96 protein-coding genes, 5 tRNA genes and 7 pseudogenes are annotated in these 114,295 nt (G+C 66.7%); 31 read left to right on the forward strand and 77 right to left on the reverse strand.

All coding sequences use genetic code 11. The annotated features are described in order from the left end of the window. The first annotated feature begins 234 nt into the window (after positions 1 to 234). Complete coding sequence (locus WS62_RS37540; protein ID WP_197422895.1) at positions 235 to 396, forward strand: hypothetical protein; 162 nt, start codon at positions 235 to 237, stop codon at positions 394 to 396. A gap of 335 nt (positions 397 to 731) precedes the next feature. Here the strand turns inward: WS62_RS37540 and WS62_RS38370 are convergent, their stop codons facing one another. Together WS62_RS38370 and WS62_RS21805 are read right to left on the reverse strand one after the other, a co-directional pair. Continuing rightward, a complete protein-coding gene (locus WS62_RS38370) occupies positions 732 to 890 on the reverse strand; it encodes a hypothetical protein (RefSeq protein ID WP_231748379.1) in 159 nt (52 codons plus the stop codon). A 384-nt stretch (positions 891 to 1,274) separates the two neighbouring features. Further along, complete coding sequence (locus WS62_RS21805) at positions 1,275 to 2,024, reverse strand: SDR family NAD(P)-dependent oxidoreductase (RefSeq protein ID WP_066575169.1); 750 nt, start codon at positions 2,022 to 2,024, stop codon at positions 1,275 to 1,277. Between the two features lie 66 nt (positions 2,025 to 2,090). Between WS62_RS21805 and WS62_RS34545 the strand changes: the two genes are divergently transcribed. After that, positions 2,091 to 3,011: a LysR family transcriptional regulator gene (locus WS62_RS34545; RefSeq protein ID WP_082721187.1), complete on the forward strand. Its 921-nt coding sequence runs from the start codon at positions 2,091 to 2,093 to the stop codon at positions 3,009 to 3,011. A gap of 26 nt (positions 3,012 to 3,037) precedes the next feature. Here the strand turns inward: WS62_RS34545 and WS62_RS21815 are convergent. The 4 genes and pseudogenes from WS62_RS21815 to WS62_RS21830 all read right to left on the reverse strand — a co-directional run. Continuing rightward, a pseudogene (locus WS62_RS21815) lies at positions 3,038 to 3,828 on the reverse strand (tyrosine-type recombinase/integrase); the annotation flags it as partial. A 118-nt stretch (positions 3,829 to 3,946) separates the two neighbouring features. After that, positions 3,947 to 4,861, reverse strand: a complete 915-nt coding sequence (locus WS62_RS21820; RefSeq protein ID WP_066575174.1) for an NAD-dependent epimerase/dehydratase family protein — start codon at positions 4,859 to 4,861, stop codon at positions 3,947 to 3,949. Positions 4,862 to 4,919: 58 nt separating this feature from the next. Further along, positions 4,920 to 5,375, reverse strand: coding sequence for a carboxymuconolactone decarboxylase family protein (locus WS62_RS21825; protein WP_066575175.1), 456 nt, complete (start codon positions 5,373 to 5,375; stop codon positions 4,920 to 4,922). Positions 5,376 to 5,400: 25 nt separating this feature from the next. After that, positions 5,401 to 5,817, reverse strand: a complete 417-nt coding sequence (locus WS62_RS21830; protein WP_066575180.1) for a cupin domain-containing protein — start codon at positions 5,815 to 5,817, stop codon at positions 5,401 to 5,403. 141 nt (positions 5,818 to 5,958) lie between these two features. Between WS62_RS21830 and pdxR the strand changes: the two genes are divergently transcribed. After that, entirely contained in the window at positions 5,959 to 7,317 is a 1,359-nt protein-coding gene (pdxR, locus tag WS62_RS21835; protein ID WP_331460082.1) for a MocR-like pyridoxine biosynthesis transcription factor PdxR, read from the forward strand. 238 nt (positions 7,318 to 7,555) lie between these two features. On the opposite strand, the gene WS62_RS21840 is transcribed toward pdxR, so the two are convergent. Beyond that, the gene (locus tag WS62_RS21840; RefSeq protein ID WP_066575183.1) at positions 7,556 to 7,975 is read right to left on the reverse strand and encodes a RidA family protein; all 420 of its coding nucleotides are present in this window, start codon (positions 7,973 to 7,975) and stop codon (positions 7,556 to 7,558) included. Between the two features lie 42 nt (positions 7,976 to 8,017). Beyond that, on the reverse strand, positions 8,018 to 9,058 hold the full coding sequence (gene hppD, locus WS62_RS21845; RefSeq protein ID WP_066575185.1) for a 4-hydroxyphenylpyruvate dioxygenase: 1,041 nt from the start codon (positions 9,056 to 9,058) through the stop codon (positions 8,018 to 8,020). 103 nt (positions 9,059 to 9,161) lie between these two features. Here hppD and WS62_RS21850 point away from each other — a divergent pair, with 103 nt between their 5' ends. Further along, positions 9,162 to 9,635: an Lrp/AsnC family transcriptional regulator gene (locus WS62_RS21850; protein ID WP_066575186.1), complete on the forward strand. Its 474-nt coding sequence runs from the start codon at positions 9,162 to 9,164 to the stop codon at positions 9,633 to 9,635. 522 nt (positions 9,636 to 10,157) lie between these two features. Here the strand turns inward: WS62_RS21850 and guaA are convergent. The 5 genes and pseudogenes from guaA to WS62_RS21875 all read right to left on the reverse strand — a co-directional run bounded on the left by guaA (position 10,158) and on the right by WS62_RS21875 (position 16,059). Then, positions 10,158 to 11,777 (reverse strand): glutamine-hydrolyzing GMP synthase, encoded by a 1,620-nt coding sequence (guaA, locus tag WS62_RS21855; protein WP_066575187.1) that lies wholly within the window; start codon positions 11,775 to 11,777, stop codon positions 10,158 to 10,160. A 127-nt stretch (positions 11,778 to 11,904) separates the two neighbouring features. Beyond that, a pseudogene (locus tag WS62_RS21860) lies at positions 11,905 to 12,521 on the reverse strand (hypothetical protein). A gap of 6 nt (positions 12,522 to 12,527) precedes the next feature. Then, positions 12,528 to 13,988: an IMP dehydrogenase gene (gene guaB, locus WS62_RS21865; RefSeq protein WP_066575188.1), complete on the reverse strand. Its 1,461-nt coding sequence runs from the start codon at positions 13,986 to 13,988 to the stop codon at positions 12,528 to 12,530. 462 nt (positions 13,989 to 14,450) lie between these two features. Then, positions 14,451 to 15,200, reverse strand: coding sequence for a DUF2182 domain-containing protein (locus WS62_RS21870; protein ID WP_066575357.1), 750 nt, complete (start codon positions 15,198 to 15,200; stop codon positions 14,451 to 14,453). Positions 15,201 to 15,294: 94 nt separating this feature from the next. Continuing rightward, positions 15,295 to 16,059 carry a DUF899 domain-containing protein gene (locus tag WS62_RS21875; protein ID WP_066575189.1) on the reverse strand — a complete coding sequence of 255 codons (765 nt, stop codon included), beginning with the start codon at positions 16,057 to 16,059 and terminating at the stop codon, positions 15,295 to 15,297. 130 nt (positions 16,060 to 16,189) lie between these two features. Here WS62_RS21875 and WS62_RS21880 point away from each other — a divergent pair, with 130 nt between their 5' ends. From WS62_RS21880 to WS62_RS21890, 3 genes are all read left to right on the forward strand, one after another. After that, positions 16,190 to 17,410 carry a DNA-binding protein gene (locus WS62_RS21880; protein WP_066575192.1) on the forward strand — a complete coding sequence of 407 codons (1,221 nt, stop codon included), beginning with the start codon at positions 16,190 to 16,192 and terminating at the stop codon, positions 17,408 to 17,410. A 33-nt stretch (positions 17,411 to 17,443) separates the two neighbouring features. After that, complete coding sequence (locus WS62_RS21885; protein ID WP_066575195.1) at positions 17,444 to 18,130, forward strand: Vgb family protein; 687 nt, start codon at positions 17,444 to 17,446, stop codon at positions 18,128 to 18,130. A 270-nt stretch (positions 18,131 to 18,400) separates the two neighbouring features. Then, positions 18,401 to 19,372 (forward strand): DMT family transporter, encoded by a 972-nt coding sequence (locus WS62_RS21890; protein WP_066575198.1) that lies wholly within the window; start codon positions 18,401 to 18,403, stop codon positions 19,370 to 19,372. Between the two features lie 42 nt (positions 19,373 to 19,414). On the opposite strand, the gene WS62_RS21895 is transcribed toward WS62_RS21890, so the two are convergent. Both WS62_RS21895 and WS62_RS21900 read right to left on the reverse strand, forming a co-directional pair. Next, entirely contained in the window at positions 19,415 to 19,738 is a 324-nt protein-coding gene (locus WS62_RS21895; RefSeq protein ID WP_066575359.1) for an RnfH family protein, read from the reverse strand. A gap of 5 nt (positions 19,739 to 19,743) precedes the next feature. Beyond that, entirely contained in the window at positions 19,744 to 20,181 is a 438-nt protein-coding gene (locus WS62_RS21900) for a type II toxin-antitoxin system RatA family toxin (RefSeq protein ID WP_066491545.1), read from the reverse strand. A gap of 97 nt (positions 20,182 to 20,278) precedes the next feature. On the opposite strand from WS62_RS21900, the gene smpB reads away from it, so the two are divergent. Further along, on the forward strand, positions 20,279 to 20,725 hold the full coding sequence (gene smpB, locus WS62_RS21905; protein ID WP_066575200.1) for an SsrA-binding protein SmpB: 447 nt from the start codon (positions 20,279 to 20,281) through the stop codon (positions 20,723 to 20,725). 115 nt (positions 20,726 to 20,840) lie between these two features. Here smpB and WS62_RS21910 read toward each other — a convergent pair whose 3' ends face one another. The 5 genes and pseudogenes from WS62_RS21910 to WS62_RS21930 all read right to left on the reverse strand — a co-directional run bounded on the left by WS62_RS21910 (position 20,841) and on the right by WS62_RS21930 (position 28,154). Beyond that, positions 20,841 to 21,788 carry an SPFH domain-containing protein gene (locus WS62_RS21910; RefSeq protein ID WP_066575202.1) on the reverse strand — a complete coding sequence of 316 codons (948 nt, stop codon included), beginning with the start codon at positions 21,786 to 21,788 and terminating at the stop codon, positions 20,841 to 20,843. 49 nt (positions 21,789 to 21,837) lie between these two features. Beyond that, entirely contained in the window at positions 21,838 to 22,272 is a 435-nt protein-coding gene (locus tag WS62_RS21915) for an NfeD family protein (RefSeq protein WP_066575208.1), read from the reverse strand. A gap of 127 nt (positions 22,273 to 22,399) precedes the next feature. Continuing rightward, positions 22,400 to 24,799: a phosphoenolpyruvate synthase gene (gene ppsA, locus WS62_RS21920; RefSeq protein ID WP_066575210.1), complete on the reverse strand. Its 2,400-nt coding sequence runs from the start codon at positions 24,797 to 24,799 to the stop codon at positions 22,400 to 22,402. Between the two features lie 554 nt (positions 24,800 to 25,353). After that, positions 25,354 to 26,166: pseudogene (locus WS62_RS21925) on the reverse strand (phytochelatin synthase family protein); the annotation flags it as partial. Positions 26,167 to 26,261: 95 nt separating this feature from the next. Further along, the gene (locus WS62_RS21930; RefSeq protein ID WP_066575212.1) at positions 26,262 to 28,154 is read right to left on the reverse strand and encodes a S53 family peptidase; all 1,893 of its coding nucleotides are present in this window, start codon (positions 28,152 to 28,154) and stop codon (positions 26,262 to 26,264) included. A gap of 529 nt (positions 28,155 to 28,683) precedes the next feature. Between WS62_RS21930 and ppsR the strand changes: the two genes are divergently transcribed. Beyond that, the gene (ppsR, locus tag WS62_RS21935; protein WP_066491523.1) at positions 28,684 to 29,499 is read left to right on the forward strand and encodes a posphoenolpyruvate synthetase regulatory kinase/phosphorylase PpsR; all 816 of its coding nucleotides are present in this window, start codon (positions 28,684 to 28,686) and stop codon (positions 29,497 to 29,499) included. 206 nt (positions 29,500 to 29,705) lie between these two features. Here ppsR and WS62_RS21940 read toward each other — a convergent pair whose 3' ends face one another. The 17 genes from WS62_RS21940 to WS62_RS36775 all read right to left on the reverse strand — a co-directional run bounded on the left by WS62_RS21940 (position 29,706) and on the right by WS62_RS36775 (position 45,909). Next, positions 29,706 to 30,494, reverse strand: a complete 789-nt coding sequence (locus WS62_RS21940) for a TrmH family RNA methyltransferase (protein WP_066575215.1) — start codon at positions 30,492 to 30,494, stop codon at positions 29,706 to 29,708. After that, positions 30,491 to 31,135 carry a ribonuclease HII gene (rnhB, locus tag WS62_RS21945; RefSeq protein ID WP_066575220.1) on the reverse strand — a complete coding sequence of 215 codons (645 nt, stop codon included), beginning with the start codon at positions 31,133 to 31,135 and terminating at the stop codon, positions 30,491 to 30,493. The genes WS62_RS21940 and rnhB overlap by 4 nt, the downstream gene beginning before the upstream one ends. Continuing rightward, on the reverse strand, positions 31,135 to 32,301 hold the full coding sequence (gene lpxB / locus WS62_RS21950; protein ID WP_066575221.1) for a lipid-A-disaccharide synthase: 1,167 nt from the start codon (positions 32,299 to 32,301) through the stop codon (positions 31,135 to 31,137). The genes rnhB and lpxB overlap by 1 nt, the downstream gene beginning before the upstream one ends. 4 nt (positions 32,302 to 32,305) lie before the next feature. Then, positions 32,306 to 33,094 carry an acyl-ACP--UDP-N-acetylglucosamine O-acyltransferase gene (lpxA, locus tag WS62_RS21955; protein ID WP_066575223.1) on the reverse strand — a complete coding sequence of 263 codons (789 nt, stop codon included), beginning with the start codon at positions 33,092 to 33,094 and terminating at the stop codon, positions 32,306 to 32,308. 58 nt (positions 33,095 to 33,152) lie between these two features. Then, on the reverse strand, positions 33,153 to 33,620 hold the full coding sequence (gene fabZ, locus WS62_RS21960; RefSeq protein WP_066575224.1) for a 3-hydroxyacyl-ACP dehydratase FabZ: 468 nt from the start codon (positions 33,618 to 33,620) through the stop codon (positions 33,153 to 33,155). A gap of 144 nt (positions 33,621 to 33,764) precedes the next feature. Beyond that, complete coding sequence (lpxD, locus tag WS62_RS21965; protein WP_066575227.1) at positions 33,765 to 34,850, reverse strand: UDP-3-O-(3-hydroxymyristoyl)glucosamine N-acyltransferase; 1,086 nt, start codon at positions 34,848 to 34,850, stop codon at positions 33,765 to 33,767. A 16-nt stretch (positions 34,851 to 34,866) separates the two neighbouring features. Next, positions 34,867 to 35,370 (reverse strand): OmpH family outer membrane protein, encoded by a 504-nt coding sequence (locus WS62_RS21970; protein WP_066491511.1) that lies wholly within the window; start codon positions 35,368 to 35,370, stop codon positions 34,867 to 34,869. 67 nt (positions 35,371 to 35,437) lie between these two features. Continuing rightward, complete coding sequence (bamA, locus tag WS62_RS21975; protein ID WP_066575229.1) at positions 35,438 to 37,747, reverse strand: outer membrane protein assembly factor BamA; 2,310 nt, start codon at positions 37,745 to 37,747, stop codon at positions 35,438 to 35,440. 64 nt (positions 37,748 to 37,811) lie between these two features. Further along, positions 37,812 to 39,188: an RIP metalloprotease RseP gene (gene rseP, locus WS62_RS21980; RefSeq protein ID WP_066575231.1), complete on the reverse strand. Its 1,377-nt coding sequence runs from the start codon at positions 39,186 to 39,188 to the stop codon at positions 37,812 to 37,814. 11 nt (positions 39,189 to 39,199) lie between these two features. After that, the gene (locus WS62_RS21985; RefSeq protein WP_066575233.1) at positions 39,200 to 40,396 is read right to left on the reverse strand and encodes a 1-deoxy-D-xylulose-5-phosphate reductoisomerase; all 1,197 of its coding nucleotides are present in this window, start codon (positions 40,394 to 40,396) and stop codon (positions 39,200 to 39,202) included. 14 nt (positions 40,397 to 40,410) lie between these two features. Beyond that, a complete protein-coding gene (locus WS62_RS21990; RefSeq protein WP_066575234.1) occupies positions 40,411 to 41,232 on the reverse strand; it encodes a phosphatidate cytidylyltransferase in 822 nt (273 codons plus the stop codon). Beyond that, entirely contained in the window at positions 41,226 to 42,008 is a 783-nt protein-coding gene (gene uppS / locus WS62_RS21995) for a polyprenyl diphosphate synthase (RefSeq protein ID WP_066575236.1), read from the reverse strand. The genes WS62_RS21990 and uppS overlap by 7 nt, the downstream gene beginning before the upstream one ends. A 45-nt stretch (positions 42,009 to 42,053) precedes the next feature. After that, on the reverse strand, positions 42,054 to 42,614 hold the full coding sequence (gene frr / locus WS62_RS22000) for a ribosome recycling factor (RefSeq protein ID WP_010104616.1): 561 nt from the start codon (positions 42,612 to 42,614) through the stop codon (positions 42,054 to 42,056). Positions 42,615 to 42,706: 92 nt separating this feature from the next. After that, the gene (gene pyrH / locus WS62_RS22005) at positions 42,707 to 43,420 is read right to left on the reverse strand and encodes a UMP kinase (protein WP_010104618.1); all 714 of its coding nucleotides are present in this window, start codon (positions 43,418 to 43,420) and stop codon (positions 42,707 to 42,709) included. A gap of 178 nt (positions 43,421 to 43,598) precedes the next feature. Then, the gene (gene tsf, locus WS62_RS22010) at positions 43,599 to 44,480 is read right to left on the reverse strand and encodes a translation elongation factor Ts (RefSeq protein WP_066575242.1); all 882 of its coding nucleotides are present in this window, start codon (positions 44,478 to 44,480) and stop codon (positions 43,599 to 43,601) included. Between the two features lie 182 nt (positions 44,481 to 44,662). Beyond that, positions 44,663 to 45,403 (reverse strand): 30S ribosomal protein S2, encoded by a 741-nt coding sequence (gene rpsB, locus WS62_RS22015; protein ID WP_066491488.1) that lies wholly within the window; start codon positions 45,401 to 45,403, stop codon positions 44,663 to 44,665. 29 nt (positions 45,404 to 45,432) lie between these two features. Beyond that, positions 45,433 to 45,909, reverse strand: a complete 477-nt coding sequence (locus tag WS62_RS36775; RefSeq protein ID WP_197422898.1) for a hypothetical protein — start codon at positions 45,907 to 45,909, stop codon at positions 45,433 to 45,435. Between WS62_RS36775 and map (WS62_RS22020) the strand changes: the two genes are divergently transcribed. From map (WS62_RS22020) to WS62_RS36780, 3 genes are all read left to right on the forward strand, one after another. After that, entirely contained in the window at positions 45,863 to 46,678 is an 816-nt protein-coding gene (map, locus tag WS62_RS22020; protein ID WP_066575245.1) for a type I methionyl aminopeptidase, read from the forward strand. The two genes, WS62_RS36775 and map (WS62_RS22020), sit on opposite strands and share 47 nt — an antisense overlap. A gap of 106 nt (positions 46,679 to 46,784) precedes the next feature. Further along, positions 46,785 to 49,361, forward strand: coding sequence for a [protein-PII] uridylyltransferase (locus tag WS62_RS22025; RefSeq protein WP_066575247.1), 2,577 nt, complete (start codon positions 46,785 to 46,787; stop codon positions 49,359 to 49,361). A gap of 16 nt (positions 49,362 to 49,377) precedes the next feature. After that, positions 49,378 to 51,021, forward strand: coding sequence for a pseudouridine synthase (locus tag WS62_RS36780; protein WP_156441078.1), 1,644 nt, complete (start codon positions 49,378 to 49,380; stop codon positions 51,019 to 51,021). A 144-nt stretch (positions 51,022 to 51,165) separates the two neighbouring features. Here WS62_RS36780 and def read toward each other — a convergent pair whose 3' ends face one another. The 5 genes from def to WS62_RS22055 all read right to left on the reverse strand — a co-directional run bounded on the left by def (position 51,166) and on the right by WS62_RS22055 (position 60,147). Continuing rightward, the gene (def, locus tag WS62_RS22035; RefSeq protein ID WP_066491479.1) at positions 51,166 to 51,699 is read right to left on the reverse strand and encodes a peptide deformylase; all 534 of its coding nucleotides are present in this window, start codon (positions 51,697 to 51,699) and stop codon (positions 51,166 to 51,168) included. Beyond that, a complete protein-coding gene (ligA, locus tag WS62_RS22040; RefSeq protein WP_066575253.1) occupies positions 51,696 to 53,771 on the reverse strand; it encodes an NAD-dependent DNA ligase LigA in 2,076 nt (691 codons plus the stop codon). The genes def and ligA overlap by 4 nt, the downstream gene beginning before the upstream one ends. A 435-nt stretch (positions 53,772 to 54,206) precedes the next feature. Then, positions 54,207 to 55,457 carry a cell division protein ZipA C-terminal FtsZ-binding domain-containing protein gene (locus tag WS62_RS22045; RefSeq protein ID WP_066575255.1) on the reverse strand — a complete coding sequence of 417 codons (1,251 nt, stop codon included), beginning with the start codon at positions 55,455 to 55,457 and terminating at the stop codon, positions 54,207 to 54,209. 81 nt (positions 55,458 to 55,538) lie between these two features. Then, positions 55,539 to 59,051 (reverse strand): chromosome segregation protein SMC, encoded by a 3,513-nt coding sequence (gene smc, locus WS62_RS22050; RefSeq protein WP_066575257.1) that lies wholly within the window; start codon positions 59,049 to 59,051, stop codon positions 55,539 to 55,541. A 148-nt stretch (positions 59,052 to 59,199) separates the two neighbouring features. Continuing rightward, positions 59,200 to 60,147 (reverse strand): DMT family transporter, encoded by a 948-nt coding sequence (locus WS62_RS22055; RefSeq protein WP_066575259.1) that lies wholly within the window; start codon positions 60,145 to 60,147, stop codon positions 59,200 to 59,202. Between the two features lie 261 nt (positions 60,148 to 60,408). On the opposite strand from WS62_RS22055, the gene dapC reads away from it, so the two are divergent. From dapC to WS62_RS22090, 7 genes are all read left to right on the forward strand, one after another. Beyond that, a complete protein-coding gene (gene dapC, locus WS62_RS22060) occupies positions 60,409 to 61,647 on the forward strand; it encodes a succinyldiaminopimelate transaminase (RefSeq protein WP_066575261.1) in 1,239 nt (412 codons plus the stop codon). 56 nt (positions 61,648 to 61,703) lie between these two features. Next, positions 61,704 to 62,531, forward strand: a complete 828-nt coding sequence (gene dapD / locus WS62_RS22065; protein ID WP_066491462.1) for a 2,3,4,5-tetrahydropyridine-2,6-dicarboxylate N-succinyltransferase — start codon at positions 61,704 to 61,706, stop codon at positions 62,529 to 62,531. Continuing rightward, the gene (locus WS62_RS22070) at positions 62,531 to 62,899 is read left to right on the forward strand and encodes an ArsC family reductase (protein ID WP_010104655.1); all 369 of its coding nucleotides are present in this window, start codon (positions 62,531 to 62,533) and stop codon (positions 62,897 to 62,899) included. Before dapD ends, WS62_RS22070 begins: the two co-directional genes overlap by 1 nt. 82 nt (positions 62,900 to 62,981) lie before the next feature. Continuing rightward, on the forward strand, positions 62,982 to 64,121 hold the full coding sequence (dapE, locus tag WS62_RS22075; RefSeq protein ID WP_066575262.1) for a succinyl-diaminopimelate desuccinylase: 1,140 nt from the start codon (positions 62,982 to 62,984) through the stop codon (positions 64,119 to 64,121). Between the two features lie 13 nt (positions 64,122 to 64,134). Then, on the forward strand, positions 64,135 to 65,058 hold the full coding sequence (prmB, locus tag WS62_RS22080) for a 50S ribosomal protein L3 N(5)-glutamine methyltransferase (protein ID WP_066575263.1): 924 nt from the start codon (positions 64,135 to 64,137) through the stop codon (positions 65,056 to 65,058). Positions 65,059 to 65,195: 137 nt separating this feature from the next. Continuing rightward, positions 65,196 to 66,635: a cardiolipin synthase gene (cls, locus tag WS62_RS22085; protein ID WP_066575264.1), complete on the forward strand. Its 1,440-nt coding sequence runs from the start codon at positions 65,196 to 65,198 to the stop codon at positions 66,633 to 66,635. A 103-nt stretch (positions 66,636 to 66,738) separates the two neighbouring features. Then, entirely contained in the window at positions 66,739 to 66,981 is a 243-nt protein-coding gene (locus tag WS62_RS22090; RefSeq protein ID WP_442855096.1) for a YciI family protein, read from the forward strand. 300 nt (positions 66,982 to 67,281) lie between these two features. Here WS62_RS22090 and WS62_RS22100 read toward each other — a convergent pair whose 3' ends face one another. Further along, positions 67,282 to 67,761 carry a glutathione peroxidase gene (locus WS62_RS22100; RefSeq protein WP_066575271.1) on the reverse strand — a complete coding sequence of 160 codons (480 nt, stop codon included), beginning with the start codon at positions 67,759 to 67,761 and terminating at the stop codon, positions 67,282 to 67,284. A gap of 146 nt (positions 67,762 to 67,907) precedes the next feature. Here WS62_RS22100 and WS62_RS22105 point away from each other — a divergent pair, with 146 nt between their 5' ends. Beyond that, positions 67,908 to 69,845 (forward strand): ATP-binding cassette domain-containing protein, encoded by a 1,938-nt coding sequence (locus tag WS62_RS22105; RefSeq protein WP_066575277.1) that lies wholly within the window; start codon positions 67,908 to 67,910, stop codon positions 69,843 to 69,845. Between the two features lie 57 nt (positions 69,846 to 69,902). Here the strand turns inward: WS62_RS22105 and WS62_RS22110 are convergent, their stop codons facing one another. The 3 genes from WS62_RS22110 to alr form a co-directional block, all read right to left on the reverse strand. Continuing rightward, positions 69,903 to 70,169 carry a DUF2866 domain-containing protein gene (locus tag WS62_RS22110; protein ID WP_066575279.1) on the reverse strand — a complete coding sequence of 89 codons (267 nt, stop codon included), beginning with the start codon at positions 70,167 to 70,169 and terminating at the stop codon, positions 69,903 to 69,905. Between the two features lie 163 nt (positions 70,170 to 70,332). Continuing rightward, entirely contained in the window at positions 70,333 to 71,712 is a 1,380-nt protein-coding gene (radA, locus tag WS62_RS22115; RefSeq protein ID WP_066575284.1) for a DNA repair protein RadA, read from the reverse strand. Positions 71,713 to 71,722: 10 nt separating this feature from the next. Then, entirely contained in the window at positions 71,723 to 72,793 is a 1,071-nt protein-coding gene (alr, locus tag WS62_RS22120; protein WP_066575285.1) for an alanine racemase, read from the reverse strand. 211 nt (positions 72,794 to 73,004) lie between these two features. Between alr and lplT the strand changes: the two genes are divergently transcribed. Next, positions 73,005 to 74,312: a lysophospholipid transporter LplT gene (lplT, locus tag WS62_RS22125; protein ID WP_066575286.1), complete on the forward strand. Its 1,308-nt coding sequence runs from the start codon at positions 73,005 to 73,007 to the stop codon at positions 74,310 to 74,312. A gap of 73 nt (positions 74,313 to 74,385) precedes the next feature. Further along, positions 74,386 to 75,195, forward strand: coding sequence for a bifunctional hydroxymethylpyrimidine kinase/phosphomethylpyrimidine kinase (gene thiD / locus WS62_RS22130; RefSeq protein WP_066575288.1), 810 nt, complete (start codon positions 74,386 to 74,388; stop codon positions 75,193 to 75,195). 384 nt (positions 75,196 to 75,579) lie between these two features. Here the strand turns inward: thiD and WS62_RS22140 are convergent, their stop codons facing one another. Genes WS62_RS22140 through tsaB form a run of 4 tightly spaced genes read right to left on the reverse strand, consistent with a single transcriptional unit; the run spans position 75,580 to position 79,040 of the window. Next, on the reverse strand, positions 75,580 to 76,557 hold the full coding sequence (locus tag WS62_RS22140; RefSeq protein ID WP_066575293.1) for a DUF1853 family protein: 978 nt from the start codon (positions 76,555 to 76,557) through the stop codon (positions 75,580 to 75,582). Next, positions 76,554 to 77,810 carry a uracil-DNA glycosylase gene (locus WS62_RS36785; RefSeq protein WP_066575295.1) on the reverse strand — a complete coding sequence of 419 codons (1,257 nt, stop codon included), beginning with the start codon at positions 77,808 to 77,810 and terminating at the stop codon, positions 76,554 to 76,556. The genes WS62_RS22140 and WS62_RS36785 overlap by 4 nt, the downstream gene beginning before the upstream one ends. Further along, on the reverse strand, positions 77,797 to 78,294 hold the full coding sequence (gene rimI, locus WS62_RS22150) for a ribosomal protein S18-alanine N-acetyltransferase (RefSeq protein ID WP_066575297.1): 498 nt from the start codon (positions 78,292 to 78,294) through the stop codon (positions 77,797 to 77,799). Before rimI ends, WS62_RS36785 begins: the two co-directional genes overlap by 14 nt. After that, on the reverse strand, positions 78,291 to 79,040 hold the full coding sequence (tsaB, locus tag WS62_RS22155) for a tRNA (adenosine(37)-N6)-threonylcarbamoyltransferase complex dimerization subunit type 1 TsaB (RefSeq protein ID WP_197422896.1): 750 nt from the start codon (positions 79,038 to 79,040) through the stop codon (positions 78,291 to 78,293). Before tsaB ends, rimI begins: the two co-directional genes overlap by 4 nt. Positions 79,041 to 79,219: 179 nt before the next feature. Between tsaB and WS62_RS22160 the strand changes: the two genes are divergently transcribed. The 3 genes from WS62_RS22160 to aceA all read left to right on the forward strand — a co-directional run bounded on the left by WS62_RS22160 (position 79,220) and on the right by aceA (position 83,160). Continuing rightward, a complete protein-coding gene (locus tag WS62_RS22160) occupies positions 79,220 to 79,489 on the forward strand; it encodes an acyl-CoA-binding protein (protein ID WP_010104699.1) in 270 nt (89 codons plus the stop codon). A 433-nt stretch (positions 79,490 to 79,922) separates the two neighbouring features. After that, positions 79,923 to 81,458, forward strand: a complete 1,536-nt coding sequence (locus WS62_RS22165) for a DEAD/DEAH box helicase (protein WP_066575302.1) — start codon at positions 79,923 to 79,925, stop codon at positions 81,456 to 81,458. A gap of 394 nt (positions 81,459 to 81,852) precedes the next feature. Beyond that, positions 81,853 to 83,160 (forward strand): isocitrate lyase, encoded by a 1,308-nt coding sequence (gene aceA / locus WS62_RS22170; protein WP_066575307.1) that lies wholly within the window; start codon positions 81,853 to 81,855, stop codon positions 83,158 to 83,160. Positions 83,161 to 83,397: 237 nt separating this feature from the next. On the opposite strand, the gene WS62_RS22175 is transcribed toward aceA, so the two are convergent. Together WS62_RS22175 and WS62_RS22180 are read right to left on the reverse strand one after the other, a co-directional pair. Continuing rightward, complete coding sequence (locus WS62_RS22175) at positions 83,398 to 83,832, reverse strand: universal stress protein (protein WP_066491883.1); 435 nt, start codon at positions 83,830 to 83,832, stop codon at positions 83,398 to 83,400. A gap of 225 nt (positions 83,833 to 84,057) precedes the next feature. Then, positions 84,058 to 84,960 (reverse strand): LysR family transcriptional regulator, encoded by a 903-nt coding sequence (locus WS62_RS22180; protein ID WP_066575308.1) that lies wholly within the window; start codon positions 84,958 to 84,960, stop codon positions 84,058 to 84,060. A 138-nt stretch (positions 84,961 to 85,098) separates the two neighbouring features. Between WS62_RS22180 and WS62_RS22185 the strand changes: the two genes are divergently transcribed. Continuing rightward, positions 85,099 to 85,875, forward strand: a complete 777-nt coding sequence (locus tag WS62_RS22185; protein ID WP_197422897.1) for a haloacid dehalogenase type II — start codon at positions 85,099 to 85,101, stop codon at positions 85,873 to 85,875. A 67-nt stretch (positions 85,876 to 85,942) separates the two neighbouring features. Then, positions 85,943 to 87,535 (forward strand): malate synthase A, encoded by a 1,593-nt coding sequence (gene aceB / locus WS62_RS22190; RefSeq protein WP_066575309.1) that lies wholly within the window; start codon positions 85,943 to 85,945, stop codon positions 87,533 to 87,535. Between the two features lie 471 nt (positions 87,536 to 88,006). Here aceB and WS62_RS22195 read toward each other — a convergent pair. Together WS62_RS22195 and rraA are read right to left on the reverse strand one after the other, a co-directional pair. Beyond that, positions 88,007 to 88,377 (reverse strand): annotated as a pseudogene (locus tag WS62_RS22195) (gamma-glutamylcyclotransferase family protein). A 51-nt stretch (positions 88,378 to 88,428) separates the two neighbouring features. Continuing rightward, positions 88,429 to 88,926: a ribonuclease E activity regulator RraA gene (gene rraA, locus WS62_RS22200; protein WP_066575312.1), complete on the reverse strand. Its 498-nt coding sequence runs from the start codon at positions 88,924 to 88,926 to the stop codon at positions 88,429 to 88,431. Between the two features lie 131 nt (positions 88,927 to 89,057). Here rraA and WS62_RS22205 point away from each other — a divergent pair, with 131 nt between their 5' ends. Next, on the forward strand, positions 89,058 to 89,921 hold the full coding sequence (locus tag WS62_RS22205; RefSeq protein WP_066575322.1) for an AraC family transcriptional regulator: 864 nt from the start codon (positions 89,058 to 89,060) through the stop codon (positions 89,919 to 89,921). 376 nt (positions 89,922 to 90,297) lie between these two features. Here the strand turns inward: WS62_RS22205 and WS62_RS22215 are convergent, their stop codons facing one another. The 7 genes from WS62_RS22215 to gltX all read right to left on the reverse strand — a co-directional run bounded on the left by WS62_RS22215 (position 90,298) and on the right by gltX (position 93,257). Continuing rightward, a complete protein-coding gene (locus WS62_RS22215) occupies positions 90,298 to 90,768 on the reverse strand; it encodes a GNAT family N-acetyltransferase (RefSeq protein ID WP_066575326.1) in 471 nt (156 codons plus the stop codon). Positions 90,769 to 90,928: 160 nt separating this feature from the next. Further along, a tRNA-Asp gene (locus tag WS62_RS22220) sits at positions 90,929 to 91,005 on the reverse strand. Between the two features lie 82 nt (positions 91,006 to 91,087). Further along, positions 91,088 to 91,163, reverse strand: a tRNA-Glu gene (locus WS62_RS22225). A gap of 64 nt (positions 91,164 to 91,227) precedes the next feature. Then, positions 91,228 to 91,304 (reverse strand) — tRNA-Asp (locus WS62_RS22230). Positions 91,305 to 91,383: 79 nt separating this feature from the next. Next, positions 91,384 to 91,459 (reverse strand) — tRNA-Glu (locus WS62_RS22235). Positions 91,460 to 91,609: 150 nt separating this feature from the next. Further along, positions 91,610 to 91,685, reverse strand: a tRNA-Ala gene (locus WS62_RS22240). A 162-nt stretch (positions 91,686 to 91,847) separates the two neighbouring features. Further along, the gene (gltX, locus tag WS62_RS22245) at positions 91,848 to 93,257 is read right to left on the reverse strand and encodes a glutamate--tRNA ligase (RefSeq protein ID WP_066575328.1); all 1,410 of its coding nucleotides are present in this window, start codon (positions 93,255 to 93,257) and stop codon (positions 91,848 to 91,850) included. A 591-nt stretch (positions 93,258 to 93,848) separates the two neighbouring features. Here gltX and WS62_RS22250 point away from each other — a divergent pair. After that, positions 93,849 to 94,899: pseudogene (locus tag WS62_RS22250) on the forward strand (patatin-like phospholipase family protein). 159 nt (positions 94,900 to 95,058) lie between these two features. Here WS62_RS22250 and WS62_RS22255 read toward each other — a convergent pair. The 5 genes from WS62_RS22255 to WS62_RS22275 form a co-directional block, all read right to left on the reverse strand. Continuing rightward, positions 95,059 to 95,763, reverse strand: coding sequence for a C40 family peptidase (locus tag WS62_RS22255; RefSeq protein WP_066575330.1), 705 nt, complete (start codon positions 95,761 to 95,763; stop codon positions 95,059 to 95,061). A 135-nt stretch (positions 95,764 to 95,898) separates the two neighbouring features. Beyond that, a complete protein-coding gene (locus WS62_RS22260; RefSeq protein WP_066575331.1) occupies positions 95,899 to 97,533 on the reverse strand; it encodes an ABC transporter ATP-binding protein in 1,635 nt (544 codons plus the stop codon). Next, on the reverse strand, positions 97,530 to 98,627 hold the full coding sequence (locus WS62_RS22265) for an ABC transporter permease (RefSeq protein ID WP_066575334.1): 1,098 nt from the start codon (positions 98,625 to 98,627) through the stop codon (positions 97,530 to 97,532). Before WS62_RS22265 ends, WS62_RS22260 begins: the two co-directional genes overlap by 4 nt. Before the next feature lies 1 nt (position 98,628). Continuing rightward, positions 98,629 to 99,669, reverse strand: coding sequence for a microcin C ABC transporter permease YejB (locus WS62_RS22270; RefSeq protein WP_066487849.1), 1,041 nt, complete (start codon positions 99,667 to 99,669; stop codon positions 98,629 to 98,631). 95 nt (positions 99,670 to 99,764) lie between these two features. Then, positions 99,765 to 101,720: an extracellular solute-binding protein gene (locus WS62_RS22275; protein WP_066575336.1), complete on the reverse strand. Its 1,956-nt coding sequence runs from the start codon at positions 101,718 to 101,720 to the stop codon at positions 99,765 to 99,767. A gap of 119 nt (positions 101,721 to 101,839) precedes the next feature. Between WS62_RS22275 and fabI the strand changes: the two genes are divergently transcribed. Beyond that, a complete protein-coding gene (fabI, locus tag WS62_RS22280; RefSeq protein WP_066575339.1) occupies positions 101,840 to 102,631 on the forward strand; it encodes an enoyl-ACP reductase FabI in 792 nt (263 codons plus the stop codon). A 215-nt stretch (positions 102,632 to 102,846) separates the two neighbouring features. On the opposite strand, the gene WS62_RS22285 is transcribed toward fabI, so the two are convergent. The 5 genes from WS62_RS22285 to WS62_RS22305 all read right to left on the reverse strand — a co-directional run bounded on the left by WS62_RS22285 (position 102,847) and on the right by WS62_RS22305 (position 109,360). Next, entirely contained in the window at positions 102,847 to 103,200 is a 354-nt protein-coding gene (locus WS62_RS22285) for a hypothetical protein (protein WP_066487854.1), read from the reverse strand. Positions 103,201 to 103,646: 446 nt separating this feature from the next. Further along, positions 103,647 to 104,576 (reverse strand): alpha/beta fold hydrolase, encoded by a 930-nt coding sequence (locus tag WS62_RS22290; RefSeq protein WP_066575368.1) that lies wholly within the window; start codon positions 104,574 to 104,576, stop codon positions 103,647 to 103,649. Between the two features lie 261 nt (positions 104,577 to 104,837). Beyond that, entirely contained in the window at positions 104,838 to 106,394 is a 1,557-nt protein-coding gene (locus tag WS62_RS22295) for a DUF2306 domain-containing protein (RefSeq protein ID WP_066575341.1), read from the reverse strand. A gap of 336 nt (positions 106,395 to 106,730) precedes the next feature. Further along, a complete protein-coding gene (fdxA, locus tag WS62_RS22300) occupies positions 106,731 to 107,069 on the reverse strand; it encodes a ferredoxin FdxA (RefSeq protein WP_066575343.1) in 339 nt (112 codons plus the stop codon). Further along, entirely contained in the window at positions 107,066 to 109,360 is a 2,295-nt protein-coding gene (locus WS62_RS22305; protein ID WP_231748380.1) for a molybdopterin-dependent oxidoreductase, read from the reverse strand. The genes fdxA and WS62_RS22305 overlap by 4 nt, the downstream gene beginning before the upstream one ends. A 129-nt stretch (positions 109,361 to 109,489) precedes the next feature. Here WS62_RS22305 and WS62_RS22310 point away from each other — a divergent pair, with 129 nt between their 5' ends. After that, positions 109,490 to 110,053 carry a TetR/AcrR family transcriptional regulator gene (locus WS62_RS22310; protein WP_066575370.1) on the forward strand — a complete coding sequence of 188 codons (564 nt, stop codon included), beginning with the start codon at positions 109,490 to 109,492 and terminating at the stop codon, positions 110,051 to 110,053. Positions 110,054 to 110,620: 567 nt separating this feature from the next. Here the strand turns inward: WS62_RS22310 and map (WS62_RS22315) are convergent. From map (WS62_RS22315) to WS62_RS34580, 6 genes and pseudogenes are all read right to left on the reverse strand, one after another. Further along, the gene (gene map, locus WS62_RS22315; protein ID WP_066575372.1) at positions 110,621 to 111,451 is read right to left on the reverse strand and encodes a type I methionyl aminopeptidase; all 831 of its coding nucleotides are present in this window, start codon (positions 111,449 to 111,451) and stop codon (positions 110,621 to 110,623) included. Continuing rightward, the gene (locus tag WS62_RS22320) at positions 111,451 to 111,678 is read right to left on the reverse strand and encodes a ParD-like family protein (protein WP_066487868.1); all 228 of its coding nucleotides are present in this window, start codon (positions 111,676 to 111,678) and stop codon (positions 111,451 to 111,453) included. The genes map (WS62_RS22315) and WS62_RS22320 overlap by 1 nt, the downstream gene beginning before the upstream one ends. A gap of 187 nt (positions 111,679 to 111,865) precedes the next feature. After that, positions 111,866 to 112,635 (reverse strand): annotated as a pseudogene (locus WS62_RS22325) (pyridoxal-phosphate dependent enzyme); the annotation flags it as partial. Between the two features lie 4 nt (positions 112,636 to 112,639). Continuing rightward, positions 112,640 to 113,659: a GHMP family kinase ATP-binding protein gene (locus tag WS62_RS22330; RefSeq protein WP_066575348.1), complete on the reverse strand. Its 1,020-nt coding sequence runs from the start codon at positions 113,657 to 113,659 to the stop codon at positions 112,640 to 112,642. Next, on the reverse strand, positions 113,628 to 113,891 hold the full coding sequence (locus WS62_RS38375; protein ID WP_066575351.1) for a hypothetical protein: 264 nt from the start codon (positions 113,889 to 113,891) through the stop codon (positions 113,628 to 113,630). The genes WS62_RS22330 and WS62_RS38375 overlap by 32 nt, the downstream gene beginning before the upstream one ends. A gap of 294 nt (positions 113,892 to 114,185) precedes the next feature. Continuing rightward, positions 114,186 to 114,295 (reverse strand): annotated as a pseudogene (locus WS62_RS34580) (sulfate adenylyltransferase subunit CysD); the annotation flags it as partial.

Here is a 114,295-nt window from a genome sequence, read left to right on the forward strand (position 1 = left end):
GACGGATGCTCGCTACGCTGCTCTCGTACCAGACGGACTGCGCGCTCCCGGACTTCCGGGGAAAACTTGCTTGGCTTCTTGCTCATGGCTCCATTCTCTCAAGAGTTCGAGCCTCCACCAAATCCGGGGCGGTTCAGACTTAGGCTTGAGGTTACGTAGTGCAGCGTCGGTGAGCATCGAGGTTTTTCTCCTGTTTGTGACGGCTTTTACCGTCAGAGGCCAGGAGACCTGCTGATGCTCGGAAAGCCGCATAAAACCAGCTTTCCCGAGAAGACTTTTACCGTCAAAGACGGCTTTGGTCTGGATAGTGAACGGGAGGGTCTTAATCCGGCCGTCGGTTCTTACCTCCAGTTCTACCGCCAACCTGTCCTGCTGGCCCGCGATAGCCACCGATAGCTACCGCGACGCATTTCTTTACAAATCAATGCGTTACGTTAGTTTTTCAATAGCTAGCGATAGTCCCCGAAGGACCTGATTTCACTCCCACTCGATTGTCAATCCAGTGGCTGGAGTCTTGTGGGGGCGGCGTTTCTGCGTGGTCATGCGGCGTCGATACCGTTAGAGATACCGACAATCATGCCCAGCAGTTGACGGCTGTAGTCGGAACGCATCGGAGGATCAACACCCGCTTTGCTTGAAAAAGCGCGAGCACTTACCGGCTCAGGACGATTTGTGAGCACGATACCGTCGTTGATACCGTCAGGCTCGTTCGAACGCGGTTCTCGGTACCGTCACAACCGCAATGCTGCACCAAGATTGTCGTGCTCGAAGGCACTGGCCATGCGTGCGATCTCTGCGCGCCTGCAACCAACCTCAGCGGCAACCACCTGCCATGTCCGGGTCACGTCGGCCACCTCCCGGATCGTGGCCCGAGCCTGTTTCAGCGACAAGCCGAAAAACTCCGCCGCATTTTCAAGGAGGCCCCGACCACGTTCCCTCGTCGAGATCGATGTTAGTCGTCAGGATGCGTGTCTTGACGTCGGTCGGCGTGGGATTGAGGTCACAGGCTGGTGACAATATGGTTTCATGAAATTTAACGTGCGCCAAGTACGTGCATAGATCGCTTGCGGTCATGGTTTCGGTCGATTGTGATCACTGCACCTGGTTGCGGTGATCACCCATCTGCGAATAATCGACCAGAAGCTGCCACTCGTCACATCCGCAAGCAGACGTCCAAAGCATCGGAACAGCGCTCCAGTTCTGCGAGTCGCGCGCTAATCCAGGCAACACACCAGCCTCTCTCCCACTGGGTCGTGGGAGAGAGGCTCGTGTAGTTACACCTGCGCGAAACCGCCATCGACCGGAAGGTCAATGCCCGTGATGTAGCTGCTGTTCTCTGAAGCCAGGAAGAGGGCAGCAGCGGCCAGTTCCTCAGGACGGCCAAGGCGTCCCATCGGCGTCATGCCCGAGAACGCTTTCTTCGCTACATCCGCCTGTTCCTTGCTGGTGAACTGACCATCGATGATCGGCGTATCAGTAGCTCCGGGACTCAAGGTGTTGACGCGGATGCCACGGTCCTTCAGCTCCATGGTCCAAGTCTTGGCCAGTGAACGCAGGGCCGCCTTGGTGGCGCTGTACACGTCGTACGCCGGGAGGCCCTTGTCGGCGACGATCGAGGACGTGAGGATGACGGAACCACCATGCTTCATCAGCGGCAACGCCTTCTGCACGGTGAAGATGACACCGCGGAGGTTGATGTTCAATGTCTTGTCGTAGTGTTCCAGCGTGATCTGATCGATCGTCTTCTGCTCGACAAAGCCAGCGTTGGCAAACACAACATCAACGACACCCTTTTCGGATTCGATGGTTTTGTAGAGTGCGTCCAGATCGGCGAGATTGGCGACGTCGCCTTTAACTGCTGTCACGTTCTTGCCGATCGCAGCTTTGGCCTTGTCGAGCTCGGCTTCACGCCGGCCCATGATGTACACGTAGGCACCCTCCTCGACGAACCGCTTTGCTGCAGCCAGGCCGATACCGCTGCTGCCGCCGGTGATGACGGCCACTTTGCTCTTCAGTTGCATGATGAATCTCCAGTTGGGTTGCGACGCTGGGAAGAGTATTCTGTGCGTTAACGCAAAGGAAGTAGCAATATGCGCAAATCAAACTTGCAAAAAAGCACATCACCTCTCGCGTGGGACGATCTGCGCACGGTGCTGGCCGTCGCGCGCGAAGGCAGTCTCAGTGGGGCTGCCCGTGTGCTACAGGTCGAGCATTCGACGGTCTTCCGGCGTATCCGCGGAATCGAAGAGCGCTTCGGCGCCGAACTATTCGAGCGCGGACGCAACGGCTATTCGCCGACCGCTCATGGCGAGGCCGTGGCGGAGTCGGCGCGAGTCATGGAGGAGGCTGCACTAGCTGCCGAGCGCCGTGTTCTCGGAGCCGACGTCAGACTGAGTGGCGTCGTGCGGATCGCCACGACGGAGATATTCGCCGCATATCTTCTGCCTGAAGTGTTGCCAACCTTTCTCGATGCAAATCCAGAGATCGAGATTGAGATCGACGTCGCGAACCAGAATGTCAACCTTACGCATCGCGAAGCGGACCTTGCACTCCGAATTGCCGATCAGCCAGCCGAGCATCTGTACGGGCGGAAGGTCGGAGAGCTACGCTACGCCGTATTCGCTCACCGCCGGTACTTTCGCGGAGGCAAGGCACCCAAACTGGAGGAGTTGCCGTGGATCGGGTTCGACGAGAGTTTGCGCCGGGTGGCGATCGCACGATGGCTCGATGCACGACTGCCGGGAATGCGTCCCAGATTGCGGGCCGATTCGGTCATCGCGATCATGCACGCTGCGGCTGCTGGAATAGGTGCTGCAATTCTTCCGCTGCTTGCGGCAGACGCCAATTCATCGCTGCGCCGCGTGACTGGCGTCCTGGAAGAGCTACCCGTACCGCTTTGGGTACTCAACCATGCCGATGTTCGCGAAAACGCGCGCGTGAGGGCGCTTTCGCGTCATCTGGCGACCACGCTGCCCGTGATTCTCAAGAGGCTCCAACAAAGCCAATCGTGACATGGGCGTTGGACTCGGCTAGCTGCTGTCTCGAAGGTAACCAGGATGTCCAGGGCCTGCTGGCTCAGATAGACATTGTGCGCGCGACCAGCCTTCATCCGGTCCTTCGGAATTGTCCAGATCGCTGCATTGAAGTCCACCTCGCTCCAGCGAGCAAGGATAAATTCCGACTTGCGCACCAGCGTCAACAGCATGAACTTGATCGCCAGACGCAGCGTGGGGAGCGTGGGCGTGCGCTCCTAGCACATGGATCTCCCCGGGTGTCAGTGCCCGGTCTCGCGGCTTGAAGGTAGCAATAGCGGAGGGCCGTATGTCTTCTGCAGGATTGGCTACCTTCAGCTCTTGCCTGCACAAAACGATAGACCTGGAGGACGATGTCGCGTGCCTGAACGGCAGGTGCAGCCGCACCCCGCTCCTTGATCTTCTCGCACCTCATTAGGAGTCTTGAAGGTGTGATCTCTTCGAGCTTCAGCCGCCCGAACTCCGCTGCGAGATTCCAGTCGTAGACGGACTTCCTCATCGCGCGGGTCGATTCCGCGAGCGTGGCTTCCGCGAAGTATATTTCGGCCCACTTCCCCAACGTCATCGCTTCGGCCGCTTCTACACGCTTTTCAACCTTGCTTCTGGACGGACTGGCGCCCTGCTCCACTTCCCGACGAGCACGCTCAAGGAGCAGCCTTGCTTCCGCAAGACGCATCGACATGCCAAAGGAAAGTTCGTCGGCAGCGCGTGCACCGCGTGCTGGCAGCCCGGGATCGTAGCGGCCAATGACCAGGGTCTCCCGGCGACCATTCAGACGATAGTCGAAGCGGAAACACGCCGGTCGCATAGCCGTACACGAGCACCGGCTCGTAGGGGAGATAGCTTGTTGGCATCTTCTAACAACGTTTTACCCGGCCCGCCCGGATGACATCAGATTTCTGCCGCGCACGCTCCTAGGCTGCGCTGCTCATCCACAGAAGCGGCCTGGGCGCGAATCCGAGCTTCGCTTTGGCTCGGTCATTTGAAGCGCCGGTCAGCCGCGTGTGGTAAAAGACCGCTTCCTCGCCAGCCAAATTCGGCGCGTCGTTCACGCTGACGCTCGGCGGCGGCGCGCCGACCCAGCGTGCGAACGCCGGCAGCCATTCAGCGACGGGCAGGGGATCGTCGTCGACGATGTTGTAGACGCCAGGCTCGGACGTCAACGCGGCGACGGTTGCCGCGATGGCGTCGTCGATATGGACGAACGACCAGACGGCATTGCCTTCTCCGATGATCGCCGATTCGCCGTTGCGCGCCTGTTCGGCAATCGCGCCGTCGGGGCGGTACCAGGTGCCGGGACCATAGAAGAAGCCGTAGCGCAGCACGACACCATCGAGTGATGGCGAGGCAAGTACCTTGTCCTCATACTCGCCAATGGTACGCGCGCTCTCGCCAATTTCGCCTGGCGCGTCGTACCTGAGCCTGGCTGTCTCGTCGGCGAGCCATCCCGCCGGAGCATCCAGGTAGAATCCGCGAGATTGCACGATATAGCGGCCGACACCCAACTCCCGGGCCGCGGCGAGCAGGTTGGTGCCGCCCTCGCGATGAAGGCGCGTGTCGTTGGGCATCGACTTGATAATGTCCGCGGGGTTGGCGGGAAGCCAGGTCAACTGGTCGATGACGACGTCCGGCGAGGCGACCTCGATTGCGGAACGTACGGCACCGGCGTCGAAAGCGTCGGCACACGTTGGTACCGCGCCGAGCTCGCGCAGGCGATCCACGCCCGCGCCTGCGCGAGTCATGCCGATCACCTGATGGCCGAGCGTGCATAGCACGCGGACGAGCGGCAATCCCACGGCGCCTGTCGCGCCGGCAACGAAAATCTTCATGAGTATCTCCTGTTGGCGACGCGGCGATCCAGGCGCCGCGAAACCCGACCACCTCGCCTCAGATTTCCTGCACGGCCTGGGGCGTGTTCCGGAAGCTGATGGCCATCCGGTTGTACGTGTTCATCAGGCTGATTGCGATCGTCAGGTCCACGAGCTCGCGCTCGTCGAACTCGGCGCGGACCGCGTCGTACGCCGCATCGGGGACGCCAGTCCTCGCGACGCACGTGACTGACTCGGCCCACGCAAGCGCGGCGCGCTCGCGCGCGTCAAACAGATTGCCGGCTTCGGACCACGCCTGCACCAGCGCCAGCTTTTCGAACTTCACGCCTTTCTTCAGCAGGTCGCGCGTGTGCATGTCGAGGCAGTACGCGCAGTTGTTGATCTGCGACACGCGCAAGTACACCAGTTCGACGAGAACCGGGGAAAGGCTGCTCTGCATGACGTAGCCGTAGACTCCGCCAAGCGCCTTGACGCCCGCGGGTGCGATCTGGTTGTAGTCGAGACGCTTGCTCATGTTTTTGCTCCTTGATGTGCTTGATTTACTTGACGGGTGTGGTCAGGGCCTTGTCGTTGGAATCAACCACGAACACCGCGAGCAGTTTCGCGGGCTGGGTCTTGCTCGCGTTACGGCTCACGCGGTGAAGCGAACCAGGATCCTCGAAGAAGCTTTCGCCGGCACGGTAGACCCGCTTCGGGCCGTCATTGACTTGTGACTCGATGGCACCCGAGACGACGTACGCATAGATGAATGCCGATTTGGCATGAGTGTGCGTCGGCGACGCGCCACCGGGCGCATAGTCGACCTCCACCGCGATCAATGACTTGCCGGGAATGTTGGGGATGGCATGCTCGAAGTTGGGTACAACGGTTTCACCGGTCTCATGCGCAGTAGCGGACATTGTGACGGCGAAGGCAACGGTTGTGCAGGCGGCAGCGAGGACAGATCGAATGTTCATAAAGATGCTTCTCCTTAGGACCCTTGTATTGTGTCGGCGAGCTGGGCCACAAGTAAGAACCAGGAATGAACATCTTTTATGTACCATGAACGCATGACCAGGCCACTGCAAATACAGCTCGATCGGTCTGCGAAGGCTTCATTGGCCGAGCAGATCCGCAACGCGATCAGCACCGCAATAGAGAGCGGCGTGCTTGCGCCGGGAGCACGTCTGCCATCATGGCAGGACCTCGCAGCCCAGCTTGGTGTCGCCCGTGGCACGGTGCGCGAGGCATATGACCGACTTGCCAACGCTCAACTCATTATTGCTTCCCGGGCGGCCGGAACACGGGTGGCGGATCGGCCGCCCGTTCCCGTTCAGGTGGAAGAACGGCCTGATCCGGGCTCGTTCATGGAGATGTACGGGGAACTCACTGCCGGGCCGGCGATTTTCCAGATGGGCGTGCCCGCCCAGGAAACGCTACCCGCCAAACTCTTCACAAAAGTTCGGTCATTCGCTCTGCGCGCGGAATCGAGCGCTTCAGTAGTGTATCCCGATCCTCGGGGCGAACTGGAATTGCGGCGCGAAATAGCGGCCTACCTCGCCATTGCGCGCGGCATCACGTGCTCGCCCGCCCAGATCGTCATTACGAGCGGCTTTAGCGGCGGGCTCGGACTGACACTACGTGTACTGGGCCTGGAGGGTAAAAAGGCGTGGGTCGAGAACCCTAGTTTTCCGTTCACGCGACACGGGTTGGAACTCGCGAATATGTCACTTTCGCCGATACCGGTGGATGCGGAAGGGCTCAATATCGATTACGGCCTCCAATATGAGCCGAATACCGATCTGGTTGTCGTAACCCCCGGGCAGCAGGCGCCGCTCGGTCCCACGCTTTCGCTCGCCAGGCGTCTGCGCCTTCTCGACTGGGCGGCAAAAGAAGGAGTCTGGGTGATTGAAGACGACTACCTGAGCGAGCTCCAACTGACGGCGCGTGCTGCACCGGCGCTCGCATCGCTTGATCGTGGCCAGCGTGTCATTCATATTGGTTCGTTCAGCAAAACGATCAGTCCCGCACTGCGGTTGGGCTTCGTTGTCGCCCCCTTGCCGCTCGTATCCCGGTTCGCAGAAGTGGCAGCATGCCTGGCCCCGGCACCCTGGCTGTCTGTGCAACTCGCGACTGCGCAGTTCATGCACGACGGACACTACATGCGCCATCTTCGACGCATGAAGCGCCTTTATGCCGGTCAACGTGACGCGTTGCTTGCATGCCTCGACCAGCGCGCTTTCGAGACGGCGACTGCCGGTTTGGCTGTACTCGTGCGGTTGCCGGACGGCGTCTCGGACATTTCCATTGCGAGAGCATTGTTAGCGTTCGGATTGGGTCCCGCACCGCTGTCACCCTGGTATATGTCGCCGGCCTCTGCGAGGTCAGGACTTCTGCTGGGAGTCGCGACCTCACCGGAGAGAAACCTCGCCAGATCCTGTGACCAGCTGTATGAGGTGATAAGACGCCATGCATGAAGTAGCAATGCTACGTTGGTGCCCAATGCGCCAACATACGGAACCACGGCGCCGGCCTCTTGCTGACCTCCAGCACCGGAGCGGAGCCCCGTTCGCGCGCGATTCAGGCGGTATGACTTTCTGTGAGCCTGCAGCTGAATTGCCGTGAGGAATCAGACGCGGGATAGCATCGCTGCCAGAGCCGCACGGTGTGCGCAGGGACACACTCCGGCGATATCCGGCATGGAGGCCATTGGGCTTACGCGGAGCGTGTCATAGCCACCGCCTTGATTTCGACAAGAAGTGTCGGCCTGGCCAGCGCGGCTACGCCGAGGATGGTCCACGCAGGAGCATCCACCTTGATGTAGCGATCCTTGATTTCGCGGAACGTTGCGAGTTGTGTCCCGACATCCACGTGATAGCTGACCAACTCGACGAGATCCTCGAAGCCGAGCCCCGCCGCCTGCAGAATCGCGCCCAGCCTCTGAAATGCGAGATCGATCTGCTCCTCCACACTCGCCGGCACGGTCCCGTCTGCCCGGATGCCGATCTGGCCGGCGATGAACAGCAAGCCGGCCGCCGCAACGGCTGGCGCGTAGTTGAACGTCCTGAAAACCTCGGTGCTGCCGAAAACCGGGTGTGGATCCGAAAGGGCAACGGTCGTCTTGGAAGAATGCATGGTGGGTACCTTGTGAAAGAAAAGATGCTGAACAGGCTCCGTCTACGAAGCATTCAATGATCCGCGCCGAACCTGATCCTGTTCCTGCGATTCGAAGAGCGCCTTGAAATTGCCTTCGCCAAACCCGTCCTCGCCGCGTCGCTCGATGATCTCGAAAAAGATCGGGCCGATCTGGCGGCGCGTGAAGCGTTGCAGCAGAATCCTCCCGTCGCTCTTGCCGTCGACGAGAATGCCTCGGCGCTCCATGTTTTCGAGGTTCTGCCCATGACCGGGAACCCGGGCGTCCAGGTTCCGGTAGTAGGTGTTAGGCGGCGCGTCGATGAAGTCGATCCCGGCGGTTTCCATGGCCGCGATCGTCTGCTCGATGTTCGATGACAGGAAGGCGATGTGCTGAATGCCCTCGCCGCCGTAGTCGCGGATGAACTCGTCGTTCTGGTTCAGGACGCCGGGCTGGTCGTGCGCGGCGGCGGCAATCGGGATCGACACCTTTCCGCACGGGCTCACCATCGACCGCGCCCGCATCCCCGTTTGCCTGCCTTTCACATCCAGATATTGCTTCTGGACGAAGGCGAAGGTGGCTTGGTAGAAGTCGGCCCAGCGGTCGAGGTTCTCCGGCTTGACGATGTTCGACGTGTGGTCGATTGCCTGGATGGCGACATTCGCCACCTCGACAGCCTGCCCCGGCCGATACGGCGTCGAAAACACCGACTCGACGTCGTGATCGACGAAATAGACGAGGCTGTCGCCAATGCCCACGATCGCCGGCGCGTCGATGACGAACTCGCCAGACTCGGCCGGCGTCGCCCGACGCGCACCGCCCTCAAGCGCCAGTGCCAACGCATTCGCAGCGTTGTCGACGTGGATCGCGATCGCGCGCGCCGACGCCCCGTGAACGTCCCGGAACGGATTCGGCGCAGGATTCACGATCAGGACAGCTTCGCCCTGGCGCAGGAGGATTGCCCCCGTGCGTGCGCGCTGCCCCAGTGCCTTGAATCCGAGCTTTCCGAACAGGGCAACCAGCGCGTCGGAATCCGGGCATGCAAACTCGACGAAGGCAAAACCTGCTGTCGTCACGGTACTCATTGAACGCTCCACATTTAAGTCGGGAATGGAGCAAGTTTGCTTTATATTGACGCGCCACTCGCCTTAGAATCGAAAGTCAGGACACCATCTATCTTTTATTTCCATGGAAACCGCAGATCGGAACTTTCTCGACGCAATCGACCTGAAGCTGGTGCAGATGTTGCTGCGCGACGGCAGGGCTCCCTACAAGTCACTCGCGGCAGAAGTCGGATTGACTGCGCCCGCGTGTGCGGAGCGCGTCCGGCGCTTGAAGGAGCGCGGCGTGATCAAGGGGTATCGCGCCGAAGTGGATTGGACGCGGCTGGGTTTTCCGATCAACGCCATGATCCGCATCGGGGCTTCCGCGGAGCGGGGCACCAGTCTTCTAAAGACGTTTCGCGAAACGCCGAACGTGGTGGAGGTCATGCGGGTCACCGGGGAGGACAGCTACGTCCTCCACGTGTTGACCCGGTCGAGCGCGGAGCTAGAGGCCGTCATCGACAGAATTGGCAGCTTCGGCACGATCACGACTTCGCTTGTGCTCTCGATTCCCATGCCAGCAGCTGAGCGGGTCAGTCAAGTGCTTTCGGCCAAATAGTTGGGTGCGCCGCCACAGCGATGGCCGAGATTCCTGCACTGAGGATCGGGCAGGTTCCGGAGTGGATCAGGCGTTCGAATGACGGGTTTCTGCGACGGGTGAGCGGCAACTATTGGCTGGTTTCTGCCCCATGCCCAAAACCGGTTCGAACACGAAGTCCGCCAAAGCCTATCGCGAGAAGCCATCATTGCACAGCAATTCTGAGTACCCGCCAATTGAGATCTTGATCGGGCTCCCGAGCATCGCTGCAATTCTGGTCTCCCGCAGCGTCTATCTCATCGCTTGCAGATACCGTCAAGGCCGCTGACGGTATCAAGCGCGCCGCTATGCATGCTGCCCGCGTATACCGTCAGAAATACCGTCAAATTGTGGTGGCTTTGGCTCCCTGCCGGGGCAGATGCGCTTCAAGAATTCCCTTATTTCTCAAGAGCTTATAGACCTGCCTCGGCCAATTTAGAATTGGGTGCGGCTTATTTACAACCCGTCGCAAGCTATTGATTTTTAAAAGGAATTTGAGAACCCCTACTCCCACTCGATCGTCGCCGGCGGCTTGCCCGACACGTCGTACACGACCCGGTTGATTCCGCGCACTTCGTTGATGATCCGATTCGACACGCGGCCGAGCAGCGCATACGGCAGATGCGCCCAGTGCGCGGTCATGAAGTCGGTGGTCTGCACGGCGCGCAGCGCAGTCACGTAGTCGTACGTGCGGCCGTCGCCCATCACGCCGACCGACTTCACCGGCAGGAACACCGCGAACGCCTGGCTCGTCAGGTCGTACCAGCTCTTGCCGACCTGCGACGGCTCGCAGAGGCCCGCCGCCGCATCCTGCTCGGTCGCGCTCGTCGCGCGGAGTTCTTCGATGAAGATCGCGTCGGCGCGGCGCAGCAGTTCCGCGTAATCGCGCTTCACTTCGCCGAGGATCCGCACGCCGAGGCCCGGGCCCGGGAACGGATGGCGATACACCATCTCCGCCGGCAGGCCGAGCGCAACGCCCAGCTCGCGCACCTCGTCCTTGAACAGGTCGCGCAGCGGCTCGAGCAGCTTCAGGCCGAGCGTCTCCGGCAGGCCGCCGACGTTGTGGTGGCTCTTGATCGTCGTCGCCTTCTTCGTCTTCGCGCCGCCCGATTCGATCACGTCCGGGTAGATCGTCCCTTGCGCGAGCCATTTCGCGTTCGTCAGCTTCTTCGCCTCGGCCTGGAACACCTCGACGAATTCGCGGCCGATGATCTTGCGCTTGGCCTCCGGATCGGTGACGCCCGCGAGATGGCCGAGGAACTGCTCGGACGCGTCGACGTGCACGACCTTCGCATGCAGGCGGCCTTCGAACATCTCGAGCACCATCTTGCCTTCGTTCAGGCGCAACAGGCCATGATCGACGAACACGCAGGTCAGCTGATCGCCGATCGCGCAGTGGATCAGCGCAGCCGCGACGCTCGAATCGACGCCGCCCGACAGGCCGAGGATCACCTCCTCGTCGCCGACCTGTTCACGAATGCGCGCGACCGCCTCCTCGATGTGATCGCGCATGATCCAGTCGGGCGCGGCGCCTGCGATGTCGAGCACGAAGCGCTCGAGCAGCTTGCGGCCCTGCAGCGTGTGCGTGACTTCCGGATGGAACTGCACCGCGTAGTAGCCGCGCGCCTCGTCGGCCATGCCGGCGATCGGGCAGCTCGGCGTCGACGCCATCAGCGCGAAGCCGGGCGGCAGTTCGGCGACCTTGTCGCCGTGGCTCATCCACACCTTCAGCATCCCGTGGCCTTCCGGCGTCGCGAAATCCTGGATGCCGTCGAGCAGGCGCGTGTGGCCCTGCGCGCGCACTTCCGCGTAGCCGAATTCGCGATGGTCGCTCCACTCGACCTTGCCGCCGAGCTGCACGGCCATCGTCTGCATCCCGTAGCAAATGCCGAGCACCGGCACGCCGAGGTCCCACACCGCCTGCGGCGCGCGAAGCTGCTGGTCCTCATAGGTGCTCGCGTGGCTGCCGGACAGGATCACGCCCTTCGGTGCGAATTCGCGGACGAAGTCGTCGGTGACGTCGTTCGGGTGGATCTCGCAGTAGACGTGCGCTTCGCGGACGCGCCGCGCGATCAGTTGGGTGACTTGCGAACCGAAGTCGAGAATCAGGATTTTGTCGTGCATGGCAGCGGACGGGAAAAAGAACAATGGAATAACAAAAGCAGCGCCCGAGGCGCTGCATCGAATACGTATTCGGGCGATCGCGCGGCCGCGAAGCGTGGCGGCCTGACAGTCGTGAGAACCGGGCCGCTCACGGTTGCGACGGCGGTCGCGCCGCGTCGCTCGTCACAGCGCCTGCGCGCTCGGCCGACACCGCGCTCGCGCCCGTTGCCGATGCGGCGCTCGCCGCTCCGGTCGCGACGCCTGCACGCGACACGCTCGGCTCGATGCGCGCGGGGCGGCGGACGGCGTCACGGCCGGCTCCGCGGCGCGCTTCGACGCGACGCGCGCATCGGCCGCCTGCGCCTTCTCGCGCCGCCGCACCACGGCCGCGAGCCGCACGCCGCCGAAACCGATCACGAGCAGCACGGCGCCCGCGACCACCGACACGAATTGCCCGAACGACGACAACTGCGGCGAGCGGATCGCGAGCAGCCAGACGAGCGTCACGACACCCGTCAGCCAGTTCACGTGCCCGACCGCGCGCGCGACGCCCGCGGTCAGATCGCCGTTGAAGGCCGCGTGCACCGACAGCCACGCGAGGCCGAGGAGCGCGATGCCGAACGCCTGCCCGACCATCGCGGGATCGACGGTGACGAGTTGCAGCGCGTCGTACAGTGCTTTCCACGGCGTCAGCACGAACAGGAGGCCGAAGCCGGCAAGCAGGACGGCATCGATGAGAAGAACGGCGCGCAGCAACGGTTTCATCGGCGATCAGTCCACGTGATAGTTGGGGGCTTCCTTCGTGATCTGCACGTCGTGCACGTGCGACTCGCGCATGCCGGCTGCGGTGATCTGGACGAATTCGGCCTTCTCGTGCAGCTCGGCGATCGTCTTGCAGCCGCAGTAGCCCATGCTCGCGCGCACGCCGCCGATGAGCTGGAAGATGATCGCGTTGACCGAACCCTTGTACGCGACGCGGCCTTCGATGCCTTCCGGCACGAGCTTGTCGATGTTCGCGGAGTTGTCCTGGAAGTAGCGGTCCGCCGCGCCGTCCTTCATCGCGCCGACGGAACCCATGCCACGGTACGACTTGTACTGGCGGCCCTGATACAGGAACACGTCGCCCGGCGCTTCTTCGGTGCCGGCGAACATGCTGCCCATCATCACGGCGTTCGCGCCGGCGGCGAGCGCCTTCGACACGTCGCCCGAGAAGCGGACGCCGCCGTCGGCGACGCACGGCACGCCCGTGCCGCGCAGCGCGTCCGACACATTCGCGATCGCGCTGATCTGCGGCACGCCGACGCCCGCGACGATCCGCGTCGTGCAGATCGAGCCCGGGCCGATGCCGACCTTCACCGCATCCGCGCCGTATTCGACGAGCGCCTTCGCGGCGGATGCCGTCGCGATGTTGCCGCCGATCACCTCGACCTTCGGGAAGTTCTGCTTGACCCAGCGCACGCGCTCGAGCACGCCCTTGCTGTGGCCGTGCGCGGTATCGACGACGATCACGTCGACGCCCGCCTGCACGAGCAGCTCGACGCGCTCTTCGTTGTCCGGACCGACGCCGACCGCCGCGCCGACGCGCAGCTTGCCGTGTTCGTCCTTGCACGCTTCCGGGTGCTCGGTCTGCTTCGTGATGTCCTTGACCGTCATCAGGCCGCGCAGCTCGAACGCGTCGTTGACGACGAGCACGCGCTCGAGGCGGTGGCTGTGCATCAGCGCCTTCGCGTCCGCGAGCGGCGTGCCTTCGGCGACCGTCACGAGGCGCTCGCGCGGCGTCATGATCGACTTGACCGGCTCGTCGAGGCGGGTTTCGAAGCGCAGGTCGCGGTTCGTCACGATGCCGACGAGCTTCGGCCCCTCGACGACCGGGAAGCCCGAGATGCCGTGCTGGCGCGACAGCGCGATCACGTCGCGCACCTTCATGCTCGGCGGAACCGTGATCGGATCGCGCACGACGCCGGATTCGAAGCGCTTGACCTTCGCGACTTCGCGGGCCTGCTCGACGGGGGTGAGATTCTTGTGGACGATGCCGACGCCGCCTTGCTGCGCCATCGCGATCGCGAGGCGACCTTCGGTGACCGTGTCCATCGCGGCGGACACGAGCGGCATGTTCAGGGAGATGTTGCGGGTCAGCTGGGTCTTGAGGCTGGTGTCGCGCGGCAGAACGTCGGAGAACGCCGGGACGAGGAGCACGTCATCGAACGTGAGTGCTTTTTGGATCAGACGCATGGCAAATCCTATAGGCGCAAAAGCGAATTATACGCGAAGCTCGGTTAATTTTCACAACACGAACAACGGCTTAGGCGTTTTCGGGCGATTGCCCCCCGAATCGTTCGGATCCCGGTTCGAGTCCTTTTCGATCCGCTTTCGTTTCGCGCGGGCGCGCGTCCGTTCGCGCCGGGCCCGGACACGCGGGGACGGCGCGACGCTAGGCGGCGCGCGACGCGGCGCGAAAGCCCGTGTCGGCGGGCGGGCGGCGCGTCCTCGCCACGCCGTTGCCGGACGCTCGCCAGGCCGTCGCGTGACCCGATGACTCGGTGCTCCTGCAGTCCTAGTCCTTGCAGCCTTTGCGACCTACGCGCCCCGTTGCCCCCGCCGACTCCCGAGCCTCGACCGCATCAGCCCCGTCGGCAACGCGCCGCGCAAGCGCCCTGCCCGCGCTACCCGGCGCCGCCCGCATCGCATGCGGCGTCATCCGATCCCGACCGCTCGCGCAATCAAGATCGCCCCCGCCCCGACGCCGACGCCCCCGACGGCACGCGCAGCACGCTCGCCGGCCGGCGCAAGACGTTCGATGGCGATGGCGGCCGTCACGGCGGCCATCGCACGCCAATCCATGATCCCGATGACGAGCAGGCTCGCGGTGAGACCCGCGCTGCTGCAGCAGCAATGAAAACCGAAACGCGCACCTAATCGCCACGCCGCGCCGACGCGCTCAGGCAACGCGCCGCAGCGCCCCGGCGCCACGCGGCAACACGCCAGATGGCGCGCCTTCCACGCGGTGAACTGAAACGCGCCGGCGCTCAGCACGACTGCACCGGCCGCGACCGGAACAGCGCGCGAAAGCGCCGGCGCGCGCATCACGACGGCCGCCAGCGCGGCGCCGATCGCGTAAACGACGATGCCGGCCGCGGTCCACGCGAAGCCATACCCGGCCGCGACCGACGCGGCCCGCGGCCAGGCGCGCGCTTCGCGCATCCAGCCGGCCGCCCGCGCGACGCGCCACAGCATCGGCCCGACCGACGGCAACATCATCGCCGTCATCATCGCGATCCACATGCCGACGAACGACACCGCCGCGCCGGCCCACGTCCGCCCGCACATCTGCGTCCAGAGCGTCGACATCGCCCAGCCGCCCGGCATCGGCATCTCGCCCATCGCGGGCATGGACGCGAGCGATGCGACCGCCGCCGCGGCGCCGGCCGCGAAGACGAGCGCCAACGCGCCTCCAAGGGCTCCCGGCGCACCGCGCGCGGAAATCGCATGCTGCGCGATCCCGCGTCCGGGGCCGCGCCGGCGCCGGACGCGCGCAAGCTCAGCGCCCGCCGTACTCGTCATGGCGGCGCCACCAGACGCCCGCTTCGTTGCGCCCGTTCGGCGCGCGATCGAGCCACTGATACATGCCCCAGAGGCCATCGAGCCCGCGCGCGTACGTCGAATACGTGTGATAGACGACGCCGTCCTCGAGCACGAACGCGCTCATGCCCGGCCGATCGCGCGTGTACGTGCGCGCGTCGGTCCCGCAGGTGGCGGCGAACTCGGCGACGGGCGCAGGCGCGGGCGTCGCGTCCATCGCGTGGCCGCCGCGCCGGTAGTTGTATTCGACGCTCCCGTCGCGCTGCTGCGCGTCGGTGAAAGACACGTTGAAGTCGTAGTTGAAATCGCTGTCGAGCGACGATGCCCACGGAAACGTCCATCCCATGCGCGTCCTGTACGCCTGCAGCTTCGCGAGCGGTGCGCGCGACACCGCCGACAGCGTGACATCGTGATGCGCGAGATGAACGACGAAGCCGTCGAAGCCGTCCGCGATCGCCGAGCACGACGGGCATCCCGCCGTGTAGTCGGGTCCGAACATGAAGTGGTAGACGAGCAGTTGCGAGCGGCCGCGGAAAAGGCCCGCCAGCGACGCGCTTCCTTCGTCCGTCTCGAATCGATACGCCTTGTCGACGCGTACCCAAGGCAGCGCCTGACGTCGCCGCGCGAGTTCGTCGCCGCGCCGCGTGTGCGCTTTCTCCGCATCGAGCAGTTCGAGCCGCGCGGCGAGCCATTCTTCGCGCGTCCCGGTCATATGTGTCGCCATCGCCCGTCCCTCCTTTCCGTGTCGCACGCCGGTCGCTCGATCTCCGATCCCGCGCGCGGGTTGCGTGATCGTGGTGGTAGATTAGTGCCGGGTTTCGAACGGTGGGAGTGACAAGTGTGGCGGGATTCCGATGGACTCGCTGATCACGGCCGCGGCGCGCGCGCTCGCGGCGGGTGATCCGCTCGGCGCGCTGAACCGGGTCGCGCTGCGCGACGACGCGCCCGCGCTCGCACTGCGCGGCATCGCGATGGCGCAGCTCGGCGATTTCGTCCGCGCGAAGGCGCTCGTGAGGCGCGCCGCGCGCGCGTTCGGTGCGAAGGAAGCCGTCGCCCGCGCGCGATGCGTCGTCGCCGAGGCCGAGATCGCGCTCGCGTCGCGCGAACTCGGCTGGCCCGAAAAGGCGCTCGACGCCGCGCGCACGACGCTCGAAGCGCACGGCGACCGCATCAACGCCGCGCATGCGCGATATCTCGAAGTGCGGCGCCTGCTGCTGATCGGCCGCCTCGACGAAGCCGAGCGCGCGCTCGCCACGCTCGCCCCCGCGGCGCTCCCGCCCGCATTGCAGGCCGCGCACGAGCTGATCGTCGCGGGGATCGCGCTGCGGCGCCTCCGGACGCAGACCGCACGCGCGTCGCTCGCGCGCGCCGAACGCGCCGCGCGCGCGGCCGGCATCCCCGCGCTGACGGCCGAAGTCGAACACGCGTCCCGCATCCTCGACGCGCCTGCGGCGCGCCTGATCGCGCGCAGCCAAGAACGGCTGCTGCGGCTCGACGACGTCGAAGCATGGCGCGCGTCGGAATCGCTCGTCGTCGATGCGTGCCGCCACGTCGTGCGCGACGCGCGCACGACGGTCTCGCTCGCGAAGCGCCCGGTGCTGTTCGCCCTTGCGCGCGCGCTCGGCGAAGCGTGGCCGGACGACGTGCCGCGCGACGCGCTCGTCGCGCGTGCGTTTCGCGCGAAGCATGCCGACGAATCGCATCGCGCGCGCCTGCGCGTCGAAATCGGGCGGCTGCGCGCGATGCTCGGAACGCTTGTCGATATCCGCGCGACGAAGCGCGGTTTCGCGCTGACGCCGCGCCACGCACACGACGTGGCCGTGCTCGCGCGCCCGGTCGAGGACGCGCATGCGGCGGTGCTCGCCCTGCTTGCCGACGGCGAGTCGTGGTCGAGCTCGGCGCTGGCGCTCGCGCTCGGCGCGAGCCAGCGCACCGTGCAGCGCTCGCTCGACGCGCTCTCGACCGCGGGCAAGGCGCAGTCGTTCGGCCGCGGGCGCGCGCGGCGCTGGACGACCCCGCCCGTCCCCGGATTCGCGACGACCTTGTTACTCCCGGCCCCGCTGCCGGGCGATTAGGATGGCACCATCGAGCGACCGGGAGGCGAAGACATGAAGCGAACCGCAGCCGAAATCATTCAGGAATACGGCCCGTTTCCGGGCGTCGACGGCGTGCACGGCGTCACGTACGACGGCCGGCAAGTATGGTTCGCCTCGGGCGACAAGCTGAACGCGCTCGATCCGGCAAGCGGGACGACACTGCGGTCGATCGACATCGCCGCACACGCGGGAACCGCGTATGACGGCCGACATCTGTATCAGATCGCCGAGAACCGCATCCACAAGATCGATCCGGACACGGGCCGCGTGCTGGCAAGCATCCCGGCGCCCGGCGGCGGCGCGGACTCCGGGCTCGCGTGGGCCGAGGGCACGCTGTGGGTCGGACAGTATCGCGACCGCAAGATCCATCAGGTCGATCCCGAAACGGGCGCGATTCTTCGGACGATCGAGTCGAATCGCTTCGTCACCGGCGTCACGTGGGTCGACGGCGAGCTCTGGCACGGCACCTGGGAAAGCGACGAAAGCGAATTGCGCCGCCTCGATCCCCGAACGGGCGACGTGCTGGAAGCGCTCGCGATGCCGGCCGGCGTCGGCGTGTCGGGGCTCGAGTCCGACGGCGGCGACCGGTTCTTCTGCGGCGGCGGAAACAGCGGGAAAGTGAGAGCCGTCCGCCGCCCCGCGCGAAGCGCCGCGGCACAAGGCGGCATCGGGCACGCGGCCGATTCCGCGGGCGAATAGCCGCGGCGGCCCGCGCCCGCCGAAAGGGCCTCCGGCGCGTTGCGCGAGGGCGCGAAGACGCGCCGCGCCGCCCGCCATCGAACGACGGCGCCGCAGCAACGATACGAAACGAGCACCCGCCCTGCCGAACGAGCTCGACGCGCGTGTCGGCCGTGCATTTGCCGCCGCCCGCGTCCCATTCCGACCCAGTGCAGGAATGAACAAGACAGACGCCGCCGCGCGTCGCTAAGATGCGCGCTCGTCAGTGAAATAAAACAGTCGGAGAACGCGATGCAGCGCGGTGTAGCGTACGGAGTGTTGGCAGGCGCCCTATGGGGCATGGTGTTTCTCGTGCCGCGGGTCCTGACCGACTTCTCGCCGTTGTTGCTGAGCGTCGGCCGCTACGCGATGTACGGCCTCGTGTCGCTCGCGGCCGCGTTGCCGGCCGCCCGCTCGCTCGCCGCACGCCTCACGCGCGAGGATCTCGTCGCGCTCGTCAAGCTCGCGCTCGTCGGCAACGTCGCCTACTACACGCTGCTGTCGAGCGCGGTGCACCTGATCGGCATCGCGCCCAGCTCGCTGATCGTCGGCGTGCTGCCCGTCACGGTCACGCTCGTCGGCCTCGGCGACCACGGCGCGGTGCCGCTCAAGCGGCTCGCGGGCCCGCTCGCGCTCGTCGTCTTAGGCATCGCATGCATCAATGTCGATCTGTTCACGTCCGAGGCCGCGCACGCGACGACGCTCGCCCAGAAGCTCGTCGGCATTGCGTGCGCGACGGCCGCGCTCGCGAGCTGGACGTGGTACGCGGTCGCAAACGCCCGCTACCTGCAGCGCCATCACCGTTTCGACGGCAATGAATGGTCGGTGCTGTGGGGCGTCGTCACGGGCCTGATCGGCGGGCTGTGCTGGATCGGCATCGCGGCGCTCCCGGCCGGCACGTTGCAGCCGGCGCTGCCCGCGTCGCGCTGGCAGTTGTTCTGGCTGCTGAATCTCGGCCTCGCGATCGGCGCGTCGTGGCTCGGCAATGGGCTGTGGAACGCGGCGTCGAAGCGGCTGCCGCTCACGCTGTCGGGCCAGCTGATCGTGTTCGAGACCGTGTTCGCGCTGCTGTACGGCTTCGTCTTCGATCATCGGCTGCCGCGCGCGCTCGAGATCGCGGCGCTCGTGCTGCTGCTCGCCGGCGTGTACGGATCGGTGCGCCGGCACGGCGGCGACAAGCGCGCGGCCGACGATCCGCTCAACGCGAACATCGGCGCGCACTGAGCGCGGCGTTTCGTCGGATGAATCGTGCGCGGCCCGCGCCGCTCAGCGCGAATCCTTCGGCAGCCACTTGCGGCCTTCGATCGAGCCCTCGCGGCGGGTCTTGTCGACGCGGCGCTGCCGCGCGACCTTCGGATCGACGATGAGCGGACGGTAGATCTCGACGCGATCGCCGTCGGCGACGGCCGCATCGAGCGCCGCGAGCTTGCCGAAGATGCCTGTCTTCAGCTTCGCGAGGTCGATGTCGGGATAAAGCGCGAGCACGCCGCTCGCGTCGATCGCGTCGCGCACGGTCGCGCCGGCCGGCACGTCGACGGCGACGAGCATCTGCCGCTCCGGCAGCGCATAGCAGACCTGAACCTTCGGCATGTGCATCACCCCTTGCCGTAGCGCTGGTCGGCGCGCTTCACGAACGATTCGACGAACGTGTTCGCGATATGCGTGAATACGGGCCCGATGATCTTCTCGAGGATCACGCTCGCGAACTCGTAGTGCAGCGCAAATTCGATCTTGCACGCGTCCGCGCGCAGCGGCGTGAAGCGCCAGTAGCCGGTAAACTTGCGAAACGGCCCGTCGGTGAACTCCATGTCGATCCGGGTCGGGCGCTGCTGCGTGTTGCGGGTCGCGAAATGCTGCCTGATGCCCTTGAAGTTGATGTCGATCCGCGCCTCCATCCCGGTTTCGTCGCGACGGCGAATCTCGACGCCGCCGCACCACGGCAGGAAGTTCGGGTAATCGGCCACGTCGGTGACGAGGTCGAACATCTGTTCCGCGGAGTGGCGGATCAATACGGTTTTCTGGACATCTGCCATAAATCGCGCGGCATCGCAAAGGTAAACGGGCAAGCCGGGCCAACGCCGCCCCGCTTTGCTAAAATTGTGATTTTAAACGAGTTGGCCATTTCCCTTCATGAGCATCATCGACAATAGAAAAGCATTCTTCGATTACCACATCGAAGAACGCTACGAAGCGGGGCTCGTGCTCGAGGGGTGGGAGGTCAAGGCGCTGCGCGCCGGGCGCGGACAGATCAAGGAAGGCTACGTCGTCGTGAAGAACGCGGAGATCTACCTGATCGGCACGCACATCAGCCCGCTGCCCGAGGCCTCGACACACATCACGCCCGATCCGCTCCGCACCCGCAAGCTGCTGCTGCACCGCGACGAGATCAAGAAGCTGATCGGCAAGGTCGAGCAGCGCGGCTATACGCTCGTGCCGCTGAACTTCCACTACAAGGGCGGTCGCGTGAAATGCGAGATCGGTCTCGCGAAAGGCAAGAAGCTCCACGACAAGCGCGAAACCGAAAAGAAGCGCGATTGGGAGCGCGAGAAAGCGCGAATCATGCGTTCCGCAACATAACGCGCGGCGCTTTGTCGCACGCCGCCGGCGCATGCCGCGCGCGATGCGCCGCAATCGAAACGGCCCGCTTCGAACGATTCGGAGCGGGCCGTTTCTTCATGGGGCGGCGCGACGCTCAGCCCTTGCTCGCGCCCGAGGCGACGGCCCCCGGCGCGGCGCGGTTGACGATCGTCAGGGCCGACGCGATCGCGGTGCTCAAGTCCGACATGTTCGACGGCACGATCAGCGTGTTGCCCGCCTTCGCGAGATTGCCGAACGCGCCGACGTACTGCTCGGCCACCTTCAGGTTCACCGCATCCATCCCGCCCTGCGACTGGATCGCCTGCGCGATCTTCTGGATTGCCTGCGAGTTCGCCTCGGCCACCGCGAGGATCGCGGCCGCCTCGCCCTGCGCCTGGTTGATCGCCGCCTGCCGCTCGCCTTCCGACTTTTGGATCGCCGCTTCGCGCGCGCCCGACGCGAGGTTGATCTGCTCCTGCTTGCGGCCTTCCGACGCGGCGATGAGCGCCCGCTTCTCCCGCTCCGCGGTGATCTGCGCCTGCATCGCATGCAGGATTTCCTTCGGCGGCGTCAAATCCTTGATCTCGTAGCGCAGCACCTTGACGCCCCAGTTCGCGGCCGCTTCGTCGAGCGCCGACACGATGCTGTGGTTGATGAAGTCGCGCTCCTCGAAGGTCTTGTCGAGCTCGAGCTTGCCGATTACCGAACGCAGCATCGTCTGCGAGAGTTGGGTAATCGCGAGCACGAAGTTGCTCGAGCCGTACGACGCCTTCATCGGGTCCATCACCTGGAAGTACAGCACGCCGTCCACCTGCAACTGCGTATTGTCACGCGTGATGCAGATCTGGCTCGGCACGTCGAGCGGAATCTCCTTCAGCACGTGCCGGTACGCGATCCGGTCGATGAACGGCAGCACGATGTTCAGGCCCGGCGACAGCGTCGCGTGATAGCGGCCGAACCGCTCGAGCACCCACGCATGCTGCTGCGGCACGATCTTCACGGTCTGCGACACGAGCACGAACACGATGATGAGCAGCACCGCCCAGACGATCAATGAATCCATGAAGCTGGTCCTCCTTGTTGGAATTTGAAGACAAACGCGCCGAGCGCGGTCACTTCGCGGATTTCGCCGCGACGACGAGACAATTGCCGCGCACCGCACGCACTTCGTACAGATGCGCGTCCTCGCGCTCGCCGGCGGCGAGCTCGACGTCCCACTGCGCGCCGCGATACTGCGCGCGCGCCCGGCGGTCGTGCCAATGCTTGACCGCGATCGTCGCGCCGATGTCGATGTTGATGTCGGGATTCGCCGATGCGTCGCGTTTCTGCTTGCGGCCGAGCCCCGAGCGCCTGAGCGCGATCACGGCGACGAGCGCGACGAGCGCGGCGGCGGCGAACTGCCAGGCGACGGGCGCGCCCGCGAGATGCACGAGGCCGCCCGCGAGGAAGCCGAGCGCGATCATCAGCAGGTAGAACGTCCCCGTCAGCAGTTCCGCGACGACGAGCACGCCGACGCCGATCCACCAGAAAAACTGCCCTGACACCATCGCCCCTCCCGTTGCACAAAGAAAAACACCCCGGCGTTACCGGGGTGTTTATAGCACGAACCTTGCAATTTGCCTTCATTTGGACGGCGATTCGACGACCGCCGTCCGAACAGGCGATTACCGCCGATTACTGTTTCGACGCGAGCGCCTGCCACGTTGCGATGACCGTGTCCGGGTTCAGCGAGATCGACGCGATGCCCTCGTCGGCGAGCCACTTCGCGAAATCCGGGTGATCGGACGGGCCCTGACCGCAGATGCCGACATACTTGTCGAGCTTGCGGCAGGTGTCGATCGCACGCTTCAGCATGAACTTCACGGCCGGATCGCGCTCGTCGAAATCGACGGCGAGCAGTTCCATGCCCGAGTCGCGGTCGAGGCCGAGCGTCAGTTGCGTCAAATCGTTCGAGCCAATCGAGAAGCCGTCGAAGTGCTGCAGAAATTCTTCGGCGAGGATCGCGTTCGACGGCACTTCGCACATCATGATGAGGCGCAGGCCGTTGTCGCCGCGCTTCAAGCCGAACTTCGCGAGCAGGCCGACGACACGCTCCGCCTGCTTCACCGTGCGCACGAACGGCACCATGATCTCGACGTTCGTGAGGCCCATCTCGTCGCGCACGCGCTTGAGCGCGATGCACTCCATCTCGAACGCCTGAGCGAAGTCCTCGGCGATGTAGCGCGACGCGCCGCGGAAGCCGAGCATCGGATTTTCCTCGTCCGGCTCGTAGCGCGAGCCGCCGATCAGCTTCTTGTACTCGTTCGACTTGAAGTCGGACAGACGCACGATCACGGGCTTCGGATAGAACGCCGCCGCGATCGTCGCGATGCCTTCCGTCAGCTTGTCGACGTAGAACGCACGCGGCGACGCGTGGCCGCGCGCGACGCTCTCGACCGCCTTCTTCAGATCCGGATCGACGTTCGGATACTCGAGGATCGCCTTCGGGTGCACGCCGATGTTGTTGTTGATGATGAACTCGAGGCGCGCGAGACCGACGCCCGCGTTCGGCAACTGCGAGAAGTCGAATGCGAGCTGCGGGTTGCCGACGTTCATCATGATCTTGACCGGCACGGGCGGCAGCTCGCCGCGCTGCACCTCGGACACTTCGGTCTCGAGCAGGCCGTCGTAGATCTTGCCTTCGTCGCCTTCCGCGCACGACACGGTGACGAGCGCGCCGTCCTTCAGCACGTCGGTCGCGTCGCCGCAGCCGACGACGGCCGGCACGCCGAGCTCGCGCGCGATGATCGCCGCGTGACAGGTGCGGCCGCCGCGGTTCGTGACGATCGCGGACGCGCGCTTCATCACCGGCTCCCAGTTCGGATCGGTCATGTCGGCGACGAGCACGTCGCCCGGCTGCACACGCTCCATTTCCGACGGGTCCTGGATCACGCGCACGGGGCCCGCGCCGATCTTCTGGCCGATCGCGCGGCCGGTCGCGAGCACCTGCGACTGGCCCTTCAGCTTGAAGCGCTGTTCGACCTTGCCGTGCGCCTGGCTCTTCACCGTCTCGGGACGCGCCTGCAGGATGAAGATCTTGCCGTCGCGGCCGTCCTTGCCCCACTCGATGTCCATCGGGCGCTGGTAGTGCTTCTCGATGATGACCGCGTACTTCGCGAGCTCGATCACGTCTTCGTCGGTGATCGAGTAGCGGTTGCGCTGCTCGTGCGGCACGTCGACCGTCTTCACGCGGCCCGGCTCGCCCGGCTGCGTGAACTCCATCTTGATCAGCTTCGAGCCGATCGAGCGGCGGATGATCGGGTACTTGTCCTGCGCGAGCGTCGTCTTGAACACGTAGAACTCGTCCGGATTCACCGCGCCCTGCACGACGGTTTCGCCCAGGCCGTAGCTCGACGTGATGAACACGGCGTCCTTGAAGCCCGATTCGGTGTCGATCGTGAACATCACGCCGGCCGCGCCGACGTCCGAGCGGACCATCCGCTGCACGCCGGCCGACAGCGCGACTTCGGCGTGCGTGAAGCCCTTGTGAACGCGGTACGAGATCGCGCGGTCGTTGTAGAGCGACGCGAACACGTGCTTCATCCGGTCGAGCACGTCTTCGATGCCGACGACGTTCAGATACGACTCCTGCTGGCCGGCGAACGATGCGTCGGGCAGGTCTTCGGCGGTCGCCGACGAGCGCACGGCGAATGACAGCTCGCCGGGCGAGCCGTTCTTCAGGATCTCGAATTGCGCGCGGATCTCCTGCTCGAGGCGCGCCTGCATCGGCGCGTCGACGATCCACCGGCGGATCTCGGCGCCGGCTTCGGCGAGCGCCTTCACGTCGTCGATGTCGAGCGACTCGAGACGTTGCGCGATGCGTTCGGTGAGCTTGTTGTACTGAAGGAAGTCGCGGAAGGCGAGCGCAGTCGTCGCGAAACCGGTGGGCACGCGTACGCCTGCCTCAGCCAGCTGACTGATCATTTCGCCAAGCGACGCATTCTTGCCGCCGACGATTTCGACATCGGTCATTCGCAACTGCTCGAACGGAATTACATACGCCTGATCCTTTGCGACGTTTGCTGCGTTAGTCATACAAGCCCCTAAGTGTGAAAAAAATGCTCGATCGTGCAACGGGCTCGAGCGCGGCAGCTTGCAAAAAGCGGGACGCGCATTGCACAACCTGTCGGATAAGCCTTCGCGGGAACCGGACGATTCCGGCGCGCTTGCAAAAATCCCGGCAGAAAGGCGAATAAAGCGGATAAATCGCCGAACTTGCCGGGAATCCGTAGCGCATCGCGATCAAAGGCGCGGCCGCGCCGCGCTTCTGCCGCAAGGGCTTATCCAACAGGTTGCCGCTATTCTACCGTGCCGGCCAGCGGATGTGGCGCAACCCGCTCGCAACGGGGCGCTAGCGCGCGGTTTCGACGCGGCGGGCGGGCCGGGATGCCTTGCCGGCACGGGCTTGCCGATCTGCCGCCTTCTGCCGGGGCGTTTCGACACTCCGACACTCCGACGCTTCCGCGGCAACCGGAGCGCGCGGCGGCTAGCCTGCCGCGCGATCTCGCGTCGCCGGTCCGGCGCCTTCGTAAACGCATGTCGGGAAGCACGCAGGCCCGCGCCGGGCCACAACGCCGATGCCCCGCGCGTCAGCGCCCTCCCGCCGGCCCATCGATCAGCACGTAGCCGCGGCTGCGACCACCGTTGTCCGCGTCGGCCGTGTTCATCGCCGAATACAGATCGGCCGCCTTCACCCAGACGGGCGGGTATTTGTAACGGGACACGTCGAGGATCAGGAAGCTGTCGGCCGCGGCGTCGTACGCGCCGAGCGGCGAGATGTGGCCGCCCGCCTGCTGGCCGAGCCGGCTGCGCAGGTAGTTGACGAGCACATAGCGCCCCGGACGGCCGAGATGCGCGGCCGCGTCCGCGCGAAACGCGTCGACCGACACGTCCGACGCATGGCGCACGTCTCCGCTCGCGCCGAGCGCGTTCGCGAGCGCGCCGAGTTGATCGAGCGTCATTCCGCGCTGCTCGATCTGTACCCGCGGGCGAATCTGCTCGGTCGCGTCGTTGAGCACGTTGTCCTGCGTGAAGTAGTGGAACGGCGGATACTGCGCGGCGGCGGGCGCCGGCACGCGCAGCGCGTTCAGCACCATCACGAGCGACGCGACGCCGCAATAGCTCTCGGTCTTCTGCGTGACGAAATGACTGCCGAGCGGCACGTATGCGCTGCGCGCGCCGCTCTCGGCGAGCATGCGTTCGCCGGCGCCGCTGCCGAGGTCGATCAGGCTGTCGGGCAACGGCAGGGTTTGCGCAGCCGCGCGGCCGATCAGCGCGAGCGCGACGAGCACGACGCCGACGAGTCTTTTTGTCACGATCGATCCTTTGTCGTTTGACGAGCGGAGCGCCGCTTGCGCGGCGCCCGCACGAGCATAGCGCGAAGCCGGCGGCAACGCCGCGCGAGGTGAACGAAGCGCGCGAGGCGACACGAAGAGGCACATCCCGCCCACGCCGCCGCCCTACGGCGAGCGTCGCGCCGCCGCCCGCGCGCCGCGACTCAACGGGCGAAGTCCGCCGTCTTCTTGACGAATGCGGCCAGATTCCCGATATCGAAGCTGCCGAAGCCCGTCACCGGATCCCAGCCGGTGCCCGCCTTGTAGCCGTAGCCGCCCGAGCCGTTGTTGCCGGATTTCACGTCGTGCACCAGTGCGCCGTTGGACGGAACGTAGCGATAGAGACTCGCGAGCGGAAAGCCGAGCCGGTTGCCGTTGTCGGATTGCACACGCGCCCAGATGCCGGCGAAGATCGGCGCCGCGAGGCTCGTGCCGCCCCACTGCTCGGTCTCACCGTTCACGTGGACATGCGCGCCGCTGCGGCCGTCCGCATCGAACGCGACATCGGGCAGCGCGCGCGTCTTGCTCGACGCGCCGAGCACGCTCCGCTGCCAGGCAGGCACCGCTTCGTTCCTGCTGTAGCCGCCGCCCGTCGCCCACAGGCGCTGCGTGCCGTCGTAGCTGCCATACGGGTCGTACACGCCGACCGGCTGCAAGCCCTCGTTCCACGCGACTTCGCCGGCGTACGCGCCCGTCGGCTTGTCGGTCGACAGCGTCGTGCCGCCGACCGCGACGACGTACGGCGACGTCGCGGGCTCGCTCACCGAATAGTCCGACCGCGCCGGCACGCCCTGCCCGCCGGAAATGCGGCTCACGCTGCACTCGTATGCACCGGCGTCGCCCGCCGCGACGACGAACGTCTGCCCCTGCGCGACGGCGCTCTTGAAGATCCGGTCATCGGCCGCCTGCGTGCCGGACGAGCGCGCGCCCGCCTCGCATACGCCGAGCGACACGTTGATCACCTTCGCGACGTTGTCGACGACCGCGCGGTTGTACGCCTCGGTGATGTCGGTCAACAGCATCGACGGCGCCGCGTAAAACACGAGCCCCTTCACTTCGCCGCCCGCCGCGCCGATGATCGCCTGGCTGTCCATGTCCCACTCGCTCAGGCCCGCGTTGTCGCTGTAGTCGCTGCCGGGGGGCCCGGTGCGCGTGACGGTCGCCGCCACGCGCGCGAGCCCCGCTTTCGCCGTGAACGCGTCCAGATCTCGCAGCACGGGCCTCGCGTCGCCCGCCATGATGACGCCGACCGTCGTCTGCGACGCCGTCGGCGTCGAGCCCGCGCGATAGATCCGCGAGAATTCGAGCGGATCGTGGCCCGTCAAGACGGGCGTGCCGCTCGCAGCGGCGGTCGCCTCGCTCGCGCGCGCGGCGAGCGAAGCCTTCGCGCCGCCGACGGCGCCCGTCACGGCCGCCTGGCGGTTGTACGTGTGTGCGAGCGTCGCGCTGTCGAGCCCGAGCACGGCGCCGACGATCCCGCCGAGTTCGGCCGGCACCTGAGCCGCGTCCTGGTTCGCGTACACGCGCCGGCCTTCGAGCGTGAAGCTCTTGAGCCGCGTGTTGAACGCCGTCCGGACCGCCTCGGCGGTTCCCGTCGCCGAGATCAGCAGCCGATTCGGCGACACCTGGATGTCGCGAAACCCGGATTTGCGCAAATGCGCTTCGACGAGCGCGACCTGCCGTTGCGTCGGTGCATACTGCGCGGCGAATTCGGCCGGCGTCAGATGCTTGCCGTACGCAGCGCTGCTGGGCGTATGCAGATCGCGCAGGAAGCGGTCGAGCTTCGCCTCGTCGTTCAGATTGAGACTGACGACGACCCGCACCGGCTGGCCGGGCGCCGTATCGATCGCCTTTCCGGCCGCGGACGCCTGCGAAGCCGCGAGCGCCTGCTGCGGAAAGGCCGGATACGCGCGGGTCTGCGTGTCGACCCACGCCGGCGCCGCGGCGTGCGCCGTCAGCGTCGTCGCGGCTAAAAACGTCGCCGCATATATCGCATGCTTCGATCGCGAAGCGCGAGGTTTGGCCCATCTTCTTGACGTCATTTCGTCGTTCCTCATTTGATTTGAATAAAGTCAAAACACAATGAAATCGAACCGCCGAACTGCTCGAACATCACTGCCGCCTACTGCTGTCCGCACGCAGGCAGGCCCGCCCTCCCGGCCCTGCCTGCGCGACGGCAAACGAACGCATGCGCCTCACCCTCGGCCCTCCTTCCGGGCCGATCCGTCGATTCGCTTATTAAGAAGGATTCCGAATCGATTAAAACGATTGAAACGATTCGCTTCACTGAACACCGATACGGAAACAATCGCTTGACGATAGGAATCCGGCCAGCGTTACCGTCTTTCGAACAGCATTACGGAATATTACAGATCATTTCAATGAATGCGCGTATCGACTATTGCTTAATCCGCAAATGCTTATCGTTCAATCCGGATTAATCGTTCGCCGCGGGCGCCGCAAGCCGGACGCTTCGCCATCGGCCGCCTCGCGCCGTCGTCGCGCCGGACGGCGCGCCCGCGCCTGCTAGAATGCCCGTTTCCCGGCCGCGCGCGGCCGCCACGCACACGCTCGACGCTTCGATTCATGCTTCCAACCGTATTCATCGTCTCCGACGGCACCGGGATCACCGCCGAAACCTTCGCGCACTCGATCCTGTCCCAGTTCGACCAGAAATTCCGGCTCGTGCGCGTGCCGTTCATCGATTCGCTCGAGAAGGCGTACGGCACCGTCCAGAAGATCAACGACGCCGCGCAGCACGACGGCCGCCGGCCGATCGTGTTCACGACGCTCGTCGACGGCGAATCGAACGAGATCGTCAAGCGCTCGGATGCGCTCGTGCTCGACATGTTCCAGCGTTTCGTCGAACCGCTCGAGCAGGAATTGCAGTTGAAGTCGAGCCATGCAATGGGGCGCGTCCACCAGAACGCGGACACCGAGGAATACAAGACGCGGATCGAAGCGATCAACTTCTCGCTCGCGCACGACGACGGTCAATCGAACCGCAATCTCGCCGACGCCGACGTGATCCTGATCGGCGTGTCGCGCAGCGGCAAGACGCCGACGAGCCTCTACCTCGCGATGCAGTACGGCGTGAAGGCGGCAAACTATCCGCTGATTCCGGAAGACTTCGAGCGCGACAAGCTGCCGACGCCGCTGCACCCGCATCGCGACAAGCTGTTCGGGCTGTCGATCGATCCGTTGCGGCTCTCCGAGATCCGCAACGAGCGCCGCCCGGGCAGTAAATACGCGGCGCCGGAGAACTGCCGCTACGAAATCAACGAAGCGGAAGCGATGATGCGGCGCGAAGGGATCAAATGGCTGTCGTCGACGCACAAGTCGATCGAGGAGATCGCGACGACGATCCTGCAGGAAATCAAGCTCGAGCGGCAGTCGTATTGACGTCGGGCCGCGATGCGCGGCGACACATTTCGAGCGCGTCGCGGCTTCGCGCCGTGCTTGGCTCCGGCATTGCAATAGCTGCAATGGCCCGGATGCGCTTCACCCGTGGCACGGCCGGTCAAAAGCGCGACGCCGACTTCACCGGGCATCGCGCCCCGAGCCGTGCGCCGCCCACTCGAAACAAAAAAGAAAAGGGCTCGTAAGCGTCACGTGCCGTGCACGCGTTGCTGCCGGCACTGCTCGAATAGACAAATTGCCGCCGCAGCAGCCACGTTCAACGATTCCATCCCGCCCGGCTGCGGAATCGTCACGCGATGCGTCGCCGCATCGCGCCAGCGCGCGGACACGCCCGCCCCTTCGTTGCCGAACACCCACACGACCGGCCCGGAAAGGTCGCAGTCGTAGATTGCGCGCGCGCCATGCGAATCGGTCAGCGCGACCGGAACCGCGAGCCGTTCGATCAGCTTACCGGCGTCGACGTCCTCGTGGATGTCGAGCAGGAAATGCGCGCCCATCGCCGAGCGCAGCACCTTCGACGACCACGCGTACGCGGTGCCCGGCGCGCAGAACACCTGCTGCACGCCCGCCGCGGCCGCGCTGCGAAGGATCGAACCGACGTTGCCCGCATCCTGCACGCCGTCGAGCACGACCGACGTGCCCACGACGCGCTCGGGCAGCGCGGGCGCCGGCCGCTCGACGAGCAGCAGCAGGCCGACGCCGTTGACGACGTTCGACAGTTGTCCGAACAACGCGTCGGGCAGCGTGACGAGCCGCGCCGGCTCGACGCGCCCGACGATCTCACGCGCCTCCGCGTGCGCGAGCGCGCCGTCGGTAACGACGCACAGCTCCGGCGGCCCGGCCGCATCGAGGTACGCGCTCGCGAGATGGAGCCCCTCGAGGAGCGCCTGGCCGCCGCGGCGCTGCTGGTGGGTCGAGCCCGCGAGCACCTTCAGACGCTTGTACAGCGGATTGTCGCGGGAAGTGATCGCTTTCATCGAATCAGATCGAGCGCCGCGCGCACGGGCGCGAACGAACGGCGGTGATGCGCGCACGGACCGTGCTCGCGCAGCGCCGCGAGATGTCGCGGCGTGCCGTAGCCGGCGTGCACGTTGAACCCATACATCGGGAACAGTTCATGCAGGTCGACGAGCATCCGGTCGCGCGTGACCTTCGCGAGAATCGACGCGGCCGAGATGCTCGGCACGAGCGCGTCGCCGCCGACGATCGCCTCGCTGCGGACCGACAGCGTCGGGCAGCGGTTGCCGTCGATCTTCGCGAGCGTCGGCCGCATCGCGAGCCCTTCGACCGCGCGCTTCATCGCGAGCATCGTCGCGTGCAGGATGTTGAGCGTATCGATCTCGTCGACGCTCGCCGATGCGACGCAGTACGCGAGCGAATGCGCGACGATCTCGTCGAAGAGCCGCTCGCGCTTCTTCGCTGACAGCGCCTTCGAATCGTCGAGCCCTTCGATCGGCCGCGCCGGATCGAGCACGACCGCCGCCGCGACGACCGGCCCGGCAAGCGGGCCGCGCCCGGCTTCGTCGACGCCGCAAACGATCTCGCCCGGCGCGTCGAAATCGAGCGCCGGCTGGGCTGCACCGGCCGCGGCCTCACGTGGCTTGCGAGTCGTGGCCATCAGCGCGGCTTCCTGGTTTCGATCACGCGCGCGACGGCCTCGGCCGCGCGCTGCGCGGTGTTCTGGCGCAACGCGAGATGCATGTCGGTGAAGATTTCGGTGAGCGTGCGGCGGTTCGCGTCGTCGCGCAGTTGCGTGAGCGTCGCGTCGGCGAGCGCGTCGGGCGTCGCGAAATGCTGCAGCAACTCGGGCACGACGAAGCGGCCCGCGAGAATGTTCGGCAGTCCGACGTACGGCAGATAGCCCTGGCGGCGCATGATCTGCCCCGTCAGCCAGGGCACCTTGTACGAGATCACCATCGGCTTCTTGAGGAGCGCCGCCTCGAGCGTCACGGTGCCGCTCTTCACGAGGATCGCGTCGGCCGCCGTCATCGCGACTTGCGCACGGCCCTCGGTCAGCGTGACCGACAGTTTCGGATGCGCGTCGACGAGCGGCTGCAGCAGCTCGCGCAGCGCGGGCGTCGCCGCCGGCACGATGAAGCGCACGCCGGGCTCGCGCTGCTGCATCAGTTCCATCGCCGAGAAGAATGTCGGGCCGATCAGCTCGATCTCCGAGCGGCGGCTGCCCGGCAGCACCGCGATCACGGAGCCGCTTTCCGGCAGGCCGAGCGCGATCCGCGCGCCGTGCATGTCGGGTTCGAGCGGAATCTCGTCGGCGAGCGGATGGCCGACGAACGTCGCCGCGACGCCGGCCTTCTCGAGCAACTCGGGCTCGAACGGGAACAGGCACAGCATGTGGTCGACGGCCTTGACGATCTTCTTGATGCGTCCGCCGCGCCACGCCCAGATCGACGGGCACACGAAGTGGATCGTCGGAATGCCGGCGCCGCGCAGTGCCTGTTCGAGACCGAAGTTGAAGTCAGGCGCGTCGATGCCGATGAACGCGTCGGGCGGCTCCGCGAGCAGTTGGCGCTTCAGCTCGCCGCGAATGCGCAGGATCTCGGGGATGTGCTTGAGCGCCTCGACGTAGCCGCGCACCGCCAGCTTTTCCATCGGCCAGTGCGCGTCGAACTCGACGGCGGTCATGCGCGGCCCGCCGATCCCGTAATAGCGGGACGATGCGGGCAGCTGCGCGTGCAGCCCACCGAGGAGCGACGCGCCGAGCAGATCGCCCGACGGCTCGCCCGCGACGAGCGCGACGCGCAGCGGTGTGGGTTGGAACACCATCGCGTCAGCGAATGATGCCGCGCTGCGACGTCTCGACGAAGTCGGCGAGCGCCTTGACGGCCGCATCACCGTCGCCGCCCGCTTGTGCGAGCTCGCGCAACTGGACCTTCGCCTCTTCGAGCGACAGGCTGTTCTTGTACAGGATCCGATACGCGCTGCGCAGCGCGGAAATCGCATCCGGCGAGAAACCGCGGCGGCGCAGCCCTTCAACGTTGACCCCATGCGGCTCGGCCTTGTTGCCCGCCGCGATCACGAACGGCGGAATGTCCTGCACGAGCGCCGACGCGCCGCCCAGCATCGAATGCGCGCCGATCCGCACGAACTGATGGACACCCGACATCCCGCCGACGATCGCCCAGTCGCCGATCTCGACGTGGCCCGCCATCTGCGCGTTGCTCGACAGGATCACGTGGCTGCCCACGCGGCAGTCATGGCCGATATGGACGTACGCCATGATCCAGTTGTCGTCGCCGAGCGTCGTGACGCCCGCGTCCTGCACGGTGCCCGTGTGAATCGTCGTGAATTCGCGAATCGTGTTGCGATCGCCGATCACGAGCTTCGTCGGCTCGCCCTGGTACTTCATGTCCTGCGGGCGGCCGCCCACCGACGCGTAATGGCCGATGCGATTGTCTTCGCCGATCGTCGTATGGCCTTCGATCACGCTGTGCGAACCGACCGTGGTCCGCGCGCCGATCGTCACGTTCGGACCGACGACCGCATACGGACCGATCTCGGCCGTCTCGTGGATCTGCGCGCCCGGCTCGATGACCGCCGTGGGGTGAATCCTGCTCATGCGCCGTTGCCTCTCAATGTGTGTGTCGCGTTGCGTAGCCTTTGCGTGCCGCGCGCGCTCAGGGCGCCGCGTCGGCCGTCTTGACCGTGCACATCAGCTCGGCTTCCGCCGCGACCTTGCCGTCCACTTCCGCGACGGCCTTGAACTTCCAGATGCCGCGAATGTAACGCTCGAACGTCACGTTCAGGATCAACTGGTCGCCCGGCTCGACGACGCGCTTGAAGCGCGCGTTGTCGATGCCGACGAAGTAATACAGCGTGTTCTCCGGATCCTTCGGTTCCGCCTCGGCGAACGTGAGGAGCGCGGCCGCCTGCGCGAGCGCCTCGATGATCAGCACGCCCGGCATCACCGGCCGCTTCGGAAAGTGGCCCGTGAAGAACGGCTCGTTGACCGTCACGTTCTTCAACGCTTTGATGGACTTGTGCGGTTCGAGTTCGAGCACGCGATCGACAAGCAGAATCGGGTAGCGATGCGGCAGCAGCGTGAGGATCTTGTGGATTTCGAAGTTGATTTTTTCAGTGCTCATGATGGTTCGTCTCACGCAATGGCTGCGCGGTGATGACTGCAAATGCTGATGCGGGCCGCGTCGGGGAAAGCGGCGCGCGGTTCGGTCGATCGGCGCGGCGGGCAGCCTGCGAGCGCTGCCCGGCGCTGCCCGGTCGACGTGAAATCATGCGCCGTCGGCGTCGCCTTCCCGCGCGGCCAGCGCGGTCTCGAGCGCCTTGATCCGATCGCGCAACTTGTCCAGGTTGCGCACGAGCGCCGCGCTCCTGTTCCAGTCGCCGTGCTCGACGGCCGGAAACGCGCTCGTATAGATGCCCGCCTTCGGCAGCGATTTCGAAACGCCCGACTTCGCGGTGACGATCACGTCATCGCCGAGCGTCACGTGCCCGGCGATGCCGACCGCGCCGCCGATCATGCAATGCCTGCCGATCGTCGTGCTGCCCGCGATGCCCGCGCAGCCGGCGATCACGGTGTACGCGCCGATCCGGCAGTTGTGGCCGATCTGCACGAGGTTGTCGATCTTCACGCATTCCTCGATGACGGTGTCCGCCATCGCGCCGCGGTCGATCGTCGTGTTCGCGCCGATCTCGACGTCGGGACCGACCTTCACGCCGCCGACCTGCGGAATCTTGACCCAGGCGCCCGTGCGCGCGTCGCCTTCGCCGACGAAATCCGGCGCGAAGCCGAAGCCGTCGGAGCCGATCACGGCGCCCGAATGGACGATCACGCGCGGCCCGAGCGTGCAGCCGTGATAGATCGTGACGTTCGGATACAGGTGCGAGTCATCGCCGATCCGCGTGCCGCGGCCGACGAACGCGTTCGCGTCGAGCTGCACGCGCTCGCCGATCACGGCGCCCGCCTCGACGGTCACGTGCGGGCCGATCACGGCGCTCGCCGCGACCTGCGCGGCGGGATCGATCGTCGCGCTCGGATGCACGCCCGCGGCGCGCTGCGGCGCGGCGAGATCGATGAACATCTGCGCGACGCGCGCGAAATAAGCGTAGGGATTCGGCGTGACGATGAAATGGCGGCCGTTCGCGGCCGCGCCGAGCTTCTCGAGATCGCGCGGCGCGATCAGCACCGCGGCGGCGCGCGTCGTCTCGACCTGCGCCAGATACTTCGGATTCGCGAGGAACGCGAGCTGCTGCGGGCCCGCCTGATCGAGCGGCGCGAGACCGCCGACCTCGCGCCGGCCGTCGCCGACGATCTCGCCGCCGAACCGCGCGACGAGCGCCTCAAGCGTCAATGCCATTCGACGTTCGCTCCGTTCAGTTCGACAGGCTGGAAGGCGATGCGAGCGCCTTCAGCACCTTGTCGGTGATGTCGATGCGCGGACTCACGTACACCGCTTCCTGCACGATCAGATCGTAGTTCTGCTGCTCGGCGATCTGCTTGATCACCTTGTTCGCCTTGTCGAGCACCGCCGCGAGCTCTTCGTTGCGGCGCTGGTTCAGATCCTCGCGAAACTCGCGCTGCTTGCGCTGGAAATCGGTGTCGAGCTGCGAGAGATCGCGCTGCTTCTGCGCGCGGTCGGCGGCCGACATCGTCTGACCGTTCTTGTCGAGCGAATCGGACAACGACTTCAGGCGCGCGGCCATGTCCTGCAGATCCTTGTCGCGCTTCGCGAACTCGGCCTCGAGTTTCGTTTGCGCGGCCTTCGCGGGCGTCGACTCGCGCAGGATCCGGTCCGAATTGACGGCCGCGATGCGCGCGACGTCCTGCGCATGCGCGACCGTCGCGCCGAGTGCGGCGGCAAGCGCCAGCGCGCACATCACTCGTTTCGAAAACTTACCGGTTAGCAAGATTACCCTCTCGATGCTGTAGTCAGTGCCTGATCGATCAGAACGCCGTCCCGATCTGGAATTGGAATTTCTGATATTGATCGCCTTCGTGCTTCTGCAGCGGGAAACCCAAGCTCAGCTTGAGCGGCCCGATCGGCGAGATCCACGCGAGACCGATACCGTAGCCGTAGCGCAGGCCGTTCGCGCCCGTGCTCGTGCCGCCCGGCGCATTGCCCCAGACGTTGCCGCCGTCGAGGAACGTGAACACGCGCAGCGTACGGTCGTAGCCCGTGCCCGGCAGCGGGAACGTCAGCTCGATGTTGCCGACGATCATCTTCGAGCCGCCGATCGGATCGTTCGTCTTGGTGTCGCGCGGGCCGAGCGAGCTCGGCTCGTAGCCGCGCACGGAGCCGATACCGCCCGCGTAGTAGTTCTTGAAGATCGGGTACGGATTGCCGATGCCGTTGCCGTAGCCGCCTTGCAGGTTCAGGCCCAGGATGAAGCCGCGCGCGAACGAATAGTAGTACTGCGCCTGCACGTCCGCTTTGTAGTACTGGATCTTGCCGACCGGCACGCCATATTCGATGTTCGCCTGCGTGAAGTAGCCGCGGCTCGGGATCAGCGCGCTGTCGCGCGCGTCGCGCGACCACGCGACGGTCAGCGGCACCGTGTTCGACACGCGGCCGAACTGCTGCACGTAGTCCTGATACGACTGCGGCGTGTTCGAATCGACATCGAGACGGTTCTGCTCGAAGCCCGCGCCGAAGTACACGGTGTCGGTTTCCGAGAACGGGATGCCGAACTTCAGGTTGCCGCCCGCCGTGATGATCCGGAAGCTCGAATTCGTCGAGTAATAGAGCGGCTGGTACGTGCGGTAGAACACGTCGGTGATCCGCTTGATGCCGTCGACCGTGAAGTACGGGTCGACCTGCGTGACGGTCAGCGTGCGGTAGCTCTTCGCGGTGTTCACGTTCACCGAGAGGCTCGTACCCGAGCCGAACACGTTGTCCTGCGAGATGCCGGCCGACAGCACGACCTTGTCCGTCGACGAGAAGCCCGCGCCGAGCGTGATTGCGCCCGTCGGCTTTTCGGCGACCTTCACGTTCACGTCGACCTGGTCGTTCGTGCTTTCGACGGGCACCGTCGTCACGTCGACGTCGGTGAAGTAGCCAAGGCGATTGATCCGGTCCTTCGACAGCGCAAGGCGGCCCGAATCGAACCACGAACTTTCGAGCTGGCGCATTTCGCGGCGCACCACTTCGTCGCGCGTGCGCGTGTTGCCGACGATGTTGATCCGGCGCACGTACACGCGCCGGCTCGGATCGACGACGAGCGTGAGGCCCACCTTGTGCGTCGCCTGGTCGATTTCCGGCTGGGCGTTCACCGTCGCGAACGCGTAGCCGTACTGACCGAGCTTGTCGACGATCGCCTTCGTCGTCTGCTGCAGCTTCTCCGCCGAGAAGCGGTCGCCCGGCTTGATCTTGACGAGCTTTTCGAGCTCCGCCTGGCGATCCAGCAGATTGCCCGCGAGCTTCACGCTCGATACCGTGTACGGTTCGCCTTCGTGCAGCGTCACCGTCAGGTACATGTCCTTCTTGTCCGGCGAGATCGACACCTGGGTCGACTCGATATTGAACTCCAGATACCCGCGATTCAGGTAGTACGAGCGCACGTTCTCGAGGTCGCCCGTCAGCTTTTCCTTCGAGTACAGGTCGTTCTTCGTGTACCACGAGAACCAGTTCGGGGTCGACAACTGCATCTCGTCGCGCAGCGTGCCCGTGCTGAACGTCTTGTTGCCGATGAAGTTGATCTGGCGGATCTTCGCGCTCGGGCCTTCGGCGACCGCGAACAGGATCGACACGCGGTTCGCGTCGACCGGCGTGACCGTCGTCGACACTTCCGCCGCGTAGAAGCCGCGCGTCAGGTACTGGCGCTTCAGCTCCTGCTCCGCCTTGTCGACGAGCGCCTTGTCGTAGTAGCGGCCCTGCGACAGGCCCACGGCCTTCAGCGCCTTGTTCAGGTTGTCCTTGTCGAATTCCTTGATGCCGGTGAAATCGATCGAGGCGATCGCCGGACGCTCCTGCACCTGGACGATCACGACGCTGCCCTGCGTCGCGATCCGCACGTCGTTGAAGAAGCCCGTCGCGTACAGCGCGCGAATCGCTTCGGATGCCTTGTCGTCGGTAAACGTGTCGCCCTGCTTGATCGGCAGGTACGCGAACACGGAACCCGCTTCGACACGCTGCAAGCCTTCGATCTTGATGTCCTGCACCACGAAGGGCGCCGTTGCGTGTGCCGCGAGACCATGCGCGGCGAGCACCGCGGCAGCAACCGTCTTAGGTACGAAGCGATGAGGTTTGAACAACATGCATCCCCAGTGTTTAAGCTTGCATCAGATCAGGCGGCCGCCCTTGCGGCTGCCGCCCGACGCGTCAAAAATGGATCAACCGAGCCAGATCGTTGAACAGCGCAATCGCCGACAATGCGACGATGCAGATCAATCCCGCTCTTTGCAGAATCAGTTGCCAGCGCTCCGATACAGCCTTGCCGGTCGCGGCTTCAACCAGATAATATAACAGATGCCCCCCGTCCAAAACGGGAATCGGCAGCAAGTTCAGCACGCCGAGGCTAATGCTGACAAGGGCGAGAAACGATAGGAACGCCGACAATCCGAGCCGCGCGCTCTTGCCCGCATAGTCCGCGATCGTCACCGGCCCGGACAGATTCTTCAGCGACGCTTCGCCCGTCACCATCCTGCCGAACATCTTCAGCGAGTACACCGCGATGTCCCACGTGCGCCGCGCGCCGAGCTCGACGCTCTCGAGCGCGCCGTAGCGCACGTCGACGGACGGCGTCCGCAATGCGAGCGCCGCGCCGATGCGCCCCACTTCCTTGCCCGTTTCGTCGTCGCGCTTCGCTTGCGGAACGATCGACACCGTGCGCTCGACGCCCGCGCGCCCGATCCGCAGCGACAGCGTGCGGCCCGCGTGCGCCTTCACGTCGTCGATGAAGCGCGTCGAGCCGCCGATGCGCGCGCCGTCCAGCGCGACGAGCTTGTCGCCCGGCTGCAGCCCCGCTTGCTGCGCGGCACCGCCCGGCAGCACCGACGTCACCGTCAGCGAACCGCCGCCCGGCTCGAAGCCGAGACGCGTCATGAAATCGTCGTCGACCTCGCGATCGGCGATGCCGTGCAGGTCGACGCGGAAATCGTACGTCGCGCCGTCGGCGCGATTGCGCGCGCCGAGCACGATGTCCTTGCGATCGAATGCGGCGCCGAGCAGCTTCCAGCGCAGCTCGGACCACGAGCGCACCGGCTCCGCCTCGCCGCCGCGCGCGTCGCGGATCGACACGATCGTCTCGCCGCCGTCGAGGCCCGCGACCGCCGCGGGCGTACCGGCCGCGGGCGGCGCGACGATCGCCGCGGGCTCCGTCACGCCGGTCGCGAACACGAGCGAAAAGAGCGCGATCGCGAGCAGGAAATTCGCGATCGGCCCCGCCGCGACGATCGCGATGCGCTTGCCGACCGATTGCCGGTTGAACGCGCGCGGCAGTTCGTCCGCGCGAATGCCGTCGCCGGGATCGCGCTCGTCGAGCATCTTCACGTAGCCGCCCAAGGGCAGCGCGGACAGCGTCCACTCGGTGCCCGTCTTCTTGCTGACCCAGCGCGCGACGGGCGCGCCGAAGCCGATCGAGAAGCGCAGCACCTTGACGCCGCACCAGCGTGCGACGCGGTAATGCCCGTACTCATGCACGACGACCAGCACGCCGATCGCCACTGCGAATGCGATCAGTTCGACCAGCACGTTCATGACAGCCCCATTCAGACAGCGCGCTCCACGCCGGGCGCGCTCAGCTTTTCGATGAACGCCATCGCCGCGCGGCGTGCGTCGGCGTCGGCCTCGACGACGTCGTCGAGGCCGCTCGGCGTGCGGTTGGAGAGCCCGTTCAGCACGGCCTCGACCGTCTGCGCGATCGCCGTGAAGCGGATGCGGCGCGACAGGAATGCGTCGACCGCGATCTCGTTCGCCGCATTGAGCGCCGCGCTCGCGACGCCGCCTGCCTCGAGCGCCTCGATCGCGAGCGCGAGGCACGGGAAGCGCGCGTAGTCGGGTTTCTCGAACGTGAGCGCCGCGATCTGCGCGAGATCGAGCTGCGCGACGCCCGCGTCGACGCGCTCGGGAAACGCGAGCGCGTGCGCGATCGGCGTGCGCATGTCGGGATTGCCGAGCTGCGCGAGCACCGAGCCGTCGCGATACGACACGAGCGAGTGGATCACGCTCTGCGGATGGATCAGCACGTCGATGCGCTCGCCCGGCAGGCCGAACAGCCAATGCGCCTCGATCACCTCGAGGCCCTTGTTCATCATCGTCGCCGAGTCGACCGAAATCTTCCGGCCCATTACCCAGTTCGGATGCTTGCATGCCTCGTCGGGCGTCACGTCGGCGAGCGTCGCGGGCTCGCGCGTGCGGAACGGGCCGCCCGACGCGGTCACGATGATCTTCGCGATCCCGCCGTGCTCGGCCGCGTCGCGCGGCATGCACTGGAAGATCGCGTTGTGCTCGCTGTCGACGGGCAAGAGGATCGCGCCATGGTCGCGCACCGCGTCCATGAAGATCGCGCCCGACATCACGAGCGATTCCTTGTTCGCGAGCAGCACGCGCTTGCCCGCGCGCGCGGCGGCGAGGCTCGGCGCGAGCCCCGCCGCGCCGACGATCGCCGCGACGACCGTGTCGCAGCCGTCGCTCTTCGACACGTCGACGAGCGCCTGCGGGCCGTGCGCGACCTGCGTCTTGCTGCCCGCGGCGCGCAATTGCGCTTCGACCCGCGCGGCGGTTTCGGCGTCGCCGACCACCGCGACGTCGGGCGCAAAGCGCAGGCACTGGGCGACGAGCTTGTCGCCGTTGCGGTGAGCCGTGAGCGCGTGAACCGTGAAGCGCTCCGGATGACGCGCGACGACGTCGAGCGTGCTGTCTCCGATCGAGCCCGTCGAACCGAGCAATGTCAGACGTTTTTGCATAATGGTGTCTAGTTTTAACCGAGCAGCAGCAGTGCGAGCGGCAGCACGGGCAGCAGCGCGTCGACGCGGTCGAGCACGCCGCCGTGGCCCGGCAGCAGGCCGCTCGAGTCCTTCACGCCCGCCTGGCGCTTCAGCAGCGACTCGAACAAGTCGCCGACCACGCTGAACGCGACAAGGAGCGTCAGCGCCACAAATGCGCCCGCCGCGCCGTAGTGCGCGACGAACGCCGAATAAAGGGTCGGTTCGAAGACGTGCGCCGCGACGGCCGCGCCGGCGACGATCATCACCGCGAGCCAGCCGCCCGCCGCGCCTTCCCAGGTCTTGCCGGGGCTGACGGACGGCGCGAGCTTGTGCTTGCCGAACCCCTTGCCGGCGAAGTATGCGCCGATATCGGCGAGCCACACCACCAGCAGCAGCGACAATACGAAGGGTACGCCTTCCGCGCGCGCCGCGACGAGCGCATGCCAGCATGCGGCAAAGACGACGAGGCCGGCCGCGAGCAGGAACGGCTTCCACGCGCGCCCGGCGAGCGCCGGCTTGCGCCAGAGCGCATATGGGCCGGCCAGCAGCCAGAACACGCCCGCCGCCTCGAAGAGCGGCCGCGCGGCCTGCGCGCCGATGCCGAGCCGCGTGCTCGCCGCGAGCGCGAGCGCCGCGACGACCGCGTAGACGACCGAGCCGCCCCCGCCCAGCTTCAGCAATCGCCCCCATTCCCACGCGGCGAACACGAGCACGAGTGCGATCAGCGCGCCGAACGCGGAAAGCGGCGCGTACAGCGTCACGGGCAGCAGCACTGCCAGCAGCACGAGCGCCGTGATGACACGGGTCTTCAGCATGAAAGGGAGTCGGCGTCCTGAGCCTGGGGTTCGAGCTGCGCGCTCGTGCGGCCGAAGCGGCGTTCGCGGTGCGTGTACGACGCGAGCGCCTCGGCGAGCGCGTTTGCGTCGAAGTCCGGCCAGAATTTGTCGGTGAAGTAGAACTCGGTGTACGCGAGCTGCCAGAGCAGGAAATTGCTGATCCGCTGCTCGCCGCCCGTGCGGATGAAGAGATCCGGCTCCGGCGCATAGGCCATCGCCAGATGGCGGGCGAACGCGTCCTCGTCGACTTCGGCCGCGCGCCCTTCGCGCGCCGCCTCGTCGACGAGCTTCTGCGTCGCCTGCAGGATGTCCCAACGACCGCCGTAGTTCGCGGCGATCGTCAGCGTGAGGCGCGTGTTGCGCGCGGTCTTCGTTTCCGCGCGCCGGATCAGCGCCTGGATGCGCGGTTCGAACTTCGACAGATCGCCGACGACGCACAGCCGGATGCCGTTCGCGTGCAGCTTGCCGACCTCGCGCTCGAGCGCCGTGATGAACAGGCGCATCAGGAACGACACCTCGTCGTTCGGCCGGCGCCAGTTCTCGGAGCTGAACGCGAAGAGCGTCAGGTATTCGACGCCCGCCCGCGCGCATCCTTCGACGACCGAGCGCACGGCGTCGACGCCGCGCGAGTGTCCTGCGACGCGCGGCAGGCGGCGCTCGGTCGCCCAACGGCCGTTGCCGTCCATGATGATCGCGATGTGACGCGGCACGGCGGCGGCGTCAGGCACGCGAACGGTAGAGCTGGTATAAGTCATGGCCGCTGAGACTGTAGCTGCAGGAAAAAGTGCGACAAGGCGGCGTCAGACCGTCATGATCTCCGCTTCCTTGCTCTGGACGAGCTTGTCGATCTCCGCGACGTGCTTGTCGGTCAGCTTCTGCACGTCGTCGCCCGCACGGCGCTCGTCGTCTTCGGAGATTTCCTTGTCCTTCACGAGCTTCTTGAGCGCTTCGTTCGCGTCGCGGCGCAGATTGCGGATCGCGACCTTCGCGGTCTCGCCTTCGCTCTTGACGACCTTCGTCAGCTCGCGGCGGCGCTCTTCCGTCAGCGCCGGCATCGGCACGCGGATCAGGTCGCCCGCCGTCGCCGGGTTCAGGCCCAGATCGGCTTCGCGGATCGCCTTCTCGACCTTCGCGACCATGTTCTTTTCCCACGGCTGCACGCCGATCGTGCGCGCGTCGACGAGCGTCAGGTTCGCGACCTGCGAGATCGGCACCATCGAACCGTAGTAGTCGACCTGCACGTGATCGAGCAGACCGGCATGCGCACGGCCCGTGCGGATCTTCGCCAGATCGTTCTTGAACGCTTCGATCGAGCGCTGCATCTTCTGCTCGACGCCCTTCTTGATATCAGCGACACTCATTTCAACCTCCGAACCTTCCGAACTTCAAAACGATGCGGGCAATGCCCAACGGGCGGCGCACGGCGCCGCCGGCTGCCCGCATCGGCGAGAGTTTACACGTGGACGAGCGTGCCCTCGTCCTCACCTTGCACGATACGTTTGAGCGCACCCGGCTTGTTGATCGAAAACACGCGAATCGGCAGCTTCTGGTCGCGGCAGAGCGCGAACGCCGTCGCGTCCATCACCTGCAGGTTGCGGCCGATCGCTTCGTCGAAGCTGATCGACGAGTAGCGCGTCGCGGACGAATCCTTCTTCGGATCGGCCGAATAGACGCCGTCGACCTTCGTCGCCTTCAGCACCACTTCGGCGCCGACTTCCGAGCCGCGCAGCGCGGCCGCCGTGTCCGTCGTGAAGAACGGGTTGCCCGTGCCCGCCGCGAAGATCACCACCTTGCCCTCCTCGAGCTGGCGGATCGCGCGCGGGCGGATGTACGGCTCAACCACCTGGTCCATCCGCAGCGCCGACTGCACGCGCGCCTCGATGCCCGCGTGGCGCATCGCGTCCTGCAGCGCGAGCGCGTTCATCATCGTCGCGAGCATCCCCATATAGTCCGCGGTCGCGCGATCCATGCCGGCCGCACCGCCCGCGACGCCGCGGAAGATGTTGCCGCCGCCGATCACGACCGCGAGCTGCGTGCCGAGACGCACGACTTCCGCGATGTCGGCAACCATCCGCTCGATCGTCGCGCGATTGATGCCGAAGGCATCGTCGCCCATCAGCGCTTCGCCGGAAAGTTTGAGGAGGACGCGTTTATAGGCATTGGGCATAGGGACTTCCGAGCGACGAGAGGATGACAAGCACGAACTGTAGGGGCGAAATGCTGATTCGAGCAAGCGCCGCCGGGCCGGGCTGGCTGAAAGCCCCGTCCGGCGGCGCTGCCGGCCGCGACGGAACGGTCGTCCGCCGCGGGTCAAGCGTACTGCTGGTTACCGCTTTTACGACTGGTTACTGCTGCTTGGCTGCGGCGACCTGCGCGGCCACTTCCGCCGCGAAGTCGTCCTGGCGCTTCTCGATGCCTTCGCCGACGACGAAGAGCGCGAACTTTTGCACCGCCGCATTCGCGGCCTTCAGCATCTGCTCGATCGTCTGCTTGTCGTTCTTCACGAACGGCTGGTTCAGCAGCGACACTTCCTTCAGGAACTTCTGGACGCTGCCGTCGACCATCTTCGCGACGATCTCGGCCGGCTTGCCCGATTCCGCGGCCTTCTGCTCGGCGACGCGGCGCTCCTTCTCGATCAGCTCGGCGGGAACTTCGTCAGCCGACAGCGAGACCGGCTTCATTGCCGCGACGTGCATCGCGACGTCCTTGCCGACCTGCTCTTCTGCGCCCGTGTACTCGACGATCACGCCGATGCGGCTGCCGTGCAGGTACGTCGCGAGCTTGTTCGACGTCTCGACGCGCACGAAGCGGCGGATCGAGATGTTCTCGCCGATCTTGCCGACGAGGGCGAGGCGCACTTCGTCGACCGTCTTGCCGTCGAGCGGCAGCGCCGACAGCGCGGCGACGTCGGCCGGGTTCTGCGTCGCGACGAGTTCCGCGATGGTCTTCGCGAACGCGTTGAAGTCGTCGTTCTTCGCGACGAAGTCGGTTTCGCAGTTCAGTTCGACGAGCGCGCCCGCATTGGCGCCGACGAACGATGCGACGATGCCTTCCGCCGTCACGCGCGACGCGGCCTTGCTGGCCTTGTTGCCGAGCTTCACGCGCAGCAGCTCTTCAGCCTTGCCCATGTCGCCGTCGGCTTCCGTCAGCGCCTTCTTGCATTCCATCATCGGTGCGTCGGTCTTCGCGCGCAGTTCTGCCACCATGCTTGCGGTAATTGCCGCCATCATTCGCTCCTTGAGTCTGTATTCACAACGCCGCCCGCACTTCGACGCAGGCGGCAGGCATTCGTTTCCGGGCATTCGCGCATTTTTCGCTCGGCGTCGGCCCGGATCGGCCGCCCGAAAAAAAGCGGCTTAAAAAAAGGGGGCCTGTTGAGAGCCCCCTTTTTGCGCCGGCTCGGGGCCGGTTACGCGTTTTCCTCGACGTATTCGTCGTCGCCGCGCGCCGCCTGGACCACTTCGTTGACCGCGTTCGCACGGCCTTCGAGGATCGCGTCGGCCACGCCTTCGGCGTACAGCGCGACAGCCTTGCTCGAGTCGTCGTTACCCGGGATCACGTAATCCACGCCTTCCGGCGAGTGGTTCGTATCGACCACGGCGATGACCGGCACGCCGAGCTTGTTCGCTTCGGTCACGGCGATCTTGTGGTAGCCGACGTCGACGACGAAGATCGCATCCGGAATGCCGCCCATGTCCTTCACGCCGCCGATCGACTTCTGCAGCTTCGCGATTTCGCGTTCGAACAAGAGCGCTTCCTTCTTGCTCATCTTCTCGAGCTCGCCCGCCTCGACCGACGCTTCCATGTCCTTCAGGCGCTTGATCGATACCTTCAGCGTCTTGAAGTTGGTCAGCATGCCGCCGAGCCAGCGTGCGTTCACGTACGGCATGCCCGCGCGCAGCGCTTCCTGGGCGATCGTGTCGCGCGACTGGCGCTTCGTGCCGACGAAGAGGATCGTACCCCGATTCGCTGCAAGCTGACGCACGTACTTCAGCGCGTCGTTGTACATCGGCAGCGTCTTTTCGAGGTTGATGATGTGAATCTTGTTGCGGTGACCGAAGATGAAGGGAGCCATCTTCGGGTTCCAGAAGCGCGTTTGGTGACCGAAGTGGACACCGGCTTCCAGCATTTGGCGCATCGTAGTTGCCATTTGTATATTTCTCCACGAGGGTTTGGGTCTTAAGCCGGCTGCCGTATCATGGCGCGACGGCGGGCATTGCCCCGCCCCGTTCGCGCCGCGACACCCTGGGTGCGCCGGCTCGCAATTCGGCGCGCACTTCGAAAACCACTCGAAAGCTTCGCGCCGCCAGCCTTCGCCACAACCGCCGCGCCTCGAACGAAAACATCAGCGAACTCCAACGTTTCCGCGCCAGGCAAAAATAGCGATTCCAGCGTCGACTTAGCCAATAAGTATAGCACGCAGGCATGACGGCTCTCAAGTCGCCCGCCGCTTTCGCCGCGCGGACGCACGCGCGGCCCGCCACGCAACGACTTCCGCGCGGCCCGCGCCACCGCGCCGAATTTCGCGCCGCGCCCGCCCGCGAAAGGCTGCGACAGCAGGAATAAGGTGCGATAATTGTTGAATTCACCGCATTTCAGGCACCCACTCATGGCCATTACGCTCAAAAACGAACACGACATCGCACAGATGCGCATCGCCTGCCGTCTCGCGAGCGAAGTGCTCGACTACATCACGCCGTTCGTCGTCGCGGGCGTGACGACGGGCGAGCTCGATCGCCTCTGCCACGAGTACATGGTGAACGTGCAGGGCACGGTCCCCGCGCCGCTCAACTACCAGCCGCCCGGCTACCCGCCGTTTCCGAAGGCGGTCTGCACGTCGGTCAACGACGTGATCTGCCATGGCATCCCGGGCGACAAGACGCTCAAGAACGGCGACGCGCTCAACATCGATGTCACCGTCATCAAGAACGGCTATTTCGGCGACACGAGCCGGATGTTCATCATCGGCGAAGGCTCGATCCTCGCGAAGCGCCTCGTGCAGACCACCTACGAATGCATGTGGCTCGGCATCGACCAGGTGAAGCCCGGCGCGCATCTCGGCGACATCGGCCACGCGATCCAGAAGCACGCGGAGGCGCAAGGCTACAGCGTCGTGCGCGAATACTGCGGCCACGGGATCGGCACGGTGTTCCACGAGGATCCGCAGGTCGTCCACTACGGGCGGCCGGGCACAGGCATCGAACTGAAGCCCGGCATGATCTTCACGATCGAGCCGATGATCAACGCCGGCAAGCGCGACATCCGCACGATGCCCGACCAGTGGACCGTCAAGACCCGCGACCGCAGCCTGTCCGCGCAGTGGGAGCACACGATCCTCGTGACGGACACGGGCTACGACGTGCTGACGGTGTCGGCCGGCACGCCCGCGCGTCCGACGTTCGCTGCGCCGGCCGCCACGGTCTGAGCGCCGCCGCGCGCCGCGCCCCGTTCCGTCCGCTTTGCCCGTTTAGCCAGGTAGCCGCTCGCGTCGCCGCGCGCCCCCGTTCAACCGCCCAATCCGATCGCCGTCCATGAGCGTCTCCGTCGCCGCGCCGCCTGCCACGCTGTCGCACAAAGCCGAATTCAAGGCCGCGAAGGCCGAGTTGCTCGCGCGCTTCAAGACCTCGGCCAACGTCACGCCGCTGATGCACGCGCTGTCGCGCGCGACCGACGACGCGCTGCGCCACCTCTGGCAAGCGTGCGGGCTGCCCGCGACGCTCGCGCTCGTCGCGGTCGGCGGCTACGGGCGCGGCGAGCTGTCGCCGCATTCGGACGTCGACATTCTCGTGCTCCTGCCCGACTCGCACGCGAGCGAGCTCGACGAGCGGATCGAGCGCTTCATCGGGATGGCGTGGGATCTCGGGCTCGAGATCGGCAGCAGCGTGCGCACGGTCGATCAATGCATCGAGGAAGCGTCGCAGGACGTCACCGTGCAAACGTCGCTGCTGGAGGCCCGCCGCATCGTCGGCAGCACCGCGCTCTTCGAGCGCTTCACGCTGCGCTATCGCGAGGCGCTCGACGCGCGCGCGTTCTTCCAGGCGAAGGTGCTCGAGATGCGCCAGCGCCACGCGAAGTTCCAGGACACGCCGTACAGCCTCGAGCCGAACGTGAAGGAAAGCCCCGGCGGCCTGCGCGATCTGCAGACGATCCTCTGGATCGCGCGCGCGGCGGGCTTCGGCAGCAGCTGGCGCGAGCTCGACACGCGCGGGCTCATCACCGATCGCGAGGCGCGCGAGCTGCGCCGCAACGAGGGCTTCCTGAAGACGCTGCGCGCGCGGCTGCACGTGATCGCCGGACGCCGGCAGGACATCCTCGTGTTCGATCTGCAAACGCAGGCGGCCGAGAGCTTCGGCTACCAGCCGACGCACGCGAAGCGCGCGAGCGAGCAGTTGATGCGGCGCTACTACTGGGCCGCGAAGGCGGTCACGCAGCTCGCGACGATCCTGATCCAGAACATCGAGGCGCAGCTCTTCCCGGCGACGAGCGGCGTCACGCGCGTGCTGTCGCCCGGGCGCTTCGTCGAGAAGCAGGGGATGCTCGAGATCGCCGCGGACGACGTGTTCGAGCGCCACCCGGACGCGATCCTCGAAGCGTTCCTGCTCTACGAGGCGACGCGGGGCGTGAAGGGCCTGTCCGCACGCACGCTGCGCGCGCTCTACAACTCGCGCGACGTGATGAACAACGCGTGGCGGCGCGATCCGCGCAACCGCCGCACGTTCATGCAGATCCTTCAGCAGCCGGAAGGCATCACGCACGCGTTCCGCCTGATGAACCAGACGAGCGTGCTCGGCCGCTATCTGCTGAACTTCCGGCGGATCGTCGGCCAGATGCAGCACGACCTGTACCACGTGTATACGGTCGATCAGCACATCCTGATGGTGCTGCGCAACATTCGTCGCTTCGCGGTCGCCGAGCACGCGCACGAATATCCGTTCTGCAGTCAGCTGATCGTGAACTTCGAGCGGCCGTGGGTACTGTACGTCGCCGCCCTCTTCCACGACATCGCGAAAGGCCGCGGCGGCGACCACTCGACGCTCGGGATGGCCGACGCGCGGCGCTTCTGCCGCGAGCATGGGATCGACGGCGACGACGCGGCGCTCGTCGTGTGGCTCGTCCAGCATCACCTGACGATGAGCCAGGTCGCGCAAAAGCAGGACACGAGCGATCCGGAGGTGATCAAGCGCTTCGCCGATCTCGTCGGCAGCGAGCGGCGCCTGACCGCGCTCTACCTGCTGACCGTCGCCGACATCCGCGGCACGAGCCCGAAGGTGTGGAACACGTGGAAAGGCAAGCTGCTCGAGGATCTCTATCGCTCGACGCTCGCGGTGCTGGGCGGCGCGCAGCCCGACGCGCATTCCGAGCTGAAGACGCGGCAGGAAGAGGCGCTCGCGCTGCTGCGCCTCGAAACCGTGGCGCCCGACGCGCACCGCGCGCTGTGGGATCAACTCGACGTCGGCTACTTCCTGCGCCACGACGCGGCCGACATCTCGTGGCAGACCCGCGTGCTGTACCGGCACGTCGAAGCCGACACGGCGATCGTCCGCGCGCGGCCGTCGCCCGTCGGCGACGCGCTGCAGGTGCTCGTCTACGTGAAGGACCGCTCGGACCTGTTCGCGGGGATCTGCGCGTACTTCGACCGCAACGGGCTGTCGGTGCTCGACGCGCGCGTGAACACGACGCGCCACGGCTACGCGCTCGACAACTTCATCGTCACGCAGACCGAGCACGACGTGCAGTACCGAGACATCGCGAACCTCGTCGAGCAGCAGCTCGCCGCGCGCCTCGCCGAATCGGCGCCGCTGCCCGAGCCGTCGAAGGGCCGGCTGTCGCGGCTGTCGCGCACGTTCCCGATCACGCCGCGCGTCGACCTGCGGGCCGACGAGCGCGGCCAATACTACATTCTGTCCGTGTCCGCCAACGACCGGCCGGGTCTTCTTTATTCGATCGCGCGCGTGCTGGCCGAGCACCGGGTCGGCGTCCATGCGGCGCGGATCAATACGCTCGGCGAACGCGTCGAGGACGTCTTCATGCTCGACGGCACCGGTTTGTCCGACAACCGTCTGCAGATCCAAGTCGAAACCGAGTTGCTGCGCGCGATCGCAGTGTGAGTGTGTTCCAGCGTTTATGCGCACAAAATTGACCGTCAAGAATCCGCGACCGGCGACACCCGGCCGCGCCCCCGTCCGCTCCGGCAGCCTCACCGCGCGCAAGGTCGCGCGGCCCGACGCGAAAGCGGCGGGCGAGAAGCCCATAGCGCCGAAGTCCGCGACCAGATCCGCCGCGAAGCCCGCCGCGAAGCCGTCAGCACCGCGAGGCGCTGCGACCGCCGCGCCGAAGCGCGCAGGCACGCCATCGCGTCCGGCTGCGGCGTCCGAAGGCAAACGCGTTGCAAAACCGCGCACTGCGGATGGCGCGGCCCGCCCGAGCGGCGAGCGTACATCAGCGAGGCGCGCCGGCGCTCCCGGTGCGGCAGCCGGCGAACGCGCCCGCCGTACGGACACGAAGTCCGAGCGCCGCCCCGCCGAGCGCGGCGGGCAACGCGACGAACGACCGTCGCGCAGCACGGACGCACGTTCGTTCGATCCGGGCGCGCGCGGCAAAGGCCGCGCGGAGCGCGACACGGCGAAACCCGCCGACACGCGCGGCGCGGCCGGCGCCAAGTTCGGCGGCGCGCCCCGGTCCCCATCGCGTCAGTCCGACGACCGCGCGCCACGCGCAAACGGCCGCACCGCGCGCGATGCGGCGCCCTCGTCGTTCGCGGGCAAAGGCGCGGCAGGCGGCAAGCGTGCGCCGCAGCGCGCCGACGATCGCTACGGCGCCCCCGCCAAACGCGCGCCTTCGCGCGCCGCGCACTCCGACGAACGCAAGGCGCCACGCGAGCGCACAGCCGACGATCGCCGCCCCGCCGCCCGGGCAACGACGGGTCCCGCGCTTAAAGTCGCTCAGCCGATCAAGCGTCGCGCGACCAGCTCCGGCGAATCCGCGGCACACGTCGACCGAGGCGACGAAACGGGCCTCGTGCGCCTGTCGAAGCGCATGTCGGAGCTCGGCCTCTGCTCGCGCCGCGAGGCGGACGAATGGATCGAGAAAGGCTGGGTGCTCGTCGACGGCGAGCGCATCGACACGCTCGGCACGAAAGTGCGCGCCGACCAGCGCATCGAGATCGACTCGAACGCGCGCGCCGCGCAGGCGGCGCAAGTGACGATCCTGCTGCACAAGCCGGTCGGCTATGTGTCAGGCCAGGCGGAAGACGGCTACGCGCCCGCCGCGACGCTCGTCTCGCGCGAAAACCACTGGAGCGGCGACCGCTCGCCGCTGCGCTTCTCGCCGCAGCACCTGCGCGCGCTCGCACCCGCGGGCCGGCTCGACATCGATTCGACAGGCCTCCTCGTGCTGACGCAAAACGGCCGCGTCGCGAAGCAGTTGATCGGCGAGCAATCCGACATCGACAAGGAATATCTGGTACGCGTGCGCTTCGGCGAGCGCATGGCCGACATCGACCAGCACTTCCCCGCCGAGTCGCTCGCTAAGCTGCGCCACGGCCTCGAGCTCGACGGCGCGCCGCTCAAGCCCGCCATGGTCAGCTGGCAGAACGGCGAGCAGTTGCGCTTCGTGCTGCGCGAAGGCAAGAAGCGCCAGATTCGCCGGATGTGCGAACTCGTCGGCCTCGAAGTGATCGGCCTGAAGCGCGTGCGGATGGGCCGCGTGATGCTGGGGGCGCTGCCGCAGGGCGAGTGGCGCTACCTCGGGCCGGACGAATCGTTCTGAACGAAGCGGCCGCCCGGCGGGCGGGCGCGCAGTTGTTGCCCGGCTCGCGCCACGAGGAAACGCCCGCAACCGCGGGCGTTTTCGTTTCCGCCGCCTTTTCCGCCGCCATCGTCGCGACGCCTCGGCGCGCGCCGCTTTGCAGCGTCAATCGTCCGACTGCGCGTCGAGCCCCGGAAACAGCACGTCGGTGAAGCCGAATTTCGAGAAATCGGTGATCCGCATCGGATAAAGCTTGCCGATCAGGTGGTCGTACTCGTGCTGGACCACTCGTGCATGAAAGCCCTCCGCGATCCGCTCGAGCTTCGCGCCGAACTGATCGAAGCCGCTGTAACGCACGCGTCGATGGCGGCTTACGACGCCGCGCAGCCCCGGCACCGACAGGCAGCCCTCCCAGCCCTCTTCCATGTCGGGCGGCAGATATTCGACCGTCGGATTGACGAGCACGGTCTCCGGCACGGGCGGCGCCTCCGGATAGCGCTCGCTGCTGCCGAAGCCGAAGATGATCACCTGCAGCCCGACACCGAGCTGCGGCGCGGCGAGCCCCGCGCCGTTCGCATGATGCATCGTCTCGAACATGTCCGCGACGAGCGCGTGCAGTTCGGGCGTGTTGAGTGCTTCGACCGGCTTGGCGACTTCCAGCAAACGCTGATCGCCCATCTTCAGAATCTCGCGAATCATCGCGCGTGGCCCTCCAGAAGTTTGTGCATGCCCTCTTCGTCCAGCACCGGAATGCCGAGTTCCTCGGCCTTCGCGAGCTTGCTGCCCGCATCGGCGCCGGCGACGACGTAATCGGTTTTCTTCGATACCGAGCCCGCAACCTTCGCGCCCGCCGCCTCGAGCATCTCCTTCGCCGCTTCGCGCGTGAGCGTCGGCAGCGTGCCCGTCAGCACGACGGTCTTGCCCGCGAGCACGCCTTGCGGCGCGCGCGGCGCGGGCGGCCCTTCGGGCCACGTGACGCGGCCCGGCGCGCGCAGTTGCTCGATCACCGTGCGATTGTGCTCCTCGGCGAAGAACTGATGGATCGATTCGGCGACGATCGGCCCGACGTCGTTGACCTCGAGCAACGCTTCGGTCGACGCGTCCATGATCGGATCGAGCGAGCCGAAGTGCTTCGCGAGATCCTTCGCCGTCGATTCGCCGACGTGCCGGATCCCGAGCGCGTAGATGAAGCGCGCGAGCGTCGTGTGCTTCGCCTTGTCGAGCGAATCGATCAGGTTCTGCGCGGACTTCTCCGCGAAGCGGTCGAGCTCGACGAGCGTCGAGAAGCCGAGGTTGAACAGATCCGCCGGCGTGCGCACGAGGTTCTGCTCGACGAGCTGATCGATGATCTTCTCGCCGAGCCCGTCGATGTCGAGCGCGCGGCGCTGCGCGAAGTGCCACAGCGCCTGCTTGCGCTGCGCGGGACAGAAGAGCCCGCCCGTGCAGCGCGCGATCGCCTCGTCCGGCAGCCGCTCGATCCGCGATCCGCATTCGGGACACGCCGTCGGCATCACGAATTCGCGCGCATCCGCCGGCCGCCGGTCGAGCACGGCCGACACCACCTCGGGAATCACGTCGCCCGCGCGGCGCACGATCACCGTGTCGCCGATCCGGATGTCCTTGCGGCGCACTTCGTCTTCGTTGTGCAGCGTCGCGTTCGTGACGGTCGCGCCACCGACGAACACGGGATCGAGGCGCGCGACCGGCGTGATCGCACCCGTGCGGCCGACCTGCACGTCGATCGCGACGAGCTTCGTCAGCGCCTCCTGCGCGGGGAACTTGTGCGCGAGCGCGAAGCGCGGCGCGCGCGACACGAAGCCGAGCCGCTCCTGCTCGTCTCGACGGTTCACCTTGTAGACGACACCGTCGATGTCGTACGGCAGCGACTCGCGCCGCTCGCCGACCGCGTGGAAGAACTCGAGGAGGCCCGCCGCGCCGCGCACGACCGCGCGCTCGCGGTTCACCGGCAGCCCGAGCGTCTCGTACCAGTCGAGGAGGCCGCCGTGCGTGTCGGGCATGTCGACGCCGTCGAGCACGCCGATCCCGTAAGCGAAGAACGACAGCGGCCGCGACGCGGTGATCTTCGAATCGAGCTGCCGGAGGCTCCCCGCCGCCGCGTTGCGCGGGTTCGCGAACTCGCGCTGGCCCGCCGCGCGCTGACGTTCGTTCAGGCGCGCGAAATCGCGCTTGAACATCAGCACTTCGCCGCGCACGTCGAGCACGCGCGGCACGTGCTTGCCCTTCAGCTTCAGCGGGATCGAGCGGATCGTGCGGATGTTCCGGGTGACGTCCTCGCCCGTCGTGCCGTCGCCGCGCGTCGACGCCTGCACGAAGCGGCCGTCCTCGTAGCGCAGCGAGATCGCGAGGCCGTCGAACTTCAACTCGCACGCGTATTCGACGGGATCGGTCACGGTGCCGGCGAGGTCGGTCGCCTTGTCGAGGCCGTCGGCCACGCGCTTGTCGAACGCGACGACGTCTTCGTCGGCAAAGCCGTTGTTGAGCGAGAGCATCGGCGTGTCGTGCGTGACGGGCGTGAAGCCGCTCGCGACTTCGCCGCCGACCCGTTGCGTCGGCGATTCGGGGGTGACGAGATCGGGGTGCTCGGCCTCGATGTGCTGCAGCTCGACGAAGAGGCGATCGTACTCGGCGTCGGGCAGCTCCGGCTGGTCGAGCACGTAATAGGCGTAGTTCGCCCGCTCGAGCTCGGCGCGCAGCCACGCGGCGCGCTTCGCCGGCTGGCTGGCGGGCGGTTCAACTGGGGATCGGGCCATGCTGGCGGCACTTTCTCGTGAGGGAATCAGGCGATGATTATCTCAGTTCGAGCCCTTTTCGGCATCGGCTGAATGGCCTGTCGAGCGCGGTGAACAAACGGCGATCGGGAGGTCGGGTCCCGCTGTCTCCGCCGGCTGCTTTGCGGCTTCGCGGGACGACCGGGCGAGGCGGGTTGGAAGACGGGCGGCGGCGCGATCGAATCGGCTGTGGCGCGACGGCTCGATAGCACGACGGCTCGATGCCGCGATGGCGCAACGGCAGTCGAAATCCGGTCGGCGGGCGTCACGGCGCTTCACGCCGCAAAGCAAAAGCGCCGCAATTCGACCGCCTTGCGCCCGATCGATTCAGGTTACGCAGCGCAACGCAGCGACGCGATCGCGGGCCGCATAGCCGCACCGCCCCGCGCTGCAACGCAGCGAAAAAAAACGCCGCGCTTACTGGCTGAACAGCCGCCGAGTGACGGGCGAGCCGGCCGGAATGCCCGCTTCCTCGAGCCGCGCATACAGCTTCATCAACTGCTGCTCGATCGCAAGCAGCGTCGATTCCGGCAGCGGCCGGCGCTGGTCGTCGACGACGCGCGCGCCGATCCGCTCCGACAGCGACTTCGCGTAGTCGCACATCAGCCTGAACGGCAGGATGTCCTCGTCGGCAACGGGCACGTCGAGCACGAGCGTGATCAGGTTGCCGCCCTTGTACGTGAGGTCGTCGCGCAGGAAGTTCGTGTCGCCGAACTGCAGCATGAAGACGGGATTCTGCTTCGCGTCGAGCTTCACGAAGCGCGTGCCGTCGCGCGACAGCAGGAGCCCGTCCTGCGACGCGACCGCCTGCACGTAGTTCGCCGACCACGGCGCGCCGTCCGACATCACGTTGATCGACAGCTGCGCGTCGCACTGCGCGGCGAAGCCGTCGAGCTCGCGCGCCATCGACACCGTTTCCATCATGTCCGGAAATTCCGGCGCGCCGTCGATCGCGTCCGCGAACTGCTGGACGCCCGTCACGAATTCGGAGAACTCGAGTTCGTTGAGCGGGCCGCTGCGGTTTGCGAGCTGCGCGGCCGCGCGCAACTCTTCGTAGCGCACGCCGTTCTGCAGCAGCTCCCACGCGCCGCCGCCCTCCGGCTTGCCTTCGATGTGCACCGGCTTGCTGCCCGCGCGGCGCAACCGCTGCGCGGCGGGCAGAATCTTGTCGCCCGCGAGCAGGCCCCCGAGGCGGATCGGCACGATGCAGTCGATCCGGCGATCGACGATCGCGGGCGGCGCCGCGGAAATCGTCGTCGCGGCGGGCAGCACCGGCTCGACTGGCTCGTCGTGCGCGGAGGCGGGAGCGGCCGCTTCGCCGCCGCTCATCTCGACGGCGGGCTCGACCGCGCCGTTCGCAATCGTTGCCTCGGCCTGCAGGTCGGCCGGCGTGTCGGCGGGCGCCGCGCCGCCGAACGTCGGCTCGACGCGCGCCGCGTCGTCGCCTTGCGCCCCCGCCGCGGCCTCACGGCGCGCCGGCTGCCGCACCGGCTCGATGAAGGGCGCGTCGTCGTCGCGCTCGTGCCGCGCGGCGGCTTCGGCCGCCTCGGGCGGCAACGGGCGCGGCATCCTGCGACGCACCTTCGCTCCCTGCCACGCGTTGTAGACCACGACGCCGCCCACCACGACGGCGCCCGCGCCGATCAATCCGAGTGTCAACTCGTCCATGCACGCTCCATCAAATTCTTTTTCATTGGACTCGCGGACGGGCGCCCATGCGCCGCGCGCCCGCGCGCCATTCGTCAAACGTTAATTCTGCGCAAAACCCGCGGCAGTTTCCATGTCCACCGCGACGATCCGCGACACGCCCTGCTCCTGCATCGTCACGCCGATCAGTTGCTGCGCCATCTCCATCGCGATCTTGTTGTGCGAGATGAAGAGGAACTGCGTCTTGTCCGACATCGCGCGCACGAGGTTCGCGAATCGCTCGGTGTTCGCGTCGTCGAGCGGCGCGTCGACCTCGTCGAGCAAACAGAACGGCGCCGGGTTCAGCTGGAACATCGCGAACACGAGCGCGGTCGCCGTCAGCGCCTTCTCGCCGCCCGACAGCAGGTGAATCGTCGCGTTCTTCTTGCCGGGCGGCTGCGCCATCACCTGCACGCCGGCGTCGAGGATCTCGTCGCCCGTCATGATGAGCTTCGCCTGGCCGCCGCCGAACAGGCGCGGGAACAGATCGCTGAAATGGCGGTTCACTTCGTCGAAGGTCGACTGCAGCAGCGTGCGGGTTTCCTGGTCGATCTTGCGGATCGCATCCTCGAGCGTCTCGATCGCGTTCGTCAGGTCGGCCGATTGCGCGTCGAGGAACACCTTGCGCTCGCTCGCCGCCGCGAGCTCTTCGAGCGCCGCCATGTTGACGGGGCCGAGCGCGCTGACCGCGTTGTTGATCCGCGTGACCTCGCCCTGCAGGTACGACGGCTTCATGTCCGGCGTGAGCTTGTCCTTCAGCGCGGCCTCGTCGACCTCGGCCGCCGCGAGCTGCTCGGCGAACTGCTCGCCCGTCATCCGCGCCGCCTGCTCCTTGAGCTGCAGCTCGGTGATGCGCTCGCGCAGCGGCTGCAGCGAGCGCTCGGCCGCCAAGCGGGTCTCGTCGTCCGCGCGCAGCTTCGCGGTCAGGTCGTCGAGCTCCGCGCGCGCGGCGCCAAGCGCCTGCTCCTTCGCCGCGCGCACTTCGAGCGCATCCTGCAGGCCCGTGTGCGCGGTCTGCTCGTTGATCGTCTCGAGCTCCGCGCGCGCGTCCTCGAGCGACGCGGCGACGCGCTCGCTCTGGTCGTGCGCGACCTGGATCGTGCGCTTCAGCTCGTCGATCCGGTTCGCCGACTGGCGCGCGGCGAAGCGCGCATCGGTGGCCGCGCGCTCGAGTTCGCGCGCTTGCTGACGCGCGTTCGTCAGCGCTTCGTCGAGCGCCTCGAACGCGAGCTGGTTGTCCTCGAAGCGCGCCTGCAGCTCGGCGAGCTCGGCGTCGTGACGCTCGAAGTTCGCCTCCGACTCCGCGCGCAGCGCGCGCTGCTCTTCGATCTGCGCGCCGATCTCCTCGAGCTCCTCGCGAATCTGCGTGCTGCGCTGCGTGTAGCGCTCGTGCGCTTGCGCGAGCTTCAGCACGTCCATCTGCAGCGCGTGCACGCGCTGCGTCGCGCGCTCGGCCTGCGCGCGCACTTCGGTCAGCGCCTGCGACGCCTGCGTATGCGCCGCTTCCGCGCGGATCGCCGCCGCCTTCGCTTCGTCCGCCAGGAGCGCCTGCGCGCGCACCTGGCGCGCCAGGTTCTCGATTTCCTGCTGGCGCGCGAGCATCCCCGCCTGCTCGGAATCGGCCGCATACAGCTGCACGCCCGAGCGCGTGACGACGTGGCCCGCCTTCACGACGAACGCGCCGCCCTGCGGCAGCTGCGTGCGCGCGGCGAGCGCCTGCGCGAGATCGTCGGCGATGAACACCGTGCCGAGCCAGTCGTTGAGCACCGCGCGCAGGCCCGCGTCGTCGATCCGCACGAGCGACAGGAGCGGCCGCAGCGCGCCCGGCGCGGCGAGCGGCTCGCCCGCGGGCGGCGGCGCGTAGAACGCGAGCTTCGCCGGCGGCGCGTCGGTCGCGAACGCCTTCACCCAGTCGAGATTCGACACTTCGAGCGCCGCGAGCCGCTCGCGCAGCACCGCTTCGAGCGCGGTTTCCCAGCCGGCCTCGACGTGCAGCTTCTTCCACAGACGCGGCAGCGCGCCGAGCTCGTGCTTGTCGAGCCACGGCTGGATCTTGCCTTCCGTCTGCACGTTTTCCTGCAACTGCTTGAGCGCGGCCAGGCGCGCTTCGAGCTGATGGATCTGCGCGCTCTCGGCCTGCACGCGCTCGTGCGCCGCACGGCGCTCCGCGTCGAGGCGCGGCAGCGTCTCCTGCGCGTCGGCCAACCGCGCCTGCGCCTCGGCAAGCATCTCTTCGTGCTCGGCGAGCTGCATCCGCAGCGCTTCGAGCTGCGCCTCGTCGGGCGCGTCGAGGCCGCCCGCCTCGGTCTTCAGACGCTCGTGGCGCTGCTGGAGCTGCTGGAGCTGCTGATCGGCGTTGCGCTGGTGCGCGGCTTCGAGCTTGAGCGCCTGCTCGGTCTGCGCGATCCGGCCGCGCTCGTCGTTCAGCCCGGTCTGCGCGTCGCGCCAGCGCGCCTCGAGCGCGGGCAGCGCGTCGTGCTTCGCGGCCGCGTCGTCCTCGGCGAGCGCCGCCTTCTCGTCGGCGACCGCGCGCGCTTCTTCCGCTTCCTCGAGGTCGCCCTGCGCCTTGTCGGCCTGCGCGCGCCACTGCTCCTGCTGCGCGACGAGCGCCGCGATCTGCGACTGCACGCGGTTGCGCGACTCGACGATGAACTTGATCTCGGCCTCGAGGCGGCTCACCTCGGCGTTCGCTTCGTAGAGCGCGCCCTGCGCGCCCTGCATCGCGTCGCTCGCCGAATAGTGCGCGACGCGCAGCGTCTCCAGTTGCGCCTCGACTTCGCGCAGCCTCGCGGTCTGCGCGTCGAGCTCGATCTGCGCGTCGCCGATCGCACGGCGCTGCCTGTCCTGCTCGGCCGCCGCCTCGTTCTTGCGCAGCAGCCACAGCAGGCGCTGCTTCTCCTCGCCGTCGGCGACAAGCTCCTTGTACTTCGTCGCGACGACCGCCTGCGCTTCGAGCTTCTCGAGATTCGAGCCGAGCTCGCGGACGATGTCCTCGACGCGCGTCAGGTTCTCGCGCGTGTCGTGCAGGCGGTTCTCGGTCTCGCGGCGGCGCTCCTTGTACTTCGACACGCCCGCCGCCTCTTCGAGGAACACGCGCAGCTCTTCGGGCTTCGCCTCGATGATCCGCGCGATCATCCCCTGGCCGATGATCGCGTACGCGCGCGGGCCGAGACCCGTGCCGAGGAAGATGTCCTGGATGTCGCGGCGGCGCGCGGGCAGGTTGTTGATGTAGTAGCTCGACGTGCCGTCGCGCGTCAGCACGCGCTTCACGGCGATCTCGCCGTACTGGCCCCATTGGCCGGCCGCACGGCCGTCGGAGTTGTCGAACACGAGCTCGACGCTCGCCCGGCTGCCCGGCTTGCGGGCCGTCGAGCCGTTGAAGATCACGTCCTGCATCGACTCGCCGCGCAGCTCGGACGCGCGCGATTCGCCGAGCACCCAGCGCACGGCGTCGATGATGTTGGATTTGCCGCACCCGTTCGGTCCCACCACGCCGACCAGTTGACCTGGGACCTGGAAGTGCGTGGGATCGACGAAAGATTTGAAGCCAGCGAGTTTGATCGAGCTCAGACGCACGGCGGTATCGGTGGTAAAGAGTGTGAAACGGTTGGGAACGTGTGTTGCGCGCCGCGATTCGACCGCGAGGTCCGCGCGCGCGCCGCACGCCCAAGATTCGAAAAACGGGGCCGTGCTGTCAAGCAGTCGGCCCCGCGAATGGGGCCAATCATACCATCGCGCGTGCGCCGTCCCCCGGCTTGCGCGGTTCGTCATCAGCCGGCCGGGCGCGGTGCACGCGGCTCGACAGCAGGGTCGCGACGACGATGCAGAGGCCGCCCGCCCATTCGCGCGCGGTCGGCACTTCGTTGGCAAAAAGCCACGCCGACAGCGCCGTGACGACGATCTCGAACAGCATGATGATCGATGCGCGGTTCGCCGGCACGCGCGCCAAGCCGTGCTGGACGAGCATGTTGTTCGCCGCGACCGTCACGCCGATCCCGGCGACGAGCAGCGCCGCGAAGCCTAGGTCGTCGCCCGCCGGCACCGGCGGCAGGCCTTCGACGAGCGACGCGACGACGCCGAGCGCGGCCGCGCCGCCGAAGAGCGTCGCCGTGCGCATCTCGGGCTTCATCTGCGGCAGCTCGCGGCTCGCCTTGACGACGAGCACGTTGCTCATCGCGAAGCTCATCCCGGCCGCGAGCCCCGCCCATTCGGCCGGGTTCGACGGCAGCGGCACGCCGAGCCGCGGCGACCACAGCATCAGCATCGCGCCGGCGAGCGACAGTGCGGCAAGCGCCGCGCCCGCGAGCGTGAGCCGCTCGCGCAGGATGAAGTGCGCGTAGATCGCGGTCCACGCGGGCGTCAGATAAAAGAGCAGCATCACGCGCAGCACTTCGCCGTGAATCGTGCCCCAGACGAAGCCGAGATTCGTCACGCCCGCCGCGATGCCGAGCGCGGGCAGCAGCCAGTGCCAGCGCACCGTCGCGATCGACCCGCGCCGCACGATCAGCACGAATGCGCAGGCGACGACGCTCGTCAGCGCGCTCGCCGCCGTGCCCGTCACGCCGAGCGCCGCCAGGAGGCGCAACGGATACCAGATCAGGCCCCATACCAACGCGCCAATCAGAATCGCGAGCGTCGGCCAGCCGGCGCTCCCTCGTTCATTCATTTGCAAACCGAACCTCTTCTTCCTTCGTCGTACGGCGTCGCGGCGCGTTCGCCGCGCGTTCGCCGTCCGATGTCACGCTATAATCGAGCGCCGTCGCCGCGCCCAACAGGGCAGGCACGGGCCGGCATGCCGGCATCCCGCGCCGCCATCCGCCGCGCCCTGCTTCGCCCGCGCCCGGCGGCGCCTGCCGCGCCCCCTGTTTCGCGCCCGTTTCGCTTAAACCGGCCCGTCCGATCGGCCATCTACCGGCTCCGTCCGTCCAAGCCCGTGAATCCTCGTCTCGATACGCTTCAGCCCTATCCGTTCGAAAAGCTCCGCGCGCTCTTTGCCGGCGTGACGCCGCCCGCGCATCTGCCGCCGATCAGCTTCGGCATCGGCGAGCCGAAGCACGCGACGCCCGCGCTGATCCGCGACGCCGCCGCGGCCGCGCTGGACGGCCTCGCGTCGTATCCGGCGACGGCGGGCACCGACGCGCTGCGCGAGACGGTCGCCCGCTGGCTCGAGCGCCGCTACGGGCTGCCCGCGATCGACGCCGCGACGCAGGTGCTCGCCGCGTCGGGCTCGCGCGAGGCGCTCTTCTCGCTCGCGCAGGCGGTGATCGACCCGACCGCGCGCAAGTGCGGCGAGGACGCCGGCCAGAACGGCGAAAGGCCGATCGTACTCTGTCCGAATCCTTTCTATCAAATTTACGAAGGCGCGGCGCTCCTCGCGGGCGCCGAGCCGTACTTCGTCAACAGCGACCCGGCGCGCAACTTCGCCCCCGACTACTCGGTCGTGCCGGACGACGTGTGGGCGCGCACGCAGCTCGTCTACGTATGCTCGCCCGGCAACCCGACGGGCGCCGTGCTGACGCTCGACGACTGGCGCGAGCTGTTCGCGCTGTCGGACGAGCACGGCTTCGTGATCGCGTCCGACGAATGCTATTCGGAGATCTACTTCGACGAGTCGAAGCCGCCGATGGGCGGCCTCGAGGCCGCGCACCGGCTCGGCCGCGGCTTCGAACGCCTCGTGATGCTGTCGAGCCTGTCGAAGCGCTCGAACGTGCCGGGCATGCGCTCGGGCTTTATCGCGGGCGACGCGGCGCTCTTGAAGCGCTTCCTGCTGTACCGCACGTACCACGGCGCGGCGCTGTCGCCCGTCTGGCAGAAGGCGAGCCTCGCCGCCTGGGGCGACGAGGCGCACGTGCGCGAGAACCGCGCGCTCTACGCGCAGAAATTCGCGACCGTCACGCCGATGCTCGCCGACGTCGTCGACGTGCGCCTGCCCGACGCCGCGTTCTACCTGTGGGCGAACGTCGCGAGGACCGGCCTGTCGGATACCGAGTTCGCCCGGCGTCTCTTCGCCGACTATAATGTGACGGTCCTGCCCGGCTCGTATCTCGCCCGCGACGCGCATGGCGCGAATCCCGGCCGCGACTTCGTCCGGATCGCGCTCGTCGCCGGCGCGGCCGAATGCGTCGAAGGCGCGCAGCGCATCGTCGATTTCTGCCGTGGCCTCGCCCGCTGAACGCGCGTCGAGCGCCCCCGATTCATCCATCATCCACGTCCAGCATAGCCACGAACATGTCGCAACAACTTCAGCAAATCATCGATAACGCCTGGGAAAACCGCGCCGAGCTGTCGCCGAAGGCCGCGTCCGCGGAGATCCGCGAAGCCGTCGCGCACGCGATCGAGCAGCTCGACAAAGGCGCGCTGCGCGTCGCCGAGAAGATCGACGGCGAATGGACCGTCCACCAGTGGCTGAAGAAGGCCGTGCTGCTGTCGTTCCGCCTGGAAGACAACGCGCCGATGCCGGCGGGCGGCTACTCGCAGTTCTACGACAAGGTGCCGTCGAAGTTCGCGAACTACACGGCCGAAGACTTCGCGGCAGGCGGCTTCCGCGTCGTGCCGCCCGCCATCGCGCGCCGCGGCTCGTTCATCGCGAAGAACGTCGTGCTGATGCCGTCGTACACGAACATCGGCGCGTACGTCGACGAAGGCACGATGGTCGATACCTGGGCGACGGTCGGCTCGTGCGCGCAGATCGGCAAGAACGTGCACCTGTCGGGCGGCGTCGGCATCGGCGGCGTGCTCGAGCCGCTGCAGGCGAACCCCGTCATCATCGAGGACAACTGCTTCATCGGCGCGCGCTCGGAAGTCGTCGAAGGCGTGATCGTCGAGGAGAACTCGGTGATCTCGATGGGCGTGTACCTCGGCCAGAGCACGAAGATCTACGACCGCGAAACGGGCGAAGTGACGTATGGCCGCATTCCGGCCGGCTCGGTCGTCGTCGCGGGCAACCTGCCGTCGAAGGACGGCACGCACAGCCTGTACTGCGCGGTGATCGTGAAGAAGGTCGATGCGAAGACGCGCGCGAAGGTCGGCCTGAACGAACTGCTCCGAGGCGACTGATGGCGAAGCCTCGCACCGTGGTCGTGTACGGCATTCCGAACTGCGACACCGTGAAGAAGGCCCGCGTGTGGCTCGACGAGCACGGAGTCGAGTTCGAATTTCACGATTTCAAGAAAGCCGGCGTCAGCGCGCCGCTGGTCGAGGACTGGCTGAAGGACGTGTCGCTCGACGCGCTCCTGAACCGGCGCGGCACCACGTGGCGCGGCTTGGCCGACGACATGAAGGCGGCCGCCGAAACGCCGGCCGGCGCGATCGCGCTGATGATTCACAAGCCGTCGGTCATCAAGCGTCCGGTGCTGGTCGTCAACGGCCGCGTGAAGTCGCTCGGCTTCGCGGCCGACCAATACACGGCGCTGTTTGCCGCGTAGCGCCCGCCTGCGCTGAACGCGCCACAAGCCTCATCGCTGCCGGCCACCGCGCCGGCATTTTTTATCGAAAGTGGTCCGAACTATGTCTGCCACCCTTGCCCTTACCGAACAACTGATCGCGCGCGCGTCCGTCACGCCCGACGATCAGCACTGCCAGCACCTGATGATCGAGCGCCTGACCGCGCTCGGCTTCGCGTGCGAAACGATCGCGTCGCACGGCGTGACGAACTTCTGGGCCGTCAAGCGCGGCACGGCCGGCCGCGAAGGCAAGCTGCTCGCGTTCGCAGGCCACACGGACGTCGTGCCGACCGGCCCGCTCGAGCAGTGGAGCTCGCCGCCCTTCGTGCCGACGCATCGCGACGGCAAGCTGTACGGCCGCGGCGCCGCCGACATGAAGACGTCGCTCGCGGGCTTCGTCGTCGCGGCCGAGGAGTTCGTCGCCGCGCATCCGCAGCACCGCGGCTCGATCGGCTTTCTGATCACGAGCGATGAGGAAGGGCCGGCAACGGACGGCACCGTGAAGGTCGTCGAAGCGCTCGGCGCGCGCGGCGAGCGGCTCGACTACTGCATCGTCGGCGAACCGACGTCGACGGCGATGCTCGGCGACGTCGTGAAGAACGGCCGGCGCGGCTCGATGTCGGGCGAACTCGTCATCAAGGGCGTGCAAGGCCACATCGCCTATCCGCATCTCGCGAAGAACCCGATCCACCTGCTCGCGCCGGCGCTCGCGGAGCTCGCGGCCGAGCAATGGGACGAAGGCAACGAATATTTCCCGCCGACCACCTGGCAGGTGTCGAACCTGCGCGCGGGCACCGGCGCGACGAACGTGATCCCGGGCCACGCGGATCTGCTGTTCAATTTCCGCTTCTCGACGGCGAGCACCGTCGAAGGCCTGCAGGCGCGCGTGCACGCGATCCTCGACAAGCATCAGCTCGACTACGATCTGAACTGGTCGATCAGCGGCCTGCCGTTCCTCACGCCGCGCGGCGAGCTGTCGACCGCGCTCGATGAAGCGATCCGTGCGGAAACCGGCATATCGCCCGAGCTGTCGACGACGGGCGGCACGTCCGACGGCCGCTTCATCGCGCGCATCTGCCCGCAGGTGATCGAGTTCGGCCCGCCGAACGGCAGCATCCACAAGATCGACGAGCACATCGAAGTGCGTTTCGTCGATCCGCTGAAGAACGTGTACCGCCGCGTACTCGAACAACTGATCGCTTGACGAAGGCCGCTCGATGACGACATCCCCCTCCCCGTTCAAAACCGTCCGCGACCTCGTCCGCTACGCGGTGTCGCGCTTCTCGCAGGCGAAGCTCGCGTTCGGCCACGGCTCGGACAACGCATTCGACGAAGCCGTCTATCTCGTGCTGCACACGCTGCACCTGCCGCTCGACACGCTCGAGCCGTTCCTCGACGCGCGCCTTTCGCCCGACGAGATCGGCGCGGTGCTCGCCGTGATCGAGCGCCGCGCGACCGAGCGCGTGCCCGCCGCGTACATCACGCACGAAGCGTGGATGCACGGCCATCGCTTCTACGTCGACGAGCGCGTGATCGTGCCGCGCTCGTTCATCGGCGAGCTGCTCGACGACGGCCTGCAGCCGTTCGTCGAAGATCCCGCGCTCGTCGGCTCGGTGCTCGAGCTGTGCACGGGCTCCGGCTGCCTCGCGATCCTCGCGGCGCTCGCGTTTCCGAACGCGAGCGTCGACGCGGTCGACCTGTCGGCCGACGCGCTCGAAGTCGCGAAGATCAATCGCGGCGACTACGGGCTCGACGAGCAGATCGCGCTCCATCACGGCGACCTGTACGCGCCGCTGCCGCCATCCAGGTCGCTCGATCCGGAGCAGCGCTACGACGTGATCATCACGAATCCGCCGTACGTAAACGCGAATTCGATGGCCGAGCTGCCCGCTGAATACCGGCACGAGCCGGAGATGGCGCTCGCGGGCGGCGCGGACGGGATGGACATCGTGCGCCGCATCATCGGCGAAGCGCGCCGGTGGCTGAAGGATGAAGGCGTGCTCGTCGTCGAGATCGGCAACGAGCGCGCGAACGTCGAGGCGGCGTTCGGCGGCCTCGATCTCGTGTGGCTGTCGACGAGCGCGGGCGACGACAGCGTGTTCCTGATCCACGCGAGCAACCTGCCCGCCGTCGCCGGCTGAAACCGCGCTCGTCCGTGCGGGCCGGCCCCTCCGGTTCGTACGGAGTGGCCGCTCGCACGCACGCTTCGGTAAGATGCGCGTAAGCGGCGCCCGGTCGCGGCGCGCCGCGTGGCCTCCTTCTGGAATCCAACGCGCTCATGACCCTCGATTGGCTCCATCTCGGCACCTTCATCGGCCTCGCGCACGTGCTCGGCGTGATCGCGGCCTGCCATGCGATCCTGAATACGCGCACGTCGCAAGGCGCGATCGCATGGGCGGTGTCGTTGACGGCGATGCCGTACCTGACGCTGATCCCGTATCTGTTCCTCGGCCGCAGCAAGTTCTCCGGCTACGTCGACGCGCGCCGTCACGAGACCGAGGCGCTGCGCACCCGCGCGCATCCGGCGCCGTGGGACGCCGAGGGCTCGACGCTCGGCGCGCCGAAGGACGCGCTCGGCCTCGCGCGCGTGCGCGCGCTCACGCGCCTCGTCGGGATGCCGTTCGTCGCCGGCAACGCGGTGCGCACGCTCGTCAACGGCGACGCGACGTTCTCCGCGATCCTCGCGGCGATCGACGCCGCGCGCAGCTACGTGATCGTCCAGTTCTTCATCGTCCGCGACGACGCGCTCGGCGCGATGCTGCGCGATGCGCTGATCGCGCGCGCGCAAGCGGGCGTGCGCTGCTATCTGCTGTACGACAGCATCGGCAGCTTCGATCTGCCGTCGAGCTATGTGCACACGCTGCGCGAAGGCGGCGTCGAAGTGCATCCGTTCGCAACCAACAAGCAGTTCGTCAACCGTTTCCAGCTCAACTTCCGCAACCACCGCAAGATCGTCGTCGTCGACGGCGAACGCGCGTTCGTCGGCGGACACAACGTCGGCGTCGAATATCTCGGCGGCAATCCGCGGCTCACGCCATGGCGCGACACGCACATCGAGGTGCGCGGTCCCGCCGTCGCGAACATTCAGTACGTGTTCGCCGAGGACTGGCACTGGGCGACGCAATCGCTGCCGCCGCAGGCGCTGCCGCCCGCGACCGTTCCCGACGCCGATATGCACTGCCTCGTCGTACCGATGGGCCCTGCCGACAAGCAGGAGACGGGCTCGCTCTTCTTCGCGGAGGCGATCAACGCGGCGCGCGAGCGGGTGTGGATCACGACGCCCTACCTCGTGCCCGACGAGGCGGTGATCTCCGCGCTGAAGCTCGCGGTAATGCGCGGTGTCGACGTGCGGGTGCTGATCCCGAGCCGGCGCGATCACTACGTCGTGTTCGAAGCGTCGAAGCTCTATGCGCGCGATCTCGTCGACGCGGGCGTGCGGATCTTCCGCTACCGGCCCGGCTTCCTGCATCAGAAGGTCGTGCTGATCGACCGGGCGGCGGCGGCTGTCGGCAGCGCGAACCTCGACAACCGGTCGTTCCGGCTGAATTTCGAGATCATGGTGCTGACGGTCGACGAAGGCTTCGCGACCGAAGTCGAAGCGATGCTCGAACACGACTTCAATGATGCGTTCGAAGTGGATCTGAGCGAGTACCGGCGCTCGCCCGCGTGGCGGCGCGTCGCGATGCATATCGCGCGACTGTTCGCGCCGATTCTCTGACGGCGCATGGCGCGCACGCGCGCGCCGTCGGCCCGAGCCGAAGCGGACCGCGCGGAACCGATTCCGGTCCGACACATGACGGAGGCGTCCCGATGAAATGCGTGTGTTCTATCAGACGGCGCCGGACGGCCTCGCGAAGGCCGCCGCGCACGTCGCACGGCTGCGCGAATTCCATGCGCGCGGCGTGCTGCTGATGGCAGGACCGTGCGCCGATCCTGCGCAGGGCGCGCTCGGCATCTTCACGAGCCGCGAAGCTGCGGAAGAATTCGCGAGCGGCGATCCATTCCTGACGGACGGCGTCGTGAGCAATTGGACGCTTCAGGATTGGAACGACGTGCTGACGTAGCCGCCCGCCGCGGGTGGAACATGCGCCGGCGCGCGCGTCGCGTCTACGACTCCTCGGGCCTCGGCGCCGGAACGCGTTCCATCATGGACGCGCCGCCCCGCTCGCCCACTTCGCCGCAATCGAACGCGACAACATCATCGGACGCAACGTCCACGGCACCGCGCCGCCGAAAGCGCGCTCGCCGTGCGCCCGCTCGGACACCGCACCGCCACGCCAGCGCGCCGGGAAACGCAGCCGGCCTTCGACCGGCCGCTCGCCCTTTCTCAACTCCGGCGCATCCGACGCGCGCCGCCGCCCGGCTCAGAGCAGCATCTCGACGTCCTTGGCGATATCGTCGGGCTTCGTCGACGGCGCATAGCGCTTCACGATCTCGCCTTCCCGGTTCACGAGAAATTTCGTGAAATTCCACTTGATCGCCTTGAGGCCGAGAATGCCGGGCGCCTCCTCGGCCAGATAGCGGTACAGCGGATGCGCATTCGCGCCGTTCACGTCGATCTTCGCGAACATCGGAAACGTGACGCCGAAGTTCTTCTCGCAGAACGCGCCGATCTGCGACGCGTCGCCCGGCTCCTGCTTGCCGAACTGGTTGCACGGAAAGCCGAGCACGACGAGCCCGCGTTCGCGAAAGCGGTCGTACAGTTGCTGCAGCCCCCCATATTGCGGCGTAAACCCGCACTCGCTCGCGGTGTTGACGATGAGGAGCACCTTGCCCCGGTACTGCTCGAGCGACACCTCGCCGCCCGTGAGCGCCTGCGCGCTGAATGTATAAAGTTCCGACATCGGTTCGTTCCTCCCTGTTTTGATAGGGTCATGCCGTCCGCGGAAGTCTAGGCGAATTCGGCGCCGTGCGCACACTCTACCGTCCGGACGATCCCCCGCTTGCGGCTCGCAGTCTAGAATAGCGGTTTTTCCAAGCATTTTTCGCCGTGATCCGTTTCAATCAGTTCAGCCTCGCCCGCGGCACGAAGCCGCTCTTCGACGCGACCTCGTTCACGCTGAATCCCGGCGAGAAAGCGGGCCTCGTCGGCGCGAACGGCGCCGGCAAATCGACGCTCTTCGCAGTGCTGCGCGGCGAGTTGCACGCGGACGCGGGCGGCTTCGCGATGCCGCCGTCGTGGCGCATCGCGCACGTGTCGCAGGAGACGCCCGCCGTCGACCGCAGCGCGCTCGATTACACGCTCGACGGCGACGCCGCGCTGCGCGCGATCGAGGCGCGCATCGCGCAAGCGTCCGCCGCGCACGACGGCGCAGCCGAAGCCGAAGCGCATGCGGCGTTCGCCGACGCCGACGGCTACACCGCCCCCGCGCGCGCCGAAGCGCTGCTGCTCGGGCTCGGCTTCACGCTTGCGCAGACACGCGAAGGCGTCTCGAGTTTCTCCGGCGGCTGGCGGATGCGTCTCAATCTTGCACAGGCGCTGATGTGCCGCTCCGACCTGCTGCTCCTCGACGAACCGACGAACCACCTGGATCTCGACGCGATCGTCTGGCTCGAAGACTGGCTGCATCGCTATCCGGGCACGCTCGTCGTGATCTCGCACGACCGCGAATTCCTCGACGCCGTCTGCGGCGTGACGCTGCACCTGGAGAATCGCCAGGTGAAGCGCTACGGCGGCAACTACTCGCAATTCGAAGTGCTGCGCGCGCAGCAGCTCGAGCTGCAGCAAAGCGCCTACGAGAAGCAGCGGAAGACGATCGAACATCTGCAGAGCTTCATCGACCGCTTCAAGGCGAAGGCGACAAAGGCAAAGCAGGCGCAGAGCCGGATGAAGGCGCTTGAGAAGATGGAATTGATCGCGCCCGCGCACATCGCGTCGCCGCTCACGTTCGAGTTCCGCACGCCCAACTCCGCGCCGAACCCGATGCTCGTGATGGAGGACGTGCGCTGCGGCTATCGTGCGGACGACGGCGGCGAGATTCCGATCGTCGAGCGCGTCGCGCTGTCGATCCAGAATGGCCAGCGGATCGGCCTCCTCGGCGCGAACGGCCAGGGCAAGTCGACGCTCATCAAGACGCTTGCGAACACGCTCGTGCCGCTCGCGGGCGACGTGCGCACCGGAAAAGGCCTCACGATCGGTTATTTCGCGCAGCATCAGCTCGAGACGCTGCGCCCCGACGATTCGGCACTCGCGCATCTCGCGCGCCTCGCGCCCGACACGCGCGAGCAGGAACTGCGCGATTTCCTCGGCGGATTCAACTTCTCGGGCGACATGGCGACCGCGCCGATCGCGCCGTTCTCGGGCGGCGAGAAGGCGCGACTCGCGCTCGCGCTCATCATCTGGCAGAAGCCGAACCTGCTGCTCCTCGACGAACCGACCAACCACCTCGATCTCGAGACGCGCCACGCGCTCACGATGGCGCTCGCGCAATTCGAAGGCACGCTGATCCTCGTATCGCACGATCGCCACTTGCTGCGCGCGACGACCGACCAGTTCATGCTCGTCGCGAAGCACCGGCTGCAGCCGTTCGACGGCGATCTCGACGACTATCGCGACTGGCTGCTGCAGCACGCAGCCGAGCAGCGCGCGGCGGCAAAGGGCGATTCGGGCTCGGCGAGCGACGGCAACGGCGCGGCCGCGTTCAACCGCAAGGATCTGAAGCGCCAGGAAGCGGAAGCGCGCCAACGGCTGTCGCAACAAAAGAAGCCGCTGCAGACGCGCATCGCGAAGATCGAGAAGGAAATGGAGCGGCTTCACGCCGAAAAGGCGGAGCTCGATGCGTTCGTCGCCGATCCGGCGAGCTACGCCGCGCAACAGAAGGCGCAACTCACCGATGCGATCCGCAAGCTGGGCGACGTCAATAGCCGCATCGAAGCGCTCGAAGCCGACTGGCTCGGCGCGCAGGACGAACTGGAGAAAATCGGGTAGCGCGAGCGGTGCGCGGCGCGCCGATGTCGGCTCGCGCCGACGCCCCGTAGTCGGAAATCAGCGCCGCGGCAGCGTATCGCGCGGCATCTGCTCGTCGTCGATCATCAGATAGCGACGGCCTTCGAGCGGCCGGCGGATCATGGCGTAGACTTCCGCCTCGGTCACGTTGACGGCGGCGACGCGCCGGGCGATCCGCCCGTCTCCGCTGACCCATTCGACGATCCGGCAACCACCGCCCCACGGCGCGCCGATCGGCTCGGACACGCGGCAACCCCGCACGTTGTACGTGCGCTTTTGCGCACCTGAATAATGAGATCGTTTCAACACGCTTCCCTTTTCCGCATCATGCGGTAGACAACCTGGGCAAGCATAGAAAAAAACAGGCTGCAAAAGGGTTACATCAGCGTACCAAAACGTTACATGGTTTTACGCCCCCGATCGGCGCGCGAAAGGCGCGGGGCCGGAACCCGCCGGCTCGCCGCCGCGCTCATTCGAGCACGCGAATCTGATCGATCGCCTGCTCGATCCGCTCGACCGCATGCACGCGAAGCCCGTCAATCGGTTGTTTCGGCGCGTTCGCCTTCGGAATCAGCGCGGTCGTGAAGCCGAGCTTCGCCGCTTCGCGCAGGCGTTCCTGCCCGCGCGGCGACGGCCGGATCTCGCCCGCGAGCCCGACTTCGCCGAATACGATCAGGCCCTTTGGCAACGGTTTGTTACGCATCGACGAATGAATCGCGAGCAGCACCGCGAGGTCCGCGGCCGGCTCGGTAATCTTGACGCCGCCGACCGCGTTCAGGAACACGTCCTGATCGAAGCACGCGATCCCCGCGTGCCGGTGCAGCACGGCGAGCAGCATCGCGAGCCGGTTTTGCTCGAGGCCGACCGCGAGCCGGCGCGGATTCGGCACGTTTGCGGTGTCGACGAGCGCCTGCACCTCGACGAGGAGCGGCCGCGTGCCTTCCTGCGTGACGAGCACGCACGAACCCGGCACGACCTCCGTGTGCTGCGACAGGAACAGCGCGGACGGATTCGCGACGCCGCGCAGGCCGCGCTCCGTCATCGCGAACACGCCGAGCTCGTTGACCGCGCCGAAGCGGTTCTTGAACGCGCGCACGAGACGGAACGACGAATGCGTGTCGCCTTCGAAATACAGCACGGTGTCGACGATGTGCTCGAGCACGCGCGGACCCGCGAGGTTGCCCTCCTTCGTCACGTGCCCGACCATGATGATCGCGGTGCCCGATTGTTTCGCGATACGCGTCAATTGCGCCGCGCACTCGCGCACCTGCGCGACCGAGCCGGGCGCCGACGTCAGCGCTTCCGAATAGACCGTCTGGATCGAGTCGATGACCGCGACGTCGGGCCGCTCGGCGTCGATCGTCGCCTGGATCTTCTCGAGCTGGATTTCGGCAAGGAGCTTCAGATCGGCCGCGCTCGCGCCGCTGCCGTCGAGGAGCGCGAGCCGCTGCGCACGCAGTGCGATCTGCGCGCCCGATTCCTCGCCGCTGATATAAAGCGCCGGCCGCTCGCTCGCGATCTGCGCGAGCGACTGCAACAGCAGCGTCGACTTGCCGATCCCCGGATCGCCGCCGATCAGCACGACGCCGCCCGCGACGAGCCCGCCGCCCAGCACCCGGTCGAATTCGCCGATCCCGGTCGAAAAGCGCGGCACGTCGGCCGCCTCGATGTCCGCGAGCCGCTGCACCGGCGCCTGCTTCGCGAGCGACTGGAAGCGGTGCGCGGACGGCGAGCTCTCGGCCGACTCCACGAGGGTGTTCCATGCCTGGCAGGACGGGCATTGCCCCTGCCACTTCGGCGTCTGCCCGCCGCACTCGGTGCAGACGAATACCGTCTTTTGCTTCGCCACGCGCGCGCCCTTATTCAGCGCGCACCGGCACGCGCGGCGCGACCGCGCACATCAGCTCGTAGCCGACCGTCCCGCATTGCGCGGCGACGTCGTCGATGGGGAGCGACTCGCCCCACAGTTCGACGCGCAAGCCGACACCCGCCTGCGGCACGGGCGTGAGATCGACGGTGATCATGTCCATCGACACGCGGCCGACGATCCGCGTGCGCACGCCGTCGACGACGACGGGCGTGCCCTCGGGCGCGACTCGCGGATAGCCGTCCGCGTAGCCGCACGCGACGACGCCGATTCGCATCGTGTCCCGCGCGGCGAACACGGAGCCGTAACCGACCGTCTGCCCTTTCGCGAGCGTCTGCACGGCGATCAGCTCGGACGCGAGCGTCATCGTCGGCTTCAGGCCCTTGTCGGCGATGTCCGCCGAGCGCCCGGACGGCGACGCGCCGTACAGCATGATGCCGGGCCGCACCCAGTCGAAGTGCGTCGACGGGTGCCAGAGCACCGCGGCCGAGTTCGCGAGGCTGCGCGCGCCGGCGATCCCTTCCGCGCCGCGCTCGAACGTGGCCATCTGGTCGGCCACGCCGCGTTCGCTGTCGGCGTCCGAAAAATGGGTCATCAACGTGATCTGGCCGATGCCGGGGCATGCGCGCGCCCGCTCCCACGCCGCGCGGAACTTCTCCGCCGTGTAGCCGAGCCGGTTCATTCCGCTGTTCATCTTGAGCTGGACGTTGACGGGCTTCGACAGCCGCGCGGTTTCGAGCATCCGCATCTGCTCGTCGTTGTGCACCGCCGTCGTCAGGCTGTAGCGGTCGATCACGTCGATGTCGGTCGACCGGAAGAAGCCTTCGAGCAGCAGGATCGGCCCCGCCCAGCCGAGCTCGCGCAGCTTCACGGCCTCGTCGAGGTCGAGAAGGCCGAAGCCGTCGGTGCCGCGCAGCCCGGGAAAGACCCGCGCGAGGCCGTGCCCGTAAGCGTTCGCCTTGACGATCGCCCAGACCTTCGAGTGAGCGGCGTGGCGGCGCACAACGGTAAGATTGTTCGCGAGGGCTGCGGTATGGATCGTGGCGGAAATCGGGCGCGGCATAGGAAATTTCAGTAAAGACGCTTGCGAATCATCAGCTTATCGCGCCTTTTGGGCGCGATGCGAACAATGCGCGGAACGTTCGGGGAATGTTGCAAGTCCGAATTGACGTATTTTCATGATATAAAGCCGTGCGCACAACCCATTTCGAACGGAATAAGTCCGATTGCACGGCCCGCGCGGCCGAGCCGCCGCGAGGAAAGCATCGCTTCAGATGAAAAAAGGTTTTTACTCCATCATGGCCGCGCAGTTTTTCTCGTCGTTGGCCGACAGCGCTCTTCTCATCGCCGCAATCGCCCTGCTCAAAGATCTCCACGCGCCGAACTGGATGATACCGCTCCTGAAGCTGTTCTTCGTCCTGTCGTACGTGGTGCTCGCCGCCTTCGTCGGCGCATTCGCCGATTCCCGCCCGAAAGGGCACGTGATGTTCATCACCAATTCGATCAAGGTCGTCGGCTGCCTCATCATGCTGTTCGGCGCGCACCCGCTCGTCGCGTACGGGATCGTCGGCTTCGGCGCAGCCGCCTATTCGCCCGCGAAGTACGGCATTCTGACCGAGCTCCTGCCGCCCGAGCGGCTCGTCGCCGCGAACGGCTGGATCGAAGGCACGACGGTCGGCTCGATCATCCTCGGCACGGTGCTGGGCGGCGCGCTCATCAGCCCGAAGATCGCGTCGCACGTGATCGCGCACACGCCGCCTTCGATCAACACGCCCGCCGAAGCGGCGATGCTCGTCATCATGGCGATCTACGTCACGGCCGCGCTCTTCAATCTGCGCATCCCCGACACGGGCGCGCGCTATCCGAGGCAGCAGCACGGCCCACTCAAGCTCGTCACCGATTTCGCCGACTGTTTCATGGCGCTCTGGCGCGACAAGCTCGGCCAGATCTCGCTCGCCGTCACGACGCTCTTCTGGGGCGCGGGCGCGACGCTGCAGTTCATCGTCCTCAAGTGGGCGGAAGTGTCGCTCGGCATGTCGCTGTCCGAAGGCGCGATCCTGCAGGCGGTGGTCGCACTCGGCGTCGCCGCGGGCGCGATGATCGCGGCGAGCCGGATTCCGCTGCGCAAGTCGCTGACCGTGCTGCCGGTGGGCATCATCATGGGCATCGCGGTGATGCTGATGGCGTTCTACACGCGCGACCTGTTCCCCGCGCACTGGGCGCTGCACATCGGGCGCGTGCACATGCCCGTCTACCTGCTCGTCGCGTACGTGTTCCTGATGTTCGTCGGCGCGCTGTCGGGCTTCTTCGTCGTGCCGATGAACGCGCTCCTCCAGCATCGCGGCCACGTGCTGCTGTCGGCCGGACATTCGATCGCGGTGCAGAACTTCAACGAAAACCTATCCGTGCTCGTGATGCTCTGCCTGTACGCGGCGCTCGTGTGGCTCGACGTGCCGGTCGGCGTCGTGATCGTGCTGTTCGGCACGTTCGTCTGCCTGACGATGTGGCTCGTGATGCGGCTGCACATCGCGAATCAGCGCCGCTTCGATTCGGTCGCCCTCATCGGCGAATCGAAACACTGATGCGCGGCGCGGGCGCGCATTCGCCGCGCCGCCCGCGCCTTCCGCCCGCGTTTTTCATCGACGCATCCCGCCCATGACCCGACCGATTCCCAACGCGCTCACGATCGCCGGCTCCGACTCCGGCGGCGGCGCAGGCATCCAGGCCGACCTGAAGACCTTTTCCGCGCTCGGCGCGTACGGCGCGAGCGTGATCACCGCGCTCACCGCGCAGAACACGCGCGGCGTGACGGGCGTGCATGCGCCCGACGCAGGCTTCGTCTCCGCGCAGCTCGACGCCGTGTTCGACGACATTCGCATCGACGCGGTGAAGATCGGCATGCTCGCGAACGCGTCGATCGTGCGCGCGGTCGCGGCGGCGCTCGCGCGCTACGCGCCGCACCACGTCGTGCTCGACACGGTGATGATCTCGAAGAGCTCGCACGCGCTCCTCGCGCCCGACGCGGTCGACGCGCTGCGCAACGCATTGCTGCCGCTCGCCGATCTCGTCACGCCGAATCTGCCGGAAGCCGCCGAGTTGCTCGGCGTCGCGATCGCGACGACCGAGGACGAAATGGTGCGTCAGGGCGAGGCGCTCGTCGCGCGCGGCGCGAAGGCGGTGCTGATGAAGGGCGGTCATCTCGGCGCCGAGCACGAGAGCCCGGACTGGCTGATTCACACGGGCGGCGCGCAGCGCTTCCCGGGCACGCGGCTGCCGGTCGCGAACACGCACGGCACGGGGTGCACGCTGTCGTCGGCGATCGCCGCGCTGCTGCCGCAGCGGCCGACGCTCGCGGATGCGATCGCTGACGCAAAAATCTATCTGACGGGCGCGATCGGCGCGAGCGGGCAGCTCGACGTCGGGCATGGCGTCGGGCCGGTCCATCATTTCTATCGGTGGTGGTGAGCGGGCCGAGATCGGTGCGGGCGGCGCGGGAGACTCAGGCGGCGCGGCTTTCGCATCGTCCGGTCGTCGGTTCTCGCCGATCGCGCGCTTGCCTCTCGCCTCTCACGCGCCGCACTGTGCAGACGCGATAACGCGCGTGTCGCGCTCGGCGCTCGGCGCTCGAGCATCATGCCCGGATCGATCGCTTCGCGCGCCGATGCGACGTATTGCGCGCGCTGTGCGTCGCGGCGCACGAGCGACTCGTCGAGCGCGGCCTCGACGCGCATAAACAGGCGAACGAGCGTCGGGCGTCAAGCGCTCGATAACGAGCGCAAGCGATGCGCGCAACCGGATTCCGCATGAAGCGCTCCCACGGCCCGAAACCCGCCCCACCCGAACCGCGCATCAACGCGCAGCAAACGCCGCCGCACGTTCCGGCCAATCGTCGGGCACGATGAAGCCGCGCGCAGTTTCGCGCCACACCGCGTCGTCGTCGCGCGCGAGCGCCGCGACGAGCGACGGCCCCGGCTGCCCGGCGACCTGCGCGAGAACCGCATCCGCCGCGAGCAGCGCGCCAGGGCCCTGCGTCGCCGCCGCATCGTCGATCGCGCGCGGCGCGAGCCACGCGAGACGCGGCAGCACCGCCCACGCGGCGTCGCCCCCCCGCTGCGCGCCGGCGAACGCCGGCCACGCGTCACGCGTGACCCAGAAGCCGCGCGGATGATCGGCGTCGACTTCGGGCGGATCGGCGATCGCGCCGTTTGCCTTCGCGTCGCCCACGCGATGGAACAGCCACCCTTTCACGAGCATCTGCGCGCGCCACGGCCCCGCGTGACCGAGCGACGCGAACTCGTCGCGCCGCGTCAGCAGCAGTTGATGATCGACGAGCCGCGCGCGCTTCAGATCGAAGCGGTCGGCAAGATTCGGTCCGACGAAGTCGGCGAGCGACGCGGCGCCCGACGTCGCGACGCACAGATAGCATTTGACCGCGAGCTCCCAATGCAGGCGCTCGCCGCGCGCGGTCTCGATCAGGAAATCGCACTCGCCGAGCGTGCGGCCGTTGACGCGCAGCGGCAGATTCGCGGCGACGAGGCGCAGCGATGGCGCATGGCCGACGAAATAGCCGAGCAGGCATTCGGCGTAGCGGCCGAGTCGCACCGGCCGCACCTGCGCGAGCGCGTCGTGCAGCGGCGCGGGCTGCGCGTCGAGCGCGACGAGCCACGCCGCCGTCCGCGCCGCATCGGCGCCGCTCGCCCAAGGCTGCGCAAGCGGCGCGCCCGCCGACGGCGCAAGCAGGCTCGCGCTCGACAGCAGCCATGCGAGGTCACGCACGGCCGCGTCGCGCAATGCGCTCAGCGGCACGGGCAACGCCGCGGCATTCATTGCGGGTCGGCGGCGGGCGCGGCGTTCCGGTAGGTATCGTTCGCGAGGCACAGATCGGACCAGGCCTTCGCCTTGTCCTGCAGGCTGCGCAGCAGATACGCCGGATGGTATGTGACGATCACGGGCACGCCTTCGTACTGATGCACGCGTCCGCGCATCGACGCGATGCTCGCGTCGGTCTTGAGCAGCGTCTGCGCGGCGAAGCGGCCGAGCGCGACGATCAGCTTCGGCTTCACGAGCGCGACCTGGCGCTGCAGATACGGCTCGCAGCGCGCGACTTCATCCGGCTCCGGATTGCGGTTGCCGGGCGGGCGGCACTTGATCACGTTCGCGATGTAGACGTCCTCGCCGCGCTTGAGCGCGAGCGCGCGCAGCATGTTGTCGAGCAGCTTGCCCGCCTGGCCGACGAACGGCTCGCCCTGCCTGTCCTCGTTCTCGCCCGGCGCCTCGCCGACCAGCATCCAGTCGGCGTTTTCGTCGCCGACGCCGAACACCGTGTTCGTGCGCTTCTCGCAGAGGCGGCAGCGCTGGCAGTCGGCGACTCTCGCGCGCAGTTCGTCCCAGCCGAGCTCGGCGACGGACGGCGCGGACGCGGCCGCGGGCTTCGCGGCGACGTCCGGCAGCGCGAGCTCGAACACCGGCTCGAGATCGAACCACGACGCGTCTTCGTCGGGTTCCGCCGCGCCCGGGCCGTCGGCCCGCGCGGACGGCGCGTGTGCCGATGCGGCGCTCGCGTTCGCCGCGGCGCGCGGCGCGCCGGCGTCTTGCGCAAAGCCGGCGGAATCGGGCGAGCCGCCGCGCGGCGGCACGCGCCGTGCGGCGGGCGCGGCCGGCTGCTCAGCCGGCGTCGCACGCTCGGCCATCGAATTTTGTGCGCCCTGCCCGGACGACGCAGCCATCGCCCGCGCATTGGCCGCGACCTCTTGCATGTGCGCATCGGCCGCTGGCGGCGCACTTGCCGCGCGACCGCCAACCGACGACGCCGGCTCGGCCGCATCCGATGCGCGCGCCGCGGCACGCGTCGGCTCGGCAGCCGGCGCCGCCGCGGCACCTGCGACGCCGCTGGCCTTCTCACGCGGCGCGCTTTCGCACGCCGTGCCGTGCGCGGCGTCGGACACCGCTTGCGTAGCCGCTGCCGCACCGTGCCCCGCCGTCATCGCGTCCTGCTGCACGCCCTCGACGCCCGCAACCCCGCGCCGCACCCATGCGGGCGCGAGCCCCAGCTCTTCGAGCGCCACTTCAACCAACGCCATGCACGCCTCCTTCCTTCGTCAATGCGAGACGCATCACGATTGCGTCCTCCCGGCTCCGATGCTTGGCCGGATAGTAATTCCTGCGCCGCCCGATCGACACGAAGCCGAAGCGCTCGTACAGATGAATCGCACGCGGATTCGACGGCCGCACTTCGAGCAGCACGCCGTCGAGCCGCTCGGCGCGCGCGATCCGCACCGCCTCGCGCAGCAGCGCGAGGCCGACGCCCGAGCACTGCGCGGCGGGCGCGACGCACAAATTCAGCAGATGCATCTCGTCGACCACCGGCATCAACACGCAGTAGCCGACGAGCACGCCCGTCACGTGGCGCATGCAGACGCCGAAGTAGCCGTTGCGCAGCGAGTCCTCGAAGTTGCCGCGAGACCACGGGAATTCGTACGCGGCGCGCTCGATCTCGACGACTTCGTCGAGATCGGCGTCCGTCATCGGCGTCAGACAACGATCGGTCATCAGCACGCCGCTCATCGGCTGCCTCCGTCCGCGCGCGCGGCGAGCCGCTCGGCAGTGGTCTGCGCAACCTTGTCGCGCACGTATTCGGGCGCCGCGCGATCGGCCGGCACGACGCGGCCCGCGCGATAGGCGCGCAGCGCGACGTGCGCGATCGGCAGCGCATGCGGGAGCGCGTCAGGATCGATCGCCTGCGCGCGCGCGCAGGCGGGCAGGCGATCGCCGAACGCGTGCGCCGCATTGCCGGCAAGCACGAACGGCGCGTCAGGCACCCGCACGTCGGCGGGCGCGGCGAGCGACGCCGGCGCGATCTCGCGCCATTCGCCCGCCGCCTCGTCCCACGCATAGTCGGCCCAATAGACCTCGTCCATCCGCGCATCGAGCGCGGCGAGCACGCGCGTCACGCGGCCCGCCGCGCCGCCCGCGTTGAGCCGTGCCGCCTCCGCGCACGCGACGAGCGTGCCGACCGGCACGACGGGCAGCGCGCGCCCGAACGCGAGCCCTTGCACGACGCCCGTCGCGGTGCGCAGCCCGGTAAACGAGCCCGGTCCCGCGCCGAACGCGATCGCGTCGCAGTCGTCGAACGCGCGTCGCGCTTCGTCGAGCACCTCGCGCACGGCGGGCAGCACGCGCGTGCTCGACACGGCGCCCGTCCGCTCGTGGCGGACCCAGGTTCGGATGGAAGGAGCGTCGTCGGCCGCGGCGGCCGCGACGAGCAGCGCGACCGAGCAGAACTCGGTCGACGTGTCGATGGCGAGGAGCACTGTTTGCGTCATGGCCGACATTGTAATGCGACGCCCAGCCCGCACGGACGATCCGGTCCGATTCGGGCGCGCTTTCGTGCGCGGATCGGTTTGGAAGGAACGCTCGACCCGCCGCCCGCCCGCGCTTGCTAAGATCGTCGGCCTGGAAAAGCCAGCCTGGAAACCTTACGGAGACACCCATGAGCGACATCACCGCCCAATTCGAGCAAGCGCAGATCGACGTGAAGCAGTTGACCGAGCGCCCCGGCAACCTGACGCTGCTGCGCCTCTACGCGCTCTTCAAGCAGGCGACCGACGGCGACGTGCACGGCGACAAGCCGGGCTTCACCGATATCGTCGGCAAGTACAAGTACGACGCATGGGACGCGCTGAAGGGCACGGCGAAGGACGATGCGAAGAAGCAATACGTCGAGCTCGTCGAATCGCTGAAAAACGGCACCGCGTCCTGACGCGGCGCACGCAGCGCGGCCGATTCGCGCCGGCCGCGCACGACTGTCGGACGCAGTGCGCGTCGCCCGCAACGGGCGAAATCGATGCTGGCGCAGCGCAGCAAAAAAATGTACAATGCGCGCTGCGCGTCGCGACGGGCGGCCTTTCCGGTCCATGCCGGCAGTCCTCTTCGCCAGCGTTCCATAGCGTTTCGCTCCAATCCAGTTTAGAACCTGTCCCTTCCTGCGTAGCCCCTTGCGGGCTGTCAAGTCTCAGGCTGGCGGCATGTGCACCGAATGCACGCCGCACCCAAAACAGCTTCTAACGAAATTGTTGTCCGCACGTCCACGACATGCGGACAATCGCCACGTTTCCCGAATTGCTCGATGAATCCGTCGACTTGGGTATGCGCGATTGGCGCGGCGTTCATCCCACTGTGTTTCAAGGATTGACATGACTTCGAGCAATTCCCTCAGCCCGCTCACCGCGATCGCCGACCAGGCGCTCGGCCTCGACGCCGCCGCACCGCAGCCTGCCGAAGACGACCGCCGCGAGCCCGCGTCGGACGAACCGACGTTCGCGTCGCTCGGCCTGTCGCCTGAGATCGTCTCGGCGCTGCAAGCGGCCGGCTACGCGAAGCCGACGCCCGTCCAGCAACGCGCAATTCCGGCCGGCATCGCAGGCCGCGACCTTCTCGTGTCGAGCCCGACGGGCTCGGGCAAGACGGCTGCGTTCATGCTGCCCGCGATCGAGCGTTTCGCGCAGCTTCAAAAGACGCAGGCGCGGCCGCCGCGCGAACCGCAGCAAGGCGAGCGCCGCGGCCGCCGTCCGCAACCCGTCGCGCGCCCCGGCCTCCTCGTCCTCACGCCGACGCGCGAACTCGCGATGCAGGTGACGACGGCCGCCTCGACGTACGGCAAGCACCTCAAGCGCCTGCGCACGGTCAGCATCCTCGGCGGCGTCGCGTACGGCCAGCAACTGATGCTGCTCGCGAAGAACCCCGAGATCCTCGTCGCGACACCGGGGCGCCTGCTCGACCACCTCGAGCGCGGCCGCATCGATTTGTCCGAACTGAAGATGCTCGTCCTCGACGAAGCCGACCGCATGCTCGACATGGGCTTCATCGACGACATCGAAACGATCGTCGCCGCGACGCCCGCGACGCGCCAGACGATGCTGTTCTCGGCGACGCTCGACGGCAAGATCGGCTCGCTGACGAGCCGTCTGCTGAAGGACCCGGAGCGCATTGAAATCACCCAGCGCCTCGAGTCGCGCACGAACATCGCGCAAACCGTGCACTACGTCGACGACCGCGATCACAAGGATCGCCTGCTCGACCACCTGCTGCGCGACACCGCGCTCGACCAGGCGATCATCTTCACGGCGACCAAGATCGATGCCGACCAGCTCGCCGGCCGCCTCGCGGATGCGGGCTTCGAATCGGCCGCGCTGCACGGCGACCTGCCGCAAGGCGCGCGCAACCGCACGATCCGTGCGCTGCGCGAGCGCCGCGTGCGCGTGCTCGTCGCGACCGACGTCGCCGCGCGCGGCATCGACATCCCCGGCATCACGCACGTGTTCAATTACGACCTGCCGAAGTTCGCCGAGGACTACGTGCACCGGATCGGCCGCACGGGCCGCGCGGGCCGCTCGGGCACCGCTGTGAGCCTCGTCCATCACGCCGAGCAAGGCGCGCTCAAGCGGATCGAGCGCTTCGTGCGCGCACCGCTGCCGGTGAACGTCATCGAAGGCTTCGAGCCGCGCAAGGCGCCGCCGCGCAATGATCGCGGCAACGGAAACGGCCGCGGCCGTCCGGGCGGTAACGGTAACGGCGGCCGCCGGTTCGGCGGCAAGCCGGGCAGCGGCAACGGCGGCGGTCGCTCGGGCGGCTGGAGCGGCAAGCCGAGCGGCGGCAGCCGCGAAGGCTACGGCGCGCGCCGCAGTGACGGCCAGCGCGGCGGCCCGCGACGCGGCAATTCGGCAGCGTAAGCGGCTGCCCGGAGGCATGCCCGCGACGCGGGCATTGCCCCCTTCCCCTTATCGAGAACCGGCGCATCTGCGCCGGTTTTTGTTTGCGCCCGAGATTTCACGATGTGAAAAAATCTTTTGCGTCGTAAAAAATCATGTTGCGTGGCACAACCGAGGCCGTTGCAGCATAGAAAACCGCGTTCCATAATAAGAAATTAAAAGCGCAAGCATTTGATTTTTATAGGATATATTTTTTACATTTTCGTGAAAAAGCCCCTGTTTCGACGCAGTCGATTTGCCTAGACTCTTATACAAGACTTCACGAACCGAATCGCCGAATCCGAACCGTGCCGTGCGTTTCGTGAAGTCAAAGATTTCATCTCTTCAGGCAACGACCACTCAAGGAGTACGCATCATGTCGCGTCAACAACAGGCTCAGGAACTGCAAAAGCAATGGGAAACCGATCCGCGCTGGAACGGCATCAAGCGCGCGTACACGGCTGAAGACGTCGTGCGCCTGCGCGGCTCGATCCAGATCGAGCACACGCTCGCGAAGCGCGGCGCGGAAAAGCTGTGGAACCTCGTGAACAACGAGCCGTTCGTCAACGCACTTGGCGCGCTGACGGGCAACCAGGCGATGCAGCAAGTGAAGGCCGGCCTCAAGGCGATCTACCTGTCGGGCTGGCAAGTCGCGGGCGACGCGAACGTCGCGGGCGAAATGTACCCGGACCAGTCGCTGTACCCTGCGAACTCGGTGCCGCTCGTCGTCAAGCGCATCAACAACACGCTGACGCGCGCCGACCAGATCCAGTGGTCGGAAGGCAAGAACGAAGGCGACGAAGGCTACGTCGACTTCTTCGCGCCGATCGTCGCTGACGCGGAAGCCGGCTTCGGCGGCGTGCTGAACGCGTTCGAGCTGATGAAGGCGATGATCGAAGCGGGCGCATCGGGCGTTCACTTCGAAGACCAGCTCGCGTCGGTGAAGAAGTGCGGCCACATGGGCGGCAAGGTGCTCGTGCCGACGCGCGAAGCGGTCGCGAAGCTCTCGGCCGCGCGTCTCGCGGCAGACGTGATGGGCACGCCGACCGTGCTGGTCGCCCGCACCGACGCGGAAGCAGCCGACCTGATCACGTCCGACGTCGACGACAACGACAAGCCGTTCCTGACGGGCGAGCGCACGGTCGAAGGCTTCTTCCGCACGAAGCCGGGCCTCGAGCAGGCGATCTCGCGCGGTCTTGCATACGCGCCGTACGCCGACCTGATCTGGTGCGAAACGGGCAAGCCGGATCTCGAATACGCGAAGAAGTTCGCGGAAGCGATCCACAAGCAGTTCCCGGGCAAGCTGCTGTCGTACAACTGCTCGCCGTCGTTCAACTGGAAGAAGAACCTCGACGACGCGACGATCGCGAAGTTCCAGAAGGAACTCGGCGCGATGGGCTACAAGTTCCAGTTCATCACGCTGGCCGGCTTCCACGCGCTCAACTACTCGATGTTCAACCTCGCGCACGGCTATGCCCGCACGCAGATGAGCGCGTTCGTCGAGTTGCAGCAAGCCGAGTTCGCGGCGGCCGACAAGGGCTTCACCGCAGTCAAGCATCAGCGCGAAGTCGGTACGGGCTACTTCGACGCAGTGACGCAGACGGTCGAGCGCGAAGCGTCGACGACCGCGCTGCACGGTTCGACCGAAGACGAACAGTTCTTCGACGGCCAGAAAGTCGCCTGACCTCCGACGGGCGCAGGCGCGCCGCGCGCGGCCACGAGCCGCCGCGGCGCGTATCCAGCAAGACCAAGACCATATCAGGGAGAATTCACCCGTCGCGCGCATGGTTGCGCCATGCCTGCCCCAGGGTGCACGGCGTCTCGCGACGCCGCTGACATTGAAGCGCGCCGGTCCCTGCCCGGCGCGCCTATTTTTTCTCGCGTACGCATCGCAGCCGTTCGTCCGGCCGCGCGCGGCACGCTATCGATAGACGATCACGGGAATCTTCGTATGGGTCAGCACGCGCTGCGTCTCGCTGCCGATCAACAGGCTGCCGAGCCCGCGCCTGCCATGCGACGCCATGAAGATCACATCGCAGCCGCCCCGCTCGGCGGCCTCGATGATGCCGAGATACGGCGAAGGATGCACGCTCGTGGACGACTCGCATGCGACGCCCGCGCGCCGCGCGGCCGCCTCGACCTCGGCCAGATGCGCGCGCGCCTCGCGCTCGCTGCGCTCGCGAAAATCGGCGGGCGGCTCGATCACGACTTCGGAAAACGGCGAGTACGGATATTGCGGCAGGCACGCGTAGGCCGTCACGCGCGCGCCGACCGCCTGCGCGAGATCGATCGCGCCGTCGATCGCTTTCTTCGACAGCTCGGACCCGTCAGTCGGAACCAGGATGTGCTTGAACATGGCGACCTCCGTCGGCAACTGCGGCGCGTCCGGACGCGGGCGTACCCGCGACGGGCGGCCGATGCCGGGCTGCCCGCGCGGACGCTGTGTGATTCGATTGTAGTGCGCGAAATCGCGCCGCCGCACGCGCTAGAGGGTTCGCCCTCATATCGGAAACGCGCGCCATCGCACGCGGGCGCCATGCCTGCCGATGCGGCGCGCGCGGCCGCCTTCGCTGCGACGGCGTCAGCCCCAGTAGCCGGGCCGCTCGTACGTGTGCTTCAGGAAATCGAGAAAGAGCCGGACCCTGAGCGGCAAATGCCGGCGCTGCGGGAACACCGCGTGAATGCCGACCGGCGGCGCGGCGAATGCGTCGAGCACGCTGACGAGCCGGCTCGCCGCGATGTCGGCGCCGACCTCCCACCACGAGCGCCACGCGAGCCCGTGCCCGTCGAGGCACCATTCGTGCAGCACCGCGCCGTCCGAGCATTCCATCGTGCCCGACACGCGGATCGACACGACCTTGCCGTCGTCGACGAACGCCCAGCCGCGCTGCTGATTCGCGTTCGCCGCGAGGGCAAGGCAATTGTGGCGCGAGAGATCGGCGAGCGTCTCGGGCGTGCCCGCGCGCGCGAGATAGGCGGGCGACGCGACGCACACGCGCCGGTTCTCGCCGAGCTTGAGCGACACGAGCGACGAGTCGGGCAGTTCGCCCAGACGCACCGCGCAGTCGAAGCCCTCGTTGACGAGATCGACCATCCGGTCGGACAGATCGAGCGTGACCGACACGTCCGGGTGCGCGTCGGTAAACGCCGGCACGAGCGGCGCGACGTGGCGCCGGCCGAAACCCGCCGGCGCCGACACGCGCAAGTGCCCGCTCGCCTTCACGCCGCCCGCCGACACGCTCGCCTCGGCGTTCTGCATGTCGTTGATGATCCGCTGGCAATCCTCGAGGAACGCCGAGCCTTCGAACGTCAGCGTGAGCTTTCGGGTCGTGCGCACGAGAAGCTTCACGCCGAGCCGCTCTTCGAGCGCGTCGAGCCGGCGGCCGATGATCGCGGGCGCGACCCCTTCGGCATGGGCGGCCGCCGAAAGGCTGCCTTTTGCGGCGACCGCGGCGAACGTTTCGATTTGTTTGAAGCGATCCATCCCATGTGCGGGCGGCACGAGCCGCCTGCCCCGTTGAACATGAAAGCGCTCCAGATTAGATATCAAAAAGTAAAAGATCAAGTGATGATTACTGTATTTTTTAGTTCAAGTGATCACTAATAGAATCGATTTCGACCTCTGACCATGGAGCGCGACGTCATGCCCGGCATCCCGCCCGCCTTCCCGAAGGCGATCCTCTTCGACGCGTACGGCACGCTGTTCGACGTGCACGCGGTCGTTGCCGCGGCCGAGCAGATGTTTCCCGGCCGAGGCGAGTCGCTGTCGCAGCTCTGGCGGCGCAAGCAGATCGAATACTCGCAGTTGCGCACGCTCGCCGATCCGGCGGGCGCGCGCTATCGGCCGTTCTGGGAGGTGACGCTCGACGCGCTGCGCTTCGCCGCGCGCGCGCTCGGCCTCGCGCTGCCCGCCGCCGCCGAGAAGCGGCTGATGGACGAATACGCTTGCCTGTCGACCTACCCCGACACGGTGCCGACGCTGCGCACGCTGCGCGCGCGCAAGACGCCGCCGAAGCTCGCGATCCTGTCGAACGGCAATCCGCAGATGCTCGACATCGCGGTCAAGAGCGCCGGGATGAACGGCCTCTTCGATCGCGTGCTGTCCGTCGACGCGGTCCGCGCGTACAAGCCGTCGCCCGCCGCATACGCGCTCGGCGCGGCGGCGTTCGACGCGGCGCCCGCCGACATCGCGTTCGTGTCGTCGAACGGCTGGGACGTCGCGGGCGCCGGCTGGTTCGGCTACCGGACATTCTGGCTGAACCGCACGGGCGCACCGTTCGAGGAACTCGGCGCGCCGCCTGCGGGCACGGGCGCCGGCATGGCCGACCTGCTCGCATTTCTCGATTCGCCGCCCGCCGCGAAGCCTGCCGGCCGCGCGCGCCCGGCTCCGGGCGCCTGACGCGGCGCGCCGCCCGTTTTCACCGTAACTGCACCACTGACGTAACTGACCGACCAAGGAGAAACTGATGACCACGACGCTGAAGCTGCCGCAAGGCATGGCGATCACGGGCGAGATCAAGCCCGGTTACGAAGCGATTCTCACGCCCGAGGCGCTCGAACTCGTCGCGAAGCTGCATCGCCAGTTCGAGCCGCGCCGTCGCGAACTGCTGGCCGCGCGTGTCGAGCGCACGAAGCGCCTCGACGCCGGCGAGCGCCCCGATTTCCTCGCCGAGACGAAATTGATCCGCGAAGGCGACTGGAAGGTCGCGCCGCTGCCCGCCGACCTGCAATGCCGCCGTGTCGAGATCACGGGCCCGGTCGAGCGCAAGATGATCATCAACGCGCTGAACTCGGGCGCGGATTCGTACATGACGGACTTCGAGGATTCGAACGCGCCGAGCTGGACGAACCAGATCGATGGCCAGATCAACCTGCGCGACGCGGTGCGCCGCACGATCTCGCTCGAGCAGAACGGCAAGTCGTACAGGCTCAACGACAAGATCGCGACGCTGATCGTGCGTCCGCGCGGCTGGCACCTCGACGAGAAGCACGTGACGGTCGACGGCGATCGCGTGTCGGGCGGCGTCTTCGACCTCGCCCTCTTCCTGCTCCACAACGCGAAGGAACAGCTCGCGCGCGGCTCGGGCCCGTACTTCTATCTGCCGAAGATGGAAAGCCACCTCGAGGCGCGCCTCTGGAACGACATTTTCGTCGCCGCGCAGGAAGCGGTCGGCATCCCGCGCGGCACGATCCGCGCGACCGTGCTGATCGAGACGATCCTCGCCGCGTTCGAGATGGACGAGATCCTCTACGAGCTGCGCGAGCACAGCTCGGGCCTGAACGCCGGCCGTTGGGACTACATCTTCTCGGCGATCAAGAAGTTCAAGAACGACCGTGAGTTCTGCCTCGCCGATCGCTCGAAGATCACGATGACGGTGCCGTTCATGCGCGCGTACGCGCTCTTGCTGCTGAAGACCTGCCACAAGCGCAACGCGCCCGCGATCGGCGGGATGAGCGCGCTGATCCCGATCAAGAACGATCCGGAAGCGAACGACAAGGCGATGGCGGGCGTGCGCGCGGACAAGGCGCGCGACGCCGGCGACGGCTACGACGGCGGCTGGGTCGCGCATCCGGGCCTCGTGTCGCTCGCGATGGAAGAGTTCGTCAAGGTGCTCGGCGACAAGCCGAACCAGATCGCCAAGCAGCGCGACGACGTGCAGATCGAAGGCGCGAACCTGCTCGACTTCCAGCCGGAAGCGCCGATCACCGAAGCGGGCCTGCGCAACAACATCAACGTCGGTATCCACTACCTCGGCTCGTGGCTCGCGGGCAACGGCTGCGTGCCGATCCACAACCTGATGGAAGACGCGGCGACGGCCGAGATCTCGCGCTCGCAGGTCTGGCAGTGGATCCGCTCGCCGAAGGGCGTGCTGGACGACGGCCGCAAGGTCACGGCCGAGCTCGTGCGCGAATACGCGAAGGTCGAGCTCGATAACGTGAAGAAAGTGGTCGCCGGCGACACGGCGCCTTACGACCGCGCCGCGGTGATCTTCGAGCAGATGTCGACGTCGGAGAACTTCACCGAGTTCCTGACGCTGCCGCTCTACGAAGAGATCTGAGCGGACGGAGGCGGCGCGCGGCGCGCGCAGGCGCGATGCGCCGCCGCTGCCTTCGCGCATCGATCGCCCCCTCCGGCGGCTGCGCTTGCGGGCCGCTAAAGCCGTAAAAGCAAGAGGCGCCATCAGCGCGTAATGCCGTTCAGTTAAGATCAAAAAGGCCGCTCCGATTAATACCGGAGCGGCCTTTTTCCTAGGTTCTGCAAGGCTAGGCCACTGCGAACCACGCTCAACTGAACGGCATTAGCCCTCGAAGCGCCATTTGTCGTGGGTCGTTAGCATAAAGCGCCTTGCCGCCGGGGCATTCGCTCGGCGTTTCGGCATCGCCAGGCATCACGCATTGGCGCTCGCCGTTCGTCTTTCCTCTTTCGAGACCGGCCGTCGACCGTCGAGCATGGGCAACCGGCTTTCGCACGCCACGCCGCTCGCACGCGACCGCACCAATCGCGCATCGCACGCGCCCCGCCCGCCGCATCACGCGACACGCGCGCGGCGATGCTGTACCCAGTCGCCCGACTCGATCCGCGGCTTGTCCGCGACCGAATGCGCGGCGACCGGATAGTACAGGCACTCGTACCGGCGCCCGCCGAGCTCGACCGACGCCTGCTGCTGCACGAACAGGCCCTCGACGCCCGGATAGACCTCCTCGATCTCGTCAAGCACCGACACGAGCGCTTCGTCGATCGCATAGATGTCGCCCCAGACGAGATCGCGGCCACTCTCGGCGACCATCCCCGGATAGTTGCCGAAGTCGTACAGCCGCCCCGACACCGCCACGGCGCCGCGCGGCCGATATCGTTGATCTCGCCCGCCCTCAGGGTCCCGTAGCAGAATACGTAGCGCATCGCATTTCCTTCCTTGTTTCAGTCGCGCCGTCGAACCGGCACGCCGCCGCGTTACTCGAGCAGCGCGCCGTCGCTGACGAGGACGCCGTCGGCGTCCGCGTAGATCCAGTCGCCCGGCACGATGCGCGTGCCGCGCAAGTCGACGGGCACATCGCTCACCCCGCCGCCGCGCTTGTCGCTCTTGCGCGGATGCGCGGCGAGCGCGAGCACGCCGACCCGGCACTCGGCGAGTTCATCCGAGTCGCGCACGCAGCCGTTTACGACGATGCCGGCCCATCCGTTCTTTTCGGCGAGCGCGCCGAGGTTGCCGCCGACGAGCGCGCAGCGCAGGCTGCCGCCGCCGTCGACGACGAGCACGCGCCCCGCGCCGTCCTGCTCGAGCGCCGCGCGCACGAGCGTGTTGTCCTCGAACAGCTTGAGCGTCGCGGCGGGCCCCGCGAAGCGCCGCACGCCGCCGAACACGCGCAACGCGGGCTCGAGCACGCGCAGCGTGCCGGCCGCGAGGCGGCCCTCGTTCGCGTCGCAAAGATCGGTGGTGGCGAACATCATGTCGAAGTCTCCTGGAGGGTTCGTGTGGTGTCGATCCGGCATTATCGGCGAAGAAAAATCCCGCTGCGGCGGATAGAAGGCTCGCCCTACAATAGCCGGACGCACCGCCCGCCCCCCGTCTTCGATCATCAATGAGCTCGTCCGTTCCCCTTTTTGCGCAGCCGCCCGCCGCCACGATCGACGTCCCGTCCGAATTCGCGCCGACGCCCTCGCATCCGATGCGCGTGCGCGCCCGCTCGATCGCGGCCGGCATGCGCGTGCCGCAGCACTCGCATGCATGGGCGCAACTCGCATACGCGTCGCGCGGCGTGCTGCGGCTCGCGACGGCCGGCTCGTCGTGGATGGTGCCGCCATCGCGCGCGATCTGGGTGCCGCCGCGGATTCCACATGAAGTCGTGATCGTCGAGGACGCCTATCTGCGCACGCTGTACGTCGACGAATCGGCGGTGCCGGACGGGCTCGACGCGTGCCGGGTCGTCGAGGTGTCGGGGCTGTTGCGCGAGCTGGTCGTCGCGCTCGAGGCGCGCCCGCTCAATCGTGTGCGCGAGCGACTCCTCGCCGCGCTCGTGCTCGACGAGCTCACGCGCGCCGAGCCATTGCCTCTCGCGGTGCCGATGCCGACCGAAAAGCGGCTGCGCGCGCTATGCGAAGCGGTGCTCGCGCATCCGGCGCAAGGCGAGTCGCTCGAGCACTGGGCGGCTGGCGTCGGCGCGAGCACCCGGACGATCGCGCGGCTTTTCAAGCAGGAGCTCGGCGTGAGTTTTTCGCAATGGCGTCAGCAGGCCCTTCTCGCGCGCGCAATTCCGCTCCTGAATCAGGGGCGGCCGCTGTCGCACATCGCTCGCGAGCTCGGCTATCAGAGCCAGAGCGCCTTCTCCGCGATGTTCCGGCGCGCATTCGGCGCGAGTCCGCGTGCGTTCATTCAGCGCGGCGACAGGCATGCGGTGACGGAAATCGCATCGGCCGACGACGGGGACGCCGGACCGCTGCTGTAAGGCAGCCGACGTTCGATTCGGCCGTCGGGACGTCGCGCGCGAATCCGGCTGCGGGCAATGCGATTGAAGAGAAGAGAAGCGACGCGATTGATCGCCCCCATTCTCCGGCTGCGGCCGACGCGACCAATCAAACGCGGCGCAATTGATCGAACCGGTTCGCTCGGCAAGCCGCGACGGGTTCGCGCGCTCGTTCGGACTGCGAGGCGTTTCGATGCTTCGCACGGCGCGACGTCGGAACCTCCATCGACTGCGCGTCGGCGAACCCATTGCGCGCATCGCGCTCGATCGCGCGCAAACAAACCGGCCGGCCGCCTCGCTTCGCCTGCTTCATCGGCATTGCTCCGGCGCCCGCCGCGGTCCTGCCGCACACAAGACATCACGACGACACGAGTCGCACCATATGCCGGATCGAGCCGAACTGCGCGAGACGCGGCCCTGCGAGCCGGTATCCCATCCGCAGATAGAGCCGCGCGGCCGGATTGTCGACGAACACGCGCAGTTGCGTCTCTCGCAATCCGCGCGCCTTCGCGACGCGGTGCGACGTCTCGAGCAGATACGTGCCCGCGCCGCGCTGCCGGTATTCCGGCGCGATCTGCACGTCGCGAATGTGCAGCGAATCGCCCTCTTCGGTCATCCTCAATAGGCCGATCGGCGTACCGTCGAGTTCGAGGATGAAGTTCTCGGAGTCGCGCCAGCTCGCGAAAAAGAGATCCGCGCGCCACTTGAGACCATGGCGCTGGTAGTACGCATTCATGTTGCCGTGCGTAAGCGCTTCCGCGAATTCGAAGTCGCCCGGCTCGGCGGAGCGCAGCAGATAGACGAGAGGTGCGGCGGTTGAATCGGACATGGCGTGTTCGCAAAACCTGCGTCACCGCCACGATAGCGCAGCCGGCGTGCGTTGCAATGCCAATTTGCACGCATGCGGCGGCGACCCGCCGGAAAATGGCGACGAGACAGGCCGCGAAAAACAAAAAGCCCGTTCAGGCATGCCTGAACGGGCTTCGATTTGGCGGAGCGGACGGGACTCGAACCCGCGACCCCCGGCGTGACAGGCCGGTATTCTAACCGACTGAACTACCGCTCCAGTCTTGCTGCATGCCTGGCAGGCGTCGGTTGCTTCCTGCCGGCGCGTCGTTTCGGCGATTCGCTCGAACGACACCTTGTCTTGGCGTCCCCTAGGGGATTCGAACCCCTGTACTCACCGTGAAAGGGTGATGTCCTAGGCCTCTAGACGAAGGGGACAACGTACTGCTTACACCTTTAACGAAAAAGCCCGTTCACATGCAGCCTGAACGGGCTTTCGATTTGGCGGAGCGGACGGGACTCGAACCCGCGACCCCCGGCGTGACAGGCCGGTATTCTAACCAACTGAACTACCGCTCCACTTCCTACACCCTGATCGACAAGCGCCGGTTACGCTCCTGCCGACCTGCTTCGTTTCTACCGAAACGCCGCTGATGTTTGGCGTCCCCTAGGGGATTCGAACCCCTGTACTCACCGTGAAAGGGTGATGTCCTAGGCCTCTAGACGAAGGGGACAAAATCTTTTCAGATCTGTCTTTCTGCTTTGTTCTCACTGTTAATTTTCATCAACAGCAGAGAACGAAATTCTAACTTCTCTTGCTCCGTTTGTGAAGCATTTTTTCTGTCACTCCATGCTTCACAAACTTCATTCGCTCTGCGTTCAACTGGTGGAGGTAAGCGGGATCGAACCGCTGACCTCTTGCATGCCATGCAAGCGCTCTCCCAGCTGAGCTATACCCCCCGTGTCTCGTCGACTGCTGAACAACAGAGAAACGAGATTGTAGAGACGGTTTCGAGGTTTGTAAATACCCCATTTGCGGTTCAAGCCAATTTTTTTGCAAAGCCGCGTGCTCGGCATGACGAGCCATTCGAACGACGCGGCTTCGCGATCGAGGCGACACGCTTACGCGAGCGCCGCCTCGAGACGCGATACGACGACGTCGCGGCCGAACAGCCACAGCACCGCGTCGATCGACGGCGTGTGCGTCGTGCCCGCGACGAGCAGGCGCACCGGCATCGCGAGCTGCGGCATCTTCAGCTTGTGCGCGCCGAGCGTCGCCTTCAGCGCGGCCGCGATCGCCTCTTTCGTCCACTCGGCCGTCTTCAGCGCGGCCGCGAATTCGGCGAGCGCCGGGCGCACCGCGTCGGTGACGTGCTGCGCGAGCGCGTCGGCGTCGGGCGCGGGCGTCCGATAGAACATCGCCGAGGTTTCCGCGACCTCCTTCACCGTCGACGCACGGTCCTTCATCAGCCCGATCACGCCGAGCAGGTCCGGGCCCTTCGCGATGGCGTCGGCGTCGATGCCGAGCGTCGCGAAGAACGGCTTCGCCAGCTCGGTCAGGCGCGCGCCGTCCGCTTCCTTGATGTAGTGGTTGTTGAGCCAGTTCAGCTTGTTGTGATCGTACTGCGCGGGCGACTTGCCGAGATGCTCGAGATCGAACCATTCGACGAACTGCTCGCGCGTGAAGATCTCCGCGTCGCCGTGCGACCAGCCGAGGCGCGCGAGATAGTTGAGCACCGCTTCCGGCAGGTAGCCTGCGTCGCGGTAGCCCATCACGCTCATCGCGCCGTGGCGCTTGCTCATCTTCTCGCCCTGCTCGTTGAGCACGGTCGGCAGGTGCGCGTATACCGGCACTTCGCCGCCGAGCGCGCGCAGGATGTTGATCTGACGCGGCGTGTTGTTCACGTGATCGTCGCCGCGGATCACGTGCGTGATGTTCATGTCGAGATCGTCGACGACAACGCAGAAGTTATAGGTCGGCGTGCCGTCGGGGCGCGCGATGACGAGATCGTCGAGTTCCTCGTTCGAGATCTCGACGCGCCCCTTCACCGCGTCGTCCCATGCGACCGAGCCCGCCAGCGGATTGCGGAAGCGCAGCACGGGCTTCACGCCGGCGGGCGGCTCCGGCAGCACCTTGCCCGGCTCGGGACGCCACGTGCCGTCGTAGCGCGGCTTCTCGCCCGCCGCGCGCTGGCGCTCCCGCAGCGCGTCGAGCTCATCCGTCGACATGTAGCACGGATAGACGAGCCCGCTCGCCTGCATCTGGGCGAGCACTTCGCGATAGCGGTCCATCCGCTGCATCTGGTAGTACGGACCTTCGTCGTAATCGAGGCCGAGCCACGCCATCCCTTCGAGAATCGCTTCGACCGACGCTTCGGTCGAGCGCTCGACGTCGGTGTCCTCGATCCGCAGCACGAACGTGCCCTTCATCTTGCGGGCGAAGGCCCACGGATAAAGCGCGGATCGGATGTTGCCCAAATGGATGAAGCCCGTGGGGCTCGGCGCGAAACGGGTACGTACAGGACGGGTCATAAACGATAGCTCGAACGCCTCAAGCGGCGCATCAATTGAAACGACGCGGCAGCGGCGCACACCGCACGGCAGAGCCGGGGGCGTGCGCGACCGGAACGGAAAGAGCACGAATTATACTCGCCGCGCGGCGGTTCCTCGCCGCGCGGCGCACGGCCTGCCGCGGCGCTCCGCCTTCCGACCCCGATCTTCGCGTCTTCGCGTCTTCGCGTCTTCGCGTCTTCGCGTCTTCGCGTCTTCGCGTCTTCGCGTCTTCGCGTCTTCGCGTCTTCGCGTCTTCGCGTCTTCGCGTCTTCGCGTCTTCGCGTCTTCGCGTCTTCACGTCTTCACGTCTTCACGTCTTCACGTCTTCACGTCTTCACGTCTTCGCTCGGCGATTCGCACCGCGTTGCGGCATGTGCGCACGCCCGTCCACGCCCGACGGCCTCCGTATCCAGACAGCCTCGCAGCCGCACCCGGGCTCGGCACGGATATCTTCGCGGACGCCCGCCCGAATCGCCCACTGCCCTTTCGGCCAACGATCGCGCAATCACGCGGCGGGAGCTTTCGCGCGCACGTAGCCAGTTGCTTTATGATGTGCGCGCCGCGGTCGCCATGCCGGCGCCGCGCACGGCCGCCCACGACCATCGGCGCGGCCGCCGGAATTTCGCCGCGCGGCGCGCCCATCGAGGACGCGCGCGGTTCGTCGCTGGAGATCGAGTCGATGTCGTCCCCCCGCCTGTCCCGCCGCACGTTCACGCTCGCTTGTGCGTCGGCCGTCCTCGCCGCCTGCACGTCGACCGGCACCAAGCCGACGACGTCGGGCGCCGTCACGCCTCCCGCGAACCCGGCGCAGCCGCGCGAAAAACCGATCCGGATCGGCATCGCGCTCGGCGGCGGCGCGGCGCGCGGCTTCGCGCACGTCGGCGTGCTGAAGGCGCTCGAGGCGCGTGGGATTCCGGTCGAGCTCGTCGCCGGCACGAGCGCGGGCTCGGTCGTCGGCGCGCTGTACGCGTCGGGCATGAACGCGCTGCAGATCAACAAGCTCGCGCTCGCGATGGACGAAGCGTCGATCAGCGACTGGGCGACGCCGTTCCGCTCGCGCGGCCTGCTGCAGGGCATCGCACTGCAGAACTTCATCAACAAGACGCTCAACAACCGGCCGATCGAGAAAATGACGAAGCCGCTCGGCATCGTCGCGACCGACCTGAAGAGCGGTCAGCCGATCCTGTTCCAGCGCGGCAACACGGGGCTCGCGGTGCGTGCATCGTGCAGCGTGCCGTCGGTGTTCGAGCCGGTGCGCATCGGCGATCGCGAGTACGTCGACGGCGGGCTCGTGAGCCCCGTGCCTGCATCGTTCGCGCGCAAGATGGGCGCCGACTTCGTGATCGCGGTCGACATCTCCGCGCGCCCGGAGGGCAGCACGACACAGAACCCGATCGAGATGCTGCTGCAGACGTTCATGATCATGGGGCAGACGATCAAGACCTACGAGCTCGACAAGTACGCCGACGTCGTGATCCGCCCGAACCTCGCCGCGATGGGCGGCGGCGACTTCAATCAGCGCAACGCGGCGATCCTTGCGGGCGAGGAAGCGGTCGCGCGGATCATGCCGGAGTTGCAGCGCAAGCTCGCCGCCGCGCGCGCGACGGCTGCGGCCGCCTAAGCCCGCACGCGCCGGCCGCAGCGCACGCCGGCACGAGCGTGCCGCGCGCCGCCCCCCTTCCGCAGCACCGAAAACGTCGCACCAAAACAAAAGCCCCGCCTCCATCGGAGAGCGGGGCTTCGACGCGGCCGGCATCCGCCGGCGCAAGCGACGCGCGACTCAGTTGCTGCCGCTCGCGCTCGCATTGACGTTGCCGTCGCCGATCGTCGCCTTCACGCGCTGGCGCAGATCGTCGGGCTTCGTCGAGAACTGCGTCTCGATCCGGCGCGCGCCGGTGAAGCGCTTTTCCCAGTAGCCGCTATCGAGATCGTCGACGCGGATCGTGCTGCCCGTCGACGGCGAATGCACGAACTTGTTGTCGCCGATATAGATGCCGACGTGCGAGAACGTGCGGCGCATCGTGTTGAAGAACACGAGGTCGCCCGGCTTCAGCTCGCTCATCCGAACCTTCTCGCCGACGCGGCTCATTTCTTCCGCGCGACGCGGCAGCGACATGCCGAGCGTGTCCTGGAACACATAGCGGACGAAGCCGCTGCAATCGAGCCCGGAATCCGGCGTGTTGCCGCCCCAGCGATAGCGCACGCCGATCATGTTCAGCGCGCCGACGACGACGTCGCCTGCCTTGCCGGCCATGCCGGACAGGAACGCCTTTGCACCACCCTGGCTCTTCGCGGGCGTGGCTGCGCTGACCTGTTGGAGATTCTGAGAGGAGGAAGCCGACTCGGCTTGAGTCGAACTGACGGCATTCTGACTGGAACCGCTGACTTCGTCGGCGAACGCGCCGGGAGTTGCAGCGATCAGGACGCCAACGAACATCCCGGCGACGACGCGCGTGCAAGCCTGGGTCAGATATCGATGCTGCATTGGTCGATGAATTTGCGCTGGAAAATCAGCTGATTAGCGGAAAAATTTCGGTCGATACTAGCCACGAAGTATTTGTTTGTCAAAAGGAATTGATAATTTCAATCAAACTTCTTGCACCATTCGGATTCATCCGACTTAACGAACGGCTTTCAACAGTTTTTGCGTGTAAGGATGCACCGGATCGGTGAAGATCCGCTCGACGTCGCCCGTCTCGACGATCTCCCCGCCCTGCATCACCGCAACCCGATGCGCCATCGCGCCGATCACTTCGAGATCGTGGCTGATGAACACGTAGCCGAGGTTGTATTTTCGTTGCAGATTCGACAGAAGCTTCAACACTTGTTGCTGGATCGACACGTCGAGCGCGCTCGTCGGCTCGTCGAGCACAAGCACGCGCGGCTCCAGCACGAGCGCGCGCGCGATCGCGATCCGCTGACGCTGGCCGCCCGAGAATTCGTGCGGATAGCGATGCAGCACCGTGCGGTCGAGGCCGACTTCGCGCAGCACCGCGATCACCTTGTCGCGGCGCGCGTCGGCGGATAGTTGCGGGCGATGCAGCTCGAGCCCCTCGGACACGACGCGCTCGATCGTCTGCCGCGGCGAAAGCGAACTGAAGGGATCCTGAAATACCACCTGCATGTTCGCGCGCAGCGCGGTCCGCTCGCGACCGCGGTAGCTCGCGAGCGAGCGGCCCTCGAACTCGATGTCGCCGTGCGCAAGCTTCTGCAGCCCGAGAAGCGCCATCGCGAGCGTCGATTTGCCGGAGCCCGACTCGCCGACGATCCCGAGCGTCTCACCCTGCCGCACCGACACGCTCGCATCCGACACCGCGGTGAAGCGCCCGGATCGGAACCACCCGTCGAAGCCCGGCAGCTTCTGCCTGAACTGCACCGTGACGCTGCGCGCGTCGAGCACGACGGGCGCGATCGGCAGCACGGGCGACACCGTGCGCTGCGGCCGGCTGTGCAGCAGGCGCTGCGTGTACGGATGCTCGGGCGCGTCGAAGATCCGTTCGACCGGCCCGCATTCGACGAGCTTGCCCTTCTCCATCACCGCGACCCGCTCGGCGAAGCGCCGCACGAGGTTGAGATCGTGCGTGATGAGGAGCACCGCCATCCCCCGCTCGGCCGCCGCGTCGCGCTGCAGTTCGAGCAGCAGCTCGACGATCTGTGCGCGAATCGTCACGTCGAGTGCGGTCGTCGGCTCGTCGGCGAGCAACAGGCGCGGCCGGCACGCGAGCGCCATCGCGATCATCGCGCGCTGCCGCTGGCCGCCCGACAACTGGTGCGGGTAGCTGTCGACGCGCGCCTCCGGCTTGTCGATTCCGGTGCGCGCGAGGAGCGCGATCGCCCGTTCGCGCGCGTCGCGCTTCGACACGCCGTCGTGCAGCTCGATCGTCTCGCCGATCTGCTCGCCGACCGTGTACAGCGGATTGAGCGCCGTCATCGGCTCCTGGAAGATCATCGCGATGTCCGCGCCGCGCAGCCCGCGCATCTGGCGCTCGCTCCTGTCGGCGAGGTTCTCGCCCGCGAAGCGGATCGTTCCGCTCACGTCGGCGTCGCGCACGAGCCGCAGGATCGACAGCGCGGTCACGCTCTTGCCGGAGCCGGACTCGCCGACGAGCGCGACGCGCTCGCCGCGGCCGATCGCGAGCGACACGTCGTCGACGGCGAGCGTGTCGCCGAAGCGCACGCGCAGCCGATCGAGCAACAGGAGCGGCTCGCGGGGCGTCGGCGCCGCGCCGCCGCCCGCCGTCTGCGCGGCGCTCATCGGATGCCTCCCGCCGCGCGCGTCGTATCCGCGATCCGCGTGTCGAGCGCGTTGCGCAGCGCGTCGCCCATGAAGGTCAGGAGCATCAGCGTCGCGACGAGCACCCAGAACGTCGCGAGCGAGATCCACCATGCGTCGAGATTCGCCTTGCCCTGCGCGAGCAGTTCGCCGAGGCTCGGCGTCGGCGGCGGTACGCCGAGCCCGAGGAAATCGAGGCTCGTGAGCGCGAGGATCGCGCCGCTCATCCGGAACGGCAGGAACGTGATGACGGGCGTGAGGCTGTTCGGCAGCACGTGACGCCAGATGATCTGCCAGTTCGACAGCCCCATCGCGCGCGCCGCGCGCACGTAGTCCTGCGTGCGGTTGCGCAGGAATTCGGCGCGCACGTAGTCGGACAGCCCGATCCAGCCGAACAGCGACAGCAGCACGATCAGCAGGACGAAGCTCGGCTCGAACACCGACGCGAAGATGATCAGCAGATACAGCTCCGGCATCGAGCTCCAGATCTCGATCAGGCGCTGCCCGATGATGTCGATGCGCCCGCCGAAGAAGCCCTGCACCGCGCCCGCGGCGATGCCGAGCAGCGTGCCGATGAACGTCAGGACCAGCGCGAACTCGACCGACACGCGGAACCCGTAGACGAGCCGCGCGAGCAGGTCGCGCCCCTGCGCGTCGGTGCCGAGCCAGTTCTCGCGCGACGGCGGCGCCGGATTCGGCCGCTTCGAGAAGTAATTGAGCGTGTCGTAGTAATAGCGGTTCGGCGGATACAGCGCGAAGTTGCCGGGCGCATCGAGCTTCTCGCGCACGTACGGATCGAGGTAGTCGGCAGGCGTCGGGAAGTCGCCGCCGAACGTCGTTTCCGGATAGCTCTTGAAGAGCGGAAAGTAATAGTGGCCCGCGTAGCGCACGACGATCGGCTTGTCGTTCGACCACAGCGGCGCGGCGAGGCTCGCCGCGAACGCGATCACGAAGACCACGAGACTCCAGTAGCCGAGGCGCTGCTCCTTGAAGCGCAGCCACACGCGCCGCGCGGGCGACGGCGACACGCGCGCGCGCGCGGCGTCGATCCGGGAAGAAACGGCGAGTCGGCTCAAGTCAGCGCTCCAGTTGCTCGAATTGAACGCGCGGGTCGACCCACACGTAGCACAGATCGGACACGAGCTTCGTCGCGAGCCCGATCAGCGTGAAGATGTACAGCGTGCCGAGCACGACCGGGTAGTCGCGCCGGATCACCGATTCGTACGACAGCAGGCCGAGCCCGTCGAGCGAGAACAGCGTCTCGATCAGCAGGCTGCCCGTGAAGAACGCGCCGATGAACGCGGCCGGAAAGCCGACGACGAGCGGCAGCAGCGCGTTGCGGAACACGTGCTTGCACAGCACGCTGCGCTCGGACAGCCCCTTCGCGCGCGCGGTCAGCACGTACTGCTTGCGGATCTCGTCGAGGAACGCGTTCTTCGTCAGCATCGTGATCACCGCGAAGCTGCCGACGACCGACGCGATGATCGGCAGCGCGATGTGCCACAGGTAATCGGCGATCTTGCCGGCGACGGAGAGCTGCGCGAAATTGTCGGACGTGAGGCCGCGCAGCGGGAAGATCTGCCAGAACGAGCCGCCGCCGAACAGCACGAGCAGCAGCACGCCGAGCACGAAGCCCGGAATCGCGTAGCCGACGAGCACGACGAGGCTCGTCGCGAGATCGAACGGCGAGCCGTTGCGCACCGCCTTCGCGATGCCGAGCGGCACCGAGATCAGATACGTGAGCAGGAAAGTCCACACGCCGATGCTGATCGACACGGGCAGCTTCGACACGACGAGCGACCACACGCTCTGGTGATGGAAGTAGCTATCGCCGAGATCGAAGCGCGCGAAGCGCTTGAGCATCAGCCAATAGCGCTCGAGAGGCGGCTTGTCGAAGCCGTACAGCGCCTTCAGCTGCGCGAGCTGCTGCGCGTCGACGCCCGTGTACGAGCGCATCCCGAACGGCGTGCTGCCCCGCTCCGCGCCCTTGCGCAGCTCCTGCACCGCCTGCTCGACCGGGCCGCCCGGCACGAACTGGATCACGGCGAAGGTGATGGTCAACACACCGACGAGCGTCGGGATCATCAGCAGCAGACGTTTGAGGATGTAGCTCCACATAGGCGCATCCGGGCGTGTTCGAACGGTTTCGTCAATCGGCGGGCGGCGCGCGGCGGCCGCCTGACCGGCGCGGCAAGCGGCGCGCGCGGCGGCCGTCACGGCTCGGCGGCCGCGCCGTGGCCGGACTTCGCCCACCACGTCGACACGACCCAGCCTTCCGCCGAATAGTACAGCGGCAGCGTCGACGGATAGGCGAGCGTGCGCTTGAACGCGATCCGGTGCGTCGTGCTGTACCACTGCGGCACCGCATAGTAGCCGTGCATCAGCACGCGGTCGAGCGCGTGCGTCGCGTCGAGCAACTCCTCGCGCGTCTGGGCCTGTGTGAGCGCCTTCAGGATCGCGTCGACCGCGGGCGACTTGAGCCCCGTCAGGTTGTCCGAGCCCGGCTCGTCCGCGTAGCGGCTCGCGTAGCGCGTCACCTGCTCGGCGCCCGGCATCTGGACGCCCGGGTAGCGAACCGTCGTCACGTCGTAGTCGAACGCGTCGAGGCGCTTTTGCAGCAGCGCGTAATCGGCCGTCCGGTACTTCGCGACGATCCCGAGCTTCGCGAGATTGCGGATGTACGCGGTCACGACCGCGTCGAACACCGAGCCCGAATCGTCGAGGATCTCGAACGTGAACGGCTCGCCCCTCGCGTTGCGCAGCGCGCCGTCGCGGTAGGTCCAGCCGGCGTCCGCCAGCAGCGCGCGCGCCCTCAGCAGGTTCGCGCGCAGCGACCCGGGCGGATCGGTGTCCGGCTGCACCGTCATCGGCCCGAACACCGCCGGATCGAGCTCCGAGCGCAGCGGGTTCAGCAGCGCGAGCTCGCCCGCGCCCGGCACACCGGTCGCCTGCAGATCGGTGTCGGCGAAATAGCTGTTCAGGCGCGTGTAGCCGCCGTAAAAGAGCTGCCGGTTCAGCCATTCGAAGTCGAACGCGAGATCGAGCGCGCGTCGCACGCGCACGTCCTGGAACAGCGGCCGCCGCAGGTTCATGAAGAAGCCCTGCATCCCCGCGCCGTTGTGCTGGCGGAACTCGCGCTTGACGAGCTCGCCGCTGTCGAAGCGCTTGCCGACGTCGCGCCGCACCCAGTTGCGCGCGACGTACTCGACGAGCACGTCGTACTCGCCCGCCTTGAGCGCCTCGAGCCGCGCGACGCCGTCGCCGTACAGCTTGTAGACGATGCGCTCGAAGTTGTTCGTGCCGATCCGCACCGGCAGCGCGGCGCCCCAGTACGCGGGATCGCGCCGGTACGTGATCGTGCGGCCGCTGTCGTAATGCTCGATCAGGTACGGGCCGCTGCCGATCGGCGGCTCGAACGCGAGCTGATCGAACGGAATGCGCGAGCCGTCCGGCCGCAAGCCCCATTTGTGCGAGAACACCGGAATGCCGCCCGCGATCAGCGGCAGCTCGCGGTTCTTGCGGCGGAATTCGAAGCGCACGGTCGCCGGATCGACGATCACCGCACGCGTGATGTCCGCGTAGTACGCCGGGTATTGCGGCGCCGCCTGCGGGCTCTTCAGCGTGTCGAACGCGTGCTTGACGTCCGCTGCGGTGACGGGATCGCCATTCGAGAAGCGCGCGCGCGGATTCAGATGGAACGTGACCGACATCCCGTCCGGCGCGATGTCGATGTCGTCCGCGAGGAGGCCGTAGGCCGATGCGGGCTCGTCGGCGCTGCCCGTCGTCAGGCTCTCGAACAGCAAGTCGAGCCCGGGCGCCGGGTTGCCGCGCATCGTGAACGGATTGAACTTGTCGAACGTCGTGAGCCGGTTCGGATTCGCAAGCACGAGCGTGCCGCCCTTCGGCGCGCCCGGGTTCACGTAGTCGAAATGGCTGAAGCCGGGCGGATACTTCGGCTCGCCGTATTGGGCGATCGCGTAGACCGCGTGGGCCGCCTGCGTCGCGGCGAGCGCGAGCGCGACGCCCGCCGCCGCCGCCCGCGCGAGGCGCACGAGCGCGGCGCGCGCGGCGGCCGCCCGTTGCGGCGCGGCGGACCGCGCGGTCTGTTCCGGTGTCGCCGCGCGTCGCGGCGGTCGCGGCCGGCGGGCCCGGGGCGAACCGATCGTCATAGAGGCCTTGGCAGTCGTTCGAGGATGGCGATGTGAGAGAATTCTACCCACTCGCAACCGATTACAGCCAGCCGCCGCCCGCCGACGCGCGGGCGCGCGCGCCTCACATAGGAGAATTCATGGGCTTTCTCGACGGTAAACGTATTCTGCTGACGGGCCTCTTGTCGAACCGCTCGATCGCTTACGGCATCGCCAAGGCGTGCAAGCGCGAGGGCGCCGAGCTGGCGTTCACCTACGTCGGCGATCGCTTCAAGGATCGCATCACCGAATTCGCGGCCGAGTTCGACAGCGATCTCGTGTTCCCGTGCGACGTCGCCGACGACGCGCAGATCGATGCCCTCTTCACGTCGCTCAAGGCGCGCTGGGACACGCTCGACGGCCTCGTCCACTCGATCGGCTTCGCGCCGCGCGAGGCGATCGCGGGCGACTTCCTCGACGGCCTCACGCGTGAGAACTTCCGCATCGCGCACGACATCTCCGCATACAGCTTCCCGGCGCTCGCGAAGGCCGCGCTGCCGATGCTGTCGAGCGACGCGTCGCTCCTCACGCTGTCGTATCTCGGCGCGCAACGGGCGATCCCGAACTACAACACGATGGGCCTCGCAAAGGCGGCGCTCGAAGCGAGCGTCCGTTATCTCGCGGTGTCGCTCGGCGCGAAGGGCGTGCGCGTGAACGCGATCTCGGCGGGCCCGATCAAGACGCTCGCCGCAAGCGGGATCAAGAGCTTCGGCAAGATTCTCGATTTCGTCGAAAGCAACTCGCCGCTCAAGCGCAACGTGACGATCGAGCAGGTCGGCAACGCGGGCGCTTTCCTGCTGTCGGACCTCGCGAGCGGGGTCACGGCCGAGGTGATGCACGTCGACTCGGGCTTCAATGCGGTCGTCGGCGGGATGGCCGGCCTCGAAGAGTAAGCGCGTCGCCGCGGCGGGCGGCTCGAGCCGCGGCGCTTCGGCGCGCGGTGTCGCGCTCGCCAAATGACCGAACCCCGCGCTCGCGAAAGCGCGGGGTTCATCAGACGTTCGAACCGCCCGTTCTCCGGGCGGTTTTTTCATGGTTCACTCATCGCGGCGATGCGTCGCTCGGCGCGCCTGCCTCCAGCCGGTGCACGGCCCGGCGGGCGACGGAATCAGTGACGCCAGCCGTTGTGGCGGCCGTTGTCCCAGTGGCCGCGGTCCCCATCGCGACCGCGATGGCGATACCACTCGTCGCGGCCCCAGTAGCGGCGGCCATCCCAGTAACGATCGCCGTGCCAGCCGATCACGATCGACGGCGCGGGCACATAGACCGGGGCCGGCGCATAGACGGGTGCCGGCTGGTACACGACGGGCGGCGGCGGCGGCGCGTACACGGGCGCCGGCGCGACGTAGACGGGCGCAGGCACGCCGACGTTGATCCCGACACTGACGCCTGCCAGCGCAGCGCCGGATGCGAGCAGCGCGGCGAGACCGGCCACGAGCGAGGCAGCACGCAAGGTTTTCATGGACTCCCCTTCTGGTTGATTCGTTGGATTCGACTATAGCGGGAACCGTCTGCGCCGCATATTTCAAGTTTGTAAGAACTGATGCGCGGCATCGCATCGCAATCGAATCGCTAACTTTTCGTTACATTCGGGCGGGCGCGGCCGGCGTCCGGACGGGTCGTCCGGCTGGCGCCGGCCGCGGGCGGCCACCGGAGCCAAGGTCGCATCGAATGTCGGGGGAAAAATACGGCAAGCCGCCCGTAGCGCCGGAGCGCTCAAGCGCGGCCACGCGAATGCGTCAGGCCTGCTGAAAAATACAAGATGACACTTGCCGTCGCGCGCCCAGCCGGAATCCGGCGCGCGACCGGCGCGAAACCCGTTGCGGGCTTTGCAGCAAAAGCCGGCCAGGTCGACAGGCGCGCCACGCGCTCACCGCAACCGTTCGCCCGCCCGAAAGCCGCCTCGAATCACTTGGCGCTTACATGCCCACGCCCTTCTTGCACCTGCCGGTTCCTGCGCACAAAAGCGCGAATCGCTTCCGCCATCTCCAACGGCCGGCTCAGCGGCGCCCAATGTGCCGCGTCCACCGGCGATTGACTGTATTGCGTCGCCCATTCATGGCTGCGCTCGAATACGCGTGGAGGCAAAAACGGATCGTGAATCGCCGTCAGCGCATGCACCGGCACCGGAGTGATCGCCTTCTTCGGCCGCAATGTGCGCTGTAGCAGGTTGGCCCGATAAATCCCGAGGTAGCGAATGGCGTCGCCTTCTACGCCTTCGTTTTTCCGGAAGCGGATTCGAGGCTCGTAACGGTTGATCAATATGCGAAACATCACCGTGCCCAAGCCACTGTGAAACAACAGCTCGGGCAATAGCGGCAGCGTGAAGAACGTCATCAGGCTGTTGCGACGCAACTGACCGAACAACTGCGCGAAATTGCGCGGAGTCGGCCTCAGCATGCGGCGCCGCAAATAGAAGCCGACCTGTTCCAGGCTGGGCGACATGGTGGTGAACGACGCGATGCGCCGTATGCCATCCGCATCGTTGATCGCGTTCCAGCCATAGATCCCGCCCCAGTCGTGCCCGACCAGGTGAACCTTTTGGGTGGGACTGACCACGTCTATCACCGCATAGAGATCGGCAAGCAGCAACTCAAACTTGTAGTGTCGCGAACCGGTGATATGGGTTGAATTGGCGCAGCCTCGCATGTCGTACGCCACGACGTAAAAATCCTCTTTCAGCGCATCGGCCACTTGCTCCCAGAACAGAGCGCGGTCGGGAAAGCCGTGCGCCAGCACCAGCACCTCTGCCGGGCGCCCGCTGCCTGGCCGATCGCCCCAGGTATAAACGGCGATCTCGACGCCCGACGACTGAACAAACAGATCTGGTTCGCGCATGGGTAACATTCCTGTGCAAGCTTGAATGACAGGCTCCGACAAATCGACAAGCCCACGATTCGGCCCTACTCACATCTCGCGCCCGGCGCCGTCGACGAATCGACGAATGGGCGCTCGCCGGAGCAGCATGCGACTGCGATCGCTTCGTCAACCGCAGTCGCCTCCAGCATCTGTCCGCACCGGGCCCGCCACCACGATGCGCGGCGAAGCGGCGCACCGCCACGGCCCGGCCCCAATCCGGGCAAATCGAACCGGGTCAGCCTAATTGTGCTCACGCGTCGCCTGGCCATACACCACGTGGATGATGGCGACAAACAGCAACGATCCGCTCGCGCCCGCGGGCAGCACGAAACCCTGGCCGGCCGCGATGTAATCCGCCGGCAAGTGAAGCCAGCTCACGATCTGCAGCGTAAGGAAAAAGAGCGCCGGGAAAGGCAGCAGGCAAAGCAGGAAAACCAAGCTCTCCTTCATCAACGCCTGCTTGCGATTGCTTCGCGCCATCAACAGCAAGGCGCCGAAACCGGCAATGACCAGGCCGTTTACCGTGTACATCGTTCCGCCCGACAGCCATACGTTGTGAGGAGCCAGGCCCATGCGCCAGCCCAGGAAACAAGACGAGATCCCCGCCGCCAACGCCAGCCAGGGCGTCAACAGGCTCGTAGCGCCCCGAGACGCCCCGGCAGCTTCGTCGGCTCGACTCAAGCGCTGTTTCAGCGTAAGCGCAGCCGCGGGAAACGCCAGTCCGCAGGCAACGGCAAATCCGGCCGCGATCATCGGGTGAGCCATGAGCACCGACTGTTCACGCATGATCAACGCGGCGGGCACCAGCGCCGAGGCCACCTCGATGCTCGACATGCCGTGGCCCACGACGTAGAACATCACGTTGAAAGCGAGCAAGGCCGCCGCGATACCGTAAATCAACGGCATCGACCGCAGATACAATGCCGCCCCGAGATCGGCCATGGCCGCAGCGACGCGCCGCTTCATGGGTCTCGCGTATTGCCGATTCACCAATACCAGCCCGTACACGATCAACAGCACTTCGGGCAACATGAGCCCCATGGTGACCAGGTTCAGGGTTTCCTGATCGATGTCGGGAAAGAACGGCACCAACAATGCCCAATCGAGGCGCAACAACGGCGCGACCAGCAGACAGCCGAACGACAGCGCCATCCAGGCCTGATGCTCGAAGATACGGCGCGCCTTGAGGGCCCGTATCGCCATCGTGATGGAAACCAGAGCGAGCACCCCGAATACCCACAGGGCGACCCAGGCAACCAGGTGATCGTAGATGTGATGCGGCGGCGTCAACGCCATGTAGCATAGTGCCGCCACCACGGCGACAGGCACGGTTGCGATGTAAATCGCACCGATGCCTCGATGCACCTTCATGAAACGCTTTCGGAACGCAGGCCAGAATTGCAGTCCGCCGAACATCACGCAAAACACGCTGAACAAGACGTGCACCGCGATGGCGACCTGATTGGACTTAGGCATCGTGGCGTAATAGATGCCTTGCTCCATCAGCTTCGAATCGGTGAATCGCTTGGCCGTCGAGAACAGGGACAACGCCCACAATTCGTCGCTGACGCCGGAGAGCCTCTCGAGCGTGGGCTCGGCCCGTGCGACGCTCACGGCATCCGTGATCCGCTGGACCGCATTTTCCGTCGTGAACGGCAACATGAAGCGATGAGTGCCTTCCTGCAGCGCGATCCATCCCGACAACCCCATCGCCACCACGATGCTCAGGATGAAGCCGAGTGACAGCATGTTTCCCAAACCGCCCCAGAACCGCATCGATGCTTCCTTTTGCGCCATAGTCAAGTTACGTGGGTTGAAGAATCAGGTTCATTGCATCCGAATGTCGCTCGAACCGGGAAGCCGAAAAACGCGGCAGACGCCCATCGATTGAGCGGACGTGAACAGTCGCCGCATTTCGGCGCCAGGTCGAGTTGAACGAGGGCATCCGCCGGCAGACCGCCGCATCCGTTACCGGACGACACTTCCGCAAAGAAGCTATTCCGAATCCCGAATCCGCTCGCCCGGCGTCGCCCGGTAAGCAAGCGCCATCCTTCCGGACCTTCGATGAACGTCCCAATCGGAGGCGACGGCAGTGGCCGCCCGATACGTCGACCGCATCGAACGCTCAGCCGCTCAACCCTCATTGCGGACCAACCATGCCAACTTGCCCGGCACGCCCGTCCATTGCTCGTGATCGGCCAATGGGGCCCGCTTGCTGGTGATCCTCGTCCAATTGGGGTGCGCGGCCAGCTCGGCATTCAGGGCGATGAACGCCTGCTGGTTCGCCGGCACTTCGCTGTCGGCGCGAATGGCGTCGACCGGGCATGCCGATTCGCAAAGCGCGCAATCGATACATTCGTCCGGATTGATCACGAGGAAATTGGGCCCCTCGTAAAAACAGTCGACCGGACAAATCTCGACGCAGTCGGTGTGCTTGCACCGGATGCACTCTTCCAGAACGACGAACGTCATGCGGCGGCCTCCTGCGATACGACTTCCTCGACCTTCCGCAAATGCACCGGCACGTACTTGTGATAAGGCGTGCGCGACAACGGATCGCAATGCGCGCCCGACGTCAGGCGATTCAGCTCGGGACCGCTCGGCGCGCCATCCTTGTAGCGCATTCCGTAGCCGTGCGGCAGCGTGACCATCCCGCGCCGCACGCTGTCGTCGAGCTCGGCGACGACCTCGATGCTTCCCTTCTCCGACGCGCACGCGAGCTTCCCGCCGTCCGCGACGCCGAGCGCCGCCGCATCGTCCGGATGGATCCGCAGCGCGCCGTGCGGATCGACCTTGCGCCACGACGAATCGCGATAGATCTGATTCGCGTTGTACGCGCGCCGCTCACCCGCCATCAGCACGAACGGATAGCCGGCGCCGGGCGGCGACTCGGTCTCGAGCGCGCGCAATTCGTCGAGCATCTCCGGAATGTGCAGATGGACGCGGCCGTCTTCGTGGCAAATGAAGCGCCACATCTCGTCGAATTCGTGCACGCTCATCAGCGTGCCCGAGCGCCGCTCGACGATCGCCCGAAACAGCGCGGCGCCGAGCGTCAGCCGGTTGCCGCGGTGTCCGGCGCGGCGCACGGCCGCGCGATGCCGCTGCGCGTATGCGATCGCGAGCGGCAGAATCGGCGCGACGCTCGCCGCGCCGTCCGGCAGCGCGCGGCCGAGCGTCCGATAGACGACCGACGCCGCATGGCGCCGCCAGCCCTTGTTCGCCGCGAGCGCGACGCCGAGCGCGCCCAGGTAGACGAGATGCGCGCACGCCTTCGGCTCGAGCCGCGCGACGCGCTCGAGAAGCGGAAAGCGGCGCGGAATCTCGCCCATCTTCTCGAGGAGCCGCGTGTAGATCTCCGGCTCGGGCAGCGCTTCGCCGAGCGGCGCGAAGAGCGGATGGCGCAGATGGAACGCGTTCGCCGGGAATTCGAGATTGAAACCCGTCGCCTCCCATTTCTCGAACTGCGACGCGGCGGGCAACACGTAGTGCGCATGACGCGCGGTCTCGGTCAACGCGACGTCGACGACGACGAGCAGCTCGAGCTTCGAAAACGCGCGTTCGTACGCGTGCGAGTCCGCGTACGTGACGAGCGGATTCGCGCTGTCGACGAACACCGCGCGCACGCGGTCCTCGCCCGCATGCTCGATCTCGTCGGGCAGGATGTTCGGCGGGAAGATGCCCCCGATCGGATGCATTGCGTGATGCGCGGTCCGCTTGAGCGGCTTGCCTTGCTTGCGCACGCGCTCGTCGGTATGGCCGATGATGGGCAGCAGGAACGTATGCAGATTGTTGCCGCCGCGCTTGCCGAAATGGCCAGTGACGAGATACAGCAGCTTCTCGAGATAGCCGTTGAGCGTCGTATGCAGCGTGTGCTGGATGCCGAGATCGACCCGCACGCAGGCCGCCCGCGCCGTCGCGAAACCGCGCGCGACGCGCTCGACGTCCGCGAGCGGCACGTCCGCGCGGCGCGCGTAGTCTTCGATCGGCACATCGAGAAGGGCGCGCTCGACGTGCTCGAAGCCGCCGCAATGCCGATCGATGAACGCGCGGTCGTGCAACCCTTCGCGCACGATGATTGCGAGCATCGCGCTCATCAGATACGCATCGGCCCCCGGCCGCACCTGCAGATGGATATCGGCGAACTTCGCCGTCTCCGAGCGGCGCGGGTCGACGACGACCATCGTCCGGTTCGGATCCTTCTTGATGTCGCGCAGCGTGTCGCGCGCGTTCGGGATGCCGTGCGCCTGATACGGATTCGCGCCGACGATGAGCACGTAGTCCGCATGCTCGATGTCCTCGGTCGTGTGGCAGTCCTGACGGCCGAACAGCCGGCCGTTGAGCCAGAAATCGCCGGTCTTCTCCTGCCCGAGCGCGTTATACGCGTAGCGGCTGCGCATCGCCGCGAGCAGTTGCCGCCCGTACGCGCCGCCGACGTGATTGCCCTGCCCGCCGCCGCCCACGAACGCGAACGCGTCGCCGCCGTGCCGCTCGCGCAGCGCGAGCAGGCGCTGCGCGATGTCGTCGAGCGCCTCGTCCCACGTCACGCGCACAAAGCTGCCGTCGGGCTCGCGCCTGAGCGGATGCGTCAGGCGGTCGTCGTGATGCTGGTAGTAAGCGAGGCGCGCCGCCTTCTGGCACAGATAGCCCTTCGAGACCGGATGCGCTTCGTCGCCGCGTATCTTCGCGAACTTGCCCGCTTCGATCACGACCTCCAGGCCGCAATTGCGCGAACACAGAATGCAGGCGGTTTTCTCGGTTGCCATCGAACGCTCCATCTGCCGGGCGGGCCGGCTACGGTTGGGGAAGCATATAATAACGATCGTTATGGTAACGGACGTTATTCTATACTTCAATTGACGTCAATCGATCAAAGCCTCGAAAACGGAACGGACATGCGCTATTCACCGAAACACAAGGAGGCGAGCCGCGCGCGCCTCGTCGAGGCGGGCGCCGCACTCGCGAAGAAGAGCGGCTTCGCGAACACGGGGATGGACGCGCTCACCGCGGCGGCCGGCGTGACGACGGGCGCGTTCTACTCGCAGTTCAGATCGAAGCCGGAATTCCTGTGCGCGATCGTCGAGCACGAGATGTCGAAGGTGCTCGCGACGGTCGAAGGCCGCTCGAAGGACGAGCTCGTCGCCATGCTGCGCGGCTATCTGAGCACCGCACACGCCGACCATCCGGAGCTCGGATGCCCGGTGCCCGCGCTCGGCCCGGAGATTGCCCGCGCCGATGTCGCGACCCGCACGATGTTCGAGGACTTGATCAAGCGCTTCCAGGCGTCGCTCGCGGACGCGTTGCACGACGAAGAAGCGGCGTGGACGCTCGGGTGCGCGGCGATCGGCGCGGTGCTCGTCGCGCGCGCGATGGCGACGCCCGAACGCCGCAGCGAAGTGCTGCGCTCGGTGCTCGCGTATACGATGCGATCGTTCGACGGCGACGCGCCGAAGAAGTGACGCGATGCGCGCTCGCCGAATCCGCGCGGCGTGCTCAGCAACCGGTCCGTCGCGCCGTGCGCGCGGCTTCGCGGATGGGTGAACGCGTCGACGCGCCCGCGATTCGCACGGGCGTGCATCACGCTCGCGCAATTTACACGACGATACGGCGACGCTCGACCAATCGAGCGTCAGAACACGCCCGCGACGTCCGACCGCCCCAAACATGCGAACGCGATCGTTCGACGCGCACCGGCGCAGCCGGGCACGCTTGATCGATGAGCCGGGCTAGGGACAGTTCGCGCCAATGACGGGCTGGCGAACGCGCCTTCCCGCTTGCCGGGCAAGAAGGGAGGCGCGCCGTTTGGCCGAGCCAAGCCAGCGACGACCGACGCCGCAATGCGGGCGGGAAGGCGCGTTCCCCTGTTTTGAACAATCCTTCTCGGGGCTGGCCGCCAGAAGGGGCGAGCGCAAGGATTGCGACGCAGCGGACACTCGACGTATTCGCAAGGAGCATGACGCGGCGCTCGCCCCCGCTCGCCCCTTCTGGCGGCCAGCGCAAGCCCGTCTCATTAATGTGGAGTGACCCTATCCCAGCTCGGTCGCGCGCGGCGCCGCGTCGGCGACGGCGGGCGGGCGCGCCGGCTCGCCGTCCGGCCACGGCGTCAGGATGTCGAATCCGTCCTCGGTGACGACGACCATATGCTCCCACTGCGCGGACCAGGACCGATCCCGCGTGACGACCGTCCAGCCGTCGGGAAGTTGCCGCGTTTCGGCGCGCCCCGCATTGAGCATCGGCTCGACGGTGAAGATCATGCCGGGCGCGAGACGAAGCCCGGTTCCCGGCCGCCCGTAATGGAGCACCTGCGGCTCGTCGTGATAGATGCGGCCGATGCCGTGGCCGCAATACTCGCGCACGACACTGAAGCCTTTGCGGTGCGCGACGTTCTGGATCGCATGGCCGACGTCGCCGAGCGTCGCGCTGGGGCGAACCGCCGCGATACCCGCCATCATCGCCTCGTAGGTCGCGTCGACGAGACGCCGCGCCGGGGCAGCCGGCTCGCCCACGAAGTACATGCGGCTGGTATCGCCATACCAGCCGTCCATGTCGAGCGCGACGTCGATGTTGACGATGTCGCCGTCCTTCAGCGGCTGGTCGGATGGAATGCCGTGACAGACCACATGATTCACGGACGCGCAGATCGTCTTCGGATATCCGTGGTAGCCGACGTTGGCAGGCCGCGCGCGCAGCACGTCGACGATATGGTCGTGGCACAACCGATCCAGCTCGTTCGTCGTCACGCCTGCCCTCACGTGCGGCGCGATCATGCTCAACACCTCCGCAGCTAGCATGCCGGCGCGACGCGCCATCGCGATCTCGGCTTGCGAGCGGATCGGAACTTGTCGGGAACGCGTCATCATGCCGTCCTTGCGGCGCCGTCGCCCGCCGCCGTCGTTTCGGCACCCTGAATTTCCGCCTGGATCATCATCCGGCAAATCTCCGCATAACTGAGTGTCGGATGCAATTCCGCAAGCATCCCGATTCGCAGCCAGTGCTCCGCCTGCGCATTGATCGATCGGTTCAGCGCGGCGCTCGCGTGGCGCAGCGACTCATGCATCGCGTCGGATATCTTGACTATGCCCATCGCACGAATATATATGATTTGTATACAAAACGTATATGTTGGATGAACAGGAAAACGATCAAGCGATCGACCCGGCCGTGTCGCGAGCAAATGAATTGTCCGGATCTGTAGCGCGTAATGTGTCCGGCTTTTGGGTGAGACATGGAGTCCCCCACAAGCCGGACACGTTGGTTACAGGCGACGCCGAGCCACAGCGCGCATGAAGTTCGATCGCGGCGAGATTCGCCCGCGGGCTCGTCAGCCAGTGGATTTCGTCGAATTGCGCGTGATCGAGAATCTTCGGCATGATGCTGTTGCCGAGTCCGCGAAGCGTGCTCTTAACGTCCGGCAAACCGAACAGCATGCTGTTGAACGTGTCGACGCCCGTCACGCGGCGTGCTCGCTGCGCCGCCGCAGGTGCGTCGCCAGGCCGACCGACGAGCCCCCCCGAACCGACGCACGCGACCAGGCCGAACGTCGGCACGACTTCCTCGAGCAGCCGCTCGGCGAGCGGACGATAGGCGCCGGGATTCTGCGGATTGTCGTATTGCTGCACGCAGAACGCGTTCGGATGCGCGTCGAGCAATTGCGCGACGCGCGTGAGCCGCAGGCGCTGGTACGCGCCGGGCGCATCCGGCTTCTCGATGATGTCGACTTCGGCGCCCAGGTTGTGCAGCATGCCGCGCAGCTTCGGATCGATCGCCGGATCGCCGACGATCCTCAGCTTGAGCCCCTGCTCGCGGCACATGACCGCAAGGCCGAGCGCAAAATTACCGCTCGACGACTCGACGACGAGCGTGTCGCGATTGATCCGGCCATCGCGGATCGCCTGCTCGATGATGCATTAGGCCGGAATGATCTTCATCACTTCGAGCGCGGCGGCTGAAGATTCGGCGAGAGCGGGACGATCCGCGGCTCGGCCATCGCATCCGAGACGCTCTCCCGGGCGTTCCTGTTCGATGCTGTGTCGCATGTCATGAGCTCACCTGGTGAAAAATCGCGAGACGGGTTGACGAAGCGCGTCGCGCAGCGTGCGTTCGGCGCGCGCGATCGTGTCGAGCGCGTCGGGATGCGACGCATCGAAGCACACGCCGATGAAGGTGCCGCTATGGCAGTTGACGATGCCGTCCGCGCCGACTTCGCGCATCAGCGCTTCGAGCTGTCGCAGGGTTCGCTTCGGGTTGCGCTTCTGGTGCATTTGCGCGCTGAGCGTCGCGGCGCGCCCGAGTTGTCGGACGTCGCAGCGCGAGATCGCCGCATCGACGTCGGCGAGGAGCGCCGCGTACTGGTCCGTTTCCTCGTTGGAGTATTCGAAGCGATGACGGTTGTACTCGACCGTGTCGATCGTGCCGCCCTCGTCGATCGCGAGGATGCAGATTTTCGGCAGCTTGCCCATCACTTTGCCCAGCTCGACCCTGCGATGGAAGAACGCGACCGATTCGTCGAACATCACGCCATCCGTCGGTTCGATCTCGCGGATGATCGCGCACATGTCGGCGATGGAGAGCGAGACGTCGAAACACGCGGCGAGCGCGCGCAGCGTCGCGACGATGTCGGAGGACGAGCTCGCGAGCCCCTTGCCCTCGGACACGTCGCTGCAGATCTGCAGGACGCCGCCCGTGCGGATGCCGAACCGGTCGAGAAAGAGCATGGCCGCCTTCAGCGATTTCCGCTTGCTCGCCGGAAAGACATACAGGCGGTCGGAATGCCGAAACCGGCAGAATCGGGCGGTCGACGTCAACGTAATCGGAAACGTGATCAGAAAATCGTTTCCGGACGCCGATTCGCGCCCCTGGACCAGTTCGCCGAACGTGGCCGGAGCGTTGCCGATCGAGAAAAGGCGCTTGGTCGGCGGATGCGTCTTTCCCGCCGGCGGTTTTTCGGGTTTCACGACCGACCGGTCGCGCTTGCGGCAGGCGTTGCCCGCGGCCTCGATCGGAAGCCCGCCAGCAAGGTTGCCAGCCGGGCGTTCACGAGAAATGGATTTGAGATCCGATGCCATATCTGCTCAGTGGTTTGTCGAACTCGACGTCGATCGCTTCCTGGATCCGGGCGACGCAGTGTCGCCGTCGACGCCCAAGATGCTTGCAGACGATCTCGATGCGGTTGAACACGGGACGCTCGGGCCGCGCGAGGCACAGGCGCGCCTCGCAACCGGCCTCCCCGCGGCCGAGCGCGTCCTGGTCGATGCCGTGATGCCCGTGATGCATGATTCGCGCGCCGAGCGCGTTCATGGTCGGATGGCCGTCGCCATGCCGGAGCCGCATGGCGGGAAACGCGGCGGCGCGACAGCCCCGGATGCGCGGCACGCGTCCCGCGCAAACCGGTGCGTCCTCGTCGAAGCCAAATGGACCGGCGATCGAACGCTTGCCGCCGAAATCCGGCTCGACCGCATGGCGCCGGCCGCGCGCAGATGAATCGGCGTGCGCTTGCCGTCGTCGACGCTGCCCGCCGTGATGAAGCGCAGCACGCCGAGGTCTTCGTTGTTGTCGATGATGGTCGTCATGATGGGGATGTCCTCGCGTGCGTCAGAAATAGCCCTGCTTCTTGCGCTGCTCCATCGCGGCTTCGGACGCCTGATCGTCCATCCGCGTCGCGCCGCGCTCGGTGATCTCGGTCACCGCCGTCTCCGCGATGA

The organism is Burkholderia sp. ABCPW 14, assembly GCF_001523835.1.
GTDB lineage: Bacteria > Pseudomonadota > Gammaproteobacteria > Burkholderiales > Burkholderiaceae > Burkholderia > Burkholderia mayonis.

Excerpts from the sequence above, each read along its gene's own strand:
- WS62_RS37540 (WP_197422895.1), top strand. The coding sequence starts at position 235 with ATGCTCGGAAAGCCGCATAAAACCAGCTTTCCCGAGAAGACTTTTACC.
- WS62_RS34545 (WP_082721187.1), top strand. The coding sequence starts at position 2,091 with ATGCGCAAATCAAACTTGCAAAAAAGCACATCACCTCTCGCGTGGGAC.
- WS62_RS21820 (WP_066575174.1), bottom strand. The coding sequence starts at position 4,861 with ATGAAGATTTTCGTTGCCGGCGCGACAGGCGCCGTGGGATTGCCGCTC.
- WS62_RS21825 (WP_066575175.1), bottom strand. The coding sequence starts at position 5,375 with ATGAGCAAGCGTCTCGACTACAACCAGATCGCACCCGCGGGCGTCAAG.
- WS62_RS21830 (WP_066575180.1), bottom strand. The coding sequence starts at position 5,817 with ATGAACATTCGATCTGTCCTCGCTGCCGCCTGCACAACCGTTGCCTTC.
- WS62_RS21840 (WP_066575183.1), bottom strand. The coding sequence starts at position 7,975 with ATGCATTCTTCCAAGACGACCGTTGCCCTTTCGGATCCACACCCGGTT.
- hppD (WP_066575185.1), bottom strand. The coding sequence starts at position 9,058 with ATGAGTACCGTGACGACAGCAGGTTTTGCCTTCGTCGAGTTTGCATGC.
- WS62_RS21850 (WP_066575186.1), top strand. The coding sequence starts at position 9,162 with ATGGAAACCGCAGATCGGAACTTTCTCGACGCAATCGACCTGAAGCTG.
- guaA (WP_066575187.1), bottom strand. The coding sequence starts at position 11,777 with ATGCACGACAAAATCCTGATTCTCGACTTCGGTTCGCAAGTCACCCAA.
- guaB (WP_066575188.1), bottom strand. The coding sequence starts at position 13,988 with ATGCGTCTGATCCAAAAAGCACTCACGTTCGATGACGTGCTCCTCGTC.
- WS62_RS21875 (WP_066575189.1), bottom strand. The coding sequence starts at position 16,059 with ATGGCGACACATATGACCGGGACGCGCGAAGAATGGCTCGCCGCGCGG.
- WS62_RS21880 (WP_066575192.1), top strand. The coding sequence starts at position 16,190 with ATGGACTCGCTGATCACGGCCGCGGCGCGCGCGCTCGCGGCGGGTGAT.
- WS62_RS21885 (WP_066575195.1), top strand. The coding sequence starts at position 17,444 with ATGAAGCGAACCGCAGCCGAAATCATTCAGGAATACGGCCCGTTTCCG.
- WS62_RS21890 (WP_066575198.1), top strand. The coding sequence starts at position 18,401 with ATGCAGCGCGGTGTAGCGTACGGAGTGTTGGCAGGCGCCCTATGGGGC.
- WS62_RS21895 (WP_066575359.1), bottom strand. The coding sequence starts at position 19,738 with ATGCCGAAGGTTCAGGTCTGCTATGCGCTGCCGGAGCGGCAGATGCTC.
- WS62_RS21900 (WP_066491545.1), bottom strand. The coding sequence starts at position 20,181 with ATGGCAGATGTCCAGAAAACCGTATTGATCCGCCACTCCGCGGAACAG.
- smpB (WP_066575200.1), top strand. The coding sequence starts at position 20,279 with ATGAGCATCATCGACAATAGAAAAGCATTCTTCGATTACCACATCGAA.
- WS62_RS21910 (WP_066575202.1), bottom strand. The coding sequence starts at position 21,788 with ATGGATTCATTGATCGTCTGGGCGGTGCTGCTCATCATCGTGTTCGTG.
- WS62_RS21915 (WP_066575208.1), bottom strand. The coding sequence starts at position 22,272 with ATGGTGTCAGGGCAGTTTTTCTGGTGGATCGGCGTCGGCGTGCTCGTC.
- ppsA (WP_066575210.1), bottom strand. The coding sequence starts at position 24,799 with ATGACTAACGCAGCAAACGTCGCAAAGGATCAGGCGTATGTAATTCCG.
- WS62_RS21930 (WP_066575212.1), bottom strand. The coding sequence starts at position 28,154 with ATGAGGAACGACGAAATGACGTCAAGAAGATGGGCCAAACCTCGCGCT.
- ppsR (WP_066491523.1), top strand. The coding sequence starts at position 28,684 with ATGCTTCCAACCGTATTCATCGTCTCCGACGGCACCGGGATCACCGCC.
- WS62_RS21940 (WP_066575215.1), bottom strand. The coding sequence starts at position 30,494 with ATGAAAGCGATCACTTCCCGCGACAATCCGCTGTACAAGCGTCTGAAG.
- rnhB (WP_066575220.1), bottom strand. The coding sequence starts at position 31,135 with ATGGCCACGACTCGCAAGCCACGTGAGGCCGCGGCCGGTGCAGCCCAG.
- lpxB (WP_066575221.1), bottom strand. The coding sequence starts at position 32,301 with ATGGTGTTCCAACCCACACCGCTGCGCGTCGCGCTCGTCGCGGGCGAG.
- lpxA (WP_066575223.1), bottom strand. The coding sequence starts at position 33,094 with ATGAGCAGGATTCACCCCACGGCGGTCATCGAGCCGGGCGCGCAGATC.
- fabZ (WP_066575224.1), bottom strand. The coding sequence starts at position 33,620 with ATGAGCACTGAAAAAATCAACTTCGAAATCCACAAGATCCTCACGCTG.
- lpxD (WP_066575227.1), bottom strand. The coding sequence starts at position 34,850 with ATGGCATTGACGCTTGAGGCGCTCGTCGCGCGGTTCGGCGGCGAGATC.
- WS62_RS21970 (WP_066491511.1), bottom strand. The coding sequence starts at position 35,370 with ATGTGCGCGCTGGCGCTTGCCGCCGCACTCGGCGCGACGGTCGCGCAT.
- bamA (WP_066575229.1), bottom strand. The coding sequence starts at position 37,747 with ATGTTGTTCAAACCTCATCGCTTCGTACCTAAGACGGTTGCTGCCGCG.
- rseP (WP_066575231.1), bottom strand. The coding sequence starts at position 39,188 with ATGAACGTGCTGGTCGAACTGATCGCATTCGCAGTGGCGATCGGCGTG.
- WS62_RS21985 (WP_066575233.1), bottom strand. The coding sequence starts at position 40,396 with ATGCAAAAACGTCTGACATTGCTCGGTTCGACGGGCTCGATCGGAGAC.
- WS62_RS21990 (WP_066575234.1), bottom strand. The coding sequence starts at position 41,232 with ATGCTGAAGACCCGTGTCATCACGGCGCTCGTGCTGCTGGCAGTGCTG.
- uppS (WP_066575236.1), bottom strand. The coding sequence starts at position 42,008 with ATGACTTATACCAGCTCTACCGTTCGCGTGCCTGACGCCGCCGCCGTG.
- frr (WP_010104616.1), bottom strand. The coding sequence starts at position 42,614 with ATGAGTGTCGCTGATATCAAGAAGGGCGTCGAGCAGAAGATGCAGCGC.
- pyrH (WP_010104618.1), bottom strand. The coding sequence starts at position 43,420 with ATGCCCAATGCCTATAAACGCGTCCTCCTCAAACTTTCCGGCGAAGCG.
- tsf (WP_066575242.1), bottom strand. The coding sequence starts at position 44,480 with ATGGCGGCAATTACCGCAAGCATGGTGGCAGAACTGCGCGCGAAGACC.
- rpsB (WP_066491488.1), bottom strand. The coding sequence starts at position 45,403 with ATGGCAACTACGATGCGCCAAATGCTGGAAGCCGGTGTCCACTTCGGT.
- map (WP_066575245.1), top strand. The coding sequence starts at position 45,863 with ATGGCCATTACGCTCAAAAACGAACACGACATCGCACAGATGCGCATC.
- WS62_RS36775 (WP_197422898.1), bottom strand. The coding sequence starts at position 45,909 with ATGCGCATCTGTGCGATGTCGTGTTCGTTTTTGAGCGTAATGGCCATG.
- WS62_RS22025 (WP_066575247.1), top strand. The coding sequence starts at position 46,785 with ATGAGCGTCTCCGTCGCCGCGCCGCCTGCCACGCTGTCGCACAAAGCC.
- WS62_RS36780 (WP_156441078.1), top strand. The coding sequence starts at position 49,378 with ATGCGCACAAAATTGACCGTCAAGAATCCGCGACCGGCGACACCCGGC.
- def (WP_066491479.1), bottom strand. The coding sequence starts at position 51,699 with ATGATTCGCGAGATTCTGAAGATGGGCGATCAGCGTTTGCTGGAAGTC.
- ligA (WP_066575253.1), bottom strand. The coding sequence starts at position 53,771 with ATGGCCCGATCCCCAGTTGAACCGCCCGCCAGCCAGCCGGCGAAGCGC.
- WS62_RS22045 (WP_066575255.1), bottom strand. The coding sequence starts at position 55,457 with ATGGACGAGTTGACACTCGGATTGATCGGCGCGGGCGCCGTCGTGGTG.
- dapD (WP_066491462.1), top strand. The coding sequence starts at position 61,704 with ATGTCGCAACAACTTCAGCAAATCATCGATAACGCCTGGGAAAACCGC.
- WS62_RS22070 (WP_010104655.1), top strand. The coding sequence starts at position 62,531 with ATGGCGAAGCCTCGCACCGTGGTCGTGTACGGCATTCCGAACTGCGAC.
- dapE (WP_066575262.1), top strand. The coding sequence starts at position 62,982 with ATGTCTGCCACCCTTGCCCTTACCGAACAACTGATCGCGCGCGCGTCC.
- prmB (WP_066575263.1), top strand. The coding sequence starts at position 64,135 with ATGACGACATCCCCCTCCCCGTTCAAAACCGTCCGCGACCTCGTCCGC.
- cls (WP_066575264.1), top strand. The coding sequence starts at position 65,196 with ATGACCCTCGATTGGCTCCATCTCGGCACCTTCATCGGCCTCGCGCAC.
- WS62_RS22100 (WP_066575271.1), bottom strand. The coding sequence starts at position 67,761 with ATGTCGGAACTTTATACATTCAGCGCGCAGGCGCTCACGGGCGGCGAG.
- alr (WP_066575285.1), bottom strand. The coding sequence starts at position 72,793 with ATGCCGCGCCCGATTTCCGCCACGATCCATACCGCAGCCCTCGCGAAC.
- lplT (WP_066575286.1), top strand. The coding sequence starts at position 73,005 with ATGAAAAAAGGTTTTTACTCCATCATGGCCGCGCAGTTTTTCTCGTCG.
- thiD (WP_066575288.1), top strand. The coding sequence starts at position 74,386 with ATGACCCGACCGATTCCCAACGCGCTCACGATCGCCGGCTCCGACTCC.
- WS62_RS22140 (WP_066575293.1), bottom strand. The coding sequence starts at position 76,557 with ATGAATGCCGCGGCGTTGCCCGTGCCGCTGAGCGCATTGCGCGACGCG.
- WS62_RS36785 (WP_066575295.1), bottom strand. The coding sequence starts at position 77,810 with ATGGCGTTGGTTGAAGTGGCGCTCGAAGAGCTGGGGCTCGCGCCCGCA.
- rimI (WP_066575297.1), bottom strand. The coding sequence starts at position 78,294 with ATGAGCGGCGTGCTGATGACCGATCGTTGTCTGACGCCGATGACGGAC.
- WS62_RS22160 (WP_010104699.1), top strand. The coding sequence starts at position 79,220 with ATGAGCGACATCACCGCCCAATTCGAGCAAGCGCAGATCGACGTGAAG.
- WS62_RS22165 (WP_066575302.1), top strand. The coding sequence starts at position 79,923 with ATGACTTCGAGCAATTCCCTCAGCCCGCTCACCGCGATCGCCGACCAG.
- aceA (WP_066575307.1), top strand. The coding sequence starts at position 81,853 with ATGTCGCGTCAACAACAGGCTCAGGAACTGCAAAAGCAATGGGAAACC.
- WS62_RS22175 (WP_066491883.1), bottom strand. The coding sequence starts at position 83,832 with ATGTTCAAGCACATCCTGGTTCCGACTGACGGGTCCGAGCTGTCGAAG.
- WS62_RS22180 (WP_066575308.1), bottom strand. The coding sequence starts at position 84,960 with ATGGATCGCTTCAAACAAATCGAAACGTTCGCCGCGGTCGCCGCAAAA.
- aceB (WP_066575309.1), top strand. The coding sequence starts at position 85,943 with ATGACCACGACGCTGAAGCTGCCGCAAGGCATGGCGATCACGGGCGAG.
- rraA (WP_066575312.1), bottom strand. The coding sequence starts at position 88,926 with ATGATGTTCGCCACCACCGATCTTTGCGACGCGAACGAGGGCCGCCTC.
- WS62_RS22205 (WP_066575322.1), top strand. The coding sequence starts at position 89,058 with ATGAGCTCGTCCGTTCCCCTTTTTGCGCAGCCGCCCGCCGCCACGATC.
- WS62_RS22215 (WP_066575326.1), bottom strand. The coding sequence starts at position 90,768 with ATGTCCGATTCAACCGCCGCACCTCTCGTCTATCTGCTGCGCTCCGCC.
- gltX (WP_066575328.1), bottom strand. The coding sequence starts at position 93,257 with ATGACCCGTCCTGTACGTACCCGTTTCGCGCCGAGCCCCACGGGCTTC.
- WS62_RS22255 (WP_066575330.1), bottom strand. The coding sequence starts at position 95,763 with ATGCAGCATCGATATCTGACCCAGGCTTGCACGCGCGTCGTCGCCGGG.
- WS62_RS22260 (WP_066575331.1), bottom strand. The coding sequence starts at position 97,533 with ATGAGCGCCGCGCAGACGGCGGGCGGCGGCGCGGCGCCGACGCCCCGC.
- WS62_RS22270 (WP_066487849.1), bottom strand. The coding sequence starts at position 99,669 with ATGTGGAGCTACATCCTCAAACGTCTGCTGCTGATGATCCCGACGCTC.
- WS62_RS22275 (WP_066575336.1), bottom strand. The coding sequence starts at position 101,720 with ATGACGATCGGTTCGCCCCGGGCCCGCCGGCCGCGACCGCCGCGACGC.
- fabI (WP_066575339.1), top strand. The coding sequence starts at position 101,840 with ATGGGCTTTCTCGACGGTAAACGTATTCTGCTGACGGGCCTCTTGTCG.
- WS62_RS22285 (WP_066487854.1), bottom strand. The coding sequence starts at position 103,200 with ATGAAAACCTTGCGTGCTGCCTCGCTCGTGGCCGGTCTCGCCGCGCTG.
- WS62_RS22290 (WP_066575368.1), bottom strand. The coding sequence starts at position 104,576 with ATGCGCGAACCAGATCTGTTTGTTCAGTCGTCGGGCGTCGAGATCGCC.
- WS62_RS22295 (WP_066575341.1), bottom strand. The coding sequence starts at position 106,394 with ATGGCGCAAAAGGAAGCATCGATGCGGTTCTGGGGCGGTTTGGGAAAC.
- fdxA (WP_066575343.1), bottom strand. The coding sequence starts at position 107,069 with ATGACGTTCGTCGTTCTGGAAGAGTGCATCCGGTGCAAGCACACCGAC.
- WS62_RS22305 (WP_231748380.1), bottom strand. The coding sequence starts at position 109,360 with ATGGCAACCGAGAAAACCGCCTGCATTCTGTGTTCGCGCAATTGCGGC.
- WS62_RS22310 (WP_066575370.1), top strand. The coding sequence starts at position 109,490 with ATGCGCTATTCACCGAAACACAAGGAGGCGAGCCGCGCGCGCCTCGTC.
- map (WP_066575372.1), bottom strand. The coding sequence starts at position 111,451 with ATGACGCGTTCCCGACAAGTTCCGATCCGCTCGCAAGCCGAGATCGCG.
- WS62_RS22320 (WP_066487868.1), bottom strand. The coding sequence starts at position 111,678 with ATGGGCATAGTCAAGATATCCGACGCGATGCATGAGTCGCTGCGCCAC.
- WS62_RS22330 (WP_066575348.1), bottom strand. The coding sequence starts at position 113,659 with ATGGCATCGGATCTCAAATCCATTTCTCGTGAACGCCCGGCTGGCAAC.
- WS62_RS38375 (WP_066575351.1), bottom strand. The coding sequence starts at position 113,891 with ATGAACGCGCTCGGCGCGCGAATCATGCATCACGGGCATCACGGCATC.